Origin of the sequence: Streptomyces sp. CoH27 (assembly GCF_020181035.1) — a bacterium.
Taxonomy (GTDB): domain Bacteria; phylum Actinomycetota; class Actinomycetes; order Streptomycetales; family Streptomycetaceae; genus Streptomyces; species Streptomyces camelliae.
The window spans coordinates 111,978-203,236 of sequence record NZ_JAIQYY010000017.1; the positions used below are offsets into that span (position 1 = coordinate 111,978).

The following is a 91,259-nucleotide window of genomic DNA, read 5'->3' on the forward strand; positions in this document are numbered from 1 at the left end:
AGGCGCCACCGTAGGCCTGCGCGAAGCCGGAGTAGTCCAGGCTGAGCTGTGCCGTGCCGCTGCCCTTGCCGGAGGGTGCGAGGGTGAACAGGACACCGTTCACGCCCGCCTTCGCCGCCTCTGTACGGGACTTGACCGTCACCTTGGCGGCAGACGGACCGGAGTAGCGGCCGTGCTTGGGTGCGACCTGTTCCACCGACAGCGGCACGCGGGACGAACCGTGCCCGGCCGCAAGGGACTTGACCGCCGCGGCGACGGGGAGGGTCACGGTCTGCGGCTTCGGCAGGGTCGTCGCGGTGGGACGGTACTGCCGGGTCGCCTGGTTGTGCGGCTTGGCGAAGTGCGCCGCCACGGGCTTGACGCCCTTCACCGACGGCGCGGCGTGCAGGTCGGGCGCGGATGCGTGGTGGTGCGCGGTGCGCTGCACCGCGTCCGCACCGGCCGTGCCCGCGGAGGCGAAGAGGGATCCCACGGCGAGGAAGACAACCCAACCGGATCTGCGCAAGCGGCTGGCGCGCCGCTTCCCACCCCACACGGACATCGGTTGACCCCTCGTCAGAAAAGCGTCGCAAGACGCACACAATCGGTGCAGAGTTGAACGCCTTCTGCACACGCGAGGTCAGAGATTTCCATGGCATGACCATGAACACGAAGAAAGAGCCATCAACAAGATCGCAAAGAGTTCCCCCGATCATGAAAAGAATCGATCAATTGTCGCGTGGCCTCCCTTACCCCCGGAGGCGGGCACGTGGCGGTCATCTACCTTGACGCTGGCCCGGGAGCGGCCCGGCCACAGCAGAAGGGTCCGACGTGTCCTCCTCCCCTCCTCAAAGACAGGCGATATGGCGCGCGGTCAGCGCACCCGTCGTGGTCATGACGCTGGCCGCAGGCATCAGCGCACTCCCTGTGGCTTCGGCCTCCGCGGCCGCCCTCTCGTCCTCCACCCACAAGGCAGGCACGGCCGCGAGTTTCGGACTGACGGCCGAGGAGGCGTCGGCCAAGGCGCGGAAGACGGGCAAGGACACCGCCGCGACGGCCGCGACGACCGACAGCAGTACGCTGACCGCGCATCCCAACGGCACGTTCACCCTCACGCAGTCGCTCGCTCCGGCGCGCAAGCGGTTCGGGCACACCTGGAAGACCCTCGACCCGACGCTGCACAAGAACGCCGACGGCAGCATCGCCACCGCGGTCACCAGCAGTGATCTGACCCTGTCGGGCGGCGGCTCGGGTCCGCTGGCCGTCATGGACAGCCGTGGCAGGAGCCTGGCGCTCAGTCTGCCCATGCGGCTGCCGGCCCCGACCCTGTCCGGGGCGACGGCCACCTACCGCGACGTGCTCAGCGGCGTCGACCTGATCGTCACCGCCGATGCCCAGGGCGGCTTCTCCGAGGTCCTGGCCGTCAAGAACGCCCAGGCGGCAGCCAACCCCGCCCTTGCGCAGCTCACCCTGGCCACCCGGGCCCACGGGGTGACCGTCTCCGCGGACCACGCCGGGAACATCACCGCCGCCGACCGCGGAAGGCACCCGGTCTTCACCGCGTCCGCGCCCCAGATGTGGGACTCCGCCTCCTCCCATGTCTCCGCCGCGTCGGTGGTCCACGACCCGCTCACCGGCCGTGACGTCGATCGTGCCAGCGGCCAGCCCGTCAACTCGTCCGCCCAGGGCCCCGGCAAGGGTGCGCACCACGCCGGCATCGCCACCAAGGTCACGGCCAAGGGGATCGCGCTGACGCCTCCGGGGTCACTGCTGAGGGGCCACAGGACGGTGTACCCGGTCTACATCGACCCCGACTTCAACGCCCCGTCCGCCTCCAGCCCCCGCCAGGCCTGGACACAGACCAACTCCTACTACCACAGCTCCAGTTACTGGAAGTCGAGTGACCTGCTGCGCGTCGGCGACCAGTACTGGGACTCACCCACCTTCACCGCGCGCTCCTTCGTGCAGATCGGCGTGCCCTCCCAGATCTACGGTTCCACCGTGCTGTCCTCGCAGCTCAACTTCACCGAGGAATGGTCTCCTTCGTGCACGGCCACCCCGGTGCAGCTGTGGAAGACCGGCACCATCTCCTCGTCCACGACGTGGGACAACCCGCCCAGCATGATCAGTGAGGTCGGCTCGCAGACCGTCGCGCACGGCTGGGACTCCTCCTGCCCCGCCGCCGGCGTCGGCTTCGACATCGGCAGCGTCATGCAGAGCGCGGCGAACGCCAAGACGAGCAACCTCACCTTCGGGCTGGAGGCCGGGGACGAGACGGACAAGTACGGGTGGAAGGAGTTCGCCAACACGATCACCGTGTCCACCACGTACGACCACAAGCCGGACACCCCCACCCACCTGACCACGTCACCGTCGACGTCCTGCCAGGACGACGCCATCGTCGGTGACGGCAACGTGACCCTGTACGCGGGCATGTCCGACCCCGACGGCGGCTCGCTCGGCGCGCACTTCCAGCTCTTCCCGCACGGCAACACGAGCACCGTCATCGCCCAGTCGGACTCCAACTCCCTGACCGGCCAGTCCGGTTCGACGGCCGTGTATGTGATCCCGAAGGCCACGCTGGAGCAGGCCGCGGGCGGCAAGGTCACCGAGTTCGACTGGAACGTCGCGGTCAGCGACTTCAAGTACTGGGGCAGCACGTCGACCACCTGCCACTTCTCCTTCGACCCCACCCGGCCGGGCACCCCTGTCATCGCCCAGCCCGGAAGCACCACCATCGGGCAGCCGTTCACCGTCGCCATCGCCCCGCCGGGCACCGGCACCACGCCGTCCAGCTACGAGTACCAGCTCAACGGCGGCGCCCCGGTGAACGTCATCGCCAACTCCTCGGGCAACGCCACCATCTCGGTCACTCCCACCCGGCACACCAACGTCCTGTCGGTGTCCAGCCTGTCCGCCGGGTCCAACTACGGCGACACCGCGTCCGTCACCTTCAACTCCGCCAACCCCGCCAGCCCGCAGGGCGACGGCGATCTGACCGGCGACAACATCCCCGACCTGCTGACCGTCGGCCACCAGAACGGACTGCCCTCCGGGCTGTGGCTGGCCGGCGGCAAGGCCGACACGGGCAAGACCACCGGTGACGGGCACGTGGTGTCCTCGCCGAGCGACATCGGTGCCAACGGCAGCGGACTGAACACGGCCGGCTCACCGTCCGACTTCGACGGCGCCATGGCGTTCACCGGACCCTTCACCGGCAGCGGATTCCAGGACGTCCTCGTCTACTACCCCACGGGCAGCAATGCCGGCGGCGGAGCGATCATCAACGGCAACGGCGACGGCTCGCCTCTCGCCACCCGCTACAACGAGGACGTCCACAACATCACCTCGCTGAGCCTTCAGGACTTCAACGGCGACAGCCCCCTCCAGCTCGGCGCCGCGGGCACGACCTCGGCCGGCGGCAGCCCGTACCCGGACCTCATCGGCGTCTCCGGTGACGCGACCAACGGCTACGCGCTGAACATCTACCAGGCCCAGGGCATCCTCGGCAGCTGGATGGCCTGGCCGCTCACCGTCAACACCCCGGACGGCACGGCCGACTGGAACAACTGGCAGCTGGCCACCATGCAGGTGCCCGGCAGCAACGGCAGCAGCACGGCCATGTTCCTGTGGAACAAGTCCACCGGCCGGCTCGACCTGTGGGAGAACCTCTCCGCCGACCCCTACGGCGGCACCCTGACCTACACCGACTACCCGGTTGCCACCGGCTTCCACACCGGCGCGGCCCTCACCCTGCAGGCAGCCGACATCAACGGCGACGGCACTCCCGACCTGTGGACCACCGGAGCCGGCGCCGCCACCACCGCGAACCTGTTCACCAACCTGTCCACCACCACGTCGGCCACGCTCACGCAGAACCTCGACACCCTCACCGCCGCCCACGACACCTGGCCCCTCAATGACGCCCAGACGGGTGCCATCTCCACGGCCCGGGACACGACCGGCGCCTTGAGCGCGACCGGCAGTGGCGGGGCGACCTGGGCCAGCGGCGACCTGTTCTCCGCCGCCGCCCACTTCGACGGCACCGGCACACTGAAGACCAGCGGCCCCGCCGTCACCACCAACGGCAGTTTCACCGTCTCCGCGTGGGTCGAGCCCGAGTCCCTCGGCGGCACCGTCCTCAGCCAGAAGGGATCCAGCACGTCCGGCTTCGCCGTCTACTCCGACGCGGCGTCCAAGACCTGGCGGTTCCAGATGGCGCAGAGCGACTCCACGTCCGCCACCACGGACACCGCCACGGCCAGTGGGCTCACCGCCCAGATCGGCGCCTGGGCCCGGCTGACCGCCACCTATGACGCCTCAGCCGGCACCATGACCCTCTACGTCAACGGCAAGCAGGCGGCGACCGCCACCCACACCACCAAGTGGAACGCCACCGGCGCCTTCGTCATCGGCAACGGCAACGGCAGCGCCGCCTTCACCGGCAGCGTCGCGGACGTGACCACCTACCAGCAGGCCCTCACCGCCCCGCAGATCGCCGCCCTGGCCGACGTCCCCTACGTCCCCTCCGGCACGGTGATCGCCCAGGCGACGGGGGACTTCAACGGCGACGGCAAGACCGACGTCGCCCACCTCATCGACGCCGGCAGCGGGCACGACGCCATCACCGTCGCGCTGGCCGACTCGGCGGGTGACGGCGGCTTCCAGCCCGTCCGTCTCGTCTGGGACGACCCGGTCTTCGGGCCGGGCATCCAGTCCATGGCCGCGGGCGACTTCAACGGCGACGGCAAGACCGACCTCGCTCTGTACTACAACTACAGCGACGGCCAGCACGACGCGATCTTCACGCTCACGTCGACGGGCGGCGGCGGATTCACCTCCCCGGTCAAGCAGTGGGACGACACCGCGTTCGGTCCGGGCACCAAGTTCATGGCGGCCGGGGACTTCAACGGCGACCACAAGACCGACCTCGCTCTGTACTACACCTACAGCGACGGTCAGCACGACGCCGTGTTCACCCTCACCGCCGCGTCCTCCGGCAGCGGCGCTCTGGCCACGCCGGCCAAGCAATGGGACGACACCGCCTTCGGCCCCAACACGAAGATGTTGACGGCCGGGGACTTCAACGGCGACGGCAAGACCGACCTCGCCCTCTTCTACAACTACACGGACAACAACAACCAGCACGACGCGATCTTCACCATGACCGCGGGCACCGCCGGTGCCTTGTCCGCACCGGCCAAGATCTGGGACGACACCAGCTTCGGCCCCAACACCAAGTCCATGACCGCGGGTGACTTCAACGGCGACGGCAAGGCCGACATCGCCCTGTTCTACAACTACGCGGACAACAACAACCAGCACGACGCGATCCTCACCTTGCCCGCCGGCGCCTCCTCCCCCAGCACCGTGTGGTCGCAGAGCGACTGGGGACCGAACACCCGGTTCATGACCGCCGGTGACTTCAACGGCGACGGCAAGGCCGACCTCGCCCTGTACTACGACTACCCGACCCAGATTCCGGCTGAGTTCACCCTCACCGCCGACAGCAACAACGACGGCGGCCTCGCATCGCCTGTCCGCCGCTACACCGACCAGTAACGACACGCCGACCACGACCGGACCGGGCACCTTCCAAGGGGGCCCGGTCCGGCTCATTCCCAAGGAGGAACGGGTGACCCAGCACACCCTGAGGAGCGGATGCATCGCGGTCGCCGCGGCATGCGCCCTCGCTTCGGGGGCCCTGCCTCTGACCGCGGCCCCGGCCTCGGCCGACTCGCCCAGCGAGACGGTCGTACCGGCCGCGCTGCTGAACAACCCGCCCAAGGACAACGTCGTCTTCGCGGGCACCGGTGGCTTCTTGCACCGGTCCGACACCCAGTCCACCTTCGTGTGGACGAAGTACGCGGGCGGACCGGACATCCCGGTACCGCAGGTCACGGGGAACTTGGCGCCCGGGTACCGGGGCGCGGGTTCCGACGTGATGGCGACCCCGTCGGCCGACGGGTACCAGCTGCACGACATGGACGCGGACACGACCATCACCATCACCCCTGGTCCGGGCCAGAGTTACCTGGGAACGTTCGGCTCGCGCGTGCTGACCGTCACCAGGGCCGCCGATGGAACGGTGACGGGCTTCCATGTGCTCGGCACGGCGAACGGGCAGCAGACCGACGCACCGGTCACCGGCTGGCCCGCGGGCGCCACGCTGCAGACGCCGGTGCTGGCCGGGGACGCCGACTCGGTGGTGATCCGCTACACCGACAGCACCAACGGCACCACCGAGAACCGGCTCGCGCTGGTGGACCTGGCGACCGGAACGGTCACGCCCATCATGGGGCCACTGGCCCCCTTGGCCCACGTCGTGCTGTCTTCCAAGTACATCGCCTGGTACTCGGCATACGGAACCGACGGGACGTCATCGGCGGGGCAGGTGCACGTCGTGTCCCGCTCCGACCCCGGCGGAACGGAGACCACCCTTCAGATCCCAGCGGCGCCGCTGGGCAGCGGGTACACCAGCCACGTGCGCTCCCTGGGCATCGCGGGCGACTCCCTGCTGATCGCCGACCTGGCGTCACACAGCGGTCCATTCACTCCGGACGACACGCTCGGCTACCCGCTCTACTCGATGCCACTGTCCGGCTCCGCCACCATGACCCCGGTCCTGGACCACGTCTACTTCAACACGCTCAGGCAGGAGCCTGACGGCGTCGTCGCCGCCGGCGGCCCGGCCGCCACCGACTGGGCAGCCCACCTGTTCACCGCCGGACCAGACGGGACCCCGACCGGCACCGCCGTCGACTCCGACCCCGCCATACCCGCCCCTCTCGACGGCCTGGCCCTCGGCGGCGGGAAGCTGTTCACAGTCGAGCGCGGGACAGGCGGTGGGGATTACGTCTACGACCGAAGCGTCCAGCCGGGTTCCCCGCCCTCCTACGGCCCCCAGCAGGACTTCAGCGATTCCCTCGCCGCGACCGACTGCGACACCGCGGCCACCTGCAACCCGCCCATCGCCAACGGCGACGGGAGCATCTCCCAGCTGCGCCCGGGCGACAGCGTCCAAGGCGACGCCGTCGTCGTGAAGATCCCCGACCTGAACCCGATCCTGGTCACGCCGGGCGCCACCGGCGGCACCCTCGTCGACGCCGAGGGCCGCTACCTGGTCTACGACGGCGGCTCCACGAAGAAGCAGTACATCGGTGACGTGGACCCGGGTGCGGGCGGCACCAGCCACGTCCTCTTCACCCGCCCCATATCCGCCGCCGCACTGTCCGGCACCACCGTGTGGGTCCCCGGCAGCACCCCCGGCACGCTGACCCAGATCGACCTCACCACCCGGCGCACCGTCCAGACCGTGACGACCGACGCCCCCTGCGTGCCCAGCGAGCTGCAGGCCGCCGCCCAGCACTGGGTGTACTGGTCCTGCGGGCCGTCCGGCCCGGCCGGCGTGCACGACCTGGCCACCGGCAAGGACATCCCCGTACCCGCCGGACTCGCCCAGCTCGGCGACGGATTCGTGGTCGAGCACGACACGTCGGCGGGCAAGCTGACCCTCACCGACGTCCACACCGACACCCCCACCACCACCGACCTGGCCGACCTGCCCACCGGACCGGTCGCCGACGACCGCCGGGTGACCTGGGCCGTCGACAAGTATCAGGGCGGCATCGCCTACCTGGACAGCGGCAAGAACGTCCACCTCGTCGACCCGCACATCCCCGCTTCCACTCCCGCACCGGCCGCGGGCGCCTTCATGTACCCCGGCCAGCAGCTCGCCCCGGGACACAGCCTGAGCAGCTCGGCCATGACGCTGACCATGCAGACCGACGGCAACCTCGTGGCCCGCCTGAACACCGGCAAGGGCGCCGGCCAGGTGGTCTGGTCGACCGGGACGAGCGGCAACACCGGCGCGTACGCGGTGATGCAGAACGACGGCGAACTCGTCGTCTACAAGAGCACCGGCGGACCCGGCAGAGGCGGCGCCCTGTGGTCCGGCCCTGCGGACGGCGCGCCCGGCGCGTACGCCACCGTGCAGGACGACGGCAACATCGTCGTCTACGAGCAGGCAAGCACCACACCGCTGTGGGCCAGCGGCACCAATGCCCACTCGCAGACCGTTCACGGCGGCACCACCCTCAAGCCCGGCTGGTGGACACAGGGCACCTACACCCGCCTGGTCATGCAGACGGACGGCAACCTGGTGCTCTACCGCCGGCGTGACGGCGCCGCCCTCTGGTCCAGCCGCACCTACGGCCACTCCGGCGCCTACGCCGTGATGCAGACGGACGGCAACGTCGTCGTCTACACCAGCACCGAAGGACCGGGCAAGGGCGGCGCCCTCTGGTCCAGCCACACCTACGGCCACTCCGGCGCCTACGCGATGGTGCAGAACGACGGCAACGTCGTCGTCTACACCAGCACCGGAGGACCGGGCAAGGGCGGCGCCCTCTGGGCCACCGGCACCAACACCACGGCGCGATGACGTAGTCGTACGAGCGTCAGCCGGGCTCGGCGGGGGGCACCGGGATGCTGGTGTGTCCCCCGGACTCGCCGCCGGACTTGTCGCCAGGCTCGTCGCCGGTGTCGGTCAGGGTCGCCGCCTCGCGCAGGGCCGCCCAGCGGGAGGCGCGGGCGAGGTCGTCGTGCCAGTCCGGGGGGAAGGGGTCGTCGGCGGGGAGGACGTCGTAGAACTCCTCCTCGCCGGTGGTGGCGCCGGTCCCGGCGGGCGCGGTCTCCGTCTGCGTGCCCGCGGCCTTCTTCAGTTCCTTCACCTTGCCCTTCTCCTTCACCTTGCCCTTCTCCTTCCCGTGCTTCTGCGCCTGCTCCTGCTCCTGCTCCTGCTCCTTGCTCTCCTCCTTCGTCCTGCCCTGCGCCGGGATCTCCGTGTCCCGCTTCCGGCGTGCCCACAGCCGCCACGCCCGTACCGTCAGGGCCACCGGCAGCGCGAACACCGCCGTCCAGGCGCCCGCCGCTCCCCCGGTCTGCCACCACACCGGGCCGAAGCGGGCCAGCGCGGCCACGCCCAAGGGGCCGCCTGACAGTCTGGCGAGCAGGGCGAGGACGGCCGCGCAGACCAGTGCGGTCAGCAGGACCACCCCGGCGGTACCGGCCGCCGACCAGCGGGCCGACGCCGGTTCGTCCCGCTCCGGCCGCCGTACGGCCGCCCGCGCCACGAACCACCCCGCCGTCACCCCGGCCACCACCGGCACCACCCCCGCCGCCCAGTTGGGGGGCGCCCCGGGGCCCGGGTCCGGTACCGCCGCCAGCAGCGGGAACGGCGGCAGGAGGAGGGGCGGGTGGGAGGCGAGCGCGTTGACCGCGTGTCCGGTGCCGAGGGTGAAGCCGGGGCCGAGGGCGTACGAGGCCGCCCACACCGCCGCGTTGGGGATCAGGGAGATCCCGAGCAGCAGGACCGCGAACCGTCCGGTCCAGCCCTCCGTCAGCTGGAGGAAGGAGGCCCGCGCCGCCCCGCCGTGCCAGACCAGCGACGCACCGACCAGCGCCGCCCCGCCGCCGAGGAGCGCGGCGGTCGCGGCACCGGCCGCCCGTACGGCCGTGCCCAGCCGCCGCCGCGCGTCCGTGCCGAACACCAGCCGCCGCACCGGCCCCGGCAGCACCACCAGCACACTCAGCACAGGCTCGCGCGGGCGGCCGTACGCCGACCACACCCCGGCCGCCGCCGAGACCGTCGCGACGAGTGGCAGACATGCCGTCACCCAGGGCCAGGCGGGGCGCAGTCCGGCGCCTGCGCAGTACAGGGCGGCCGGGCAGCCGACGGCGAGGTAGCCGAGGACGATCCCCGTCCACACCGTGTGGGCGGGTACGGGTGGCGGTGCGTCCTCGGCGTCGTCGGGCGGCGCGTCCACGGCGATCCGGGCCGCCCGGTACACCAGCCAGAGCGGCAGCGCGAGCAGCAGCAGTGGGGTGACGCCGACCGGCATGGGCGCGCCGGAGAGCGTGTCGGTGCGGACGAGTTCGACACCGTGCGCCAGCAGCCACAGGGCGGCGGCGATGTGCAGCGCGCCCCCCGGACCGCTGTCGGGATACGGCGAGCTGACCCACAGCACCATCATGAGCACGGCGAACGAGCCGAGCCCCAGTCCGGCGGCGACGGCACCGCCCAGGAGGCTCCCGGCGAGTCCGGGCGAGCGGTCGCGCAGCTGGGTCAGCAGGGGCGACAGCGACGGTCGGCGAGCGGTCATCGGGATCACGCCCGCCATGCTCCCAACGGCACACGCTTTCCCGTCGTAACGGGCGAACTTCGGAAGTGTCGCTAAAGATATGATTATGTTCCTTATTCGTACGGAAGGGCAGCGCACGGTGACGCAGACTCAGGCGGATGCGGGCCTGACGCCCGCTCAGGCCTTCGACGCGCTGTACGCGTTCTGCGCCCCTGCCCTCGTACGCCAGACCTATCTGCTCACCGGACGACGGGAGCTGGCCCGGGAGGCGGTGGAGCGGGCGTTCCAGCTGGCCTGGCAGCGCTGGCCCGAGGTGGCGCGGGACCGGGATCCGGGCGGCTGGGTGCGGGCGGTGGCGTACGACTGCGCGCTCTCCCCCTGGCACCGCTTCCGCCCCCGCTACCGGAACCCGGAGCCGCCGCCCGCCGACCCGGCCGACCGCGCGGTACTGCACGCCCTGCTGGAGCTGCCGCCGTCGTACCGGCGCACGCTCGTCCTGTACGACGGTGTGGGCCTCGATCTGCCGGAGACGGCGGCGGAGACGGAGGCCAGCACCCCAGCGGCGGCGAACCGGCTGACCCACGCCCGGCAGGCGGTGGCGGCCCGCGTCCCGGAGCTTGCCGACCCCGCCGTGCTGCACCGCCGACTGCTCGAACTGGCCTCGGCGGAGCGGCTGCGCGCGCCCAGGCCGACGGCGGTGCGGACCGTCGGCGAGCGGCGCAACGTCTTCTGGACCCGGGTGGCGATCGCGTTCACGGTGACGATCATCGGCGCGACGGCACTCACGCTGCGGACGGCACCGACGCACTACGAGCCGCCGGTCGCGCCGGCGGAGGCGGTCGCGGGAGTCCCGCCCCGGGTGGCGCCTGGTCCGCTGTCCCCGGCCGTGCAGGCCCTGCGCACGAAGCTGAGCACGTCGGAGCGGAGCGGCCCGGAGCGGCTGGTGCCGTTGGCCAGGTGAACGGCGGTAGGCCCGCCCCCACCGCGGGGAACGGGCCTACCGGCGTGCCTCTATGGCGTTGTTCAACTACGGCGCTGTTCAGCGTTCAGCTGCGGCGCTGTTCAGCCGGCCAGGATCTCGCGGGCGAGCTTGGCCGTCTCGGTCGGGGTCTTGCCGACCTTGACGCCCGCGGCCTCCAGGGCCTCCTTCTTGGCCTGTGCGGTGCCGGAGGAGCCGGAGACGATGGCGCCGGCGTGACCCATGGTCTTGCCCTCGGGCGCGGTGAAGCCCGCGACGTAGCCGACGACCGGCTTGGTCACGTTCTTCTTGATGAACTCGGCCGCGCGCTCCTCGGCGTCACCACCGATCTCACCGATCATCACGATGAGCTCGGTCTCCGGGTCGGCCTCGAACGCGGCCAGGGCGTCGATGTGGGTGGTGCCGATGATCGGGTCACCGCCGATGCCCACGGCCGTCGAGAAGCCGATGTCACGCAGCTCGTACATCATCTGGTACGTCAGCGTGCCGGACTTCGAGACCAGGCCGATGCGACCCGGCTTGGTGATGTCGCCCGGGATGATGCCGACGTTCGACTGGCCCGGGGTGATGATGCCGGGGCAGTTCGGGCCGATGATGCGGGTCTTGTTGCCCTTCTTGCCGGCGTGCGCCCAGAAGGACGCCGAGTCGTGCACGGCGATGCCCTCGGTGATCACGACGGCCAGCGGGATCTCGGCGTCGATGGCCTCGACGACCGCGTCCTTGGTGAACTTCTCCGGCACGAAGATGACGGAGACGTTGGCGCCGGTCTTCTCGATGGCCTCGGCGACCGTACCGAAGACCGGTACCTCGGTGCCGTCGAAGTCCACGGTGGTGCCCGCCTTGCGCGGGTTCACGCCGCCCACGACCTGCGTGCCGTCACCGAGCATGAGCTTGGTGTGCTTCATGCCGGTGGCACCGGTCATGCCCTGGACGATGACCTTGCTGTCCTTGTTGAGCCAGATAGCCATGGTGTGTTGTGTCCTCGTCCTGAGTGCTTACTTGGCGGCGTGGGCCAGCTCAGCGGCCTTGTCGGCCGCGCCGTCCATGGTGTCGACGCGCTGCACCAGCGGGTGGTTGGCGTCGGTGAGGATCTTCCGGCCCAGCTCGGCGTTGTTGCCGTCGAGGCGGACGACGAGCGGCTTGGTGACGTTCTCGCCGCGGTCCTCCAGCAGCTTCAGGGCCTGGACGATGCCGTTGGCGACCTCGTCACAGGCGGTGATGCCACCGAAGACGTTGACGAACACCGACTTGACGTCCGGGTCGCCGAGGATGATCTCCAGGCCGTTCGCCATGACCTGGGCGGAGGCGCCACCGCCGATGTCCAGGAAGTTGGCGGGCTTGACGCCACCGTGGTTCTCACCGGCGTACGCGACGACGTCCAGGGTGCTCATGACGAGACCCGCGCCGTTGCCGATGATGCCGACCTCGCCGTCGAGCTTGACGTAGTTGAGGTTCTTCTCCTTGGCGGCGGCCTCCAGCGGGTTGGCCGCGGCCTTGTCGTGGAGCTCCTCGAAGTCGGGGTGACGGAACTCGGCGTTGTCGTCGAGCGACACCTTGCCGTCAAGGGCGATGACCTCGCCGGAGGCGACCTTCGCCAGCGGGTTGACCTCGACCAGGAGGGCGTCCTCCTTGATGAAGGTGTCCCACAGCTTGACGAGGACGTTCGCGACCTTGTCCGCGACCTCGGCCGGGAACTTCGCGGCCTCGACGATCTCGCGGGCCTTGGCCTCGTTCACACCGTCGATCGGGTCGATCGGCGTCTTGGCGACGGCCTCCGGACGAGTGGCCGCCACCTCCTCGATCTCCATGCCGCCCTCGACGGAGGCGATGGAGAGGAAGGTGCGGTTGGCACGGTCGAGGAGGAAGGAGACGTAGTACTCCTCGATGATCTCCGGCGCGGTCTCGGCGATCATGACCTTGTGGACCGTGTGGCCCTTGATGTCCATGCCGAGGATGTCCGTCGCACGGGCGACGGCCTCGTCCGCGGAGGCGGCCAGCTTGACGCCGCCGGCCTTGCCGCGACCACCGACCTTCACCTGCGCCTTGACGACGGACTTGCCGCCCAGCCGCTCGGTGATCTCGCGCGCCGCCTCAGGCGTGTCGATGACTTCACCGGCCAGCACCGGTACATCGTGCTTGGCGAAGAGGTCCCTCGCCTGGTACTCGAACAGGTCCACGCGCTTCCGTCCCTATCAGTGATCTCGCGGTTCGTTGGATGCGTGGGCGTGCCGCGAAGGGCAACGTGACGTCCGCTTGTCACAAGGGGGGCGCACACGGTGTCCGAGCGCGCGGCATGTCCGTCTCGCAGGTTATCGCCGCTTGCGGGGGCTCCCTAAATCGAGGGTCACACCTGAGCGGTGATACCTGTCACATGATGCCTGGTCTGCTGGCACGGCGTGCCGTGTTGGGCTGTGTTCGGTCGGCTTCGTTCGATGTGCGAGGCCTCACCGGGCTGGGGTTGACCCGGTGAGGCCTCTGGTCCGGCCCCGGTGGCTCCGGGGCCGCGGCGGTTGATCCCCACCCCAATGGGGACCACCCGCCCTACCCGAGGGGGCCCGGCCGGACGAACCGACGGCATTCGGCCATCCGGGTCCGGACACCCCGCGGAGGGCTGCTCGGCCCAGCTCTCAGCTGCCCTGAGCGGCATTCGGTATGCCGGACAGGTGCTGGAGGCGGGCCGCGTCCTGGAGGTACGGCGGTACGGCCACCCGGGTGACGCCTTCGACACCGGCAACGACATGCCCGGCCGGCGAACCGCCGGCCGCGTGGACCGTGCCGTCGAGCGCGTGGGCGAAGGCCCCGGTCTGCGCGGTCACGCCTTCGGCGAGAGCGCCTGCCTGGCCGGTCAGCCCGTGCGTGAAGGGGTCTGCGTGGCCGGTCAGCCCGTGCGTGAAGGCGCCCGTCTGGCCGGTCAGACCGTGCGCCGGCGGTGGTAGGGGGCCGACGGCGCCGTCCGCGAAGGGCTGGACGTCGCCGGTCACGCCGCGGGCGAGCGCACCCGCGTCCGTCACGGCCTGCTCGGCGGTCCCGTGCACCGTCCCGGCGGCCTGCTCAGCCGTCCCGTACGTGTCCGTCACCGCCTGCGGGGCCGTGGGCCCGACGCCCGCCACCTCGGGGGCGAAGGAGCCGAGCGGGCCGAAGAGGTAGTCGATCTCGTTCCGGGAGGCGGTCGAGACGGCCGAGGCGGCATGCGCGGCCTCGTGGGCGACACCGTAGGCGGCGCCGTACGCCCCTTCGGCCTGGACACCGGCCTGCACGCGGGCCTGGCCGCCAGCCTCGGCGGGAGTCCCGACGCGACCCTGCACCCGCGCCGTCCGCGCCCGCTCCGCGCGGGCCGCCTGCGCGCCCTTGATGGCCTCGGCACCCCGCACGGCCTTCGCGGCGGCCGGAACGTTCGCGTCGGCGGAACGGGCGGCCTGGTCGGCGGTGCTGATGACGGCCGCGCCCTGGTCGGCGGTGCTGATGACGGTCGCGCCCTGGTCGGTGGTGGTCGAGGCGGCCGACGCGGCGGTGCCGGTCAGACCGGAGACGGTGCCGTGGACGGTGTTCTGGACACCGGAGACCATGTCGTGGACACCCGTGAGGACACCGTCGACGGTCCCGGCGACGGAATCCTCGCCCGAGTCCGGGACGGAGAGGGAGATGGCGGACAGCTCGTCGGCGCTGGCCGCGGCCGAGCCGGGCCCCCAGGCGCCGGTGACACCGGCGGCCATCACGCTCGAACAGCGGATGTTCTTGTTCATGACGTGCGTCTATTCCTTCGGAAACAGCTGGGGAGTTTCCGTCCGGAGATCGCTGAAGGAGATCGCTGAAGGTGATCACTGAGGATGGGGTCCGGACGGACGGGCAGGCTTGTTCCGCCCTCGCGCGACAGGTCAGCGGCGGGGAGGTCAGCCGTACTGCCTAGCCGGGGAAGACGGGGATGTCCCGGTGCCGTTCCCGGGTCCGGGGCGCGTCGACGCGCGCGGCGGCGCCGGGTACAAGCTGCGGGGCCGCCCCATTACCGAAGGTGACGGCGTGCGCGTCACCGTGGCGGGACGCGCTGCCGTCGACCGCCTGCTTGCCCGGCACACCGTCCGTGTCGGGGGTGGGCTCAGGGCGACCGGGGGCGCCGACAGCGGTGCCGTGGTGCCCGGACGTGCGTGCCTCGTTCTGCGGCACGGGGGTGAGGTCCGGGCCGTACGACAGGAGCGGTGCCGGCGCGGTGACGGCGGTACGGGCCCCGGCGCGGGCGTGCTTCCGCGGCGCCGGAGCCGTGGGCCGAGCCGCCGGGCCTCCGCGGTACCGCGGGTGGGACGCCGGCGCCTGCGCACCCGGCACCGGCAGCACAGGTACCCCCGCGCCCTGGCCGAGGTCCGGCAGGAGCAGGGAGTGCATCGTGGTCGGCGGTCGCGTCGTCTCGGCGGATTGAGAGACCGTCTGCGACACGGCCTGGGCCAGTGACTGCGGCAGTGACAGCGGCAGTGACTGCGACACGGACTGAGCCGCGGATCGGTACACGGATCGGGACGCGGATCGGGACACAGCGGTCACCACGTCCCGCGCGGACGCGACGGTCTGCTCGCCGACCGTACGCACATCCCGTACTGGCACGGCCGGTTGTGCATGCCGCACCGGCCGTACCGGTCGCACCAGTCCCTCATGCCCCACCGCCCCGTACCCCGCCGAAGTCGCCTTCACCGGTACCGGGACGGTTCCGTCCGCCGCGTGGGCCTGCTCGCCGCAGACGAACCCCAGCGCGAACAGCCCGCCGACCAGCAACGCCAGGTGGAGCACACGCCGCCCGGCCGCCGTACGCAACACGCGCACGGTGGTACCGAGGAGGGTGGCTGTGAAAGTCAAGGGGAGGAACATTCTCGGATCGGCACGACAGGGGCTCCGCCGATCCTTGCACGGCACGCCTCGGGCCGCGCAACCCCCTGTTACCGATGGGTAGTCATATCCCTTTTCCCGCCTGTGTCATGCCGTGTCCGGTATCGGCAGCGGCCGTTTCTCCAGAGCCGCCGCCATCACCTCGGGGAACAGGTCGGGTGTGCAGGCGAAGGCCGGTGCGCCCAGCGCAGCGAGCGCGGCCGCGTGCTCCCGGTCGTACGCCGGCGCTCCTTCGTCCGATAGCGCGAGCAGTGCCACGAACTGCACCCCGGACGCCTTCATCGCCGCCACCCGCTTGAGCATCTCGTCGCGGATGCCGCCCTCGTACAGGTCGCTGATCAGCACGACCACGGTCTCGGCGGGCCGGGTGATCTGCGACTGGCAGTAGGCGAGCGCCCGGTTGATGTCCGTGCCGCCGCCGAGCTGGGTGCCGAAGAGGACGTCGACCGGATCGTCCAGCTGGTCGGTGAGGTCGACCACCGCCGTGTCGAAGACGACCAACCGGGTGCTGATCGACCGCATGGAGGCCAGTACCGCCCCGAACACGGACGCGTAGACCACGGACGCCGCCATGGAACCGGACTGGTCGATGCAGAGCACCACCTCCTTCTTCACCGACCGCGCGGCCCGCCCGTAGCCGACGAGCCGTTCCGGTACGACCGTGCGGTACTCGGGGAGATAGTGCTTGAGGTTGGCCGCGATGGTGCGGTTCCAGTCAATGTCGTGGTGACGCGGGCGGCTGATACGGGCGCTGCGGTCGAGGGCGCCGTTGAGCGTGGCACGTGTCCGGGTCGCGAGCCGCTTCTCCAGGTCCTCGACGACCTTGCGGACGACCGCGCGCGCCGTCTCCTTGGTGGTCTCCGGCATCGCCTTGTTGAGCGACAGCAGCGTGCCGACCAGGTGCACATCGGCCTCCACCGCCTCCAGCATCTCCGGTTCCAGCAGCAGCGAGGAGAGCCCGAGCCGATCGATGGCGTCGCGCTGCATGACCTGGACGACGGAGGACGGGAAGTAGCGGCGGATGTCCCCGAGCCAGCGCGCCACGGACGGCGCCGAGGCCCCGAGTCCGGCCGAACGCTCCCGCCCCGCCTGCGGTTTGTCCCCCTTGCCATAGAGCGCGGCGAGCGTCCCGTCCATCGCCGCGTCCCTCCTGGACAACGCACACCCCGTGCCATCGGCCTGGTCCCCGCCAAGCACCAACCGCCACCGCCGCAAACGCTCCCGCGCGGGGTCGGTCGGGTGAGTGGGGTGAGTGACTGTGCCCGGGCCGGGGGCGGGGGCAGAGGCAGTGCCGGGGCCGGCGGCGACACCGGTGCCCATGCCGGCGACGAGGCCGGGGCCGGCAGCGGTGCCGGGGCCGGTGTCCGAGGCGGCCTCTGGTGTGATCCGTTCGGTTGTCATGCGCCCACCCCCGCAAGGCTGTTGTCGTCCGTCGTCCTCGGCTTCTCGTCCAGGCCGAGCAGCAGCCGCAGCACCGGCAGCACGGCGTCGGCGCGCCCGGCGTCCGGTTCGGCGGCGAAGCCGGGCGTTCCGCTCCCCGCCCCGGCCCGGCCTCTCGCCTCTCCCGGGCCGCGCCGGACCAGTTCCCCGAGGGTTCTGCGCACCCCCGGCTCGTATGCCGCGAACGTGCGCCGCAGCAGCGGCAGTACGCCGGCGAACGCCTCCGCCGGCACCCCCGTCAGCCAGCTGTCGACCAGGCCGAGCAGTCGCTCGTCGTGGACCAGCAACAGCCCGCCCCCGCCGCCGACGAAGCCCTCGATCCAGGCGGCCGCGTCGGCGGGCGGCGTCCCAGGCGACAGGGCCAGCCCCATCAACCGCGCCGCCTCCTCAGACCCCAGCGCACCCTCGTCCAGCAACAACCGCACCGCCCGCCCCCGCAGAACACCGGCCACGGTGTCGCGCAACGCCAGCGCCCGCAGCACGGCCCGCCAACGGCTCCGCAGATCGCCGTACCCGGCGCGGGAACCGGCGCCGGCGCCCGCACCGGCACCGAAAGCGCCGGTCCCACCGCCAGTCCCCCCACCGTTCCCCGCCTCACCGTTCCCGGCCTCACCACCCGCGGCGCTCGGCGCGACCGGCGTCTCCGCCAGCAACCCCACCGCCGCGTGCACGGCGTCCAGATGGCCGCGCATCTCCTCCGCCGCGTCCGTGTCGAGCGCGGTGCAGGCGGGGGGCAGGCCGATGAAGATGCGCTCGGCGAGGCCCGCCGCGACCCCGGCCAGCGCGCCGGTGTCGGTGCCGCGCACGTCGCCGTAGCGCAGGGAGCGGACGAGGGCAGGCAGGGCCTGGGCGAGGTGGCCGACGTCCGTGTCGAGCGCGGCCCGGTCGGCGAGCGCCCGCATGACGACGGGCAAGGCGTCCGGCAGCCCGGCGAGCAGACAGTGCTCGGCGAGCGCCGTGACATCGGCGAGGGCACGCGCGGCCGCCGCGTCCGCCTCCGCCTTGGCCTGCGCCGCGCCGCACACCGTCGTCCCCCACACCCCCGCCTCGGCGACCCGCACCGACAGCTCCGGCTCCCAGCGCAATCGCCACGTCTCCCGAAAGGTGCCCGTACTCCCCCGGGACCGGGCCGGCTCGCCCCAGCCGACGCCAAGCAGCCGCAGCCGGTGCAGCAGTCTGCTGCGGCCGGCGTCGGTGTCCCCGCGCAGGTCCAGCTCCAACTCCCGCTCCAGCGCCTCCGGTTTGAGCCGCAGGGAACGCTGCTGCCGGGCCAGGTCGCGCTGCAACGGCACGGCCGGGGCCGACTCCGGCACCTCCCCCAGCACGTCCCCGACCACCAGCCGGTCGTGCACCAGCGCCAGCGGCACATCCGAGCCGTCGCCCATCACCGCGCGCACGGCGTCGGTGGTCTCGCCGAGCCCGGGCAGCGGACGGCCACGCAGCGCCGCCAGGGTCTCGGCGAGCCGGACCGCCTCGATGACATGGGCGGAGGAGACGATCCGGTCCTCCTCCCTCAGCAGCCCCGCCACCTTGGTCAGCCACCGCTCCACCGGCCGATCGGGGGCGTGGAACAGATGGGCGTACCAGCCGGGCGACTCGATGCCCGCGCCGTATCCGCCGGCCCGGGCGAGCCTGCGGTGGGTCCAGGGCACCCAGGTCAGGTCCGCCTTGACCTTGGGCAGTCCCCTCAACAGGCCCCGGTCGGCGACGACGGTGGTGCGCTCACGCAGCGCGGGCACGTGCCAGGCCCCGCACACCACCGCCACCTCATCTCCGAACGCCTTGCGTGCGGCACGCAGTTGGATCCTCATGTGCGCCTCACGCACGAGGTCCCGCGCGTGCCCGCCGGTGCCGTACCGCTCGCGCAGCGCGCCCATCGCCTCCTCCAGGGCGGCGAACGGCGCGAAGGGGTCGCACTCCCCCGGGCCCCGGTGCTCGACGACGTCCTCCCACCACCGCTCGGGGTCGTCGTAACCGGCGGCCTCCGCGAGCACGGCGAGCGGGTCGATCCGGAGGTGGTCGCGGGCGTCGTCGGGCTCATCGCCGCCCCCAGGCTCACCGACACCAACACCGGCACCTGCACCGGTCCCAGTGGCCGTGTCCGGCCCGTGCCCGTACCCGTTCCCCGGCTCCTGCCCGTCGGGAGGCGCCGCCCGCCCCTCGCTCCCCTCCCACGCGAGCGTGTGCGTGGCCGGCAGGTCGATGAAGCGAGCCGGGACGCCGTGTTCCAGGGCCCAGCGGATCGCCACCCACTCGGGGCTGAACTCGGCGAACGGCCAGAACGCCGAGCGGCCGGGCTCGTCCACGGCGTGGGCCAGCAGGGCGACCGGGGGCCGCAGACCGGGGTCGGCGGCCAGCGGGATCAGCGCATCGGCCTCGGGCGGGCCCTCGATCAGGACGGTGGCCGGGCGGGCGGCGTCCAGCGCGGCCCGCACCGCACGCGCGGAACCGGGCCCGTGATGCCGTACGCCCAGCAGGAGCGGCCGGCTCGTGTCGGTCATGCGCTCACCTCCCGGCAGGCCCGGTAGAAGTCCGTCCAGCCCTCGCGCTCGCGGACGACGGTCTCCAGGTACTCCCGCCAGACGACCCGGTCGGCCGCCGGGTCGCGGACGACCGCGCCGAGGATGCCGGCGGCGATGTCGCCCGGACGCAGCACGCCGTCGCCGAAGTGCGCGGACAGGGCGAGGCCGCCCGTGACGACGGAGATCGCCTCGGCGGTGGAAAGGGTGCCGCTGGGCGACTTCAGCTTCGTACGGCCGTCGGCGGTGACGCCGTCGCGCAGCTCGCGGAAGACGGTCACGACACGGCGGATCTCCTCGATGCCGTCGGGCGCGGCCGGCAGGTCGAGGGAGCGGCCGATCTGTTCGACCCGGCGCGTGACGATGTCGACCTCGGACTCGGCGCTCTCCGGCAGCGGAAGCACCACGGTGTTGAAGCGGCGGCGCAGCGCGCTGGAGAGGTCGTTGACGCCTCTGTCCCGGTCGTTGGCGGTGGCGATGAGGTTGAACCCGCGGACCGCCTGGACCTCTTCGCCCAGCTCCGGTATCGGCAGCGTCTTCTCGGACAGGATCGTGATCAGCGTGTCCTGCACGTCGGCGGGGATACGGGTCAGCTCCTCGACGCGGGCCGTCATCCCCTCGGCCATGGCGCGCATGACGGGGCTGGGCACGAGGGCGTCGCGGCTCGGGCCGTGCGCGAGCAGGCGCGCGTAGTTCCAGCCGTACCGGATCGCCTCCTCCGGGGTGCCGGCCGTGCCCTGGACCAGCAGGGTCGAGTCGCCGCTGACGGCGGCCGCGAGGTGTTCGGAGACCCAGGTCTTGGCGGTGCCGGGAACGCCGAGCAGGAGCAGGGCGCGGTCGGTGGCGAGCGTGGTGACGGCGACCTCGATGATGCGGCGCGGGCCCACGTACTTGGGTGTGATCACCGTGCCGTCCGGCAGGGTGCCGCCGAGCAGATACGTCGCCACCGCCCACGGCGACAGCTTCCAGCGGGCCGGACGCGGGCGGTCGTCCTGCTGCGCGAGCGCGGTGAGTTCGGCGGCGAAGGCGTGCTCGGCGTGCGGTCGCAGCACCGGCGCCGCCCCCTGGCTCCCGTTCGCTCCGACGGACGACGCTCCCCCGGACGACGCTCCCCCGGACGACGCTCCGACGGACGTCGCTTCCACGGACGTCGCTTCCACGGACGTCGCTTCCACGGACACAGTCATGGCTGAGGCCCCCTCCAGCTCGGCCGGTTCGGATCTGCCATCAACCGTGCACCACGCCACTGACAATCGCTCTGACCTGCACAAACGCCCGCTCCAGGGCGATTGTCAGTGGCGGGACCTACCGTCGGAGGCATGACTGAGCAGGGGGTGCGCTGGACCGCGGACCAGGTGCTGGCACTGGCGCCTGACGCCGCGTCACGCACAGCGGGGAGCAAGCTCGGCACGGCCGGTCCGTGGTCCGAGGCGGGCAGTGGAGAGGGGACGGTGTGGGGGCTGTGCAAGGGCAGCGGCAGCAGGCCGTACCAGACGGCGGTCGATCTCGCCGGACCGGCGTACACGTGCAGTTGTCCGAGCCGTAAGTTCCCGTGCAAGCACGCGCTCGGGCTGCTTCTGCTGTGGGCGGGCGGCGACGGCGCGGTGCCGGTGTCCGCCGAGCCGCCGGACTGGGCGGAGCAGTGGCTCGCGGGCAGACGTAAGCGGGCCGAGGGCGAACCAGGCCCGGGCAAGGGGGGTTCGGCGGCCGGGCCGGCCGACCCAGAGGCGGCGCGGCGGCGGGCCGAGCGCCGGGCCGAGCGGGTCACCGCGGGGGCGACGGAGCTGGAGCAGCGCCTCGCGGACCTGCTGCGCGGCGGTCTGGCCGCGGCCGAGCAGGCGGGGTACGGAGCGTGGGACGAGACGGCGGCCCGCATGGTCGACGCCCAGGCACCCGGACTCGCGGCGCGGGTGCGGGAGTTGGGGGCGATACCGGGGTCCGGGGCGGGCTGGCCGGCCCGGCTTCTGGAGGAGTGCGCGCTGCTGCATCTGCTCGACCAGGGCTGGCTGCGCCGCGCCGCGCTGCCGGACGCCCTTGCGGCCACGGTCCGCTCCCGGCTCGGCCTGCCCGCCCCGGCGGACGGCCCGCCCGTGCGCGACCGCTGGCTGGTCCTCGCCCAGTACGACACGGCGGACACGAAACTGACGACCCGCCGGATCTGGCTGTACGGCGCGGAGTCGGGCGGCACCCGGCTGCTGCTGTCGTACGGCGCGGCGGGCCGGGCACCGGAGCTGTCCCTGCCGGTCGGCCTGGCGCTGGACGCGGAGCTGTCCGGTCATCCGGGGGCCGGCCGGACCCGGGCCGCACTGGGCGAGCGGTTCGCCCCGCCGGCGCCGGCCGGGTTCCGCCCGCCGGGCGTGTCGACGGCCGAGGCGGCGGCCCGGTACGGCGACGCGCTGCGCGACGATCCCTGGCTGGATTCGGTCCCGGTGACGCTGGAGCAGGTGATCCCGGTCCCGGACGGCGAGACGTGGCAGCTGGCCGACGCCGGCACGGACACAGCCCTGCCCCTGACCCGGGCCGCCCGCTCCCGCCCCGGTCTGTGGCGACTGGTCGCCCTGTCCGGCGGGACCCCCGTGACGGTCTTCGGCGAGTGCGGCCACCACGGCTTCACCCCGCTCACGGCCTGGACGCCGGGGACGAACGAGGCGGTGCCGCTGTGCTGAACGAACCGGCAGGCCGGGGACTCGAAACACCCCGGAGTGCCCGAGGCGAACCTCCCCGGGGCCCGAAGCAGCATGCCGGCAACGCCATGACGTCCGCGATCATGCGGAAGGGAATGACATGAACGGGACCCCGATCACCCCGACCACCCCGACCACCCCGACCGCTCGGACCGGCACGGCTCCCGCGGAGTCCTGGGAGGACCTGGTCACCGCTGCCCTGCTCGGCACCGACCGGCGCCCGTGGGCCACCGCACAGCCCGGGCGGGAGGCTCCGCTCGCGCTGCTGGACGCGGCCGCCGTGGCGACCGTACGACGGCGTGCCGGGCTGCGGCCCGCGCGGGCGGCCCGGCGGCCGGAGCCGGCGCCCGAGGACCCGCGCCCGGCGCTGCCCGCAGCGGCGGCCCGCAGACTCGCCACCCTGCTGGCCGACCGCTCGGGCGCGGCGGGCGGCGGCCGCCGGGGCAGCGCACCCGACCTCATGGAGCTGCTCCCGCAGTGGCTCGCGGCGGCCACCGCGCACGGGTACGCAGCACCCCCGCAGGCGCTGCCCGCCCTGCTGGACGCGGCCCGGGGGCGTACGGATCTGCGCCCGGCGGCGCTGGCGTTCGCGGGTCCGCGCGCACTGTGGCTGGCCCGGCTGAACCCGGACTGGCGCTTCGCCCTGCGCGCGGCTCCCGGCGGCGGCGCCACGCTGCCCGGCGCCGACGACACCGAGGCGGTGGAGCGGCTGTGGCAGGAGGGGCTGTTCGCCGAACGGGTGGCCCTGCTGGGCGGGCTGCGCGCCGAGCGGCCCCCGGTCGCGCGCGAGCTGCTGGCGTCGACCTGGGCCAAGGAGCGGGCGGAAGACCGGCTGATGTTCCTCGACACGCTGCGCACGGGCCTCGCCGCCGGGGACGAGCCGTTCCTGGAGCAGGCGCTGGGCGACCGCAGCCGCAACGTCCGGGCGACGGCGGCGGAACTGCTGTCGGCGCTGCCGGACTCCGCGCTCGCCGCGCGCATGGCCGTACGGGCCGCGGCCTGTGTGGCCCTCGACCGTACGGCGCCCGTGTCGGCGATCGTGGTCGAGCCGCCGCTCCAGTGCGATTCGAGCATGGAGCGCGACGGTGTGGTGGCGACACCTCCGGCGGGCAGAGGAGAACGCTCATGGTGGCTGGGGCAGTTGGCGGAGGCCGCGCCGCTCGGCACCTGGCCGGAGCGGCTCGGCGGGCGTACGGCACTGGAGATCGTTGCCCTGCCGGTCGCGGACGGCTGGCAGGGCGAACTGCACGCGGCCTGGTGCCGGGCAGCGGTGCGGCAGCGGGACACCGCGTGGTCGAGGGCGCTGCTCGGCTCGCCGTCGGCACCGGAGGCGGGCGGGCCGGGGGCGGTGTCCCTGGCCGAGCGCGCGAAGCTGCTGGCGGCCCTGGAACCGGTGGAGCGCGCCGCGTGGGTGGCGGGGTTCATCGCGACGCACGGCCTGTCGGAGGCGTTCCAGCTGCTCGGGGTGTGCGCGGTGCCGTGGGCGGCGCCGCTCGGCCACTCGGTCGTGGACGCGCTCAACATCGCGCGGGACGCTGGCAGTTACCCGTGGAGCTTCAGCGGTGTGATGGGGCTGGCGGAGCGCTGTCTGGACCCGGCGGAGGCCGGCCGGCTGGAGGCGCTGCTGGCGATACCCGACGAACGGGAGGACGCGGCGCCGGGCGCCGGGGGGTACTGGGCGGAGGCGTTCCAGCGGCTGGTCACGACGCTGCGGTTGCGGGCGGAGATGGCCCGCGAGTTGGCCCCGGCCGGCACCACCCGCGGCCCCTCCCGGAACGAACCGCCGGCTCAGTTGCCCGACGCAGCCGCCTGACGCACGTTCTCCCGCACCCACTCCACGATCGACGCGGTCGTCGCACCCGGCGTGAAGATCTCCGCGACGCCCTTCTCCTTCAGCGGCGGAATGTCCTCGTCCGGGATGATGCCGCCGCCGAAGACGAGGATGTCCGCGGCGTCACGCTCCTTGAGCAGGTCGATCACCGCGGCGAACAGCGTGTTGTGCGCGCCGGAGAGGATGGACAGGCCGATCGCGTCGGCGTCCTCCTGGATGGCGGTGTCGACGATCTGCTCCGGTGTCTGGTGGAGCCCGGTGTAGATGACCTCCATACCGGCGTCGCGCAGGGCGCGCGCGATGACCTTGGCCCCGCGATCGTGGCCGTCGAGTCCCGGTTTGGCGACCACCACACGGATCGGACCGGCTGCCACACCCATCACTGCCTCCATCAGACGACCCCGGAAGCGATCGCTTCCGTCCATAACGACAAGTACCGCACTTTTGGCGCGTTCCGCCACCGTCGCGAAGTGAACGAACGTTATCCCCAGCATCCCGCAACCGGCAGTTTTACGGTGCGCAGCGAGGGGGAAATCACATGGTGGGACATGAGGGCACACGGGGGATCGAGCCGTCCTCCGGCGTGCCGACAGGAGGTCGGCCCATGAAGGTCACCGGAGTACTGCCACTCTTCCTCCCGTTCTACCGGCGCCTGTGGCCCGGAAGACTCGCCGGAATCTCCATGGCGCTGCTCAAGGCGACCGCTCTTGAGGCCGCGATCCTCGCCGGCCACCTCCTGCTGTATCCGACGGGCTTCACCCAGGAACGCCGCTCCCCCGCCCTGCCCGCCGCGGAGGGCACGGCCCGGCTGCCCGTCCCGTCCGGCCCGCCGGTCGTGCTGCTGCACGGCTTCATCGACAACCGCTCGGTGTTCGTACTGCTGCGCCGCAGCCTCGCCCAGCACGGCGGACAGCGCGTCGAGTCGCTCAACTACTCCCCGCTGACCTGCGACGTCCGCGCCGCGGCCGAGCTGCTCGGCCGGCACATCGAGGAGATCTGCGAACGCACCGGCAGCCCCCGCGTCGACATCGTGGGCCACAGCCTCGGCGGCCTGATCGCCCGCTATTACGTGCAGTGTCTCGGCGGTGATCTGCGGGTGCGCACGCTCGTCACGCTGGGCACCCCGCACGCGGGCACCCGGGTGGTGCCGCTGGCCGACGCCCATCCGATCGTGCGCCAGATGCGGCCCGGTTCATCGGTGATCGAGGAACTGGCCCGGCCCGCGCCCGGCTGCCGCACGCGGTTCGTGAGTTTCTGGAGCGACCTGGACTCCATCATGGATCCGGTGGAGACGGCCCGCCTGGAGCACCCCGATCTCGACACGCTGAACGTCCAGGTGTCCGGCATCGGGCATCTCGCCCTGCCCGTGCACCCCGCGGTCGCGGCCGGGATACGCGAGGCCCTCGACGCCGCGCACCCCGGGGACGCGCTCGCCGGCGGTCTGACGGTGGCGTGAACCAACGGTGAGGTGAACCGGCTGACGCCGACGTGTCGGTACAGGCGGCCGACAGCCTCCGCACATCGAACACTCATCGAACTCTCGGCCAAACTCCTGTCCGCCGTCCCCCGAAAGACCGCCGAATGCCCGTTTCCGGCGGGCGCGAAACTGGCCGAAGATTGTCGTGCCCAGGTACCGGCGGGTACAGTCGCCGCACTGCTCTGGCAGCCCCTGTTGTCGAGGCGAAAGAGAAGTTGGTGAACGACCGTCACCCGTCGGGGACCATGACCACCCCGGCCCCGGCTTCCGACGCCTCCGCCACGCGCTACGACCACGCGCCGTACGGGACCCATGAAGCCCCCTACGGCGACTTCACCACGTACGGCGGCTACGACGCCACCGGTTTTGCGCCCGGCCACGACACCACCAGCGCCTTCCACGGTGACCCGCTCTTCGGCAGCATGCCCGGCGAGCAGAGCACCGGCGCGTACGACTCGGCGCAGTGGCAGACGCCGCACTACGACGCGTACGCGGCCCAGCACCACGCCGCCTACGACTCCGGTGTCCACGACGCGACCGCCTGGACGGTCCCCGCGCAGGCCACGGGCCACGACGTCAGTGGCCAGTGGGACGCGAGCCTGTGGCAGCAGCCCGATCAGTCCGGCGGCGCCGACCCGACCCAGCAGTGGGAGTGGGGCACCCAGGGCTTCGAGACGGGCGCGTACGACGCCACGCAGTGGAACTCCGCCGGGCAGGCCGCGGCGCCCTCGCCCGAGCCGGTTGCCGAACCGTTCGACCAGCAGGCCACCGCCACGTTCGAGCAGGTCACGGAAGTGCCGGACACGGCGGCCTTCCCGCACGGCGGGTACGAGGACCAGGCACCGTACGCGGACGCCACGGACAGTTCCGGTGAACCACCCGCCGAGCCGGTCCTGTTGGACGACCAGGAAGAGGTCACGCCGACAACACGCGCGGGCGCGCGGGGCGGGGCGCGTTCCCGGCGTCGTACGCCCGCCAAGCGCTCCGCGCTGCTGACCGTCGCCGTGCCCTCGGCCTGTGTGATGGGCGTCGCGGGGATCGCGGCCGCCTCGGTCGGCGCGCTGACGGACGGCGGCGGCAAGGACACGACCGCCTCCGCCTCGGACGCGCACGCGGTCAAGCCGTCGGTCGCCAACAGCAAGCTGGACAGCCAGCTCAGGACGCTCTCCGCCGGCGCCGACGACTTCGCCGACCGGGCCAGCCGGACGCAGGAGCGGATCGACCTCAAGAACCAGCAGGATCTGGACCGGAAGAAGGCCCTCGCGGAGGCCGCGCTCAAGGAGCGGCTGCGCCCCAAGTTCGTACTGCCGGTCACGCAGAAAGGGCTGAGCGCCTACTTCGGCCAGGCGGGCGTGAACTGGATGTCGGTGCACACGGGCATCGACTTCCCCGTCTCCTACGGCACCACGGTGATGGCGGCCACCGACGGCACCGTCACCACCAAGTGGAACAGCGCCTACGGCAACATGTTGATAGTGACGGCGAAGGACGGCACGCAGACCTGGTACTGCCATCTGTCCAGCTACCGCGTGGCCTCCGGTACGACCGTGAAGGCCGGCGAGCCGATCGCCTACTCCGGCAACTCCGGCAACTCCACGGGCCCGCACCTGCACTTCGAGGTGCACCCGGCGGGCGGGCCGGCCGTGGACCCGCTGCCCTGGCTGCGGAGCCACGGACTCGACCCCACGTAGGAACCGGACCCCGCAGAGGAACCGGACCCCGCAGAGGAACCGGGGGCCGGCGCCCCCGGGCTCCCCGTACTCCCTACAGCTTCTCCACCGGCGCGTACCGCAGCAGCAGCCGCTTCGGCTTGCCGTCGCCGAAGTCGATCGTCGCCTGGGCCTTGTCGTCCGCGCCCGCCACCGCGACGACCGTGCCGAGCCCGAACTGGTCGTGGGTGACCCGGTCGCCGACCGCGAGGGACACCGCCGGCTTGTCCGTCGTACGCCGCGTGGCGAACCCGGACGCGCCCGCCGCCGATGAACGCGAGCGGGACGAGGACGGCGAGGCCGCGACCCCGGAGGCCGGGCCGGAGGACATCGGTGCCGCGACGCCCGTCCGCTTCCACTCCACGTGGGCGGCCGGGATCTCCTCCAGGAACCGGGAGGGCGGGTTGTACGACGGCTGGCCCCAGGCGCTGCGCAGCGCCGAGCGCGTGAGATACAGCCGCTCCCGCGCGCGTGTGATGCCGACGTACGCCAGGCGCCGCTCCTCCTCCAGCTCCTTGGTCTGGCCGAGGGAGCGCATGTGCGGGAAGACGCCGTCCTCCATGCCGGTCAGGAAGACGACGGGGAACTCCAGGCCCTTGGCGGTGTGCAGGGTCATCAGGGTGATGACGCCGGAGCCTTCCTCGTCCTCGTCGGGGATCTGGTCGGAGTCTGCGACCAGCGCGACCTGCTCCAGGAAGTCGGCCAGCGTACCGCCCGGGGCGGTAGCCCCTGATGTCGCTGCGCCTTCGCCGCGCTCCTGCTCGAACTCCAGGGCCACAGCCGCGAGTTCCTGGAGGTTCTCGATGCGGGTCTCGTCCTGTGGGTCGGTGGAGGTCTGCAACTCGGCAAGGTAACCGGTGCGTTCGAGGACCGCTTCGAGGACCGTGGCCGGTCCGGCGCCGGATTCCACGATCGTGCGCAGGTCCTCCATCAGCGTGTTGAACCGCTTGACCGCGTTGGTGGAGCGCGCGGCCATGCCGTACGCCTCGTCCACGCGCTTGAGCGCCTGCGGGAAGCTGATCTTCTCGCGCTGGGAGAGGGCATCGATCATCGCCTCGGCGCGCTCGCCGATGCCCCGCTTGGGCACGTTGAGGATGCGGCGCAGGGGCACCGAGTCCTCGGGGTTGGCGAGAACGCGCAGGTAGGCGAGGACGTCCCGGACCTCCTTGCGCTCGTAGAAGCGGACCCCGCCGACGACCTTGTAGGGCAGGCCGACGCGGATGAAGACCTCTTCGAAGACACGGGACTGGGCGTTGGTGCGGTAGAAGACGGCGACGTCGCCCGCCTTGGCCTGGCCCGCGTCGACCAGGCGGTCTATCTCGTCGGCGACGAACTGCGCCTCGTCGTGCTCGGTGTCGGCGACATAGCCGGTGATCTGCGCGCCCTGGCCCGCGTTGGTCCACAGGTTCTTCGGGCGGCGCGACTCATTGCGCTCGATGACCGCGTTGGCGGCGCTCAGAATGGTCTGCGTGGAGCGGTAGTTCTGCTCCAGCAGGATCGTCGTCGCGTCCGGGTAGTCCTCCTCGAACTGGAGGATGTTGCGGATCGTCGCGCCCCGGAAGGCGTAGATCGACTGGTCTGCGTCACCGACCACGCACAGCTCGGCGGGCGGGAGGTCGTGCTCGCTCGGCGGAGCGTCCTCGTCGTGGGTGCCGGTGCCGACGAGTTCGCGGACGAGCGCGTACTGGGCGTGGTTGGTGTCCTGGTACTCGTCGACCAGGACGTGCCGGAAGCGGCGGCGGTAGTGCTCGGCGACGTCCGGGAAGGCGCGCAGCAGGTTGACCGTCGTCATGATCAGGTCGTCGAAGTCGAGGGCGTTGGCCTCGCGCAGCCGCGACTGGTAGAGCGCGTAGGCCTGCGCGAGGGTCTTCTCGAAGCCGTCGGCGGCTTGCGCGGCGAAGTCCTCCTCGTCGATCAGCTCGTTCTTGAGGTTGCTGATCTTGGCGCTGAAGGACTTGGGCGGGAAGCGCTTGGGGTCGAGGTCCAGGTCACGGCAGACCAGGGCCATCAGGCGCTTGCTGTCGGCGGCGTCGTAGATCGAGAACGACGACGTGAAGCCGAGCTTCTTGCTCTCGCGGCGCAGGATGCGCACGCACGCGCTGTGGAAGGTCATGACCCACATCGCGTTGGCGCGCGGGCCGACGAGCTGCTCGACGCGCTCCTTCATCTCGCCCGCGGCCTTGTTGGTGAAGGTGATCGCGAGGATCTGACCCGGGTGCACGTGCCGCTCGGCGAGCAGGTGGGCGATGCGGTGGGTGAGCACGCGGGTCTTGCCGGAGCCGGCGCCGGCGACGATGAGCAGCGGGGAGCCGGCGTGCACGACCGCGGCGCGCTGGTTGTCGTTCAGCCCCTCCAGGAGTGCCGCCGCGTCCAGCGCGGGGCGCGGGGCGCCGTCGCGGTAGTAGGCGTCCCGGTCCGGCGGCGCGTCGAACTTCCCGCCGAACAGATCGTCCGGAAGCGGCTCCGGAGCGTGATCGTCCTCGGGCGGCGGCGGGGGTTCCTCCTCGTGCCCGCGCGGGGGCTGGAGGTCCGCCAGGAAGCTGTCGTCAAAGAGGCTGCTCATCGCTCTCCGAGTCTAGGGCGCCCCACCGACAACCGGTCGCCGTCTCGGGAAGAAGGTCCCGCGAGCAGAGCGGCGAACCCCCTCACGCAGCGGAATCACCCGATGACGTGAACGTGATCCCGGCCCCGGATCACGAAAATGTATCGGACATATCACGCACCAACCTTCACACCAGTCACACGAGTTGGCTAGGTTGCCGTCGGGTCGCGTGCGCGGCCCCCGCCGAGTCCGGCGCCTCCCGTAAGGGGGCCCGGAGCCGGGGACCCACCGAATCTCCGGGGTGAATCGGCCGACTCCCGTCCGGGACGACGCCGTAGGGCAACCCTTCCGAACCTCCGCCCGAACCCGACAGCTAACCCGGTAGGCGGCCCACTGGAAGGAGTCGCCTCCCTTGGCGTCGCACCGCAAGTCGCGTCCCGGCGGGACCACCGGAGCGGGTCTGCGCACCCCGGCCCTCGCCACCGCCGCCCTCACCTCCATAACCATGCTGTCCCAGACGGCCGAGGCCGCCCCCGGTACGGCCCACGCCCGGCCGAGCCTGGAGGAGGTGGAGAAGAAGGTCGACGACCTCTACCGGCAGGCGGAGTCGGCGACCGAGAAGTACGACGCGGCCACGGAGCGCACCGGCAAGCAGCGCGGGCGGGTCGACGCGCTCCGGGACGAGGTCGCCCGCCGCACCGCCCGCCTCAACAAGGCCCGCGACGAGCTGGGCTCCTTCGCCGCGGCCCAGTACCGGACCGGCGCCGCCGCCCCCGACACGGCCACCTTCCTCCTCGCGGACAACCCGCAGGACTACTTCGACCAGACCCAGCTGATGAGCCGGCTGACCACGCGCGAGAAGAGCGCCGTCGACGCCTACATCGGCGAGCAGGCCGCGACCATGAAGAAGCGGCGGGAGGCCGCGCAGAGCCTGCAGACGCTGACCGAGTCGCAGCACGAGCTGCAGACCGCCAAGTCCACCGTCCAGCAGAAGCTCGCCTCCGCGCGCGAGCTGCTGTCGCAGCTGACGGCCCAGGAGAAGGCGCGGCTGGCCGCCATCGAGCGGGAGAAGCAGCAGGAGGCGGCGCGCAAGGCGGCCGAGCTGGCGAAGCAGCAGGCCGAGGCCCAGCAGAAGAGCACCTCGTCCAGCTCGTCCGGCTCATCCAGCCCGACCGGCTCCGCCTCTTCCGGGTCCTCCGCCTCTTCCGGGTCCTCCGCCTCTTCCGGATCCTCCGGCTCGTACGACACGAAGGCCGCCAAGGCCATCGCCTTCGCCCGCGCCCAGATCGGCAAGCCGTACGTGTGGGGCGCCACCGGGCCGGACTCCTACGACTGCTCGGGCCTCACCCAGGCCGCCTGGAAGGCCGCCGGCGTCACGCTCCCGCGCACCACGTACGACCAGGTCAACGCCGGGACCACGGTGTCCCTGGCCGACGCGCGCCCTGGGGACCTGATCTTCTTCTACGACGACATCAGCCACGTCGGCCTCTACATCGGCAACGGCATGATGATCCACGCCCCGAAGCCGGGCGCGTACGTCCGTGAGGAGTCGGTGTACTACGGCGGAGAATCGATCATCCACAGCGTGGTCCGCCCGGGCTGACCCCTACCGGGTCAGGTCCACAGGACGGCGATGAAGATGTTCGTCATGGTCAGCAGGCCGACGACCCCGAAGGCGCCCTTGTCGACCTTCTCCTCGTCGCGCTTCACATAGACCAGCCCGAGAATCACGATCAGCAGGGCCAGCTTCACACCGATCTTGATGGTGTTCACGTGGTGGTCGTCGGCCTGGTTGAGGCCGACGAGGGCCACCCCGGTGACGAGCATGGTCAGCGCACCGTGCAGCATCCCGGGGACGAAGCGGGCCGTGCCCTGCCCCATCGCCTTCATCTGGGTGAGGAAACCGCCGAGCAGCGCGGCGATGCCGATGATGTGCAGGCCGACGAAGAGATGGATGAGTACGTCCATGGGGCCGGAGCCTAATTCGTCGGTAACAGCCCCAAGGACGGCAGGGTGCCGTTCCCGGGGTGTTCGAGTGGTGAGGGCCGTCACGCCCGACCAGGGGCGTACCGGCCCCGTGTCCTCGGGCCCGGCCACGGCCGGCATGGATCATGCATTTATGCGGTCCATAACACCTCCGGCACCCCTTCCGTCCCGCTTCCCGCGTATCGGTCATCACACTGTGTGAAGGAGGCGAGCCTGGACGGCCGGATCAGTCACATGAGGTCACGTTTCGATCCGTAGACGCCAGTTCCGTACAGTCCGTTACCCGCTCGTCACACTCCGGCCTAGCGTCCTCTCCACCGCCGAGAAGGGTCCGGCGGCGGCCCGCTCCCCCCTGTGTGGGCCGCCGCCGGGCATACCGCCCGCTCGGTCGTCGAGTCGTACGGAAGGACGTGACGGTCCAGGTGGCAGCGCATCGCAAGCCCCGGCAACGCTCGATCGGTGGCCCTACGGTCCGGACGGCCGCCACCCTCGCCCTGGCGGGCGCGGCCACCGCGACGGGGTTCGACGGGACCGGACACGCCGACCCGCAGCTGACACCGGCACAGGTGAAGGCCCAGGTGGACAAGCTCTACCAGCAGGCCGAGGCGGCGACCGAGAAGTACGACGGCGCCAAGGAGCAGGCGGACGCGGCCCAGCGGCGGCTCAACGCGCTGCACGACGAGACGGCCCGCAGGCAGGCCAAGCTCAACTCGGCCCGGGACGCGCTGGGTTCGTTCGCCTCCGCGCAGTACCGCGACGGCGGCTTCGCCCCCGCCTGGCAACTGGCCCTGTCCAACGACCCCGACCGGTATCTGGACGACGCCGCCTTCGCCGAGCGGGCCGGCGACCGGCAGGCCGCCGCCGTGTCGCGGGTGCGCGAACAACTCCGGGAGATCGAGCAGTTGCGCGGAGCCGCCCGCGTCCAGCTGGCGTCGCTGCGCTCCCGGCAGGCCGAGCTGAGCCGGCAGAAGAAGACCGTCACGGACAAGCTGGCCGAGGCCCGGCGGCTGCTGGCGCGGCTCACCCCGCAGCAGCGCGCCCAGGTCACCGGTGACGACGGCAGCGCACCGGGGCGCGCCTCCCGGTCGGCCGCAGATGCCCGGCAGGCCCTGGCGCAGGCCGGATCCGGGCCCGGCTCCGTCACGGCGCCCGACAGCCGCGCTGCGGCGGCCGTCGCCTACGCCTACGCCAAGCTCGGCAGCCCCTATGTGTGGGGCGCGGCCGGGCCGAACTCCTTCGACTGCTCGGGGCTGGTCCAAGCCGCCTACCGCTCCGCGGGCATCTCCCTGCCCCGCACCACCTACGCCCAGATCGACGCGGGCCGGCGCGTCTCCCGCTCCGAACTGCAGCCCGGGGACCTGGTGTTCTTCTACTCCGGCGTCAGCCACGTCGGCATCTACGTCGGCGGCGGCCAGATGATCCACGCCCCGAACCCCTCGGCACCGGTCCGGCTGGCCCCGGTCGACGAGATGCCCTTCGCGGGGGCCACCCGCGTCGCGTGAAGGCGAGGTCAGACCAGGCGGCGGGCCGTCGCCCAGCGGGTCAGTTCGTGACGGTTGGACAGCTGGAGCTTGCGCAGGACCGCCGAGACATGGGACTCGACCGTCTTCACCGAGATGAACAGCTGCTTGGCGATCTCCTTGTAGGCGTAGCCACGGGCGATCAGCCGCAGCACCTCGCGCTCGCGCTGGGTGAGGCGGTCCAGATCCTCGTCCACGGGCGGGGCGTCGGTGGAGGCGAAGGCGTCCAGAACGAACCCGGCAAGCCGCGGGGAGAAGACCGCGTCGCCCTCCTGGACCCGGAAGATCGAGTCGACCAGGTCGGTGCCGGTGATGGTCTTGGTGACATACCCGCGGGCGCCGCCGCGGATCACCCCGATCACGTCCTCCGCCGCGTCGGACACAGACAGTGCGAGGAAGCGGACCGGCTGCTCGGCGTCCGCCATCAACGCCGCGCACCGGCGCAGCACTTCGACCCCGCCGCCACCCGGCAGATGGACGTCGAGCAGAACCACCTCGGGCCGGGTCGCCGTGATGACCGTGACCGCCTGGTCGACGTCCGCGGCCTCGCCGACCACCTCGACCCCGGTCGTGGCGGTCTGGCCGATCTCGGCCTGAACTCCGGTGCGGAACATCCTGTGGTCGTCCACGAGCACGACCCGTACGTGCCGTCCGCCCGCGCCGGCTCCCGCCGGGCCGTTCGCCTCGGTCGCGTCGCTCATGACGTCTTCTCCGCCCTCTCCATCTCCAGCTCGACCTCCGTGCCGCCGCCCGGCACCGCCCGCAGCCGGGCCGTGCCGCCGTTGCGCTCCATGCGGCCGATGATCGATTCTCTGACACCCATCCGGTCGGCGGGTATCGAGTCGAGGTCGAAGCCCGGGCCGCGGTCGCGCACGGACACGAAGACCGTCCTCCCCTCGACTTCGGCGTAGACCTGTACGGCACCGCCCTCGCCACCGTACTTGGCGGCGTTCACCATCGCCTCACGCGCGGCTTGCATCTGCGCCCGGGTCCTCTCGTCCAGCGGGCAGTCGCCGACGATGACGACCTCGATGGGCACACCGTGCTTGTCCTCCACCTCGGCGGCGTTGCGCCGCACCGCCTCGGCGACCGTGTCCGGCTCGTCGGCCTCGTCCTTGCCGGTGCCCTCCGGCTTGTACAGCCAGGTGCGCAGGTCGCGCTCCTGGGCGCGGGCGAGGCGGCGCACCTCGTTCGCGTTGTCGGCGTTGCGCTGGATCAGGGTGAGGGTGTGCAGCACGGAGTCGTGCACATGGGCGGCGACCTCGGCACGCTCCTGGGCGCGGATGCGCATCAGGCGTTCCTCGGACAGGTCCTGGGTCATCCGGACCAGGTAGGGGCCGGCGAGCAGCGTGATGCCGACGAGGACGGCGAGCGCAGCCTGGAGGACCGCGCCGAGGTGGGCGGCCGAGCCCTGGAGCACGAAGATGGCGGAGACACCGGCCGTGACGAGCAGGACACCGCCGGCCGCGCGCAGCAGCGTGAGCGTACGGCGCCGGCGGCCGACCTCGACCCAGCGGGCCCGGCGGGCGTTGTCCGCCTGTCTCCAGACCAGGGCGACACCGGCCGCGACGAGGACGGCGGGCACCAGATACACCTTGGCCGCGCCACCGAGGTTCACGCTGCTCACGAAGACCATGGACACGATGACCATGAGGAGCAGCGCGACGAGCTGACCCTTGTCCGGCCGCCGGGCCACCAGTCTGCGGCGGCCGTCCGGGGCGGTCTCGGTGCCGACGAGCGACTGCTTCTGTTCGCCGACACCGCCGATCCCGAGCGGCACGAAGAACCAGAACGCCGCATACAGCAGCGCTCCGAACCCATGGGCCATGAACAGGCCGACGAAGGCGAGCCGCACCCAGACGACGGGCAGCCCGAGATGCCCGGCGAGGCCCCGCGCCACTCCACCGAGCCAGCGTCCGTCGCTGCTGCGGTAGAGCTTGCGCGGCGGCCGCGGGTCGTCGACTGGCAGGCTTGCGGCTTCCGGCATGCCAATGATGGTCACATGGCCGGCGGGGCCAGGCATCAGGGTCGGCCCCCGAGACGCCCCTGATCTTCCGCGGGACCGCGTCGGGGAACGGCGGGCGACGGCGGTTCAGTGCCGGTCGAACGCTTCCCCGCCCCGTCTCAGGGCCGATTTCAGGGTTCGCCCAGGGTCGTCCCGACTGCCGTCGCGGCGGGCGGGCCGTCACCATGGACGCATGACGGATCACGAGCACGCCGCGACGGGTCCGGGACCTGGCCCCGGCCCGCGCCCGGCCCCGGGCAACGGACCGACGGATGCCGGGCCCGCCGCGACACAGCGGACGGGAGCGGCCGGTACGGACACCCGCGCCGGGAAGCGGGAGGAGGAACAGAGCAGAGAGCAGGAGCAGCAGCCCGCCGCGGCCTTTGACCGGTTCCGGCGCGACCGCCGGCACAAGATGATCGCAGGCGTGTGCGCGGGCCTGGGCCGACAGACGGACATGGACCCGGTGATCTTCCGGATCACTCTGGCCGTGCTGTCCGCGACCGGCGGCATCGGTCTGATCTTCTACGGCTTCGTCTGGCTCCTCGTGCCGTACGAGGACGAGGAGGAGAACGAGCTGCGCAAGCTGCTGACGGGCCGGGTCGACGGTCTGGCGCTCGCCGCCGTGCTGTTCGCCCTGGTCGGCTGCGGTGTCTTCCTGACCATGCTGAGAAATGGCGGGGTGCTGACCTTCGCCGTGGTGCTCTCCCTGCTGCTCGCGGGCGCCGGGTACTGGTCACGGCGCCGTGACGTGGCCGACCCCGACCCGCTAGCCGCGCAGGCCGCGGCCGACGCTCCGCCGGAGGCGCAGGCTCCGCCGGTCGCCACCATCTACCCGTCGTGGTGGCGGGACCCGATCGTCAAGGACGGCACCCACGTCGGCGGCACGGGTTATCTGTGGGGGCCCGGCGACACCCGCGACCGGGATCTCACCTCGGCCGTCGACGCCGGCGTCGCCCTCCCGTGGCCCCACTCCGGCTCCATACGGCCGCGGCCCGCCGCACCCCCGAGACCGCGCGGCCCGCGCTGGGTCGGCGGCTGGGTCTTCCTGCTCGCCCTGGTGGCGGGCGGCCTGGGCACGGGGCTCACCTGGGACACACACCCGTTGGGCACCAGCCTCCAGACCGGTCTCGCCTGCGCGCTGGCGGTGTTCGGCCTCGGCGTCGCGGTCAGCGCCTTCCTGGGGCGCACGGGGGCGGGGACGGTGTTCCTGGCGCTCGTCACGGCGGCACTGCTCGCCGGGGCGTCGGCCATGCCCAAGGACATCACCACCCACTGGAGAGACACGTCCTGGGTGCCTGCGGCGACGGCACGGGTGCAGCCGCGCTACGACCTCGGTACCGGGCGGGGCACGCTGGATCTGACCGGGGCGGCTCCGGCCAAGGGACAGACGGTCGCGACGCACGCCCATGTGGGCGCCGGACAGCTGAAGGTGATCGTGCCGGCGGGCGCGACCGTGCGGATGAGTATCGACGTGGGGGTGGGCGACATCCGGTTGCCCGGGGAGAACAGGAGGGACGTGGACGTGCAGCCGAGCAGGCACAAGACCGTGACGCTGGCGCCGGCCACGGCCGCCAAGGAGGCCGGCACGCTGGACCTCACGCTCGGGGTCGGTGTGGGACAGGTGGAGGTCAGCCGTGCTGCGTCATGAGTTCCAGCCCGGGAGGCTGGTCGCCGGGCTCTTCCTCACCGCCGCCGGCGGGGTCTACGCGGGCGATGCGCGCGGCCTGTGGGAAACGCCGTGGTTCGCGATCGTCCCGCTGGTCGTGGGCGGCCTCCTGCTGGCCGGTGTCACAGGGAGCGTGGCGCGGGCGATACGCAGACGGGGCGGCGCAGAGCACGGCTAGCGGTGGTCGGGGAGCGGCCGGCGCCGGTTGCCCGTCGCCGGCCGGGCCGGAGCCTCGTGGCCCTCGGCGGCCCGCCAAGGGTCCTGGCTATCGGTAGCCGCCCTGTCGGCGTCGGGCTCGCCAGGCCGCGTCCAGGGAGAGGTAGGGGGCGCCGGCGAGGATGAGGGGGATCCAGGCCATGAAGTAGGCGAGGTCGTTGCCGTAGTAGTAGGGGGTCGACGACCAGCTCACGGTCATCCAGAAGCTGAACGAGATCAGCGCGCCGCCGAGCGCGGCCAGCCGGGCGAGCAGGCCGAGCAGGGTGCCGATACCGACGGCCAGTTCACCGAAGGCGATGGCGTAGCCGAAGCCGACCGGGCTCTTCAGGGCCAGGTCGACCAGGGCCGGGATGCCGGCGGAGTCGCGGGCCGCCCGCATGGTGTCGCCGATCGACCCGGCGCCGCTGGACTTCATGAAGGCGCTGTCGGTGAGTTTGTCCAGGCCCGCGTAGATGAGGGTGACGCCGAGGAAGACGCGGAGCGGGAGCAGGGCGTAGTGGGTGGCGGTGTCCCGCCAGCCACGGAGGCCGTTGAGCCGATTCATGTGCGTGTCTGTCCGAATGCCGTGAGTCATCGTCGCCAGCCGCCTCTCACCCGCCGTCCCACCCTCACTTCGACGATACGTACGACGAGCGGGGCCCGTTCAATCCCCTCCCGGATGTTTTTCCGGAATTCGGGCGGGCGTACGAGCGACGGGCGGGTCAGATCCGGGCCAGGATCTGGCGCACCGGGTGCCCGAGGATCCGGCCCACGGCGATCAGTTCCTCGGGGGTGAGCAAGAAGCGCTGTGGGTTCCAGGCGGCGATCTCGAAGCGGGCGAAGCCGCACGGCCAGTCGTAGTCCAACCGGTCCAAGGAGGTGTCGGTGGTGCAGCAGGGAGTGGTGATGTCGAGGGTGGGCAGGCCGTCACCCTGCTCGGCGTACGCCTCCAGCAGGTCCCGGTACCAGTCGGGGTCGATGGGGCCGCCGCACCGCGGGCAGCCGATGCCCACCAGGTTCGAGCCGCAGTCGACGGCGGTGATCGCCTCGTGCCAGCCGACGTCCAGTTCGACGGCGTCGGGGTCGGCGTGCGGGTCGTCGGGGGCGCCCGAGACCAGTTCCAGGACCAGGGCGGCGGCGCGCTGCCCCGGTTCGGTGGCCGGCTGCCAGTGCGGGTCGGTCGGTATCACCGACAGGACGCTCTCGCTCATCGCCCTGCTGCTCGCCCTTCTGTCACGTCACGGCCTTCTGCCGCGGCTCGCCCATCTTCTCCGTCCGGCCCGGTTCCTCCCGCTCTTCCGGCTCCCGCATCTCTCATTCCGTCACCTGGACCGTGTACCGGTTGGTCGCCACGCCGGCCGCGGTGACCACCTGCACCTCCACCGCGCCGGGCTCGACCTCGGCCGGGACGGGAACGGTCAGGACGGTGTCGGTGGGGTTGCGGAAGCCGCCGGTGACGGGGACCAGGGGTACGTGGACATCGACGGTGCCGATGCGGACCACCATGCGGGCGAGCCGATCGGCGGTGCGGGCGCCGGGCGGGACGAAGCCGGCGCCGCGGATCTCGATGTCGTCGCCGGTGCGGATCGGCCCGTCCAGGTCGCCGGGTTCACGGGCGCGGACCACGGAGAGGACGACCGGGCGGCCGCCCTCGGCGTACTTGCCGGCCAGGTAGGTGGCGGCCGAGATCAGCACGATCACGCCCAGTCCCCAGGGCAGGTCGGGCAGTTGGCCGGGGCAGCGGGCGAGCCGGACGGCCGCGAACACCAGGGCGACGGCGCTGACGGCGACGTACTGGATGTCGGTGAAGTCGCCCCGGCCGGAGTCGTCGGTGAGCAGGTCGGCGGCGCGCGGCCGATGGGCTGCCACCTTCTGCAGCCGCTGGGCGAGGATGCGCAGGCCCACCACCCGGCGGACCAGGACGGCGATGCCGCACACCACGGCGAGGACGGTCACCACGCCCGTGCCGCGCGCGAGGTCGAGTCCCGAGATCAGCGCGTCCCGTTCGGCGTGGCTGGAGGCGGCGGCCAGGCGGGTGGCCAGCAGCAGGACGGCGTAGCCCACGAACAGCACCCAGCCGGCGGCCACGGTGCGGGAGGTGGACATCCGGTTGTCCTCACCGATCACCGGGGCGAGTGCCCCGCCGCGAGCCCGGTGCAGCCGGCCGGCAGCGGTCAGGGCGCCCGCGACGACGAGCGCGGCGATCAGGGCCGCGGTGCGGGCGGCGGTCCAGCCCGCACCGATCGCGGTGAGCGCCTCGCCGAGCAGCAGGACGACGACCGCGCCCCACACCACGGCCATCGTGCGCGGCCACAGCCCGGCGAGCCATGCCTCGCCCTCGGCCCGGCCGCACTCGGCGACGGCCTCCGCCCGCTGGGTCAGCTCCTCGGAGATCCACTGGCGGGACGCCGAGGCCGAATGCGCCACGGCCGCCGGCAGCCCCTGTCCGGCCGCGAACTCGTCGCGCCGGCGCAGGAATGCGGCGACGGCCCGCCGGTGCCCCTCGCGGGCGCCGTGCGGACAGTCCCCGCAGGTGCAGCCGCCCTCGTGGGGCCCGTCGGCACCCGTGTCCTCTCTCGCCTCCTGCACCGCCACGCCGGACGCCCGCCTTCCCCACGACCTTCTGACACGGCCTGCGACCCCTCGGTGGACCGTTCCGTTGCCGCGCAACTCCCCTGTGTCGTCAGCGAATTGTGCCCTACGGCAGGCCGTCCGGGCTCGTCGGGCCGGGTCGCGGCGGGTGAAGCGGGGGCCGGCGTGTTGACCCGGCTGGGAGAATTTCCGTATGGCCGAGATCATCGCGCGGGACGGGACCTGGGCCTTCGACGGCAGCACGATCCGGATCACTCCGGGACTGCACCGCTGCGTACCGCTGTTCCGGCAGACGTACGGGGAGATCTCCGTGCCCCTGGAGGCGGTGGCGGACGTCGGCTACGGACCCGAGCGGGGGCGTGGCCGGCTGCGGATGCGGCTGCGCGAGGGCGCCGACCCCCTGCTCCAGGCGACGGGCGGCCGGCTGCCGGACCCGGCGGACCCCTACCGGCTGACGGTGGACGCGGACCGCTCGGGGGCCGCGGAGTACGTGGCGCGGGAGATCCGTCAGGCGCTGCTGCTCGACCGGATCCCCAAGGAGCCCACGACGGGCTATCTGCTGCCGGGGCCACCGGTGCCGGTGTCGGTGCGGTCCTCCGACGGCACGGTGTCCTTCGACGGCGGCCAGGTGCGCATCGACTGGTCCGACACCTCCGACCGGGTCAAGCGCGCGACCGGCCCGCGGATCATCGGCCTGGGCGATCTGGTGCAGGTGGAGTGGCTGCCCAATTCCGGGTACGAGGACGGGTTCCTGCGGTTCGTGACCCCGGAGACAGCGTTCTCCAAGCTGCCGCCCGAGCGGGACCCCTACACCCTGGACCTGTGGGGCAGTGTGCGGCGGGATCTGCTGACCGCACTGGTCGCGGCGGCCGTCACCGCCCGGCTGCCACATCCCTCCACCCGCGCGGCCGGCACCGGCGACGGCACAAGCGCCGGCGGCCGGCGGGCGGTCGTACCGGAGCAGGCCGACCACCATGACGTACTGCTGCGCCGGCTGCGGGAGTTGGGCGAGCTGCACCGGGACGGGGTGCTCACGGACGAGGAGTTCGCGCGGACGAAGGCGGTGGTGCTCAGGGAGTTCGGCTGAGCAGGTCCGGCTCGCTGCGGCTGATGTCCTGCCACAGCGGCTGGTAGTTGATCCAGGCCACCAGGTCGGTGCCGAGCTGTTCGCGGGTGGCGACGGCCAGTTTGTGGTCGATGAGGACCGGGCGGCCGGCCGCCTTCGCCATCAGCTGCACCTGGCAGGACCGCTCCATGGACAGGAACCACCAGGCCGCCGCGTCCACCGAGTCGCCGACGGTGAGCAGCCCGTGATTGCGCAGCACGAGTGCCTTGCGGGAGCCGAGGGCGGTGGCGATACGGCGGCCTTCTTCGGCGTCGACGGTGACGCCGCTGTAGGAGTCGTAGAGCGCCACGTCCTCGTAGAAGGCGCAGCTCTCCTGGGTGATCGGGTCGATCAGCTCACCGAGGGCGGCCAGGGCGCGGCCGTGCACGGAGTGGCAGTGGGCGACGGCGACGACGTCGGGGCGGGCGGCGTGCACCTGGACGTGGACGGTGAAAGCGGCCTGGTTGACGTGGTAGCGGCCCTCGACGACCTGACCGTCCTGGTTGGCGAGGACGAGGTCGCCGACGGTGACGTGCTTGAACGGCATGCCGAAGGGGTTGACCCAGAAGCAGTCGGTGAACTCCGGGTCGCGTGCGGTGATGTGCCCGGAGACCCCGTCCTCCAGCCCGGCCCGTCCGAAGATCCGCAGGGCTCCGGCGAGCCGCTCCTTGCGGTGCCGCCGCTCGTCCTCGACGGAGTCGTGCATCGGCGGCATGGCGAACTGCAGCTGGTCGGTCGGCAGCGGCAGGGGCGGGGTCGGCCCGTGCATAGGTCCTCCAGCACTGGAATTGCGGTACGGGCCGGAAGTTACCGTCGGTCAGCGCAAAAGGGCAGAGGTGTTTTGTAAAGATGACGTACGCAGCGAATACACGACAGGGATTGTCCAAAGCCGGTAACGCGAAAGAGGCGGAACCGCCGTAGCCGTTCCACCTCTTCCGTACCGAGCTGACGGAGGTCCTGCGGACCTACGTCCGGGACGACCGGTATCCGGTCGTCCAGGTCCGGACGCCCGGTGCGCCCCTGCGCACGATCAAGTGCACGCAGGGGCCGAGAGGGTCACTCCCACTCGATCGTGCCCGGCGGCTTGCTGGTCACGTCGAGGACGACGCGGTTGACGTCCCGGACCTCGTTGGTGATGCGGGTCGAGATGCGGGCGAGGACGTCGTACGGCAGCCGGGACCAGTCGGCGGTCATGGCGTCCTCGGAGGACACCGGGCGCAGCACGATCGGGTGGCCGTAAGTGCGGCCGTCGCCCTGTACGCCCACGCTGCGGACGTCGGCGAGCAGGACCACCGGGCACTGCCAGATGTCCCGGTCGAGGCCGGCCGCGGTCAGCTCCTCGCGGGCGATGGCGTCGGCCTCGCGCAGGAGGTCCAGGCGGTCCTTCGTCACCTCGCCGACGATGCGGATGCCGAGCCCCGGGCCCGGGAACGGCTGGCGCTGGACGATCTCCTCCGGCAGGCCCAGCTCCTGGCCGACCATCCGGACCTCGTCCTTGAACAGCTTGCGCAGCGGCTCGATCAGCTGGAACTCAAGGTCCTCGGGGAGGCCGCCGACGTTGTGGTGCGACTTGATGTTGGCGGTGCCGGTGCCGCCGCCGGACTCGACCACGTCGGGGTAGAGCGTGCCCTGGACGAGGAACTCGACCGCCGGACCCTCGTCGGCGATGATCTCGGCCTGCGCCTGCTCGAAGACGCGGATGAACTCACGGCCGATGATCTTGCGCTTCTCCTCGGGCTCCGAGACGCCCTTCAGCGCGGTGAGGAAGCGCTCCTCGGCGTCGACGACGACCAGCTTGACGCCGGTCGCGGCCACGAAGTCCTTCTCGACCTGCTCGGTCTCGCCCTTGCGCATCAGACCGTGGTCGACGTACACGCAGGTCAGCTGGTCGCCGATGGCGCGTGCCACGAGGGCGGCGGCGACGGCGGAGTCCACGCCGCCGGACAGGCCGCAGATCGCGCGCTTGTCGCCGACCTGCTCGCGGATCGCGGCGACCTGCTCCTCGATCACGTTGCCGGTCGTCCAGGACGGGGTGAGGCCCGCGCCGCGGTACAGGAAGTGCTCCAGCACCTGCTGGCCGTGCGTGGAGTGCATGACCTCGGGGTGGTACTGGACGCCGTAGAGCTTCTTGTCGTCGTTCTCGAACGCGGCGACCGGGACGACGTCCGTGGACGCGGTCACGGTGAAGCCCTCGGGGGCGGCGGAGCAGGCGTCGCCGTGCGACATCCACACGTGCTGCTCGGCCGGGGTGCCCTCGAAGAGGGTGGAGGAGTTCTTGGAGACGTGCAGGTCGGTACGGCCGTACTCGCGGGCGCCGGTGTTGTCGACGGTGCCGCCGAGGACCTGCGCCATCAGCTGGAAGCCGTAGCACATGCCGAAGACGGGGACGCCGGCCTCGAACAGCTCGCGGCCGAGGCGCGGGGCGCCCTCCTCGTACACCGAGGAGGGGCCGCCGGAGAGGATGATCGCCGCGGGGTTCTTGGCGAGCATCTCCTGGACCGGCATGGTGCTCGGCACGATCTCGCTGTAGACCCGCGCCTCGCGGACGCGACGGGCGATGAGCTGGGCGTACTGCGCGCCGAAGTCGACGACCAGGACGGTGTCGGGGGCGGTGGCAGCGGGGTTCGCTGATGACACGGGGTGCCTTCTGGTGGTCGGGCGGGGGTCTGTGCTCCCGATTCTAACGGGGCGGCCGGGAGCCCTCTCCAGGAGACGACGTGGCATACTGCACGCATGCTCGCGCACTCGACCTTCCTCTTTACCTATGGCATCCGGCCCGCCGGCTGCCATGGTCGTGCTGCTTGAGCGAACGCCAAGCGACTTCCCAGGCGCCCCGGGCCGACAAGGCCCGGGGCGCCTGTCGTTTTCCGGGTCCTGTCGTTCCGGGGCACCCGCCTCCCCTCGATCCCAGCGACACCTCCCGAGGAGCCCCGACATGACCGCCACCGGCACCGAGACGACCGCCCCCGAGCAGTCCATCACCGACACCCCCGAGCAGACGATCGCCGACGCCCGCGAGCGCATCGACGTGCTCGACGACCGGATCATCGGCCTCATCCAGGAGCGGATGGCCGTCTCCGCCGTCGTGCAGCAGACCCGGATCGCCTCCGGCGGGCGGCGGGTGCACCTGTCCCGCGAGATGGAGATCCTCGGCCGCTACCGCGAGGCCCTCGGCAAGCCCGGCACCTCCCTCGCGATGACACTGCTGGAGCTGTCTCGGGGTCGCATCTGAGTTCGATCACCGTCTCACCCGTACGGCGCGTGACCGGCGCGCGCACCGCTTCGTTGAGCGGGGTGTCCGTGCCAGCCAGGGGCGGGCCCGACAGAAACCACGCGTGGCTCGCTGGAGCGATGAGGCGTACGGGTCGTGCCGTACGCCGTGGGACCTCGCTCCGGGGAAGTGACCGGACGGCAGGGGACAGCAGCCCGGTCACCCAAGAGAACGACCGGCTCCGGGGACGCCCGGAGCCGGTCGGCGGAAAACTGCACAAGTGCACCAGTGCCGGGTCCAACGACTGCGGATGCCTTGCCCGTCCAGCACGATGCGTAGAAGCCCCACGTCCCCGCGCAGGCGACGGCACTGCCGCACCGTCCGGCCGTCAAAGACTCGGAAGGGCCCCGCGGCCTCATCCCCGCCGCGGGGCCCTTCGCGCTGCCCGCACGAACCCGCACGCCCGAGCCGTCGACGGCCGCGACGGCATCCGGGCGGGACGCGTTCCGGGATGTGATCCGCATCACATAGGTAAAGCGCAGGGCAAGTACAACCCTTCACGCCGGCCACAGGTCTCCCTTACGCAAACCGAACGGCCACGCCCGCGCCCCACACGCGGAGGCCTCCATCTCGTGCTGCCGCGACGCAGCATGCTTGTCCTACAGAGGTCTTCATGAAGCTTCGCCGCGCCATGGTCACCGCGGCCGCGACGGCGGTCATAGCCCCGATCGCCCTGCTCTCCGCCCCTGCTGCGTTCGCGGACGAGTCCCCGACCGCGTCCGTGAGCAGCTCGCCCAGCGACTCGTCCTCCCCCACGGCCGACGACAGCAGCTCGCCCACCGACTCGGTCTCTCCCTCGGACTCCGCCTCCGAGTCCTCCTCGGCCACCCCGAGCGACAGTGCGAGCACGTCCGCCTCGGCCTCGCCGAGCGGCAGCGCGAGCACGTCCGCGTCGGCCTCGCCGACCCAGAGCGCCGCGCCCACCGCCGAGCCCAGCGACTGCCCGGTCGACGGCAACATGGTCGACCCCGACTCGCAGCTGAGCATCGACATCTCCGGCCTGCCCGGCAAGATCGTCGCGGGCAGCGGCTGGCACTACTTCACGATGACGGCCGCCAACCACAGCGACCAGTCGCTCGGCACCGTGCAGTGGCTCGCGACCGTCGACAACGACACGGCGAGCGACAACGAGAAGGACTGGCTGAGCACCTACGCCAAGCTGGAGTACTTCAACCCCAAGACCAAGGCCTGGGAGTCCATGGCCGACGAGGTCGGCAACGGCCTCTACTTCGGCACGACGCCGCTCGGTCCCAAGGAGAAGGTCGGCATCAAGCTGCGGGTCGACATCACCGCGCAGGCCCCGGCCGGCGACGGCTTCAGCATGGGCTTCGGCGGTTACGTCGACCAGCAGAAGAACTGCGTGCACAGTGCGTTCGGCTTCTACGACTTCACCGTGCTGAAGCCCGGCAGCAGCAACCCGAACCCGGGTCAGGCCAAGCCCGGCAAGGGCACGAAGCCGGCCGGCGGCAAGGAGCCGCAGGGCGGTGCCACCGAGATCGAGCCGACCGGCACCCTCGCGCACACCGGTTCCAGCTCCATGCTGCCGACCATCGGTCTCGTCGGCGGTGTCGCCGTCGTCGTCGGCGCCGGAGCGGTGTTCGCCGTCCGCCGCCGCAAGGGCGCCGGTTCGGACGCCGCCGCGTAAGCGCGTCACACACGCCGGGCGGGAACGGCGGCCGTCGTTCCCGCCCCGCCGAAGGGGCCTGCGCCAGGAGGGGGGCGCAGGCCCCTTCGGCATGCGCCGGGTCATTGCTTCTTCGGCACCGCCGGAATCCCCAGGAACGGCAGGCGCAGGGCGCCGAACGCCTCCTCCGGGACCGCCGGGGAGCCGGGCCGCACCGGCTTCAGCCGCTCGTACGCCGCTCCCGGCGCCGGACGCGGATCCTCCTCGCCCTTGTTGGGCCAGAACGACATCGCGCGCTCGGCCTGCGCGGTGATCGTCAGCGAGGGGTTCACGCCCAGGTTCGCCGAGACCGCGGCGCCGTCCACGACCGAGATGCCGGGGTGGCCGTAGAGGCGGTGGTACGGGTCGATCACGCCGGTCTCCGCCGAGTCGCCGATGGGGCAGCCGCCGAGGAAGTGCGCGGTCAGCGGGGTGCCCATCAGCTCGCCGACGTTGCTGCCCGCGAAGCCGTTGATCTCGGCGGCCAGCGCGCTCGCGGCCTCCGTCGCGGCCTTGATCTGCTTGGGGTTGGGGGCGCCGTGGCCCTGGCGTGCGGTCAGCAGGCCCTTGCCGATGCCGTCCGGTTTCAGATACGTCGTCAGCGAGTTGTCCAGCGACTGCATGACCAGGCCGATGATGGTCCGCTCGGACCAGCGGCGGTTGGACAGGGAGCGGGCGACCAGGAGCGGGTGCCGGGCCGCGTTCGCCAGCCAGGCCAGCGCACGTGAGGAGCCCTCGGCGTACGGCACCTGGAGGATCGACAGGCCGCCCATCGCGTTGGAGCCCTTGCCGTAGCGGACCGGCTCGATGTGGGTGTTCTCGTCCGGGTGGATCGAGGACGTGATGGCGACACCCTGGGTGAAGTCGGCCTTCCCCGTGCCGTGCGCCTTGCGGTAGCGGCGGTTGTCGGTCTGCGCGCCCACCAGCGCCTCGGAGTTGGTGCGGGTCAGCTCGCCCAGCCGCTTCGACAGATACGGCAGCTGACCGCCCGTCTTCATGCGGTGCAGCAGGGTCTGGGTGCCGTAGGTGCCGGCCGCGAGGACGACCTTGCGGGCGGTGAAGAGGCGGCCCTCGCCCTTCTTCTTCCGGTCCGTCGGCAGGGTCGCCACCGCGTAGCCGCCGCGCGAGTCGTCCGTGACGGACACGACCGTCGTCAGCGGGTGGACCACCGCGCCCGCCTGCTGGGCGAGGTGCAGGTAGTTCTCGTTGAGGGTGTTCTTCGCGCCGTGCCGGCAGCCGGTCATGCACTCACCGCACTCGGTGCACGCCCTGCGCTCCGGGCCCGCCCCGCCGAAGTACGGGTCCGCCACCGGCTCCCCCGGGCCCGCCTTCGCCGTGCCGTCGGCGTCCTTGCCGTCGCCGAAGAACACGCCGACCGGGGCGAGATGGAAGGTGTCGCCGACGCCCATCCGCTGGGCCGCCGCCTTCAGGTGCACGTCGGACGGCGTCATGGTCGGGTTCAGCCGGACACCGAGCATGCGCTGGGCCTGGTCGTAGTACGGCTTCAGCTCCTCCTGCCAGTCGGTGATGTCCTTCCACTGCGGATCCTCGAAGAAGGCCTTCGGCGGTACGTAGAGGGTGTTGGCGTAGTTCAGCGAGCCGCCGCCCACGCCCGCGCCGGCCAGCACCATCACGTTGCCCAGCAGATGGATCCGCTGGATGCCGTACAGGCCGAGTTTCGGGGCCCAGAGGTAGTTCTTGAGGTCCCAGGAGTTCTTGGGGAGGGTTTCGCGGGTGAAGCGGCGGCCGGCTTCCAGGACACCTACGCGGTAGCCCTTTTCCGTGAGGCGAAGGGCGGTGACGGAACCGCCGAAGCCGGAGCCGACGACGATCACGTCGTAGTCATAGGTGTCCTGTGACACGTGCTCTCCTCGTTGAGAACGGGTGTTCCTGACGGGTGTTCCTACTTGAAGCGGAACGCCTTCATCAGCTTCAGGCTCCGGCTCATGAACGCCGCGTACTTCGCGTCGTCCATCCCCAGCGACGGCGCCATCGGCAGCAGTCGCTGCTGGGCCACGGTCTGGGCCTCGGTGTACTTGAGGATGCCCTCGGAGCCGTGCCGGCGGCCGAGACCGGAGTCCTTCATGCCGCCCATCGGGGACTGGACGCTTCCGTAGGCGGGCGCGTAACCCTCGTTGACGTTGACCGTGCCGGTGCGCAGGCGGGCGGCGACCTCGCGGCCGCGCCGGGCGCTGGTCGTCCAGACCGACGCGTTGAGGCCGTACGGTGTGGCGTTGGCGCGCTCGACGGCCTCGTCGTCGGAGGAGAAGCGGTAGATGGAGACGACCGGGCCGAAGGTCTCCTCCTCGCAGACGGACATGGAGTCCTCGACGCCGTCGAGGATGGTGGGCTCGAAGAAGTACGGGCCGATGTCCGGCCGGGCCACCCCGCCCGCGACGAGCCTCGCGCCCTTCGCCACGGCCTCCTCCACATGCCGTTCCACGGTCTTCAGCTGCCGCTCGCCCACCAGCGAGCCCATGTCGGCGCCGTAGGCGAGGGAGTTGCCGAGCCGCATGGCCTTGGTGCGGGCGGCGAAGCGCTCCAGGAAGGCGTCGGCGACCGACTCGTGGACGTAGAGCCGCTCGATGGAGATGCAGAGCTGTCCGGCGGAGGAGAAGCAGGCGCGTACCGCACCGGCGGCGGCCTTCTCGATGTCGGCGTCGTCCAGGACCAGCATGGCGTTCTTGCCGCCGAGTTCGAGGGAGACGCCGACCAGGCGGGCCGCCGCGCCCTGTGCGACCTCGCGCCCCGTGCGGGTGGAGCCGGTGAAGGAGACGTAGTCGGCGTGCTTGACGACCTCAGGGCCGACGACCGGGCCCTCGCCGAGGACGACCTGGAAGACGCCCTCGGGCAGGCCCGCCTCGATCAGCAGGTCACGCGCCCACAGCGCGGTCAGGCAGGTCTCCGTGTCCGGCTTCATCACCACCGCGTTGCCGGCCGCGAAGGCGGGCAGCGCGTCGCCGACGGACAGTTCCAGGGGGTAGTTCCAGGGGGCGATCTGGCCCACGACCCCGCGCGGGTGGCGCAGTTCGGTGACCTTCGTGAGGGTGGGGATGGCGCCGGTGTGCCGCTTCGGCTTCAGGTACGAAGGCGCTGTGCGGCCGTAGTGGCGGGCCGCGACGGCGACGGCCTGGACCTCCTCGTGCGCGTGCAGCCGGGCCTTGCCGGTCTCCAGCTGGATGAGGTCGAGGACCTCGGCCTGCCGCTGGAGCACCAGGTCGTGGAAGCGCAGCAGGACGGCGGCGCGCTGCCGCACCGGGGTCCTCTCCCACATGGCCTGCGCGGCGCGGGCGGCCTCGAAGGCCTGCCGCACGTCCTCGGGGGTGGACTCGGGCAGGTCGGCCAGCTTCTCGCCGGTGAACGGGGTGTGGTTGGCGGTCCGGCCGGAACCGGCCACGCCCTTGGTGAGCCGGGCCACCAGTTCCGGGGTGACCACGTCGGCGGCGGTGCGGGCGCCCTCGGGGGCGGGCGCGAGGGGGTTGGTACCGGCGATGTCCGAGGCCTGCGTGTCCGTCATGAGGCGCAGGGTATGCCGGAGGGAACGCTTTGTGTACCCGTCGGTAACGGGGATTCACGGACTGCTCACACACTGCCAGTGATCACTGGCAGTGAATGTGCTGATCAGGGCGTTGACAGCCATCCGGCGTCGGGCCGAACGGAACGATCATTCGAGTCCGGCTTTTTTCGCCAGGAGCAGGCCGAGCGCCGTGCGGGGGGTGCGGCGGCGGGGGTCGGGGGCGGGTACGACCTCCGGAGCGGGGACCGGCCGCGCGGGTTCCGGCACCGGCGCCGGCGCGGGTTCCGGTACGTCGGGAAGCCCGAGGTGGCCCCGGAGTGCCGCCGCGACCTCGGCCGCGCCGGGGCGGGCCGCCGGCTCGTCGGCCTGCAACCGGTCCAGCAGCGGGCCGAGCGTGCCCAGCCGTACCGGGTCCGGGTCCCCCACCGCGGCCCGCAGCAGCGCGCCCAGGGACCACAGGTCGGAGGCCGGCCCGGCGCCGGGGCCCGCGGTGCGCTCGGGGGCGACGAATCCGGCGGGCGCGTCCGCCGGGTGGCCGTCGCCGGTCCCGAAGTCGGTGACGACCACCCGTCCCGTGCCGGACTCCAGCAGCACGTTGGCCGGCTTGACGTCCCGGTGCACGATGCCGACGGCGTGCGCGGCACGCAGGGCACCGAGGACGGCGAGCCCGATCCGGGCGGCCTCGGCGGGCGGCACCGGCCCGCGCAGCAGCACTTCGCGCAGCGACTCGCCCTCCACCAACTCCATGACGATCCAGGGGACGTGGCCCTCGGTGACGACGTCCAGCACGGTGACGGCGGACGGGTGACGCACCCGGGAGGCGGCCCTGGCCTCCGTGTACAGCCGGTGTGCGACACGGCGGCTGTCCTCGTCGTCGGCCGGATCGCCGGGCAGCAGCGGCTCCTTGAGGGCGACCTCGCCGCGCCCTTGCTCGTCCCGGGCCCGCCACACCGTTCCGGTCGGCCCGGACCCGAGGCGCCCGGCGAGCCGGTAGCGGCCACCGATCAGACGTACGCCGGGCGGGTGTTCGCCGTCTCCAGTCATGTCACATGAGTACCGTGCGCACCACGCCGTTGTCGAAGCGGGCGGTCAGCGTCCCGTTCCGGACGCGGACGGTTCAGGCGGCCCACCGGTGAAACGTGAACCCCCGAGCCGCCTTCCGCACCTCCACCGCCCCTCCCCCGCCGGCGAAGTGGGCTGGTACGACCAACTCCCGTTCGGCCGCCGCCCGTTCCAGCACCCGCTGCCGGGTGGTGGCCGCCTGCCGCGGATCGAGGCAGAAGCAGCTGCTGCACTCGGGGCGCAGGATCTGCACCGGGCTGTGCAGCAGATCCCCGACGAACACCGCCCGCTCGCCGCGCGACTCGACCCGCAGCACGGAGGAGCCCGGCGTATGGCCGGGGGCGGACTCCAGCACGAGGTGTGCGTCGATCCGGTACGCGTCCTCCCACCGGACCGCCTGACCGGCCCGGTGCACCGGGGCCACGCTGTCCTCGTACAGCAGCCGGTCGGCCACCCGCGCCCCGCCCCCGTACCCGCCCTCGGGCCCGAAGTGGCGGTCGTCGGCGGCCGGGAGGAGGTACCGGGCACGCGGGAAGGCGGGCACCCACTCGTCGTCCACAGCCTGGGTGTTCCAGCCGACGTGGTCCGCGTGGATATGAGTGTTGACGACGACGTCCACCGTGCCGGGATCCACCCCGGCCGCGCGCAGCCGCCCCGGCAGATCGCCGGGCCGCCGGTGGAACATCGGCAGGCCGGGCCGCTCCCGGTCCCGGCCCACCCCCGTGTCGACCAGCACCGTCCGCCCGGCGCTGCGCACCACCCAGGTCTGCAGCGCCGACACGGCGAGATCGGCGCCGGGCTCCCAGTGCCCGGGGGCGAGCTGGTCCTCGTACTCCTGCCACAGCTCCGGAGCGCAGTCCGGGACGAGCTGCCGGGCGGACGCGACGGTCCCCTGCCATTCGACGATGCGCAGGACCTCGACGTCCCCGATCAGAAACCTCTGCACGCTCTCTTCGGTCATGCCTCCACGCTAGGAGCCGGGCGTGAGCGTTCCAATGCTCGATCGCCTCGACCGGATACGCTGGTGTCTCATGGACGTGGTCAGTGATGCCATCTCGGCCGTCCGGGTGGGGCGGCCCTCCTCCAGCCTGCTGCGGGTGCGCGGCGGCTGGGCGGTGCGGCTGGTGCCGTACGAGGGCGCGGGTTTCCATGTCGTGCTGGGCGGCGCCTGCACCCTGCTGCCGGACGACGGCGAAGGCACGCCGGTGCCGCTGGGTGCCGGGGACGTGGTGCTGGTGCCGCACGGGGCCGGGCATGTGCTGGCGGACCGGGCGGCGGGCCCGGAGGCGGCGCGCCGGGCCCGCCCCCTGGAAGAGGTGCGGGACACCGATCTGTCCCTCCCCGGAACCGGCCCTGAGGTACGGCTGCTGTGCGGCAAGTACCGCCTGGACCGCAGCCGGACCCACCCCCTGCTGGCCGAGCTGCCCGAGGTGGTGCGGCTGCCGGCCGGTGACGCGGACTCCCCCGAACTGCGCTCGGCGGTGGACCTGCTGGCCCGGGAACTGGACGCGGACGCCCGCCGTCCCGGCGCGAGCCTGGTGCTGCCCGGCCTGCTGGACCTGCTGCTGGTCTACATGATCCGCGCCTGGGCGGCCCGCGCCCGGACCGCCGACGGGACCGGCAGCTGGCCCGCCGCCCTGGCCGACCCGGCGACGGCGGCGGCTCTGCACGCCCTGCACTCCGACCCGGCGGCGCCCTGGACGAACGACCTGCTGGCCGCCCGCGCGGGCGTCTCCCGGGCCACCCTGTCCCGCCGCTTCACCGCCCTGGTCGGCCGCCCGCCGATGGCGTATCTGACCTGGTGGCGGCTGACCCTGGCGGCGACCCGGCTGCGCGGCTCCGACGCACCGCTCGCGACGGTGGCCCGCGAGAGCGGGTACGGCAGCCCGTACGCCCTCTCGCACGCCTTCAGCCGGGAGTTCGGCATCACACCGGGCCGCTACCGGACCCTCGGCACCGCGCCCGTCAGAACTTCGTGATGTCCAGGCCGTCGATCGCCGCCTCGGCCACCGCCCGGCCGCGCGCGGTGAAGTCGCCCTTGCCGGGATAGCCGACGGTGAGGGTGTAGAGGTCTCCGGCGCCGGTGCGGTAGTAGAAGATCTGGAGTTCGCGCGGGCGCGGGTTCTGGCTGTCGGTGGTCGTGTAGCCGACGGTGTTCCGCGCGGCCTGCCTGCCGTGGTACGTGGCCGTGTCGTCCGGGTGGGTGCGCGCGCCCGCGGGCATGTCGAGGGTGTACTCCCCCTGGCTGCGGAACTTGTCGTCGTCGGCGTACATCTGCGACCGCGCGCTGTTCTTGATCTCGTGCGACGCGTCGTCCGCCGTCCGGGACAGGTGCAGGGTGATCCAGACGCCACCGCTCCAGTCCTTGTACGTCACCCAGTGCTTGTCGGTGTCGTCCTTGGCGGGCCGGGTGACCTGGTAGCCGGCCGGGACGGCGAGCGTGGCGCCCAGCCCGGTCTCCGGCCGCTTCGCCCAGCCGTCGGGCAGCGGGCCCGCGAAGGGATCGGCGAGGACGAGGTACGCCGCCGCCGCGACCAGCGCCGCGCCGACGCCCGCGCCCAGCCAGGCCGTACGGCGGCGGAGGCGCCGGGGGCGGGCAGTGGGCAGTGGCTGGTTCTGCACGGTGTCGGTCCGCACCGCGGGCGCCGGGGGCGCGGGCGGCCGTACGGCCTCCTCCAGCAGGGCGCGCACCCGCTCCGCCGGCAGCCGCTGCGCGGGATCCTTGTGCAGCAGTCCGTCGATGACCTCGGCCAGCGGGCCGGTGGCGGACGCGGGCGCCGCCGGGGTGGAGTTGAGGACGGACTGGAGGGTGGCCGGGGTGTTGCTGCGGCGGAATGGCGAGACGCCCTCGGTGGCGGTGTAGAGCAGCACGCCCAGGGACCACAGGTCGCTCGCCGGGCCGGGCCGCTGCCCCAGCACCCGCTCCGGCGCGATGTACTCGGGCGAGCCGACGAAACCGCCGGTGTCCGTCAGCCGGGTGTCGCCCTCGATCCACGCGATGCCGAAGTCGGTGAGGACCACCCGGTCGTAGCGGCCGAGCAGGACGTTGTCCGGTTTCACGTCCCGGTGCAGCACACCCGCCGCGTGCGCCGCCTCCAGCGCGCCCAGCACCTCCAGGCCGACCCGGGCCGCCTCGCGCGTGTCCAGCGTGCCCTCGCGCAGCACGTCGCCGAGGGTGCGGCCGTGGACCAGCTCCATCACGATCCAGGGCCGGCCGTCGACCACCGCGACGTCGTGGACGTTCACCACCGCTGGGTGGTCCAGCCGGGCCGCCGCGCGGGCCTCGCGGCGCATGCGCTCGTAGGCGTTCTCGCGTTCCCGTTCGGGAAGGTGCTCCGGGACGCGCGGCTCCTTGACGGCGACCTCCCGGTCCACCGTCTCGTCGTGGGCCCGCCACACCGTGCCCATCCCGCCGTGTCCTAGCTTGCCGAGCAGCCGGTAGCGGCCGGCGACCAGCCGTCCGGTGCCCTCCGGGTGCACGTGCGGTTGCTGTGGTTGCGATGGTTGCGGTGGTTGCAGAACAAAACTCGTCGTGTCGTCGGCCGTGCGGCCGGTGACTCCCCCGTCGCTGCTCATGGTTCATCCTTATCGCGCCATGAGCGCCCGATCCACAGGGATCGGGAACCGGTCACGAACCCGTGACCGAGAAGGTGTCCAGGGCCACGTCGAAGTACTCCCGGGCCTCCCGCACCTTCCCGACCGGCGCCGACACCCACACGTCGTACAGCCGGCCGGAATCCTCCCAGCACAGGTCGTAGGTGTGCCGGGGGCCCTCCGCCGTGCTGAAGCCGTCCCAGGTGAACTCCCAGAGCGCGGCGGGGTGTCCGGCGTGCGTGGTGCGGGTGACCCGGCCGTCGTGGTAACCGGGGTTGGTGTCCGGGCCCTCGGCCGCCGACCGCTCCATCACGCCCTGCGGGCCGCCGGGTTGGGGCTCGGCGACCTTGATGCCGAGGCGGAAGGTCTCCCCGGGCGAGAGATAGAAGACGCGTTCGCCCTGCGGGCTGCGGGTGAAGTCCTCCGGTACGGCGAGGGAGAAGCCGGCCGGGTCGCGGGCGGTGCGGTAACCGGAGGGTGCCGTATGGGAGTTGGCGACCTCCGATGGTGTCGACGGTGTCGAGGGGGTCGGTGAGGGGGAGGGGGGAGCGGGGCTCGTGCCGGTACCGGTGGTTCCGGTGCCGGTGCTTCCGGTTCCGGTCGCCGGGGACGTCGCCGTGCCGCCCGGACTGCCGCCGCCCCCGTCGCCGTTCCCGTGCAGCAGCAGGGCCGCCGAGACACCGGCCCCGGCCAGCGCGGCGACGAGCACCGCCGCGATCAGCGCCCCGCGCCTGGCGGTCCGGGACTCAGGGGCGGCCGACGGCTCGGACCCGGCGGGTGGGGGCGGGGGGCCGTGCGGAAGGTCCGGCTGGGTCGGCGAGTAGGGCGCCGCCGCCCCCGCCGTACGACTGCCGGGTCGGCTTCCCGTGCGGCTCCCGGTGGTCCGGCCTCCCGTCCCCGGCCTCGGCGTTCGGCCCCCGGCGATCCGGTGGTGCCCGCGCCCGCCGCCCGCCGTACCGGCCGTGCCCGGAGCCTCCGGTGTCCGTCCCGTCTCCAGGTAGGCCCGCAGCATCCGCTCGGCGTCGGCCGCGCCGAGCCGCCGGTCGGGGTCGCGTTCCAGCAGCCCCCGTACGACAGGGAGCAGCGGCTCGGCCTCGACGGGTGGCCGGATCTCGGCGGCGACGACGGCGTGCAGGATGCCGCCGATCGAGTCGCGCCGGAACGGCGACTCACCGCTGAGGACCGTGCACAGCAGCGCGCCCAGCGACCACAGGTCGGACTCCGGCCCGGTACGCACCCCCGACATCCGCTCCGGCGCGGTGTACTCGGGCGAGCCGACGAAGGAACCCGTCTCGGTGAGCGTGGTGGCGCCCGCGACCTGCGCGATGCCGAAGTCGGTGAGCACGACCCGGCCGGTGCCGGCCTCGATCAGCACGTTCGCGGGCTTGATGTCCCGGTGCAGCACCCCCGCCTCGTGCGCCGTGTGCACGGCGCTGAGCAGGGCGATGCCGATGCGTGCGGCCTCGGCGGCGTCGGCCGGGCCGTCCCGGGCGATCCGGTCGGCGAGCGAACCACCCTCGACCAACTCCATGACCAGGTACGGCCGTTCCTCGTGCTCCACCACGTCGTGCACGACGATGATGTGCGGATGCCGCAGCTGGGCGACCGCCCGCGCCTCACGCAGGGTACGGTCCCGGCGGCGCCGGGCGTCGTCGTCCGGGAGCGAGTCGTCCGGGAGGAGTTCCTTGACCGCGACCAGGCGGCCCAGCAACTGGTCGCTCGCCCGCCACACGACGCCCATGCCGCCGCGCCCGATGCGTGCCTCCAGGCGGTAACGGCCCGCGATCACCCGGAAGTCGGCGCCCTCGGTCCCCATGCGCCCCATCATGCCCCACCGGACCCATGCCCTCCGGGACACCGACCGGCCAAGCCGGGGTGCTCAACCAGCGGTTTTCGGCCGTATCAGCCGCCGGGCACCGCGCTCAGGCGCTCAGGACCCGTTCGGCTCCTGCCAGGACTGCAGCACCCACTTGAACTGCTTGCTGGTTTTCGCCCAGTCCTCGGCCGGCGTCGACATGTAGATGGCGTACTCGGTGCCCGAGCGCGCGAAGTACGTCTCCTCGATCGCGTGCCGCGGACCGGGGACGTACGGCGGGTCCTTCTTCAGCGCGGTCCAGGTGTACTCCCACAGCGAGCCCTTGCGGTCGCGGTAGATGTTCTCCTGCATCTGCACTTTCCTGTAGTCGACCAGCCGCTGAAGCTGCTGTTCCAGGTCCTTCTGGTGCTGGAGCGGGGTGGCGAAGTCCGGGATGTCGATGGCGATGCGCACGAAGTGCTTGCCGCCGTCCGGGGTGTAGTCGATCTGCTTGAGGCCGCTCTGGTTCTCGTAGACCTTCCGCTTCCAGCCCTTGGGCAGGGAGAGGCTGAAGCCGAGCGGGTCGTGGTGGGTCTCCCAGCTGGCGGGGATCGTGCCGTCGGGGCCCGGTGTGGCGGTGTCGCTCCCGGAGGGGTCCGTGGCCGGGCCCGCACCGCCGCTCGTGCCGGTGTCGCTCTGCGTCCCGCTCCACTCCTGGACGGCGACCGCCACGCCACCGCCGAGCACGGCCGCGGCCGCGACGACGAGCACGAGCGTACGCAGCCGGCGCCGCGGGCGCGGACGGGGGCGTGCCGTCGCCGCGCTCCCCACCGACCCGGCGGATCCGGCCGGTCCGGCCGGCGCGGGTGCCACGGCCGTGGGCCCGGTCACCGAGGGGACCGCGCCGGCCGCCGCTCCGGGGCCGGGGCCGGTCACCGACGTACCGGAGCCGTAGCCCGACGGGCCCGCCCCGGGACCTGTGCCGGTGTGCAAGCCCCGGCCCTGGGTCGGGACGAACGCCTGCGCCGCGTTCGGCCGGCGGCCCTCCGCCGCCTCGGCGAGCAGCTGCTCCGCCTCCTCCGCGCCCGGCCGCTGAGCGGGTTCCTTGCGCAGCAGGGCGGCTATCACGGGGCCGAGCGCACCGGCGTGGCGCGGCTCGGCGGCCTCCTCCTCGACGACCGCCTGCATGGTGCTCAGCGGCGAGGTGCGGCGGAACGGCGAACGGCCCTCGACCGCCGTGTACAGCGTGGCGCCGAGCGCCCACAGGTCCGAGGACGGGCCCGGGTCGTGGCCCCGCACCCGCTCGGGCGCCAGATAGTCGACCGAGCCGACGACCTCCCCGGTGCGGGTGATGGTGGTGTCGCCCTCGATCTGGGCGATGCCGAAGTCGGTGAGCAGGACCCGGCCGTCCCGGCCGAGGAGCACGTTGCCGGGCTTGACGTCCCGGTGCAGCACCCCGGCGGAGTGGGCGGCGCGCAGCGCCCGCAGCACCCACAGCCCGATCCGGGCGGCCTCCCTGGGCTCCACCCGCCCCCGCTCCTTGACCGCGTCGGCCAGCGAGTTGCCCTCGACCAGCTCCATCACGATCCAGGGGCGGCCGTCGTGTTCGAGGACGTCGTGCACGGTGACGACGGCGGAGTGATTGATGCGCGCGGCGGCGCGGGCCTCGGCCCGGGTGCGGGCGAGCAGCACGGCCCGGTCGCCGTCGGAGACGTAGAGGGCAGCGGTCAACTCCTTGACGGCGACCGTCCGGTGCAGCACCTCGTCGTGGGCGCGCCACACCCGGCCCATGCCGCCGCTGCCGATGGAGTCGGCAAGCCGGTAGCGGCCCGCTATGAGCAGGCCCTGCATCTGATTCACGTTGCCCCGCAATGCTCTTGACAGGGTCAGACTAAGGACCGGCTACCCCTCTGGGAACAAGCGGGGTCCCAAGGTGACAGCACTGTGACGCTTGTCGCTCAGCTGCCTCACTGGGCGCTCAACCGGTATAGCGGTACGTCGCGGTGGCCTGCTCGTACAGCCGTGTCACCGCGTCGCGCTGGGACTCCGGGCCGCGGACCTGGATGATGTGGTAGCGGCCGTTCAGCAGGATCGCCATGTTGCGCACGAACAGGTCCCGCCCCTGCCCGTCGGTCCAGGTGAACTGCCCCTCGGCCATGGTCCGTCCGCCCACCTCGATGGTGCGCAGCCCGGTGGCCGTGGCCCAGCTGGAGTCGCGGTACGGCTGGAGTTCGCTCTCCTTGTCCCGCTGGTAGACCATGGGGTCGCTGCCGTAGGCGGAGGCGCTGTCCCGTCCGGGTACGACGATGAGCTCGAAGTTCCCCTGCGCGTAGACGACCTGCCCGCTGCCGTTCTTCGGGGTGCGGTCCCAGCCCTTGGCGACGGCGACCTTGAAGCCCTCGGGGTCGGTGCGCAGAGTGAAACCGTCGGCGACGGACGGATCGCCACCGGTCTGGGGCTGGGTCTCGGTGGCGGGCGCGGACGCGGAGGGACCGCCGTCCGCGGACTGCCCGGAGGACGGCTGCACGCTGCGCGAGGGAACGGCACTCACCTCCCCCGCGGTGCCGGTACGGTCGCTGCCCGCCGCGCCGTCGGCCCCCTGTTTCGGCATGAACAGCATCGCGTAGGCGATCGCTCCGGCCAGCAGAAGCAGGATCAGCAGGAGCAGGGTCCGCCCGAGACTGCGCGGCGACCGGACGTCGTCGTCCCGGGTGCGCTCCCGGATCCGCTCGGACCGGTCCCGGATCCGCTCGGACCGGTCCCGGGTCCGCTCCCGTACCTGCTCGCGGTCCCGCTTGTGCCGCCCGTGCGGAGAGACGTCGGCCTGCCGCTCGGCGCGCCGCCGCCGCAGCCGCACCAGCTCGCCGCGGCGCCGGACGATCGGCAGCCGGCGCGGGTCGGCGGGCGGGACGGGCACCACATGCGTACCGGCGTCGGGCTCGGGCGCGGAGCGGACCAGCGAGCGCAGCCAGCCGTTCAGCTCCTCGAAGTCGAGACGCTCGGTGGGGTCCTGGCGCAGCAGGGACTCCACGACCGGCCGCAGCGGACCGCACTCCTCGGCGAAGGCAGGCGGCTCGGCGCACACCAGCTGCACGAGTTCGGCCGTGGACTCCTCGGGGTAGGGCGCGTGCCCCTGTACGGCCCGGAACAGCAACGCCCCGAGCGCCCACAGGTCGGTCGCGGGCCCGATCGGCGCCGCCAGCTGCCAGTTCTCGTGCACGGGCCCGGCCTGCTCCGGCGCCCACCGCTCCGTCACCGGCCCGACGACAGTCATCCGCACCTGCCGAGCCCGCTCAGCCGCCAACGCACTCCCCGCCCCACGCCGGACCCCGGCAACACCGGCGGGGTCGTCCCAGCGGGCCGGGCCGGGATGGACAGGGTCCGCGCCGGCCCGCTGGGCCTGGCTCTGCCCGGGAACGGACGGATACTGCGGGCCCCCTGGCGCCACCGCGGAACCGCCGTGAACGCCGGGGACCGGGCCGGGCTGGACGGGATCGGTGCCCGTCCGGTGTGCCGGTGCGGAGGGGTCGTGCGAGGCTCCTGCGGGCAGCCCGGGGCGCTGGGTGCCGTCGCCTCCCAGGGCCGGGGGTGTGCTGCCGGAGCCTGGGCGGGGTGAGGTGCCGTGCCAGGGGGTGGTCCGGACGCCGTAGGGGTCGGCGATGCGGCCGGGCGGGGGCGTGCTGCCCGGTCCGGCGGGGTACGGCGGCTGGGCCGTGCCGTCGGGTCCGTCGGTGCCGGTGCCGTTCTCGGCGGGCGGGCGGGCGCCGGGCAGCGCGGGGCGGCCGTTCTGCCCGGGTTCCTGCACCCGGGCAGCGGCACGCGCACCCGCGCGGTACGCGGCGATCGCCCCGGCACGAGCCGCACGGATGTCCGTCCCGCTCGCACTCCTGGCGCCACTCTCCAGAGCCCGCTGCCCCGCCGGACCGCCGACCACATCGGTCCCGCCGTTCGCACCCGGCAGCCCACCTGCCGCCCTCGCCTGGATCGCGGCCCGGCGCGCGGCCTCCGGATCGACGTCGGCGGACGGAACACCGCCGGCGGGACCCACGGACGACGGGCCGACGCGCTGTCCGGCGGCCGTCGTACCGGCGCCTCCGGCCTCGATCCCCGGCCCGTCGGCGAACGGCCCGCCGCCCGAGCCACTCCGACCGGCCCCGCCGGCAGCCATCGCCCCAGCTCCCGGCTCAGCCCGCTCCACCCCTGCTGTCCCCGGCAGCCTGGAAGCCGCCGAACCACCCGCAGCCCCCGGCGCCGCGTACATCCCCCCGCCGAACTCGCCGTCCTCCCCCGGTACCGGGTCGTACCCGCACAGCGCCTCCTCCGCCGCCCCGACCGCAAGCCCCGTCAGCAGGACGCGGCCGTCCTCGCAGACGAGCACCGTGCGGGCGGTGATGTTGCGGTGGACCCAGCCATGGGCGTGCAGTACCCGGAGTGCCATGAGCACGTCGGAGGCGACCTCGGCGGCCCGGTACGGGGACAGCGGCTGCTCGGCGAGGAACGCGGACAGCGGACGCGCGGCCACCCACTCGCTGACGATCCACAGGGAGCCGCCCTCGGCGAACACGTCGAAGACCTGGTCCAGCCGGGGATGGTCGGGGATGCGGGCCGCCGCCTGCGCGGCCTCCACAGCGCGTCGTACGGCAGGATCCGCGGGCCGGCGCGTCGCCGTACGGGCATCCGGTGCCGCCCGCCGGGCCCCGCCCCGCTCGCGCGCCGTGAACCCCTCGGGCAACCCCTCCGCGTCGAGCACCTCGGCCTCGACGACCTCAGGCAACGGCACCTGCCGGACGAGGACTTCCTGCCCGCTGTAGGTGTCGAAGGCGCGGGACTCGGTGAGTTCGTACTCGTCGGACGGCGGCAACGGCAGGCGGTAGCGGTCGGCGAGCACCCGACCCGCGTAGTCGTCCACGTTGCCTCCCCCGGCCGCCCGGCTGGTCACATCCGTTCGCCTCACGACCCGTTTCGCACAGACATACGGCTGCATACGGTCCGCAACCATTCACGATACGTGCCGGAGGCAACCCGCACGGAGTGGATGCCGGAATGTGACGACCCAAACCGCCGTACGCCGGTTACGACTTGGGTGTGAAGGAGGCCGTCAGCGTCTTCCAGGTGTCCTGGCACAGCGCGCTGTCCCAGTCGGCGGCCTTCGCGGTGTACATCAGTCCGTAGCCGAGATGGCCGTTGACGACGAAACCCCGGTCGATGGTGCGGTACTCGGTACCACCCTCGACGTAGGTGAACTCCCAGTCGGCCGTGTTCCAGCCCCGGTAGTCCACCTTCTCGATGCGGACCTTGTGGTACTGGGCGCGCACCATGTAGCGCTCCTGGTTCTGCCAGTCCGCCACCGGGTCGCCCTTGGGCGTACTCGTCCACGCGACCAGCAGCTTCTGTCCACCGGGTCCGGTGTAGCGGTCACCGGCGTCGTCGCTGGACTTGTACGACCAGCCCTTGGGCAGCCCGATCGAGTACCCCTGTCCGCCCTTGCGGGTGGACACCGCCGGCGCGGAGCCGGCCGCGGACGGGCTCGCGCTGCCGTCGGGCCTGCTGTCCGACGGCGTACCGGTACCGGCGGAGGACGGGCTCGCCCCGCCCGTCCGCGCCGCGCCGCCCGTGCCGCGGCTCTCCTTGGTGGACGCACTCGCGCTCACCGCCGACTTGGCCCCGCTGCCGTTGTCGTCCTTGCCACCGCTGTTGAGGGCGAAGGCCAGGATGGTGCCGAGCACGGCGAGGACGACGACCACGGCGATGATCACCAGCGTGCGCTTGGGCACGACATCGGTCAGCGGCGCCCTCGGCACCGGCCGCGGCGGCAGGTCCAGGTCCGGCGGCGGCATCACGGGCCAGCCGGAACTCGGCTTGGTCGAGCTGGAGTTCGGCCCGCCTGCGGCACCGGAGGCCGACGGCGCACCGGGAGCAGCACCCGAGCCACCGGTCCCACCGGAGGCAGAAGCAGCAGCGGGCCGTGCAGCACCGGCGACGGAACCCCCCACGCCCGCCGGGCCACTCGTACCCACCGGACGGCCGCCGACCGGACCTCCCGAACGGCCCGCACCCGCCGAACCGTTCGTTCCCGCCGAACCGCCGGCGGCAGGCGCGCCCGCGTCACCGCCCCCGCTCTTCGTCCGCGTCCCGGCCGCGGCGGAGGCCGCCCCCGCCGCCTTGCGGACCGAACGCAGCGCGCCGCGCAGCTTCTCCGCGGCCTCCTCGCCCCGCTTGCCCTCGGCCGGACCGGGCTGCGGCGGCAGCGGAACCACCCGCGTGGCGTCCATCGGCTCCGGCTCGGGCGCTTGGATCACCTTGTTGAACATGGCCCGCGCCCCGGCGTCGTCGAGCCGCTTGGCGGGGTCCTTGGTGAGCAGGCCGTAGATGACGTCCCGCAGCGGGCCCGCGTGCTTGGGCTCCTCCAGCGGCTCGGTCATCACCGCGGTGAGCGTGGCGATCGCCGACCCCTTGTCGTACGGCGGTACGCCCTCCACCGCCGCGTACAGCAGGCCGCCGAGCGACCACAGGTCGGCCGCCGGGCCCGGCTTGTGGCCGCGGGCGCGCTCCGGGGCGATGTAGGAGGGGGCGCCGACGAGCATGCCGGTGGAGGTGATGGACGGGTCGCCCTCCACCTGGGCGATGCCGAAGTCGGTGAGCACGACCCGGCCGTCCTCGGCGATGAGCACGTTGGACGGCTTCACGTCCCGGTGCAGGATGCCCTCGCGGTGCGCGGAGCGCAGTACGTCGAGGACGGCGAGCCCGACCTCGGCGGCGCGCTTCGGCTCCAGCAGGCCGTCCTCGCGGATGACCTCGGCGAGGGACTTGCCCTCCACCAACTCCATGACGATCCACGGCCGGTCGTCCTCGTCGACCACGTCGAAGACCGTCACCGCGCTGTTGTTGCGGATCCGGGCGATCGCCTTGGCCTCGCGCAGGGTGCGCGTGATCAGGCGCCGCTTCTCCTCCTCGTCGATGTTCGACGGGAACCGCAGCTCCTTGACGGCGACTGTCCGGCCCAGGGTCTCGTCCTCGGCCCGCCACACGGTGCCCATGCCGCCGCGGCCCAGCACGTCTCCCAGCCGGTACCGCCCGGCGAGGAGACGACGCTCGCTCTTGTCCTGACGAGTCTCCTGACGAGAAGTGCCCGCCCGCTCCGCCTCCGACATGCGTCCCCTCATGCAACCCGCCCTGACAGAGCCTCCATTGTCTCTCACCCGACAAGTGGGCGACGCCCAGGGTGCCCACCAGAAGAGGCCGTTCCGCTTATCGGGATGAGGGGTCGTAAGAGGGGAGGAACCGGAACCCTGACACCACTTCAGGCCCCGGTGGCGCTGATGACCGTGATGACCCTGATGTCGCTACAGCGGCGCGATGTCCGGCGCCCCCAGCCGGGCCGCGTCCGCCGTCAGGTCGTCGGGCTGGCGCTGGGACTCGCGCTCGGCCTCCACCCGCTTCTCGTAGTGCTCGACCTCGCGCTCGATCTGGCCCTCGTCCCAGCCGAGGACCGGCGCCATCAGCCCGGCCGCCTCGCGGGCGCTGCGGGTACCCCGGTCGAAGGTCTCGATGGAGATGCGGGTACGGCGGGTGAGCACGTCGTCCAGGTGCCGGGCGCCCTCGTGGGAGGCGGCGTAGACCACCTCAGCGCGCAGATAGTCGTCCGCGGCGGCCAGGGGCTCGCCCAGGGCAGGGTCGGCGGCGATCAGGTCCAGGACCTCCTCGGCCAGGGAGCCGTACCGGTTCAGCAGGTGCTCGACACGGGCCACGTGCACTCCGGTCCGGGCGGCGATGCGCGCTCGCGCGTTCCACAGCGCCTGGTATCCCTCCGCGCCCAGCAGCGGGGTCTCCTCGGTCACGCAGTCGGCGACGCGCGTGTCCAGGCCGTGCACCGCCTCGTCGACGGCGTCCTTCGCCATCACCCGGTACGTGGTGTACTTGCCGCCGGCGACGACCACCAGCCCGGGCGCCGGGTGGGCGACCGTGTGCTCGCGGGACAGCTTGCTGGTGGCGTCGGACTCCCCGGCGAGCAGCGGGCGCAGACCGGCGTACACGCCCTGGACGTCGTCGCGGCCGAGCGGCACCGCGAGCACCGAGTTGACGTGTTCCAGCAGGTAGTCGATGTCGGCGCTGGACGCGGCCGGGTGGGCCTTGTCGAGGTCCCAGTCGGTGTCGGTGGTGCCGATGATCCAGTGCCGGCCCCAGGGGATGACGAAGAGGACGGACTTCTCGGTGCGCAGGATCAGGCCGGTGGTGGAGTGGACGCGGTCCTTGGGCACGACCAGGTGGATGCCCTTGGAGGCGCGGACGTGGAACTGGCCGCGCTCGCCCACCATGGCCTGGGTGTCGTCGGTCCACACACCGGTCGCGTTGACGACCTGCTTGGCGCGGATCTCGTACTCCCCGCCGGCCTCGACGTCCCGCACGCGCGCGCCGACGACCCGGTCGCCCTCCCGCAGAAAGCCCGTCACACGCGCGCGGTTGGCCGCTCTCGCGCCGTACGACGCCGCCGTGCGCACCAAGGTGGCCACGAAGCGGGCGTCGTCCACCTGGGCGTCGTAGTACTGCAGGGCGCCGACCAGGGCGTCCTTCTTCAGGCAGGGCGCGACGCGCAGGGCGTGACGGCGGGTCAGATGGCGGTGCAGGGGCAGCCCTCGACCGTGCCCGCGCGCCATGGACATCGCGTCGTAGAGCGCGACTCCCGAGCCGGCGTAGAGCCGCTCCCAGCCCTTGTGCTGCAACGGGTAGAGGAACGGCACCGGCTTGACGAGATGCGGGGCGAGCCGCTCCAGCAGCAGCCCGCGCTCCTTCAGCGCCTCCCGTACGAGGGCGAAGTCGAGCATCTCCAGATAACGCAGCCCGCCGTGGATGAGCTTGCTGGACCGGCTGGAGGTGCCGGACGCCCAGTCGCGGGCCTCGACCAGCCCGGTGGACAGACCGCGTGTGACGGCGTCCAGCGCGGTCCCGGCCCCGACGACTCCGCCGCCGACGACCAGCACGTCCAGCTCGCGCTCCGCCATCGCCGCCAGTGCCTCGGCGCGCTGCTCCGGCCCCAGAGTCGCTGTCCTCACCGCTGCCTCCCGCTGTCGCACTCGCTCGCGTCGGCCGCACCCGGCGGGCGAAGCCCGGTTCATCCCCAGCCTCATGTCCTCATGCCCAAATTCTGACCGGCTTGCCCGGCTTCAGCAGCTTCTTGCGGGGAACCTGGCGTCCGCTCGGCAGCCGGCCACCGGGCGCTCCGGGCCCGGTGGCGGGGCCGCGCACTCGCGCTGACGGCCTCACCCGGTTGGGTGATGAGCGGGGAACGTACAGCTGACTGTCGAACGAATGCGCATGTTTCGCGCCGCGCGAGCACGCCTACGGCGAGATCAAGGTCGACTGCCCGTCGCTCAGCGACGGGCAGTCGACCCACCACGGACTTCCAACCTGGACAACTCGCGCACATCCCCCGGAAGACACACGAACACAATCACCCATAACAGTCATATGTGTACCTAGTCTGACAGTGCGCTCGCTCATCCTGTCCACAGCGGTTGCGCATCTGTCCCGCTTCGGTTACTGGGAAGGACGGCCCACGCCATGCCCGCAGACCTCGCCGTCATCGGACTCGGCCCCTACGGATTGCCGCTCGCCCAGGCCGCCGTCGCCGCGGGGATCCCCACCGTCGGCTACGCCACCGGCCCCGAGGCGGGTTCGCTCAGCCCCGCCGAGCTGCGCCGGATGCATGCCACGGGGTTCCGGCCCGGCACCGATCCCGCCCAGCTCGGCCGGGTGCGCACCGCCGTGATCTGCGCGCCGACCCCGCGCGACGCCGACGGCGGGCTCGACCTCGGCCAGGTGGAGGCGGCCGCCCGCACCCTGGCCGAGCGGCTGCGCCCGCACACCACGGTCATCCTGGAGTCACCCGTACTGCCGGGTACGACGGAGAAGTTCCTGCGGCCGCTGCTGGAGAAGGGCTCGGGTCTGCGCGCCGGACGCGACTTCCACCTGGCCTACTCGCCCAGCCGGGTCGACCCCGGCAGCCGCGACCGCACCCCCGCCGGCACCCCCCGGGTCATCGGCGGCCTCACCCCCGCCTGCACCGAGTCGGCCGCCGCCTTCTACGGCCGGCTCACGGACAAGGTGGTCCGCGCGCGCGGGCTGCGCGAGGCGGAGACCGTGCAGCTGCTGGAGACCAACTTCCGGCACGTCAACATCGCGCTCGTCAACGAGATGGCCGTCCTGTGCCATGAACTGGGCGTCGATCTGTGGGACGTGATCCGCTGCGCGGAGACCAAGCCCTTCGGTTTCCAGGCGTTCCGGCCCGGACCCGGCGTCGGCGGGCACGGCGTCCCGCAGGACCTGACCGGCCACGCCACCCGCACCCTGCGCATGGTGGAACTGGCCCAGCAGGTCAACCACCGCATGCCCCGCTACGTCGTCCAGCGCGCCGCCGCCCTCCTCAACGAGCACGGCAAGTCCGCCCGGGGCGCGCGCGTGCTGCTGCTCGGCGTCACCTACAAGGCCGACCTCGCCGATCTGCAGGGCACTCCGGCCCAGGAGATCGCGATCCGGCTGATGGAGCTGGGCGCCTCGGTGAGCTACCACGACCCGTACGTGCCCGCGTGGAGCCTCCTGGACCGCCCGGTCCCGCGCGCGGACTCCCTCTACGAGGCGGCCGCCGACGCCGACCTGACGATCCTGCTCCAGCAGCACCGCACGTACGACCTCCAGGGCCTGTCGGTGAAGGCCCAGCTCCTGCTGGACACCCGGGGGGCGACCCCGACGGGCGCGGCACACCGGCTCTGACGGCTCCGGGGCCCGGTCACGAACGGAAAACAGCCAGGGGCGTTGTCGTCCCTGGCTGTTAATCTCCCCCGGACCCGCCACACACGCGTGTGCCGGGTGCGTTCCGTTTCCGTTCGTCACCTGTGTTTCACATCGGGGGGATTTCTGTCATGAGCAACTCAATGCCGCCACCGCAGTCCGGTCCGGCCGGCGCCAACCCGTACGCCCAGCAGCCCGGTCCGGCCGGGGCGAACCCGTACGCCCAGCAGCCGCCCGCCGGTGCGCCGTACCCGCCGCAGCAGGGTGCCTACCCCCAGCAGCCGGGCGCCTTCGCGGGACCGCCCGCGCCGCCCGCGCCGGGCAAGAACAACCTCGCCCTCGGCCTGGTCGCCGCGGTCGTCGCCGCCGTGGCCACCGCCGCGCTCTACGGCATCGTCATCGGCGCCACCAAGCACGAGATCGGCTACGCGGCCGTCGGCGTCGGCTTCGTCATCGGCCTCGCGGCCGGCAAGGCGGGCGGCCGCAACCCGGTCCTGCCCGTCGTGAGCGCCGTCCTCGCGCTCGGCTCGGTGTACATCGGCCAGCTGGTCGGCGAGGCCATGATCGGCGCCAAGGCGCTGAACGTGGGCTTCAGCGAGCTGTTCTTCCAGCACTTCTCCGTGGTCCAGGAGGCCTGGAAGCAGGACGCCGACCCGCTGACCTTCCTCTTCTTCGCCATCGCCGCGTTCGCCGCGTTCTCCGGCGCCCGGAAGGCCGCCGCGTAACGCCTCCGGCAAGCCGAAGGGCCCGTCCACCGCACCGGTGGACGGGCCCTTTCGCGCGCGGAGGTCAGCGGCGGTGCTGGCTGTCCGCGACCGTCACCTCGACCCGCTGGAACTCCTTCAGCTCGCTGTAGCCGGTCGTGGCCATGGCGCGGCGCAGGGCGCCGAAGAAGTTCATCGAACCGTCGGGCGTGTGGGAGGGGCCGGTGAGGACCTCCTCGATCGTGCCGACCGTGCCGAGGTCGACCTTCTGGCCGCGGGGCAGCTCCTCGTTGACCGCCTCCATGCCCCAGTGGTGGCCCTTGCCGGGCGCGTCCGTGGCGCGGGCCAGCGGGGAGCCCATCATCACCGCGTCGGCACCGCAGGCGATCGCCTTGGGCAGGTCGCCGGACCAGCCGACGCCGCCGTCCGCGATCACGTGCACGTACCGGCCGCCGGACTCGTCCATGTAGTCCCGGCGGGCCGCGGCCACGTCGGCCACCGCGGTGGCCATCGGGACCTGGATGCCGAGGACGTTGCGCGTGGTGTGCGCGGCGCCGCCGCCGAAGCCGACCAGGACACCGGCCGCGCCGGTGCGCATCAGGTGCAGGGCCGCCGTGTACGTGGCGCAGCCGCCGACGATCACCGGGACGTCCAGCTCGTAGATGAACTGCTTCAGGTTCAGCGGCTCCGACGAGTGGGAGACGTGCTCCGCCGAGACCGTCGTACCGCGGATGACGAAGATGTCCACGCCCGCGTCCACGACCGCCTTGGAGAACTGGGCGGTGCGCTGCGGGGAGAGCGCGGCCGCCGTGACCACGCCGGAGTCGCGCACCTCCTTGATACGGGCGCCGATCAGCTCCTCCTTGATGGGCGCCGCGTAGATCTCCTGGAGGCGGCGGGTGGCCGCCTCCGCGTCCAGCTCGGCGATCTCGTCCAGCAGCGGCTGCGGGTCCTCGTACCGCGTCCACAGGCCTTCGAGGTTGAGGACACCCAGGCCGCCCAGCTCGCCGATGCGGATCGCGGTGGCCGGGGAGACGACCGAGTCCATGGGGGCGGCCAGGAAGGGCAGCTCGAAGCGGTAGGCGTCGATCTGCCAGGCGATCGAGACCTCCTTCGGGTCCCGCGTACGGCGGCTGGGGACGACGGCGATGTCGTCGAAGGCGTACGCCCGGCGGCCGCGCTTGCCGCGCCCGATCTCGATCTCAGTCACGTCTCTAGGCCTTTCCCTATGCGTTGCAGCGCCTTCCAGTATCGCCGACGGGTACGACAAAGGCGGCCCCGGTGCGTCCGGGACCGCCGTTGTCCGAGCCTCACACGCGCGCGTGCGTCACTTGCTGCTGTAGTTCGGCGCCTCGACCGTCATCTGGATGTCGTGCGGGTGGCTCTCCTTGAGGCCCGCGGAGGTGATGCGGACGAAGCGGCCCTTGGACTCCATCTCCTCGATGGTGGCCGCACCCACGTAGCCCATGGTCTGGCGCAGACCGCCGACGAGCTGGTGCAGCACGTTGGCCAGCGGGCCGCGGTAGGGCACCTGGCCCTCGACGCCCTCGGGCACGAGCTTGTCGTCGGAGGAGACCTCGGCCTGGAAGTAACGGTCCTTGGAGTACGACTTCCCCTGGCCGCGGGACTGCATCGCGCCGAGCGAGCCCATGCCGCGGTACGACTTGAACTGCTTGCCGTTGATGAAGAGCAGCTCGCCGGGCGACTCCTCGCAGCCCGCGAGCAGCGAACCGAGCATCACCGTGTCGGCGCCGGCGGCCAGCGCCTTGCCGATGTCGCCGGAGTACTGCAGGCCGCCGTCGCCGATCACCGGGATGCCGGCCGGGCGGGCGGCGAGGGAGGCCTCGTAGATGGCGGTGACCTGCGGGACGCCGATGCCTGCGACCACGCGCGTGGTGCAGATCGAGCCGGGGCCCACACCCACCTTGATGCCGTCGACACCGGCGTCGATCAGCGCCTGGGCGCCGTCGCGGGTGGCGACGTTGCCGCCGATCACGTCGACGTTCACGCTCGACTTGATCTTCGCCATCCAGCTCAGCGCGTTGCTGTTGTGGCCGTGGGAGGTGTCGACGACCAGGAAGTCCACGCCGGCCTCGGCGAGCGCCTGGGCGCGCTCCAGCGCCTCGGGGCTGGCACCGACCGCGGCACCGACGAGCAGCCGGCCCTCGGCGTCCTTGGCGGCGTTCGGGTACTTCTCGGCCTTGACGAAGTCCTTGACCGTGATGAGGCCCTTGAGGACGCCCGCGTCGTCGACCAGGGGCAGCTTCTCGATCTTGTGCTTGCGCAGCAGCTCCATGGCCTCGACACCGGAGATGCCGACCTTGCCGGTGACCAGCGGCATCGGCGTCATGACCTCGCGCACCTGGCGGCCGCGGTCGGACTCGAAGGCCATGTCACGGTTGGTGACGATGCCGAGCAGCTTGCCGGCCGGGTCGGTGACCGGGACACCGCTGATGCGGAACTTGGCGCACAGGGCGTCCGCCTCGGCGAGCGTCGCCTCCGGGTGCACGGTGATGGGGTCGGTGACCATGCCGGACTCGGACCGCTTGACCAGGTCGACCTGGTTGACCTGGTCCTCGACGGAGAGGTTGCGGTGCAGCACGCCGACGCCGCCGAGCCGGGCCATCGCGATGGCCATGCGGGACTCGGTCACCTTGTCCATCGCCGCCGAGAGCAGCGGGATGTTGACCCGGACGTTGCGGGAGATGCGGGACGAGGTGTCGACCGCGTTGGGGAGCACCTCGGATGCGCCCGGCAGCAGCAGCACGTCGTCGTAGGTCAGCCCGAGTGTCGCGAATTTACCGGGCACTCCGTCGACGTTGGCAGTCATGACACCTTCCCCAAATGGCCTTGATCGGTGCGGATGTCCATGCTAACGGGAAGCATCGCTAGCAAATTCCACGGTACGGGGTCGCTTCCGGCTTCGTATGTTCGTACGGAGACGAAAGCGCGCCTGTTCACGGCAGAACGACAGGGGCTTCGGCCAAGGGGTTACTGCTCGGCGAGCGCGCGCAGACGGCTCAGCGCGCGGTGCTGGGCGACCCGGACCGCGCCTGGTGACATTCCCAACATCTGCCCGGTCTCCTCCGCGGTCAAGCCCACGGCGATGCGCAGCAGGAGCAGCTCGCGCTGGTTCTCAGGGAGGTTGGCCAGGAGTTTCTTGGCCCAAGCGGCGTCGCTGCTGAGCAGGGCGCGCTCCTCGGGGCCGAGGGAGTCGTCGGGGCGCTCGGGCATCTCGTCCGAGGGGACGGCCGTGGAACCCGGGTGGCGCATCGCGGCGCGCTGGAGGTCGGCCACCTTGTGCGAGGCGATGGCGAACACGAACGCCTCGAAGGGGCGGCCGGTGTCGCGATAGCGCGGCAGGGCCAGCAGGACCGCGACGCAGACCTCCTGGGCGAGGTCCTCGACGAAATGGCGCGCGTCGCCCGGCAGCCGGGACAGCCGCGTGCGGCAGTAGCGCAGCGCGAGGGGGTGGACGTGGGCGAGCAGATCGTGCGTGGCCTGCTCGTCGCCGTCGACCGCACGATGCACGAGCGCACCGATCGCCCCCTGGGCCGTGCCCGCATCGTCGTCGCGCATCGGTCCATGGTGCCTTGCGGCCGTCCGGTCCGTCGCATTGTGCTCGTGGTTGTGCACCGAAGCGTTATGAGCAGGTGCGCCGGCACTCATCCCCTGCGCCCTCCCCTTCCGCTCGACCGACTCGTCCCCGAGAGACTCCACATCTCAAGGATGCGGCATCCGCGCCGAAACGAGCAGCGCGCGTCCGGCGGTCCGCCGTGCGGACCGCCCGCCGACGGTGCCGACGGGGTCGCACACGTCGCACACCGGGGGCGTGCGCGACCCGGGTGCGTGCGCCCCGAACCGTGCCGCGCGACACCGGTCTCGGGTGCTCCGCCCGGCACCGGCGGGACCCCGCCGACCTGGGCGTTGACAGACGGCGGTGGTGGCCCGGCCCGGCGTGTGACAGCGCCCTGCGCGCGGTGCGCGGCCCCGTTCCCGCGCGCGTGCGGGCACCCTGCCGACGAGCTGACGCGAACACCCTCACATGTGACCGGGTCCACCCCGCGAAGACACATCACAGCCGCTTCTCCGGACAACCGGGACGCTCACGCGGGAACTTCGCGTACGCCCCCGAGGGGCGCGCCACGTCCCGGCCGGCGCATGGTGACTGCTGCCCGGGGCGGCGGATCCGCCGTCGGCCCCGGGTGTGCCGCCCGGTGCCGGCCGGTCCCGCCCGCCCCGCAGGGCCGGACACCGACTACCGGACCAGTCCCCAGCGGAAGCCGAGCGCCACCGCATGGGCCCGGTCCGAGGCGCCGAGCTTCTTGAACAGGCGGCGCGCGTGCGTCTTGACGGTGTCCTCGGAGAGGAACAGCTCGCGGCCGATCTCCGCGTTGGACCGGCCGTGGCTCATGCCCTCCAGCACCTGGATCTCACGCGCGGTGAGCGTGGGCGCGGCGCCCATCTCGGCCGAGCGCAGCCGGCGCGGGGCCAGCCGCCAGGTGGGGTCGGCGAGAGCCTGCGTCACCGTGGCGCGCAACTCCGCGCGCGAGGCGTCCTTGTGCAGGTAACCGCGGGCACCGGCGGCGACCGCGAGGGCCACGCCGTCGAGGTCCTCGGCGACGGTGAGCATGATGATGCGCGCGCCCGGGTCGGCGGACAGCAGCCGGCGCACGGTTTCCACGCCGCCCAGGCCGGGCATGCGCACGTCCATCAGGATGAGATCGGAGCGGTCGGCGCCCCAGCGGCGGAGGACTTCCTCGCCGTTGGCCGCCGTCGTCACACGCTCGACACCGGGCACGGTCGCCACCGCGCGGCGCAGCGCCTCTCGGGCAAGCGGGGAGTCGTCGCAGACGAGGACGGATGTCATGACCGCCCTCCCCAGCTGATGCGCGTCACCTTGAGCCTCCAGGCTGGTACGGAATCGTCACCTGTGCGGTCGACCGCCTCGGACGCCTGCCCGAGTGCCGGTGTTCTCAACCGCCTCCGCACTCTCAACGATGGTCACTCGAAAGAGTTACGGGGCTGCATACCGTCATCGGCACTCTACGTGAGGGTCTCGACACGGTGGAGAGATGACCAGCAGACCCTCAACTTTTCATCACAACCTATGCCCCATTCAGCCGCTTTTCTTCCCGTTTCGGGATGTCCGAGGCTAGATTCGCAATGAGTCATATTTTCATCTCCTTAGACCGGAGATGTACGGTCGTTGGCACCGTATCCGCCCAGAACGGCTACAAGGGGTCACGCAATGGCAGATTTCTCCCGCCTTCCCGGACCGAACGCGGACCTGTGGGACTGGCAGCTGCTGGCTGCCTGCCGCGGGGTGGACAGCTCGCTCTTCTTCCACCCGGAGGGCGAGCGCGGAGCGGCTCGGAGCGCTCGTGAGAACTCGGCCAAGGAGGTTTGTATGAGGTGCCCTGTCCGCGCGGAGTGCGCGGCGCACGCGCTGGCGGTGCGCGAGCCGTACGGCGTGTGGGGCGGCCTGACCGAGGACGAGCGCGAAGAGTTGATGGGACGGGCCCGTAACCGCCTGGTGTCGGCGTCGACCACCAGCGGGGACACCGCCCCGAGCCGCTGAAGGAACGTTTCTGCATAGTCGCTCCCCCAGCGGGCACGCGTGCGCGTGCCCGGGACTCCTGCTGCGCGGGTGCCGCTACGCGCGCGTGGCCGGGCTCTGGTGGCCCTGTGTGCGGCCGGCCGCCCGGGCCAGCTGCTCCAGCGTCGCCGCCACGGCCGGCACCTGGGCCAGGTCGGGCAGGGTGAGGGCGACGATCTCGCGCCGTACCGCCGGTTCCAGCCGTACCGTGCGCACCCCCCTCGGCCGTACCGACTCCACCGCGAGCTGCGGCAGTACGGCCACCCCGAGGCCCGCGCCGACCAGGCCGACCACCGCCGGGTAGTCGTCCGTGGCGAAGTCGATGCGCGGGGTGAAGCCGGCCCCCTCGCACACCTCCACCAGCTGTCCCCGGCAGCGCGGGCAGCCCGCGATCCAGGGCTCGTGAGCCAGCTCGCCGATGGCGACGCTCTCCGCGCGCGCGAGGCGGTGCCGCTCGGGCACGAGGGCCACCAGGCGGTCCATCAGCAGGGGCCGTACGACCAGGTCGCCCCAGTCCTCGGCGGCCGCCGCCCCGGCGTAGCGGAAGGCCAGGGCCAGGTCGCAGTCGCCCTCGCGCAGCAGCTCGACGGACTTCGGGGGCTCGGCCTCCTCCAGGGAGACACGGGTGCCGGGGTGGGCGGCGCGCAGGGCGGCCAGGGCGGTGGGGACCAGGGTGGAGCTGCCGCTGGGGAACGACACCAGCCGGACCCGGCCGGCGCGCAGGCCCGCGATGGCGGCGACCTCCTCCTCGGCGGCGGTGAGCCCGGCGAGGATGCCGGAGGCGTGCCGGACCAGGGCCTCACCCGCCTGGGTCAGGCGCATCTCGCGGCCGGAGCGGACCAGCAGCGGGGTGCCGACCGAGGTCTCCAGGGCCTTCATCTGCTGGCTGACGGCGGGCTGGGTGCATCCCAGTTCGCGCCCCGCCGCCGAGAAGGAGCCGGTGGCGGCGACGGCGCGCAGGACACGGAGATGGCGGGCCTCGATCACCCTTCGAGCATAAGGCCCGCTTGGGGGGCGCGCCGGATAATCGGTCGACGCTTTGAGGCCGGTCGCATACCGTTCGTCCATGAAGGTTCTCTCGGTCAATCTGGGCCGCCCGCAGCCGGTGCCGTACACGGACCAGGCGGAGGGTGTGACGGGCATCGACAAGAAGCCGGTCGACGGACCGGTGCGGGTGACGGCGCCCGGCCCCAAGGGGACCGGGGCCGGCGGGCTCGCCGGGGACGCGGTGTGCGACCTGCGTCATCACGGCGGGGACGACCAGGCGGTGTACGCCTACGCGCGCGAGGACCTGGACGACTGGGAGCGCGAGCTCGGCAGATCGTTGGCCAATGGTTCCTTCGGGGAGAACCTGACGACGCAGGGGCTGGACGTCTCCGGGGCGCTGATCGGCGAGCGCTGGCGGGTGGGTGCCGAGCTGGTCCTGGAGGTGACCGCGGGCCGGATTCCGTGCCGTACGTTCCAGGGCCATTTGGGCGAGCGCGGCTGGGTCAAGAGGTTCACCCGGAAGGCCGCCACGGGTGCCTACCTCCGGGTGATCGAACCGGGCGAGATCCGCTCCGGAGATCCGGTGGAGATCGTGCACCGGCCGGAGCACGGGGTGACGGCGGCGATGCAGTTCCGTGCGGTCACCACCGAGCGGGAACTGCTGCCGCGGGTGCTCGCGGCGGGCGCGGCGCTGCACCCGGAGGCGCTGGAGCAGGCGCGCAAGTACGTGGCGGCGCAGCGGGGCTGAGCGGCCGTCAGCGGGGCGCCCGCGCGGGGCCCGCGGCAGCGGACGCTGTCGGTCCGGGTCACTACCCTTGGGTCATGACAACGGCTCTGATTACGGGATCGACCGCGGGGATCGGCGCCGCGTTCGCGCGGCGGCTGGCGGCGGACGGGCATGACCTCGTCCTGGTGGCGCGGGACACCGGACGGCTGCGCGAGCAGGCGACCGAACTGCACGACCGGCACGGCATCGAGGTGGAGGTGCTGACCGCCGACCTGTCCGAGGACAAGGGCATCGAGGCGGTGGCCGACCGGCTCGGCGACCGGAAGAACCCGGTGGACCTGCTGGTCAACAACGCCGGTTTCGGCAACAAGGGCCGCTACCTGGACGTGGCCATGGCCGACGAGCTGCGGATGCTCAAGGTGCACTGCGAGGCGGTGCTCCGGCTGACGTCGGCGGCGGCCGAGGCGATGCGCGAGCGGCGCCGGGGCGGGATCGTCAACGTCGCCTCCGTGGCTGCCTTCGTGCCGCGCGGCACCTACGGCGCCTCCAAGGCGTGGGTCGTGCAGTTCACCCAGGGCGCGGCCAAGGACCTGGCCGGCAGCGGGGTGCGGCTGATGGCCCTGTGCCCCGGCTTCGTGCGCACCGAGTTCCACCAGCGGGCCGGGATGGGCACGGACAACATCCCGGGCTGGATGTGGCTGGACGCCGACAAGCTGGTCGCGGCGGCCCTGGCCGATCTGGCGCGCGGGAAATCGTTGTCGATCCCCGACCCGCGCTACAAGGCGCTGATGGGGCTGGTGAAGGTCACCCCGCGCGGGCTGCTGGGCGGGGTCACCTCCAGGACCGGCCGCAAGTACGGGCCGCAGTAGCCCCGCCGGAGAAGCGGGTGACGCCGTCGCTCCGGTGTGGAAACGGGGCGAAAATGGGCGTGACGAAAAAACCGGGCCAGGGGGGCCGGGAGGCGGCGTCATGACCTTCGTACAGCTCATCGAGTGCAGGACGAGCCGGCTGGACGAGATGAACCGGCTCATGGACGACTGGGTCGCCGGGACCAAGGGGAAACGGACGGCGACGCACGCGCTGGTCGGCAAGGACCGCTCGGACGCGGCGCACATCGTGGAAGTGGTGGAGTTCCCGTCGTACGAGGAGGCGATGCGGAACTCGAACCTCCCGGAGACCGACAAGATCTTCCAGGGGATGGTCGCCCTGTGCGACGAGATGCCGACGTTCACCGATCTGGACGTCGTGCGGGACGAGCGGCTGGCCGAGGACACCGTACGGCGGTTCTTCGCGGCGCTGGAGACCCGGGGCGAACTGCCACCGCTCAACGACCTGCTGGACGAGGACATCCACAGCCATGATCCGGTCAATCCGCAGGACACCATCGGGCTGGACAACGCGCGCAGCGAGTTCCGGATGTGGCGCGGCGGCTTCGACTTCGCGTTCCGGGTCGACGACGTGCTCGCCCAGGGCGACCGGGCCTGTGTGCGGTGGGCCTGGAACGCCACGCACAAGGGCGAGTTCCTGGGGATCGCGGCCACCGGCAGGTACGTCGTCATGACCGGGATGACACTGTTCCGGTTCGCGGACAACGGCAAGATCGCCGAGATGTGGTGGCAGCACGACCAGCTCGGACTGATGCAGCAGCTGGGCGCGCTGGACGAGTTGGAGCAGTAGCCGGATCTTCCGGCGGCGGACAGGGCGAAGGCCCGGCTCCCCTCGCGGGGTGCCGGGCCTTCAGCGGGAACGCTCAGGAGCGCTGGGCTCAGTGGGCGTGGCCGTGGCTGTGGCCGTGGCCCGCGGCCTCCGGCTCCTCTTCCTTCTTCTCGACGACCAGGGTCTCGGTCGTGAGCAGCAGGGAGGCGATGGAGGCGGCGTTCTCCAGGGCGGAGCGGGTGACCTTCACCGGGTCGATGACGCCGGCCTTGACCAGGTCGCCGTACTCGCCGGTGGCGGCGTTGTAACCGTTGCCCTTCTCCAGCTCGGCGACCTTGGAGACGATGACGTAGCCCTCCAGGCCGGCGTTCTCGGCGATCCAGCGCAGCGGCTCCACAGCGGCGCGGCGGACGACCGCGACACCCGTGGCCTCGTCGCCGGTCTTGCCGAGGTTGCCGTCCAGGACCTTCACCGCGTGGACGAGAGCCGAGCCACCACCGGAGACGATGCCCTCCTCGACCGCGGCGCGGGTCGCGGAGATGGCGTCCTCCAGACGGTGCTTCTTCTCCTTCAGCTCCACCTCGGTGGCGGCGCCGACCTTGATCACGCACACGCCGCCGGCCAGCTTCGCGAGGCGCTCCTGGAGCTTCTCGCGGTCCCAGTCGGAGTCGGTGTTCTCGATCTCGGCCTTGATCTGGGCGACGCGGCCGTGGACGTCCTCGGACTTGCCGGCGCCGTCGACGATCGTGGTGTCGTCCTTGGTGACCGTCACGCGGCGGGCGGAGCCCAGCACGTCCAGGCCGACCTGGTCGAGCTTGAGGCCGACCTCCTCGGAGATGACCGTGGCGCCGGTGAGGATCGCCATGTCCTGGAGCATCGCCTTGCGGCGGTCACCGAAGCCCGGGGCCTTGACCGCGACCGCGTTGAAGGTGCCGCGGATCTTGTTGACGACCAGGGTCGACAGGGCCTCGCCCTCGACGTCCTCGGCGATGATCAGCAGCGGCTTGGAGGCACCGGCCTGGATGACCTTCTCCAGCAGCGGCAGCAGGTCCTGGATGGAGGCGATCTTGCCCTGGTTGATGAGGATGTACGGGTCCTCCAGGACGGCCTCCATGCGCTCCTGGTCCGTCACGAAGTACGGCGACAGGTAGCCCTTGTCGAAGGCCATGCCCTCGGTGAAGTCCAGCTCCAGACCGAAGGTGTTGGACTCCTCGACGGTGATGACACCGTCCTTGCCGACCTTGTCCATCGCCTCGGCGATCAGCTCGCCGACCTGCTGGTCCTGGGCGGACAGCGCGGCGACGGCGGCGATGTCGGACTTCTCGTCGATCGGGCGGGCCGTGGCGAGCAGCTCGTCGGAGACGGCCTTGACGGCGGCGTCGATGCCCTTCTTCAGAGCGGCCGGGGAGGCACCCGCGGCGACGTTCTTCAGGCCCTCGCGCACCAGCGCCTGGGCGAGCACGGTGGCGGTGGTGGTGCCGTCACCCGCGATGTCGTTGGTCTTGGTCGCCACCTCCTTCACCAGCTGCGCGCCGAGGTTCTCGTACGGGTCCTCGATCTCGACCTCGCGGGCGATCGTGACACCGTCGTTGGTGATGGTCGGGGCGCCGAACTTCTTGTCGATGACGACGTTGCGGCCCTTGGGGCCGATCGTCACCTTCACCGTGTCGGCCAGCTTGTTGACGCCGCGCTCAAGGGCGCGACGGGCGTCCTCGTCGAACTTCAGGATCTTCGCCATGACAGCGGGAGCCCTCTCGAAATCTGTGGGTGAAAAAACGCTGCGCCCCGGGCGCCCGGCTTCTTATCGGTCGCGGGGGCCAGGGGCGCAGCTTGAAGCAGAGGTTTGCTTCGAGGTGATTACTTCTCGATGATCGCGAGCACGTCGCGAGCCGAGAGGACGAGGTACTCCTCGCCGTTGTACTTCACCTCGGTGCCGCCGTACTTGCTGTAGAGGACGACGTCGCCGACCTTGACGTCGAGCGGAAGGCGCTCGCCGTTCTCGAACCGGCCCGGGCCCACGGCGAGGACGGCGCCCTCCTGGGGCTTCTCCTTCGCGGTGTCCGGGATGACCAGGCCAGAGGCCGTGGTCTGCTCGGCGTCCAGCGGCTGGACCACGATGCGGTCCTCAAGCGGCTTGATGGCAACCTTGGAGCTGGCGGTCGTCACGATCCGACCTCCCCCTTCGGAGATCTCACGGGGTTAACTGTCTGAGGTGGCGACCAGGTGGATCCGTCGTCGCGGGTGCCGGACCTGCCCGTCGCTTTTTTGGCACTCTCACGCGTCGAGTGCCAGAGCCGAGACTATGACCGGGATTAGCACTCGGTCAAGCGGAGTGCCAATGCCCGCGGCGCGTCGGCCGGGATACGGTCCCGGATCGCCTACAGGTAGTCCTCCAGCCGCCCCACCGTCAGCCCCCGCTGCTGGGCCCGGCGCAGGACCCTGATCGTGCGGTCCCGCAAGGTCCGGCCCGTCGTCTCGTCCGGGCCGACCAGGACGATGTCGCCGGGGCGCAGACGGTGTTCGCCGCGGGCGTAGGCCAGGCCGTCCGGGGTCGCCGCGGCGCGCCACAGGACGAGCGCGGAGATGCCGCAGTCGGCCGCCGCGCGCAGGGTCGTGGTGTCGTACGTGCCGTAGGGCGGGCGGAAGAGGCGGGGGCGCAGGCCCAGGCGGGAGCTGAGGCGGTCCTGCTGGCCGCAGATCTCGGCGCGCTGCCCCGCGTACGGCAGTCCGGCGAGCACGCGGTGGTCCATGGTGTGATTCTGGATGCCGGCGCCCAGCTCGCGCAGGCGGGCGAAGTGGTCGTAACGGGGGCCGGCCACGCTGTCGGTGAGGAACATGCTGACCGGCAGCCGCAGTTCGCGGACCATGTCGACGAAGCGGGGGTCCTTGTCGGCGCCGTCGTCGTAGGTGAGGAAGACGACCGGGTCGCGAGTGGGGACGTGGTCCATGACGCGGGGCAGGGAGCGGCCCGCGCTGTGCGGGGTGAGGGCGAAGGCGCGGGCATCGGGCCGGGGCGGGCGGGCGAGGGGCTCGGCCAGGCCCCAGCGGCGGTAGCCCTGGTCCGGGGAGGGGCCGTGCGGGGCGTGCGGGCGGACCTGCTCGGCGGCTTTGCGGCCGAGGCGTTCGATCGGGTCGACGGACTGGGCGCAGCCCGTGAGGAGGAGGGCCGGGAGGAGGAGGGCCGGGAGGAGGAGGGCCGGGGTGAGGTGCGTGAGGTGCGCGGTCAGGCTCCGGCGCGAGCGCCGCCCGGCACCCGCCCGCCGTCCGCGCCCCGGCCACGGGCTCCTCCCGCGCCTCACAGGTAGTCCTCCAGGCGGGCCACGGCGTAGCCCTCGCGCGTGACCTTGTTCAGGAAGCGGCGCATGTCGTCGATCATCGTGCCGTTCCATTCGGAGCGGCCGCGGAAGTGGGTCAGGACGATGTCGCCCCGGCGCATCTTCTGGTCGTCCTCGCGGTACTCCCAGTGGTCGACGAACACCTCCTCGTTCCAGATCGGCGCGTACTTGATGCCGCAGGCCTTGGCGGCGCGCAGGCTGTCCTGGTTGTAGTTGCCGTACGGGAAGCGCATGACGGTGGGCGCCTTGCCGAACTGCTTCCGCATGATCTTCTGCATGCCGCAGATCTCGTCCTTCTGCTCCTCGTAGGACAGACCGGGCAGGTAGGGGTGGTGCAGGGTGTGGTTGTTGAGGGTGTGGCCCTCGGCCTGCATCGTCCGGAAGTAGCCGTAGTCGTCCTTCACCAGGTAGTCGCTGAGGAAGGCGGTGTACGGGATCTTCAGGTCCTGCATCATCCGCAGGAAGTCCGGGTCCTTCTCCGAGCCGTCGTCGATCGTGAGGAAGACGATCTTCTGCTTGGTGGGGATCGTGGTGAAGACCGGGGGCAGGTCCCAGTCCTCCTGGTGGGCCACCTCGAAGCCGGCCCGGGCGGTGATCTCCGGTTTCACCTTGGGCGGCGGCGGGGGCGTGAGCGGTACCCGGTCCAGTCCCCAGCGTCTGGCGGCGGCGACCAGGCGGGCGTGTTCCGCGGCCTGGCGTGCGTGTTCCGCGGCCAGGCGGTCCTGGGGGCCCAGTACGTGCACGGGGCCGCCCTGGCCGGGTGCGGGGCGGGTCTCGGCGGGGCCGGCGCAGCCGGAGAGAAGGGCCGCGGAGGCCAGGACCGCGCCCCCGCAGCCCAGGGCCGCACGACCCGGAATAGACCGGTTCTTATCCTTTTGTACGACGGCTCGCATGGTGCCGGATCCTCCCAGGGCCCGGCCCGGATCCCCGGCCGACACCGCCGCCGGAGGCACACCGTCCACCGACTGGCCCACAATGAGCCGGTGAACGACCTCGCTCTGCTGCTCACCCCCGAAGGCCGTGCCCTCCTCGACGAGGTCCAGGGCACCGCACCGGCGGACGAACTCGCCGTCGCCACCCGGCTGCGCCGCGACCACCCGGCCGAGCTGGTGTCGGCCGCGCTCGGCCAGGCCCGGCTGCGGCAGCGGGCGGAGGCGAAGTTCGGGGCCGAGGACGCAGGCCGGATGTTCTTCACCCCCAACGGGGTCGAGCAGTCGACCCGGGCGAGCGTGGCGGCGTATCGCGCCGAGTGCTTTCGAGCGCTGGGCGTGCGGTCCGTCGCCGACCTGTGCTGCGGGATCGGCGGGGACGCGATCGCGCTGGCCCGCGCCGGGATCCGGGTGCTCGCCGTGGACCGGGACCCGGTGACGGCCGCCGCCGCGCGCGCCAACGCCGAGGCGCTCGGACTGAGCGGGCTGATCGAGGTGCAGGAAGCGGATGTCATGGAGGTCGACACGGCCGGTCATGACGCCGTGTTCGTGGACCCGGCCCGACGCGGGGGACGTGGCCGCATCTTCGATCCGGAGGCGTACTCGCCGCCGTTGTCCTGGGCCGTCGAGGCCGCCCGCGGGGCACCGCGCGCCGCACTGAAGATCGCGCCGGGCATTCCCCACGAAGCGATTCCCGGCGACGCCGAGGCCGAGTGGATCTCGGACGGGGGTGACGTCAAGGAGGCCGTGCTGTGGTTCGGCCCCCACGTGACGCCGGGCGCACGGCGGGCGACGCTGCTGCCGTCCGGGGCCGGGGTGTGGGCCTCGCCCGCGACGGCGCTGCCCGACCCCGAAACCCGGCCCGTCGGGCGGTACTTGTACGAGCCGGACGGCGCCGTCATCCGTTCCCACCTGGTCGCCGAGGTGGCCGAAGACCTGAACGGCGGGCTGATCGACCCCACCATCGCCTACATCACGGCGGACGAGCACCACGTGACCCCGTACGCCAGGGCGTACCAGATCACCGACCACCTCCCCTTCAGCGTCAAGAAGCTGAAGGCCCTGCTGCGGGAGCGCGAGGTCGGCACGCTGACCGTGAAGAAGCGCGGGTCGGCGGTCGAGCCGGAGGAACTGCGCAGGAAGGTGAAGCCCCAGGGGCCCAACGCGGCGACCGTGTTCCTCACCCGGGCCGCCGGGGCGCCCACCATGCTGATCGGCCACCCGTTGGAGTGATCCACACCGTCTCTCGCGGAGCCGGAACCCGTCGTCGGCCCACCATGCTGCCGTGACCTGGAGTGTGCGGCGAAGGATCCGACGGCGGCTGGTCCGCGACATCCTGCTCCTGTCGACAGCGGTCGTCTGCTTCGCGCTGGGCGGCGGGATGCTGGCCTTCGGCGGGAAGGAGGACTCGGACCACATATCCACCGTGGCCGGCTTCTTCACCGGCATCGTCAGCCTCTTCCTCGCCCTGGCCGACTTCTTCCGCGAGGAGCCGCCCACCCCCGACCCGGCCGCCCTCGCCGACGACCTGGCCCTGAACCTCGCGGAGCAGTGGCTGGAAGAGGCCACCGCCCGGGGGCTGCGCGACCCGCGTGTGCTGCCGCTGACCTGGTCGAGCACCAGCCGGGACGTCGTCCAACTGCCGCGCACGGCGGGCACCAGAGTGCTGCGTATGCGGCTGAACGGACGACTCGACGGCCAGTTCGACGAGGCGATCGCCCAACTCACCGACGACTACCGGCAGTTGCCGGGCGGCCGCCTCGTCGTCCTCGGGGAACCCGGATCCGGCAAGAGCGTCCTCGCGATCCTGCTCACGCTCGGTCTGCTGAAAGCCCGTGCGCCCGGTGGCCCCCTGCCGGTCCTGCTGCCCGCGTCCTCCTGGGACCCGGTCCGTGAGTCCCTGGACGACTGGATCGTCAGGACCCTGGCCCTGCCCTACTACAGCGGCCGCCCCGAGATCCCGCGCACCCTGCTCGCGCACGGCCTGCTCCTGCCCGTCCCGGACGGCCTGGACGAGATCCCGGAGTCGGCCCGGCGCAGCGCCGTCCGCGGCATCAACCTCGCCCTCGGCACCGAACGCCCGGTCGTGGTCACGTGCCGGGCTGCCGAGTACGAGGACCTGATCCGCGGCGGCGCTCCCACGCTGCGTGCCGCACCGGTCGTCGAGGTCTCGCCCCTTCCGCCCGGCGATGTGATCGCCTACCTGCGGGACGTGGACTGGCCGCGAGACGTCGACTGGACACCCGTCTACACCCATCTGCGGTCCCGGCGCGACAGCCCGCTCGCGGCCGCGATGTCCACGCCTCTGATGGTGACGTCGGCACGGCTCGTCCACGAACGCCTGGAACTGGATCCCCGGGACCTTCAGGACAGCGCACGGTTCGACTCCCGGCTGGCCGTCGAGCAGCACCTCATCGGCCAGTTGATCGACGCCGCCTACGCCCCGGATCCACGGCGCCCCGACCCGGACCGGCGGATGTCCTGGACCGCCGGACAGGCCCGGCGGTGGCTGACCTTCCTCGCCCACTATCTGCACGATCACCGCGAGCGGGATCTCGCCTGGTGGCGCATGAGCGAGCGGCTGCTGTCGCCGTGGTTCACGCCGGTGTTCGGGATCGCGGCCGGTCTGCTCCTCGGTCTCGGCTCGCTGGTGTGGATCGTCGGCACCGGCGTGCTCTCCTGGCCGGCACGGAAGGATTTCCCGCTGATCGGCGGCAGCATCGGCGGCGGCTTCGCTCTCCTCGTCGTGATCATCTGGCACGCCGCCCCGGGCCGCCCGCCAGGACGGCTCTCGTTCAGCCTGCGCGGGTCGCTGGGCCGGCTGCGGAGGGGATTCCGGCACGGCGTCATGCTCACCGCCTTCGCCGTGGCTCCCGTACTGCTCGTCATCACCATCGCCACCGCGCTGGGCGCGCCCGACGGCCCCGGGTCCTTCGACGCCATCGAGACGTACTACGAGATGGTCTCGGTCGGCCTGTGCCTCGTGCTCGTCATCGGGCTCGCCCTGGCCGCGCACAACTGGCTCGACGCGCCCCCGCACCAGGCGGCGCAGGCGAGCCCCGGGAGGTCCGTGGCCCAGGACCGAATGTCGGCCCTGGCCGGCTGCGTGGTCTCGGCCACGGGACTCTCCGGCTGGTACGCCGGGATCTTCTCGGGCGCCTGGCTCAGCCGTGAGCTCAACGACTGGGTGGGCTATCCCGGCCGGCGGAACGTCTCGCTCCTCGCCCAGGACAAGTGGCACGCCGTGACCGGCTACTTCGGCGGCAATGCCTATGCCGTCCTCGGCCTGACCGTCCTGCTCCCGGGAGCCGTGTTCGGACTGCTGCTTCTGCTGACCCGGGCCCGGCCCCGGTTCGTCCTCCTCACGTTCTGCCTCGCGGCGCGCGGCAGACTCCCCCTGCGGCTCTCGGCCTTCCTCGCCGACGCCCGGCGCCGCGAACTGCTGCGCCAGTCCGGCAGCGTCTACCAGTTCCGCCATGTACGGCTGCAGGAAACACTGGCCGGGCAACCGCTGTACGAGGACGGGGAGCAGCCCGCCGTGGCGAGCCGCGCGGTGCGGCGCAGGCTCGTCCTCACGGCGGGCGCGGTGGCCACGGCCACGGCCGCGGTCTCCGGCTCCAGCGGGTCCAGGGACCAGAGTTACAAGGTCTTCGCCATGCCTGAGGAAGCGGAAGTGCTGGAGTTCCACCCGAGCGGAGAAACCCGACTCGCCATCGGTTCGGGCATGGGGACGGTGTGGCTGTGGGACTGGGCGAACGGCTCGCCGTCACCAGGCGGACAACTGATCAGGGACGGCAGCGAGTACTCCTCGGTGAGCGGCCTCTCCCTGCACCCGCGTCGTCCTCTGCTCGCCGTCAGCGACGCTCTGCTCCTGGAAGTGTGGAACACCAGGACCGGACGGCGCGTGCGAAGGCTTCCCACCGACCCGAACGGCCCGAAGGGAAGCCCCGTCTTCTCCCCGCACGGTGACTATCTCGTCCTCAGCGACTCGGCCAGGTTCAAGCTGTGGCACCTCGGCTCCGGGGACACCATCGGCAACGTCTTCGCCAGGCCGGTTCAGGACGTGCCGTCGTCCCTCGTCTTCCGCCCTCGCACCGACGAGCTCATCTCCCTCGACGACAGAGGGGACCTACGACGCTTCTCCCTGCCGTCCCTTGAGGAGGAGGCCAAACTGCTCACCCACCCTCCTTCGGCGGACGGAGAAAGCTACGCCTCCTCCAGCGGTCTCTCGGCCAACTGGGACCAGCACCTGGTCGCCTTCATGCGCCACTCCAGCTTGAGCGGCGAGAGCCGGGCCGAGGTGTGGACGCTTTCCGGTACTCAGGTGTCCTGGCCCGACACGCGGGAGCGGTCCACCGTCCACGACCTGGCCCTCAGCCCCACGGCCCCCCTGCTGGCCACCTGCGACAACCGTGACCTGCACCTGTGGCGGTACATCTCGGGCGGCAACACAGTGGTGCACCTCCACACGTTCACCGGACACACCAGCTGGATCAACGCAGTCCGGTTCAGTCCGAACGGCGCACTGATCGCCACCGCCTCCGCCGACAGGACCGTACGCCTGTGGAGAACCGACCGCCGGCTGCCCTGAACGGTCACTCCCGCGCCCGGCGCAGCAGCAGCTCCCGTTCCTTCTCGTTGCGGGCCAGGGCCGCCGCGCGGACGAACTCCTCGCGGGCCTCCGTCGTACGCCCGAGGCGGGTCAGCAGATCGCCGCGGACGCTGGGGAGCAGGTGGTAGTCGCGCAGCGCGGGCTCGCCGGTGAGGGCGTCGACCAGTTTCAGTCCCTCGGCCGGGCCGTCGGCCATCGCCACGGCGACCGCGCGGTTCAGCTCGACCACCGGGGACGGGGCACGGGCCGCCAGCAGGCCGTACAGGGTGGCGATGGTGCGCCAGTCGGTGTCCTCGTAGCGGTACGCGTGCGCGTGGCACGCGGCGATGGCCGCCTGGAGGGCGTACGGGCCGGGCGCGCCCAGGGCGGTGGCGCGGTCGAGGGCGCGGATGCCACGGGCGATGAGCAGCCGGTTCCAGCGGCGGCGGTTCTGGTGCTCCAGGAGGACCGGCTCGCCGTCCGGGCCCGTGCGGGCGGCCGTGCGGGACGCCTGGAACTCCAGCAGCGCGGTCAGACCGTGCACCTCCGGTTCCTTGGGCATCAGGGCGGACAGGACGCGGGCCAGGCGCAGCGCGTCCTCGCACAGGCCGGGGCGCAGCAGATCGTCGCCGGCGGTCGCCGCGTACCCCTCGTTGAAGATCAGGTAGATGACGTCCAGCACGGAGCCGAGGCGGGCCTCGCGGTCGGGCCCGTACGGCACCTCGAAGGCGACGTTCTTCGTGGCGAGGGTCCGCTTGGCCCGGACGACGCGCTGGGCGATCGTCGGCTCCGGGACCAGGTAGGCGCGGGCGATCTCGGCCGTGCTCAGGCCGCCGAGGAGGCGCAGGGTGAGCGCGGTGCGGGCCTGCGGGGTCAGCAACGGATGGCAGGTGGTGAAGAGGAGCCGGAGCAGGTCGTCGTCGATGTCGTCCGGGTCGGCCGGTTCCTCGGGCGGGGCCGTGGTCTCCAGGTCCCGGCCGATCTCGGCGAGCTTGCGGGCGTAGGTCTCGCGGCGCCGGATCAGGTCGACGGCACGGTGCCGGGCGGTGGCCATGAGCCAGGCGCCGGGGTTGTCGGGCACGCCGTCGCGGGACCACTGCTCCAGGGCGGCGACCAGCGCGTCCTGGGTCAGCTCCTCGGCGATGCCGACGTCCCGGACGATCCGGGCGACACCGGCCACGACGCGGGGCGACTCCAGGCGGAAGACGGTCTCGATGGCGTGCAGGGCGGAGGAGCGCGGTGCGGTGGGCTGTGGCGCGGTGGGCTGTGCGGCGGTGGGCTGTGGTTCCACAGCCCACCATGCAACACCGCCCGGCGGCCGTACGCCAGGAATGGTCAGCCCTCGGCGATCTCCCGCACCTCGCAGGTCACCGTCCAGTACTCCTCGTGGGTCTTCAAGAACCGCTTGGTCCATTCCAGGGCCTCGTCCATGTCCTTGCACTGCATCAGGGCGTATCCGCCGATGACCTCCTTGGTTTCGGTGAACGGCCCGTCCGTGACGGCGAGCTGTCCGCCCTCCCAGTGCACCCGCTTGCCCTGGCTCTGCGGGGCCAGTCCGGCCGTGTCGAGCATGACGCCGGCCTTGGTGATCTCCTCGATCAGCGCGCCCATCCGCTCCATCAGCTCGGGGCTGGGGCCCTCCGGCGGGGCGGTGGTCTCGTCGACCTTCACGATGGACAGGTAGCGCGGCATGGTGACTCCTTCGGTGCGGGCGGGGTCTCTCCCCGCTCTCACCCTCTACGTCGAACGGAACCACCCGGGATCGACACACCTCCGGAACTTTTTTTCGAGACTCTTCAGCGCAGCGACGCCCACAGCCTGCTCGCCGCCGGTTCCTGCGCGATCACCCGGTTGGGATCGGAGGGGGCGGTGACGACCGGCATCATCACCGTCGTCACCCGGTCGGCCGTCAGCCCCTTCAGGCTCTGGCCGAGCCGCGTCAGCTCGCTCAGCGAGTCCAGGCCGGTGTCGGTGGTGAGGCTCGCGGTGACCGTGTCGGCGACCCGGTACAGCTTGGCCGGGTCGGTGAGGAGACTGGTGCCCGCCATCTGCTCCAGCAGGGCCTTCACCAGCTTCTGCTGGAGCCCTATGCGGCCGAGGTCGCTGCCGTCGCCTATGCCGTGCCGGGTGCGGGCGAAGGCGAGGGCCGTCCTGCCGTCGAGGTGGTGGGTGCCGGCGGGCAGGTCCAGGTGGCTGTCGTCGTCGTGGATGTCCTGGCCGGTGGTGACCGTGACCCCGCCGAGCGCGTCCACCAGCTTGGCGAAGCCGGAGAAGTCGACCTCCAGGTAGTGGTCCATCCGGACCCCGGTGATCGACTCGACCGTCTTCACGGCGCACACCGGCCCGCCGATCTCGTAGGCGGTGTTGAACATCGCGCCGTACGCCACCGCCGTGGACCTGCCGGAGGACAGCGGGCAGGACGGGCGGGTGACGAGGGTGTCGCGCGGGATGCTGACCACGGTGGCCTTCGTACGGCCCGCGTCGATGTGCACGACCATCGCCGTGTCCGAGCGGGCGCCGGAGCTGTCGCCGCCGCCCAGTTCCTGGTTGGCCTTGCCGCTGCGCGAGTCCGAGCCGAGGACCAGGATGTTCAGGGAACCGGACGGCAGCGGGGAGGCCGAGGCCGACGGGGTGATCATCGTCTTGGCGGGGCGGTCGTCGCCGAGGGCGCTGTCGATGTCGACGCTTTTGATGTTGTGGTTCAGATGCCAGTACGCCCAGCCCCCGACGGCCGCGCCCAGCACCAGGACCCCCGCCAGGGTGAGGCCGACGATCTTCAGCGCTCTCGATCGCCGGCCCACTTGTCTGCCCGCGTCGCCGTGCTCCTCGCGTAGCTCCTCGTGTCGCGTCACAACAGGAACGTAAGTCCGAATTATTAGGGGACTGTTAGCGGAAGCCGTGCGAGTCGGTTTTCTTGGGCAATTCTCATCCCAGCGTCACCGTGGGTACCGGATTGCTGCCGCTCCAGGACCCGTTGAAACCGAACGTCACCGAACCGCCGTCCGGCACCGACCCGTTGTACGAGGCGTTGGCACACGACACCGCCGTGCCCGACTGGGCGCAGGTGGCGTTCCAGGCCTGGGTGATCCGCTGGCCCGCCCCGAAGGTCCAGTTCGCCTTCCAGGACGACAGCGAGGCCCCGGAGCAGGAGATGGTGACCTGGCCGGTGAACCCGGTGTTCCACTGGCTGCTCACGCTGTACGCGGCGGTGCAGGCGCCGGTCGGTGGCGGCGTACCCCCGCCGCTGTCACTGCCGCCGAGCGCCGTCGCGATGCCGTAATACGCCGGTTTCGGCTGGTAGTTCTCGTCGTACGGGGTTGCCGCCCCGTACCCCGGGAAGGTGCCCGGCACCCAGGAGTCGGCATCGGTGAAGCCCCACACGGTGACGTTGACGCACCGGGTCACGGCGGCGCACGCGGCCACGACCGAGTTGAAGTCGGCCTTCTGCTGGGCGAGCTTGGTGCTGTCGGCGGGCAGCTGCATGCGGACGTCCAGCTCGGTGATCGCCACGTCCACGCCGAGGTCGGCGAAGCGCTGGATGTTCTGCTGGAGCGTCGACGGCACCTGGCCGAGGATCAGATGGGCCTGGAGTCCGACGCCGTCGATCGGGACGCCCTGCGCCTTCAGCGACTTGACCAGGTTGTACAGGGCGTCGGACTTCGCGTTCACGCCCTCGACGTTGTAGTCGTTGATGTACAGCCTGGCGTCCGGGTCGGCCGCGTGTGCCCAGGTCAGGGCGTTGGCGATATAGCCGGAGCCGAGGTTGTCGTACCAGAGGTCGGAGCGGTAGGTGCCGTCGTCGTTGAACGGCTCGTTGACCACGTCCCAGGCGGCGATCTCGCCCTTGTAGCGGCTCACCTCGGTGGTGATGTGGTTCTGGAGGAGGCTGCCGAGCTGGGCGGGGGTCCAGCTGCCGTTCGTCAGCCAGCTCGGGTTCTGGTTGTGCCAGACCAGGGTGTGGCCGCGCACCTTCTGGTTGTGGGCCTGGGCGAAGGCCACGATCTGGTCGGCCTCGGTCCAGTTGAAGCTGCCCCGGGTGGGCTCGACGGTCCCCCACTTCATGGCGTTGCCGGGGGTCAGCGAGCTGAACTGGCCGCCGGCGAGGTCGCCGTAGGTGCCGGTGAGCTCGGAGCCGGTGACGGCGGTGCCGATGAGCTTGCCCTTCGCCGCCGCCAGGTCGCGCAGCGGGGTGTCGGCGGCATGCGCGGCGGGCGCCGTCAGCAGGAGCGCTGCACCGGTCACGAGGGAAGCGAGAGGTAAGCCGATTCTCAGAGATCTCACTGCGGGTGCCTCCGAAAGTTTCGGTTGGTTTACCGATTGGCTTCGGAGGAGTGTGGGGGCGCCCGTCCCACCCGTCAATACGTCAACTTCCGGCCACAGCCGGCGCTGCCGTACTCGATCGCACCACCAGACTCGTCGCCAGCTCCACCCGGGTCGCCGCCCGCTCCTCCTGCTCGCGCGCCAGCTCCAGCACCAGCCGGGCGGCCGCCTCGGCCATCTCGGTCAGCGGCTGCCGTACGGTCGTCAGCGGCGGGCCCACCCAGCGGGCCACCGGCAGATCGTCGAAGCCGACCACGCTGAGGTCCTCGGGAATGCGCAGACCCAGCTCGCGGGCGGCCTCGTACAGGCCGAGCGCCTGCAGGTCGTTGCCCGCGAAGACGGCGGTGGGCCGGTCGGGGCGGCCGAGCAGCTCCAGGCCCAGCCGGTAGCCGGCGTCGTGGTGGAAGTCGCCGCCGACGATCAGTGAGGGGTCGACGGGCAGGCCGGCCGTCTCCAGCGCGGCCCGGTAGCCGTCGACCCGGGCGCGGCTGCACATCATCCGGGACGGGCCGCTGATCGCGCCGATCCGGGTGTGGCCGAGCTCGACCAGGTGGCGGGTGGCGGCGAGCCCGCCCTGCCAGTTGGTGGCACCGATCGAGGGCACGTCCGGGCCCGGGTCGCCGGCCGGGTCCATCACCACGAACGGGATGGACCGGCTGGTCAGCAGCGCCCGCTGGGACTCGTCCAGCCCGGACAGCACCAGCACCACCCCGTGCGGGCGGCGCGCGGCGACCTGGTCGGCCCAGGTCCGGCCCGGGGTGAGCCGCCCGGCCGACTCCGACAGCACGACGCTCAGCCCGGCGTCCCGGGCCACGTTCTCCACACCCCGGATGACCTCCATCGCCCACGCGCTCTCCAGCTCGTGGAAGACCAGGTCGATCAGCGGCGAACGGGACGCCTCGGCACGCCGGCGCCGGTAGCCGTAGGCGCGCAGCAGCTCCTCGACGCGGGTGCGGGTCGCCGGGGCGACGTCGGCGCGGCCGTTGAGGACCTTCGAAACAGTCGGTGCGGACACCCCGGCCTCACGGGCGATTTCGGCGAGGGTCGCCGTCTGGGTTTCTGTGGGCTTCGAAGGCTTCATGTCTGGGATCGTATCCCCGCCGGACCTCTTGACGAAGGACAGTGCGCGCCATAGGTTCCCCGGAACATTCGGAATACTCCACGAAACATTCGCGCACGAGTTCAGCTGAGCCAGCCGAGTCAGACGGGAGTCCCATGACCATCGCTCCTTGGCGCGACCCCGCCCTGCCCGCCGACGCCCGCGTGGCCGACCTGCTCTCCCGGATGACCCTGGAGGAGAAGGCCGCCCAGCTGTACGGCGTCTGGGTGGGCGCCGCCACGGACGGCGACGGGGTCGCGCCCCTGCAGCGCGAGATGACCGCAGAGTACGACTGGGACGAGCTGATCACGCGCGGCCTCGGCCAGCTGACCCGCCCCTTCGGCACCGCTCCGGTGGACCCGGCGCTGGGCGCGCAGGC

The 91,259-nt window shown here is 72.0% G+C and carries 66 protein-coding genes, 2 pseudogenes and 1 riboswitch (1 of these 69 only partly in view); of the genes and pseudogenes, 25 read left to right on the plus strand and 43 right to left on the minus strand.

From position 1 onward, the window contains the following. Positions 1-472: the 5' end (the start) of a polymorphic toxin-type HINT domain-containing protein gene (locus LE548_RS46125; protein ID WP_225099694.1), read on the minus strand. Its footprint begins 6,548 nt before the window's first position; the window shows 472 of its 7,020 coding nt (coding positions 1-472); it begins with the start codon at positions 470-472; its stop codon lies off the left edge, out of view. 401 nt (positions 473-873) lie between these two features. Here LE548_RS46125 and LE548_RS27750 point away from each other — a divergent pair, with 401 nt between their 5' ends. Both LE548_RS27750 and LE548_RS27755 read left to right on the plus strand, forming a co-directional pair. After that, entirely contained in the window at positions 874-5,541 is a 4,668-nt protein-coding gene (locus LE548_RS27750; protein ID WP_225099695.1) for a LamG-like jellyroll fold domain-containing protein, read from the plus strand. Positions 5,542-5,614: 73 nt separating this feature from the next. Next, positions 5,615-8,422, plus strand: a complete 2,808-nt coding sequence (locus tag LE548_RS27755; protein ID WP_225099696.1) for a hypothetical protein — start codon at positions 5,615-5,617, stop codon at positions 8,420-8,422. A 16-nt stretch (positions 8,423-8,438) separates the two neighbouring features. Here the strand turns inward: LE548_RS27755 and LE548_RS27760 are convergent, their stop codons facing one another. Further along, positions 8,439-10,160 (minus strand): DUF6350 family protein, encoded by a 1,722-nt coding sequence (locus LE548_RS27760; RefSeq protein WP_225099697.1) that lies wholly within the window; start codon positions 10,158-10,160, stop codon positions 8,439-8,441. Between the two features lie 67 nt (positions 10,161-10,227). Between LE548_RS27760 and LE548_RS27765 the strand changes: the two genes are divergently transcribed. Next, on the plus strand, positions 10,228-11,082 hold the full coding sequence (locus LE548_RS27765; RefSeq protein ID WP_374116183.1) for an RNA polymerase sigma factor: 855 nt from the start codon (positions 10,228-10,230) through the stop codon (positions 11,080-11,082). Positions 11,083-11,183: 101 nt separating this feature from the next. Here LE548_RS27765 and sucD read toward each other — a convergent pair whose 3' ends face one another. From sucD to LE548_RS27800, 7 genes are all read right to left on the minus strand, one after another. Then, positions 11,184-12,068 (minus strand): succinate--CoA ligase subunit alpha, encoded by an 885-nt coding sequence (sucD, locus tag LE548_RS27770; RefSeq protein WP_225099698.1) that lies wholly within the window; start codon positions 12,066-12,068, stop codon positions 11,184-11,186. A gap of 27 nt (positions 12,069-12,095) precedes the next feature. Further along, on the minus strand, positions 12,096-13,277 hold the full coding sequence (gene sucC / locus LE548_RS27775; RefSeq protein WP_225099699.1) for an ADP-forming succinate--CoA ligase subunit beta: 1,182 nt from the start codon (positions 13,275-13,277) through the stop codon (positions 12,096-12,098). Positions 13,278-13,727: 450 nt separating this feature from the next. Beyond that, the gene (locus LE548_RS27780) at positions 13,728-14,843 is read right to left on the minus strand and encodes a hypothetical protein (RefSeq protein WP_225099700.1); all 1,116 of its coding nucleotides are present in this window, start codon (positions 14,841-14,843) and stop codon (positions 13,728-13,730) included. A gap of 160 nt (positions 14,844-15,003) precedes the next feature. After that, positions 15,004-15,942: a hypothetical protein gene (locus LE548_RS27785; RefSeq protein WP_225099701.1), complete on the minus strand. Its 939-nt coding sequence runs from the start codon at positions 15,940-15,942 to the stop codon at positions 15,004-15,006. A 117-nt stretch (positions 15,943-16,059) separates the two neighbouring features. Then, positions 16,060-17,292 (minus strand): VWA domain-containing protein, encoded by a 1,233-nt coding sequence (locus tag LE548_RS27790; RefSeq protein WP_225099781.1) that lies wholly within the window; start codon positions 17,290-17,292, stop codon positions 16,060-16,062. Between the two features lie 77 nt (positions 17,293-17,369). Then, complete coding sequence (locus LE548_RS27795) at positions 17,370-19,913, minus strand: DUF5682 family protein (protein WP_225099702.1); 2,544 nt, start codon at positions 19,911-19,913, stop codon at positions 17,370-17,372. Continuing rightward, on the minus strand, positions 19,910-21,118 hold the full coding sequence (locus LE548_RS27800; protein WP_225099703.1) for an AAA family ATPase: 1,209 nt from the start codon (positions 21,116-21,118) through the stop codon (positions 19,910-19,912). Before LE548_RS27800 ends, LE548_RS27795 begins: the two co-directional genes overlap by 4 nt. 132 nt (positions 21,119-21,250) lie before the next feature. Between LE548_RS27800 and LE548_RS27805 the strand changes: the two genes are divergently transcribed. Next, positions 21,251-22,597, plus strand: a complete 1,347-nt coding sequence (locus LE548_RS27805; protein ID WP_225099704.1) for an SWIM zinc finger family protein — start codon at positions 21,251-21,253, stop codon at positions 22,595-22,597. Between the two features lie 118 nt (positions 22,598-22,715). Further along, positions 22,716-24,428, plus strand: a complete 1,713-nt coding sequence (locus LE548_RS27810; protein ID WP_225099705.1) for a DUF5691 domain-containing protein — start codon at positions 22,716-22,718, stop codon at positions 24,426-24,428. Here LE548_RS27810 and LE548_RS27815 read toward each other — a convergent pair. Beyond that, complete coding sequence (locus LE548_RS27815) at positions 24,404-24,826, minus strand: cobalamin B12-binding domain-containing protein (RefSeq protein ID WP_225099782.1); 423 nt, start codon at positions 24,824-24,826, stop codon at positions 24,404-24,406. The two genes, LE548_RS27810 and LE548_RS27815, sit on opposite strands and share 25 nt — an antisense overlap. Positions 24,827-25,050: 224 nt before the next feature. Here LE548_RS27815 and LE548_RS27820 point away from each other — a divergent pair, with 224 nt between their 5' ends. Both LE548_RS27820 and LE548_RS27825 read left to right on the plus strand, forming a co-directional pair. Continuing rightward, positions 25,051-25,902 carry a triacylglycerol lipase gene (locus LE548_RS27820; protein WP_225099706.1) on the plus strand — a complete coding sequence of 284 codons (852 nt, stop codon included), beginning with the start codon at positions 25,051-25,053 and terminating at the stop codon, positions 25,900-25,902. A gap of 239 nt (positions 25,903-26,141) precedes the next feature. Beyond that, the gene (locus LE548_RS27825; protein ID WP_225099707.1) at positions 26,142-27,614 is read left to right on the plus strand and encodes a M23 family metallopeptidase; all 1,473 of its coding nucleotides are present in this window, start codon (positions 26,142-26,144) and stop codon (positions 27,612-27,614) included. Positions 27,615-27,687: 73 nt separating this feature from the next. Here LE548_RS27825 and pcrA read toward each other — a convergent pair whose 3' ends face one another. Next, positions 27,688-30,195, minus strand: coding sequence for a DNA helicase PcrA (gene pcrA / locus LE548_RS27830; protein WP_225099708.1), 2,508 nt, complete (start codon positions 30,193-30,195; stop codon positions 27,688-27,690). 222 nt (positions 30,196-30,417) lie between these two features. Next, a riboswitch (cyclic di-AMP (ydaO/yuaA leader) is annotated at positions 30,418-30,579 on the plus strand. Between the two features lie 7 nt (positions 30,580-30,586). Between pcrA and LE548_RS27835 the strand changes: the two genes are divergently transcribed. After that, positions 30,587-31,777, plus strand: coding sequence for a C40 family peptidase (locus LE548_RS27835; protein ID WP_225099709.1), 1,191 nt, complete (start codon positions 30,587-30,589; stop codon positions 31,775-31,777). A gap of 11 nt (positions 31,778-31,788) precedes the next feature. Here LE548_RS27835 and LE548_RS27840 read toward each other — a convergent pair whose 3' ends face one another. After that, entirely contained in the window at positions 31,789-32,142 is a 354-nt protein-coding gene (locus LE548_RS27840) for a hypothetical protein (RefSeq protein WP_225099710.1), read from the minus strand. A 440-nt stretch (positions 32,143-32,582) separates the two neighbouring features. On the opposite strand from LE548_RS27840, the gene LE548_RS27845 reads away from it, so the two are divergent. Continuing rightward, positions 32,583-33,662 (plus strand): C40 family peptidase, encoded by a 1,080-nt coding sequence (locus LE548_RS27845; RefSeq protein WP_225099711.1) that lies wholly within the window; start codon positions 32,583-32,585, stop codon positions 33,660-33,662. Positions 33,663-33,670: 8 nt separating this feature from the next. Here the strand turns inward: LE548_RS27845 and LE548_RS27850 are convergent, their stop codons facing one another. After that, positions 33,671-34,381: a response regulator transcription factor gene (locus tag LE548_RS27850; protein WP_225099712.1), complete on the minus strand. Its 711-nt coding sequence runs from the start codon at positions 34,379-34,381 to the stop codon at positions 33,671-33,673. Continuing rightward, positions 34,378-35,703: a PspC domain-containing protein gene (locus tag LE548_RS27855; protein ID WP_374116184.1), complete on the minus strand. Its 1,326-nt coding sequence runs from the start codon at positions 35,701-35,703 to the stop codon at positions 34,378-34,380. Before LE548_RS27855 ends, LE548_RS27850 begins: the two co-directional genes overlap by 4 nt. 175 nt (positions 35,704-35,878) lie before the next feature. On the opposite strand from LE548_RS27855, the gene LE548_RS27860 reads away from it, so the two are divergent. After that, positions 35,879-37,336, plus strand: coding sequence for a PspC domain-containing protein (locus LE548_RS27860; protein ID WP_225099714.1), 1,458 nt, complete (start codon positions 35,879-35,881; stop codon positions 37,334-37,336). Next, positions 37,323-37,532 (plus strand): hypothetical protein, encoded by a 210-nt coding sequence (locus tag LE548_RS27865; RefSeq protein ID WP_225099715.1) that lies wholly within the window; start codon positions 37,323-37,325, stop codon positions 37,530-37,532. The genes LE548_RS27860 and LE548_RS27865 overlap by 14 nt, the downstream gene beginning before the upstream one ends. 87 nt (positions 37,533-37,619) lie before the next feature. On the opposite strand, the gene LE548_RS27870 is transcribed toward LE548_RS27865, so the two are convergent. The 3 genes from LE548_RS27870 to LE548_RS27880 form a co-directional block, all read right to left on the minus strand. Beyond that, complete coding sequence (locus tag LE548_RS27870) at positions 37,620-38,144, minus strand: DoxX family membrane protein (RefSeq protein WP_225099716.1); 525 nt, start codon at positions 38,142-38,144, stop codon at positions 37,620-37,622. Positions 38,145-38,271: 127 nt separating this feature from the next. Next, complete coding sequence (locus LE548_RS27875; protein WP_225099717.1) at positions 38,272-38,760, minus strand: hypothetical protein; 489 nt, start codon at positions 38,758-38,760, stop codon at positions 38,272-38,274. A gap of 103 nt (positions 38,761-38,863) precedes the next feature. Further along, positions 38,864-40,144: a hypothetical protein gene (locus LE548_RS27880; protein WP_225099718.1), complete on the minus strand. Its 1,281-nt coding sequence runs from the start codon at positions 40,142-40,144 to the stop codon at positions 38,864-38,866. A 190-nt stretch (positions 40,145-40,334) separates the two neighbouring features. Here LE548_RS27880 and LE548_RS27885 point away from each other — a divergent pair, with 190 nt between their 5' ends. After that, entirely contained in the window at positions 40,335-41,228 is an 894-nt protein-coding gene (locus LE548_RS27885) for a DUF4429 domain-containing protein (protein WP_225099719.1), read from the plus strand. Here LE548_RS27885 and LE548_RS27890 read toward each other — a convergent pair. After that, complete coding sequence (locus LE548_RS27890) at positions 41,212-42,015, minus strand: class II aldolase/adducin family protein (RefSeq protein ID WP_225099720.1); 804 nt, start codon at positions 42,013-42,015, stop codon at positions 41,212-41,214. The two genes, LE548_RS27885 and LE548_RS27890, sit on opposite strands and share 17 nt — an antisense overlap. A 128-nt stretch (positions 42,016-42,143) precedes the next feature. Between LE548_RS27890 and LE548_RS27895 the strand changes: the two are divergent. Continuing rightward, positions 42,144-42,287: pseudogene (locus LE548_RS27895) on the plus strand (pyridoxamine 5'-phosphate oxidase family protein); the annotation flags it as partial. Positions 42,288-42,302: 15 nt separating this feature from the next. On the opposite strand, the gene guaA reads toward LE548_RS27895, so the two are convergent. Next, positions 42,303-43,883 carry a glutamine-hydrolyzing GMP synthase gene (guaA, locus tag LE548_RS27900; RefSeq protein ID WP_225099721.1) on the minus strand — a complete coding sequence of 527 codons (1,581 nt, stop codon included), beginning with the start codon at positions 43,881-43,883 and terminating at the stop codon, positions 42,303-42,305. A gap of 298 nt (positions 43,884-44,181) precedes the next feature. Between guaA and LE548_RS27905 the strand changes: the two genes are divergently transcribed. Together LE548_RS27905 and LE548_RS27910 are read left to right on the plus strand one after the other, a co-directional pair. Then, positions 44,182-44,478, plus strand: coding sequence for a chorismate mutase (locus tag LE548_RS27905; RefSeq protein ID WP_225099722.1), 297 nt, complete (start codon positions 44,182-44,184; stop codon positions 44,476-44,478). 652 nt (positions 44,479-45,130) lie between these two features. Beyond that, entirely contained in the window at positions 45,131-46,162 is a 1,032-nt protein-coding gene (locus LE548_RS27910) for an LPXTG cell wall anchor domain-containing protein (RefSeq protein ID WP_225099723.1), read from the plus strand. Positions 46,163-46,263: 101 nt separating this feature from the next. Here the strand turns inward: LE548_RS27910 and LE548_RS27915 are convergent, their stop codons facing one another. The 4 genes from LE548_RS27915 to LE548_RS27930 form a co-directional block, all read right to left on the minus strand. Next, entirely contained in the window at positions 46,264-48,042 is a 1,779-nt protein-coding gene (locus LE548_RS27915) for a GMC family oxidoreductase N-terminal domain-containing protein (RefSeq protein ID WP_225099724.1), read from the minus strand. Positions 48,043-48,083: 41 nt separating this feature from the next. Next, positions 48,084-49,697, minus strand: a complete 1,614-nt coding sequence (locus LE548_RS27920) for a succinic semialdehyde dehydrogenase (protein ID WP_225099725.1) — start codon at positions 49,695-49,697, stop codon at positions 48,084-48,086. Between the two features lie 147 nt (positions 49,698-49,844). Beyond that, positions 49,845-50,741, minus strand: a complete 897-nt coding sequence (locus tag LE548_RS27925; protein ID WP_225099726.1) for a serine/threonine-protein kinase — start codon at positions 50,739-50,741, stop codon at positions 49,845-49,847. A 73-nt stretch (positions 50,742-50,814) separates the two neighbouring features. Beyond that, a complete protein-coding gene (locus LE548_RS27930; RefSeq protein ID WP_225099727.1) occupies positions 50,815-51,720 on the minus strand; it encodes an MBL fold metallo-hydrolase in 906 nt (301 codons plus the stop codon). A 70-nt stretch (positions 51,721-51,790) separates the two neighbouring features. Here LE548_RS27930 and LE548_RS27935 point away from each other — a divergent pair, with 70 nt between their 5' ends. Further along, a complete protein-coding gene (locus LE548_RS27935) occupies positions 51,791-52,738 on the plus strand; it encodes an AraC family transcriptional regulator (protein WP_225099783.1) in 948 nt (315 codons plus the stop codon). Here the strand turns inward: LE548_RS27935 and LE548_RS27940 are convergent. The 6 genes from LE548_RS27940 to LE548_RS27965 form a co-directional block, all read right to left on the minus strand. After that, a complete protein-coding gene (locus LE548_RS27940) occupies positions 52,725-54,335 on the minus strand; it encodes a serine/threonine-protein kinase (protein WP_225099728.1) in 1,611 nt (536 codons plus the stop codon). The two genes, LE548_RS27935 and LE548_RS27940, sit on opposite strands and share 14 nt — an antisense overlap. A 52-nt stretch (positions 54,336-54,387) precedes the next feature. Next, entirely contained in the window at positions 54,388-56,169 is a 1,782-nt protein-coding gene (locus LE548_RS27945; protein ID WP_225099729.1) for a serine/threonine-protein kinase, read from the minus strand. 114 nt (positions 56,170-56,283) lie between these two features. After that, entirely contained in the window at positions 56,284-57,999 is a 1,716-nt protein-coding gene (locus LE548_RS27950) for a serine/threonine-protein kinase (RefSeq protein WP_225099730.1), read from the minus strand. A 127-nt stretch (positions 58,000-58,126) separates the two neighbouring features. Further along, entirely contained in the window at positions 58,127-61,057 is a 2,931-nt protein-coding gene (locus LE548_RS27955; RefSeq protein ID WP_225099731.1) for a protein kinase, read from the minus strand. 163 nt (positions 61,058-61,220) lie between these two features. Further along, positions 61,221-63,299: a serine/threonine-protein kinase gene (locus tag LE548_RS27960; RefSeq protein ID WP_225099732.1), complete on the minus strand. Its 2,079-nt coding sequence runs from the start codon at positions 63,297-63,299 to the stop codon at positions 61,221-61,223. A gap of 192 nt (positions 63,300-63,491) precedes the next feature. Continuing rightward, positions 63,492-65,198, minus strand: coding sequence for a glycerol-3-phosphate dehydrogenase/oxidase (locus tag LE548_RS27965; RefSeq protein ID WP_225099733.1), 1,707 nt, complete (start codon positions 65,196-65,198; stop codon positions 63,492-63,494). A 508-nt stretch (positions 65,199-65,706) separates the two neighbouring features. Here LE548_RS27965 and LE548_RS27970 point away from each other — a divergent pair. Together LE548_RS27970 and LE548_RS27975 are read left to right on the plus strand one after the other, a co-directional pair. Continuing rightward, positions 65,707-66,915, plus strand: coding sequence for a nucleotide sugar dehydrogenase (locus LE548_RS27970; protein WP_225099734.1), 1,209 nt, complete (start codon positions 65,707-65,709; stop codon positions 66,913-66,915). Positions 66,916-67,064: 149 nt separating this feature from the next. Continuing rightward, entirely contained in the window at positions 67,065-67,658 is a 594-nt protein-coding gene (locus tag LE548_RS27975; protein ID WP_225099735.1) for a hypothetical protein, read from the plus strand. 64 nt (positions 67,659-67,722) lie between these two features. Here the strand turns inward: LE548_RS27975 and LE548_RS27980 are convergent, their stop codons facing one another. The 4 genes from LE548_RS27980 to LE548_RS27995 all read right to left on the minus strand — a co-directional run bounded on the left by LE548_RS27980 (position 67,723) and on the right by LE548_RS27995 (position 72,507). Then, a complete protein-coding gene (locus LE548_RS27980; protein ID WP_225099736.1) occupies positions 67,723-68,847 on the minus strand; it encodes a GuaB3 family IMP dehydrogenase-related protein in 1,125 nt (374 codons plus the stop codon). 117 nt (positions 68,848-68,964) lie between these two features. Beyond that, positions 68,965-70,467: an IMP dehydrogenase gene (gene guaB, locus LE548_RS27985; RefSeq protein WP_225099737.1), complete on the minus strand. Its 1,503-nt coding sequence runs from the start codon at positions 70,465-70,467 to the stop codon at positions 68,965-68,967. Positions 70,468-70,628: 161 nt separating this feature from the next. Further along, positions 70,629-71,216, minus strand: a complete 588-nt coding sequence (locus LE548_RS27990) for a sigma-70 family RNA polymerase sigma factor (RefSeq protein WP_225099738.1) — start codon at positions 71,214-71,216, stop codon at positions 70,629-70,631. A gap of 679 nt (positions 71,217-71,895) precedes the next feature. Then, on the minus strand, positions 71,896-72,507 hold the full coding sequence (locus LE548_RS27995; RefSeq protein WP_003948568.1) for a response regulator transcription factor: 612 nt from the start codon (positions 72,505-72,507) through the stop codon (positions 71,896-71,898). A 381-nt stretch (positions 72,508-72,888) separates the two neighbouring features. On the opposite strand from LE548_RS27995, the gene LE548_RS28000 reads away from it, so the two are divergent. Then, entirely contained in the window at positions 72,889-73,218 is a 330-nt protein-coding gene (locus LE548_RS28000) for a WhiB family transcriptional regulator (protein WP_225099739.1), read from the plus strand. A gap of 75 nt (positions 73,219-73,293) precedes the next feature. Here the strand turns inward: LE548_RS28000 and LE548_RS28005 are convergent, their stop codons facing one another. Beyond that, positions 73,294-74,223: a LysR family transcriptional regulator gene (locus tag LE548_RS28005; RefSeq protein ID WP_225099740.1), complete on the minus strand. Its 930-nt coding sequence runs from the start codon at positions 74,221-74,223 to the stop codon at positions 73,294-73,296. Between the two features lie 79 nt (positions 74,224-74,302). Between LE548_RS28005 and LE548_RS28010 the strand changes: the two genes are divergently transcribed. The 3 genes from LE548_RS28010 (at position 74,303) to LE548_RS28020 (ending at position 76,627) form a co-directional block, all read left to right on the plus strand. Beyond that, positions 74,303-74,971 (plus strand): MOSC domain-containing protein, encoded by a 669-nt coding sequence (locus LE548_RS28010; RefSeq protein ID WP_225099741.1) that lies wholly within the window; start codon positions 74,303-74,305, stop codon positions 74,969-74,971. A 74-nt stretch (positions 74,972-75,045) separates the two neighbouring features. Beyond that, entirely contained in the window at positions 75,046-75,819 is a 774-nt protein-coding gene (locus LE548_RS28015) for an SDR family oxidoreductase (RefSeq protein WP_225099742.1), read from the plus strand. Between the two features lie 100 nt (positions 75,820-75,919). After that, positions 75,920-76,627, plus strand: coding sequence for an ester cyclase (locus LE548_RS28020; protein WP_225099743.1), 708 nt, complete (start codon positions 75,920-75,922; stop codon positions 76,625-76,627). Positions 76,628-76,715: 88 nt separating this feature from the next. On the opposite strand, the gene groL is transcribed toward LE548_RS28020, so the two are convergent. The 4 genes from groL to LE548_RS28040 all read right to left on the minus strand — a co-directional run bounded on the left by groL (position 76,716) and on the right by LE548_RS28040 (position 80,834). Further along, a complete protein-coding gene (gene groL / locus LE548_RS28025) occupies positions 76,716-78,344 on the minus strand; it encodes a chaperonin GroEL (protein ID WP_225099744.1) in 1,629 nt (542 codons plus the stop codon). 119 nt (positions 78,345-78,463) lie between these two features. Further along, positions 78,464-78,772, minus strand: coding sequence for a co-chaperone GroES (gene groES, locus LE548_RS28030; RefSeq protein ID WP_039652762.1), 309 nt, complete (start codon positions 78,770-78,772; stop codon positions 78,464-78,466). A gap of 212 nt (positions 78,773-78,984) precedes the next feature. Next, the gene (locus LE548_RS28035; protein ID WP_374116185.1) at positions 78,985-79,905 is read right to left on the minus strand and encodes a polysaccharide deacetylase family protein; all 921 of its coding nucleotides are present in this window, start codon (positions 79,903-79,905) and stop codon (positions 78,985-78,987) included. Then, positions 79,902-80,834 (minus strand): polysaccharide deacetylase family protein, encoded by a 933-nt coding sequence (locus LE548_RS28040; protein WP_225099745.1) that lies wholly within the window; start codon positions 80,832-80,834, stop codon positions 79,902-79,904. The genes LE548_RS28035 and LE548_RS28040 overlap by 4 nt, the downstream gene beginning before the upstream one ends. A gap of 30 nt (positions 80,835-80,864) precedes the next feature. Between LE548_RS28040 and LE548_RS28045 the strand changes: the two genes are divergently transcribed. Both LE548_RS28045 and LE548_RS46130 read left to right on the plus strand, forming a co-directional pair. After that, the gene (locus tag LE548_RS28045) at positions 80,865-82,103 is read left to right on the plus strand and encodes a methyltransferase domain-containing protein (RefSeq protein ID WP_374116188.1); all 1,239 of its coding nucleotides are present in this window, start codon (positions 80,865-80,867) and stop codon (positions 82,101-82,103) included. Between the two features lie 52 nt (positions 82,104-82,155). Beyond that, positions 82,156-85,461: a WD40 repeat domain-containing protein gene (locus LE548_RS46130; protein ID WP_225099747.1), complete on the plus strand. Its 3,306-nt coding sequence runs from the start codon at positions 82,156-82,158 to the stop codon at positions 85,459-85,461. A 4-nt stretch (positions 85,462-85,465) separates the two neighbouring features. Here the strand turns inward: LE548_RS46130 and LE548_RS28055 are convergent, their stop codons facing one another. The 5 genes from LE548_RS28055 to LE548_RS28075 form a co-directional block, all read right to left on the minus strand. Then, positions 85,466-86,752, minus strand: a complete 1,287-nt coding sequence (locus LE548_RS28055; RefSeq protein WP_374116186.1) for an RNA polymerase sigma factor — start codon at positions 86,750-86,752, stop codon at positions 85,466-85,468. Between the two features lie 44 nt (positions 86,753-86,796). After that, positions 86,797-87,153, minus strand: coding sequence for a YciI family protein (locus tag LE548_RS28060; RefSeq protein ID WP_225099748.1), 357 nt, complete (start codon positions 87,151-87,153; stop codon positions 86,797-86,799). A gap of 104 nt (positions 87,154-87,257) precedes the next feature. Beyond that, the gene (locus tag LE548_RS28065) at positions 87,258-88,262 is read right to left on the minus strand and encodes an LCP family protein (RefSeq protein ID WP_225099786.1); all 1,005 of its coding nucleotides are present in this window, start codon (positions 88,260-88,262) and stop codon (positions 87,258-87,260) included. Positions 88,263-88,386: 124 nt separating this feature from the next. Further along, the gene (locus tag LE548_RS28070) at positions 88,387-89,742 is read right to left on the minus strand and encodes an endo-1,4-beta-xylanase (protein WP_225099749.1); all 1,356 of its coding nucleotides are present in this window, start codon (positions 89,740-89,742) and stop codon (positions 88,387-88,389) included. A gap of 82 nt (positions 89,743-89,824) precedes the next feature. After that, positions 89,825-90,862 (minus strand): LacI family DNA-binding transcriptional regulator, encoded by a 1,038-nt coding sequence (locus LE548_RS28075; RefSeq protein ID WP_225099750.1) that lies wholly within the window; start codon positions 90,860-90,862, stop codon positions 89,825-89,827. A gap of 134 nt (positions 90,863-90,996) precedes the next feature. Between LE548_RS28075 and LE548_RS28080 the strand changes: the two are divergent. Continuing rightward, positions 90,997-91,259, plus strand: a pseudogene (locus tag LE548_RS28080) (glycosyl hydrolase); the annotation flags it as partial.

Coding starts and splice junctions, on each gene's coding strand:
- LE548_RS27750 (WP_225099695.1), top strand. CDS start 874: ATGACGCTGGCCGCAGGCATCAGCGCACTCCCTGTGGCTTCGGCCTCC.
- LE548_RS27760 (WP_225099697.1), bottom strand. CDS start 10,160: ATGGCGGGCGTGATCCCGATGACCGCTCGCCGACCGTCGCTGTCGCCC.
- LE548_RS27765 (WP_374116183.1), top strand. CDS start 10,228: ATGTTCCTTATTCGTACGGAAGGGCAGCGCACGGTGACGCAGACTCAG.
- sucD (WP_225099698.1), bottom strand. CDS start 12,068: ATGGCTATCTGGCTCAACAAGGACAGCAAGGTCATCGTCCAGGGCATG.
- LE548_RS27780 (WP_225099700.1), bottom strand. CDS start 14,843: ATGAACAAGAACATCCGCTGTTCGAGCGTGATGGCCGCCGGTGTCACC.
- LE548_RS27790 (WP_225099781.1), bottom strand. CDS start 17,292: ATGGGCACCGGTGTCGCCGCCGGCCCCGGCACTGCCTCTGCCCCCGCC.
- LE548_RS27795 (WP_225099702.1), bottom strand. CDS start 19,913: ATGACCGACACGAGCCGGCCGCTCCTGCTGGGCGTACGGCATCACGGG.
- LE548_RS27800 (WP_225099703.1), bottom strand. CDS start 21,118: ATGACTGTGTCCGTGGAAGCGACGTCCGTGGAAGCGACGTCCGTGGAA.
- LE548_RS27805 (WP_225099704.1), top strand. CDS start 21,251: ATGACTGAGCAGGGGGTGCGCTGGACCGCGGACCAGGTGCTGGCACTG.
- LE548_RS27810 (WP_225099705.1), top strand. CDS start 22,716: ATGAACGGGACCCCGATCACCCCGACCACCCCGACCACCCCGACCGCT.
- LE548_RS27815 (WP_225099782.1), bottom strand. CDS start 24,826: ATGGGTGTGGCAGCCGGTCCGATCCGTGTGGTGGTCGCCAAACCGGGA.
- LE548_RS27820 (WP_225099706.1), top strand. CDS start 25,051: ATGAAGGTCACCGGAGTACTGCCACTCTTCCTCCCGTTCTACCGGCGC.
- pcrA (WP_225099708.1), bottom strand. CDS start 30,195: ATGAGCAGCCTCTTTGACGACAGCTTCCTGGCGGACCTCCAGCCCCCG.
- LE548_RS27840 (WP_225099710.1), bottom strand. CDS start 32,142: ATGGACGTACTCATCCATCTCTTCGTCGGCCTGCACATCATCGGCATC.
- LE548_RS27850 (WP_225099712.1), bottom strand. CDS start 34,381: ATGAGCGACGCGACCGAGGCGAACGGCCCGGCGGGAGCCGGCGCGGGC.
- LE548_RS27855 (WP_374116184.1), bottom strand. CDS start 35,703: ATGCCTGGCCCCGCCGGCCATGTGACCATCATTGGCATGCCGGAAGCC.
- LE548_RS27860 (WP_225099714.1), top strand. CDS start 35,879: ATGACGGATCACGAGCACGCCGCGACGGGTCCGGGACCTGGCCCCGGC.
- LE548_RS27870 (WP_225099716.1), bottom strand. CDS start 38,144: ATGACTCACGGCATTCGGACAGACACGCACATGAATCGGCTCAACGGC.
- LE548_RS27875 (WP_225099717.1), bottom strand. CDS start 38,760: ATGAGCGAGAGCGTCCTGTCGGTGATACCGACCGACCCGCACTGGCAG.
- LE548_RS27885 (WP_225099719.1), top strand. CDS start 40,335: ATGGCCGAGATCATCGCGCGGGACGGGACCTGGGCCTTCGACGGCAGC.
- LE548_RS27890 (WP_225099720.1), bottom strand. CDS start 42,015: ATGCACGGGCCGACCCCGCCCCTGCCGCTGCCGACCGACCAGCTGCAG.
- LE548_RS27905 (WP_225099722.1), top strand. CDS start 44,182: ATGACCGCCACCGGCACCGAGACGACCGCCCCCGAGCAGTCCATCACC.
- LE548_RS27910 (WP_225099723.1), top strand. CDS start 45,131: ATGAAGCTTCGCCGCGCCATGGTCACCGCGGCCGCGACGGCGGTCATA.
- LE548_RS27920 (WP_225099725.1), bottom strand. CDS start 49,697: ATGACGGACACGCAGGCCTCGGACATCGCCGGTACCAACCCCCTCGCG.
- LE548_RS27925 (WP_225099726.1), bottom strand. CDS start 50,741: ATGACTGGAGACGGCGAACACCCGCCCGGCGTACGTCTGATCGGTGGC.
- LE548_RS27930 (WP_225099727.1), bottom strand. CDS start 51,720: ATGACCGAAGAGAGCGTGCAGAGGTTTCTGATCGGGGACGTCGAGGTC.
- LE548_RS27935 (WP_225099783.1), top strand. CDS start 51,791: ATGGACGTGGTCAGTGATGCCATCTCGGCCGTCCGGGTGGGGCGGCCC.
- LE548_RS27940 (WP_225099728.1), bottom strand. CDS start 54,335: ATGAGCAGCGACGGGGGAGTCACCGGCCGCACGGCCGACGACACGACG.
- LE548_RS27945 (WP_225099729.1), bottom strand. CDS start 56,169: ATGGGGACCGAGGGCGCCGACTTCCGGGTGATCGCGGGCCGTTACCGC.
- LE548_RS27950 (WP_225099730.1), bottom strand. CDS start 57,999: ATGCAGGGCCTGCTCATAGCGGGCCGCTACCGGCTTGCCGACTCCATC.
- LE548_RS27960 (WP_225099732.1), bottom strand. CDS start 63,299: ATGTCGGAGGCGGAGCGGGCGGGCACTTCTCGTCAGGAGACTCGTCAG.
- LE548_RS27970 (WP_225099734.1), top strand. CDS start 65,707: ATGCCCGCAGACCTCGCCGTCATCGGACTCGGCCCCTACGGATTGCCG.
- LE548_RS27975 (WP_225099735.1), top strand. CDS start 67,065: ATGAGCAACTCAATGCCGCCACCGCAGTCCGGTCCGGCCGGCGCCAAC.
- guaB (WP_225099737.1), bottom strand. CDS start 70,467: ATGACTGCCAACGTCGACGGAGTGCCCGGTAAATTCGCGACACTCGGG.
- LE548_RS27990 (WP_225099738.1), bottom strand. CDS start 71,216: ATGCGCGACGACGATGCGGGCACGGCCCAGGGGGCGATCGGTGCGCTC.
- LE548_RS27995 (WP_003948568.1), bottom strand. CDS start 72,507: ATGACATCCGTCCTCGTCTGCGACGACTCCCCGCTTGCCCGAGAGGCG.
- LE548_RS28000 (WP_225099739.1), top strand. CDS start 72,889: ATGGCAGATTTCTCCCGCCTTCCCGGACCGAACGCGGACCTGTGGGAC.
- LE548_RS28010 (WP_225099741.1), top strand. CDS start 74,303: ATGAAGGTTCTCTCGGTCAATCTGGGCCGCCCGCAGCCGGTGCCGTAC.
- LE548_RS28015 (WP_225099742.1), top strand. CDS start 75,046: ATGACAACGGCTCTGATTACGGGATCGACCGCGGGGATCGGCGCCGCG.
- LE548_RS28020 (WP_225099743.1), top strand. CDS start 75,920: ATGACCTTCGTACAGCTCATCGAGTGCAGGACGAGCCGGCTGGACGAG.
- groL (WP_225099744.1), bottom strand. CDS start 78,344: ATGGCGAAGATCCTGAAGTTCGACGAGGACGCCCGTCGCGCCCTTGAG.
- LE548_RS28040 (WP_225099745.1), bottom strand. CDS start 80,834: ATGCGAGCCGTCGTACAAAAGGATAAGAACCGGTCTATTCCGGGTCGT.
- LE548_RS28060 (WP_225099748.1), bottom strand. CDS start 87,153: ATGCCGCGCTACCTGTCCATCGTGAAGGTCGACGAGACCACCGCCCCG.
- LE548_RS28075 (WP_225099750.1), bottom strand. CDS start 90,862: ATGAAGCCTTCGAAGCCCACAGAAACCCAGACGGCGACCCTCGCCGAA.